Annotated in this window: 124 protein-coding genes, 1 tRNA gene and 2 pseudogenes (1 of these 127 only partly in view); 73 read left to right on the top strand and 54 right to left on the bottom strand. The window is 51.1% G+C overall.

The genetic code is table 11. From position 1 onward, the window contains the following. Positions 1-9: 9 nt before the first annotated feature. A complete protein-coding gene (locus EVJ34_RS00915; protein ID WP_236634510.1) occupies positions 10-1,983 on the top strand; it encodes a methyl-accepting chemotaxis protein in 1,974 nt (657 codons plus the stop codon). A 43-nt stretch (positions 1,984-2,026) separates the two neighbouring features. Here the strand turns inward: EVJ34_RS00915 and EVJ34_RS00910 are convergent, their stop codons facing one another. The 3 genes from EVJ34_RS00910 to cls (EVJ34_RS00900) form a co-directional block, all read right to left on the bottom strand. Further along, positions 2,027-2,932 (bottom strand): sensor domain-containing diguanylate cyclase, encoded by a 906-nt coding sequence (locus EVJ34_RS00910; protein WP_131484478.1) that lies wholly within the window; start codon positions 2,930-2,932, stop codon positions 2,027-2,029. Positions 2,933-3,067: 135 nt separating this feature from the next. Next, positions 3,068-4,060 carry a hypothetical protein gene (locus tag EVJ34_RS00905; protein ID WP_131484477.1) on the bottom strand — a complete coding sequence of 331 codons (993 nt, stop codon included), beginning with the start codon at positions 4,058-4,060 and terminating at the stop codon, positions 3,068-3,070. Positions 4,061-4,134: 74 nt separating this feature from the next. Beyond that, positions 4,135-5,592, bottom strand: a complete 1,458-nt coding sequence (gene cls, locus EVJ34_RS00900) for a cardiolipin synthase (protein ID WP_131484476.1) — start codon at positions 5,590-5,592, stop codon at positions 4,135-4,137. Positions 5,593-5,686: 94 nt separating this feature from the next. On the opposite strand from cls (EVJ34_RS00900), the gene EVJ34_RS00895 reads away from it, so the two are divergent. From EVJ34_RS00895 to EVJ34_RS00880, 4 genes are all read left to right on the top strand, one after another. Further along, positions 5,687-6,112, top strand: coding sequence for an OsmC family protein (locus EVJ34_RS00895; protein ID WP_131434860.1), 426 nt, complete (start codon positions 5,687-5,689; stop codon positions 6,110-6,112). Positions 6,113-6,191: 79 nt separating this feature from the next. After that, complete coding sequence (locus tag EVJ34_RS00890; RefSeq protein ID WP_131434862.1) at positions 6,192-6,680, top strand: GNAT family N-acetyltransferase; 489 nt, start codon at positions 6,192-6,194, stop codon at positions 6,678-6,680. Positions 6,681-6,739: 59 nt separating this feature from the next. Then, positions 6,740-7,738: a Gfo/Idh/MocA family oxidoreductase gene (locus EVJ34_RS00885; protein WP_131484475.1), complete on the top strand. Its 999-nt coding sequence runs from the start codon at positions 6,740-6,742 to the stop codon at positions 7,736-7,738. 231 nt (positions 7,739-7,969) lie between these two features. After that, positions 7,970-9,013: a lipid II:glycine glycyltransferase FemX gene (locus EVJ34_RS00880; RefSeq protein ID WP_161566894.1), complete on the top strand. Its 1,044-nt coding sequence runs from the start codon at positions 7,970-7,972 to the stop codon at positions 9,011-9,013. A 41-nt stretch (positions 9,014-9,054) separates the two neighbouring features. Here the strand turns inward: EVJ34_RS00880 and EVJ34_RS00875 are convergent, their stop codons facing one another. Beyond that, on the bottom strand, positions 9,055-10,089 hold the full coding sequence (locus EVJ34_RS00875) for a PTS sugar transporter subunit IIC (RefSeq protein WP_021067347.1): 1,035 nt from the start codon (positions 10,087-10,089) through the stop codon (positions 9,055-9,057). Between the two features lie 252 nt (positions 10,090-10,341). Here EVJ34_RS00875 and EVJ34_RS00870 point away from each other — a divergent pair, with 252 nt between their 5' ends. After that, positions 10,342-13,005 carry a cation-transporting P-type ATPase gene (locus tag EVJ34_RS00870; RefSeq protein WP_131434868.1) on the top strand — a complete coding sequence of 888 codons (2,664 nt, stop codon included), beginning with the start codon at positions 10,342-10,344 and terminating at the stop codon, positions 13,003-13,005. A 56-nt stretch (positions 13,006-13,061) separates the two neighbouring features. Beyond that, positions 13,062-13,196 carry a hypothetical protein gene (locus tag EVJ34_RS15945; RefSeq protein ID WP_255417483.1) on the top strand — a complete coding sequence of 45 codons (135 nt, stop codon included), beginning with the start codon at positions 13,062-13,064 and terminating at the stop codon, positions 13,194-13,196. Between the two features lie 70 nt (positions 13,197-13,266). Here the strand turns inward: EVJ34_RS15945 and EVJ34_RS00865 are convergent, their stop codons facing one another. The 3 genes from EVJ34_RS00865 to EVJ34_RS00855 form a co-directional block, all read right to left on the bottom strand. After that, complete coding sequence (locus tag EVJ34_RS00865; RefSeq protein WP_236636607.1) at positions 13,267-13,539, bottom strand: hypothetical protein; 273 nt, start codon at positions 13,537-13,539, stop codon at positions 13,267-13,269. 121 nt (positions 13,540-13,660) lie between these two features. Beyond that, positions 13,661-14,293: a hypothetical protein gene (locus EVJ34_RS00860; protein WP_131484474.1), complete on the bottom strand. Its 633-nt coding sequence runs from the start codon at positions 14,291-14,293 to the stop codon at positions 13,661-13,663. 87 nt (positions 14,294-14,380) lie between these two features. Further along, positions 14,381-14,737 carry a PilZ domain-containing protein gene (locus EVJ34_RS00855; RefSeq protein WP_131434872.1) on the bottom strand — a complete coding sequence of 119 codons (357 nt, stop codon included), beginning with the start codon at positions 14,735-14,737 and terminating at the stop codon, positions 14,381-14,383. Between the two features lie 146 nt (positions 14,738-14,883). Here EVJ34_RS00855 and EVJ34_RS00850 point away from each other — a divergent pair, with 146 nt between their 5' ends. Continuing rightward, positions 14,884-15,132: a hypothetical protein gene (locus EVJ34_RS00850; protein WP_131434874.1), complete on the top strand. Its 249-nt coding sequence runs from the start codon at positions 14,884-14,886 to the stop codon at positions 15,130-15,132. 33 nt (positions 15,133-15,165) lie between these two features. Here EVJ34_RS00850 and EVJ34_RS00845 read toward each other — a convergent pair whose 3' ends face one another. From EVJ34_RS00845 to EVJ34_RS00820, 6 genes are all read right to left on the bottom strand, one after another. Further along, on the bottom strand, positions 15,166-15,861 hold the full coding sequence (locus tag EVJ34_RS00845) for a queuosine precursor transporter (RefSeq protein ID WP_131484473.1): 696 nt from the start codon (positions 15,859-15,861) through the stop codon (positions 15,166-15,168). Positions 15,862-16,009: 148 nt separating this feature from the next. Beyond that, positions 16,010-16,570, bottom strand: a complete 561-nt coding sequence (locus EVJ34_RS00840) for a hypothetical protein (RefSeq protein ID WP_131484472.1) — start codon at positions 16,568-16,570, stop codon at positions 16,010-16,012. 138 nt (positions 16,571-16,708) lie between these two features. After that, positions 16,709-16,779, bottom strand: a tRNA-Thr gene (locus EVJ34_RS00835). 110 nt (positions 16,780-16,889) lie between these two features. Further along, complete coding sequence (locus EVJ34_RS00830; protein ID WP_131484471.1) at positions 16,890-19,262, bottom strand: immune inhibitor A domain-containing protein; 2,373 nt, start codon at positions 19,260-19,262, stop codon at positions 16,890-16,892. Between the two features lie 136 nt (positions 19,263-19,398). Further along, a complete protein-coding gene (locus EVJ34_RS00825) occupies positions 19,399-20,193 on the bottom strand; it encodes a class I SAM-dependent methyltransferase (RefSeq protein WP_131484470.1) in 795 nt (264 codons plus the stop codon). 38 nt (positions 20,194-20,231) lie between these two features. Next, positions 20,232-20,543, bottom strand: coding sequence for a hypothetical protein (locus tag EVJ34_RS00820; protein WP_021067357.1), 312 nt, complete (start codon positions 20,541-20,543; stop codon positions 20,232-20,234). A gap of 180 nt (positions 20,544-20,723) precedes the next feature. Between EVJ34_RS00820 and EVJ34_RS00815 the strand changes: the two genes are divergently transcribed. From EVJ34_RS00815 to EVJ34_RS00775, 9 genes are all read left to right on the top strand, one after another. Further along, positions 20,724-21,587 carry a cation diffusion facilitator family transporter gene (locus EVJ34_RS00815; protein ID WP_131484469.1) on the top strand — a complete coding sequence of 288 codons (864 nt, stop codon included), beginning with the start codon at positions 20,724-20,726 and terminating at the stop codon, positions 21,585-21,587. Between the two features lie 86 nt (positions 21,588-21,673). Next, positions 21,674-22,150 carry a GNAT family N-acetyltransferase gene (locus EVJ34_RS00810; protein WP_131484468.1) on the top strand — a complete coding sequence of 159 codons (477 nt, stop codon included), beginning with the start codon at positions 21,674-21,676 and terminating at the stop codon, positions 22,148-22,150. Positions 22,151-22,198: 48 nt separating this feature from the next. Next, complete coding sequence (locus tag EVJ34_RS00805; protein ID WP_131484467.1) at positions 22,199-23,185, top strand: LacI family DNA-binding transcriptional regulator; 987 nt, start codon at positions 22,199-22,201, stop codon at positions 23,183-23,185. Between the two features lie 110 nt (positions 23,186-23,295). Then, a complete protein-coding gene (locus EVJ34_RS00800; protein WP_131434888.1) occupies positions 23,296-24,240 on the top strand; it encodes a carbohydrate kinase family protein in 945 nt (314 codons plus the stop codon). Beyond that, positions 24,237-25,667 carry a sucrose-specific PTS transporter subunit IIBC gene (locus EVJ34_RS00795; RefSeq protein WP_131434890.1) on the top strand — a complete coding sequence of 477 codons (1,431 nt, stop codon included), beginning with the start codon at positions 24,237-24,239 and terminating at the stop codon, positions 25,665-25,667. Before EVJ34_RS00800 ends, EVJ34_RS00795 begins: the two co-directional genes overlap by 4 nt. Positions 25,668-25,689: 22 nt before the next feature. Next, positions 25,690-27,108: a sucrose-6-phosphate hydrolase gene (locus EVJ34_RS00790; RefSeq protein WP_131484466.1), complete on the top strand. Its 1,419-nt coding sequence runs from the start codon at positions 25,690-25,692 to the stop codon at positions 27,106-27,108. 120 nt (positions 27,109-27,228) lie between these two features. Further along, complete coding sequence (locus EVJ34_RS00785; protein WP_131434894.1) at positions 27,229-27,516, top strand: hypothetical protein; 288 nt, start codon at positions 27,229-27,231, stop codon at positions 27,514-27,516. A gap of 89 nt (positions 27,517-27,605) precedes the next feature. After that, on the top strand, positions 27,606-28,022 hold the full coding sequence (locus tag EVJ34_RS00780; RefSeq protein ID WP_131484465.1) for a YhfM domain-containing protein: 417 nt from the start codon (positions 27,606-27,608) through the stop codon (positions 28,020-28,022). Between the two features lie 77 nt (positions 28,023-28,099). Next, complete coding sequence (locus EVJ34_RS00775) at positions 28,100-28,519, top strand: YhfM domain-containing protein (RefSeq protein WP_131484464.1); 420 nt, start codon at positions 28,100-28,102, stop codon at positions 28,517-28,519. A 21-nt stretch (positions 28,520-28,540) separates the two neighbouring features. Here EVJ34_RS00775 and EVJ34_RS00770 read toward each other — a convergent pair whose 3' ends face one another. Then, positions 28,541-29,386, bottom strand: coding sequence for an alpha/beta fold hydrolase (locus EVJ34_RS00770; RefSeq protein WP_131484463.1), 846 nt, complete (start codon positions 29,384-29,386; stop codon positions 28,541-28,543). A 113-nt stretch (positions 29,387-29,499) separates the two neighbouring features. On the opposite strand from EVJ34_RS00770, the gene EVJ34_RS00765 reads away from it, so the two are divergent. The 3 genes from EVJ34_RS00765 (at position 29,500) to EVJ34_RS00755 (ending at position 32,342) form a co-directional block, all read left to right on the top strand. After that, positions 29,500-30,495: a helix-turn-helix transcriptional regulator gene (locus EVJ34_RS00765; RefSeq protein ID WP_131484462.1), complete on the top strand. Its 996-nt coding sequence runs from the start codon at positions 29,500-29,502 to the stop codon at positions 30,493-30,495. A gap of 219 nt (positions 30,496-30,714) precedes the next feature. Beyond that, positions 30,715-31,575: a metal-dependent hydrolase gene (locus EVJ34_RS00760; RefSeq protein WP_131484461.1), complete on the top strand. Its 861-nt coding sequence runs from the start codon at positions 30,715-30,717 to the stop codon at positions 31,573-31,575. Positions 31,576-31,583: 8 nt separating this feature from the next. Then, positions 31,584-32,342, top strand: coding sequence for a DUF817 domain-containing protein (locus EVJ34_RS00755; protein ID WP_131434906.1), 759 nt, complete (start codon positions 31,584-31,586; stop codon positions 32,340-32,342). Between the two features lie 42 nt (positions 32,343-32,384). Here the strand turns inward: EVJ34_RS00755 and EVJ34_RS00750 are convergent, their stop codons facing one another. Further along, positions 32,385-32,792, bottom strand: coding sequence for a hypothetical protein (locus EVJ34_RS00750; RefSeq protein WP_131434908.1), 408 nt, complete (start codon positions 32,790-32,792; stop codon positions 32,385-32,387). Between the two features lie 75 nt (positions 32,793-32,867). Here EVJ34_RS00750 and EVJ34_RS00745 point away from each other — a divergent pair, with 75 nt between their 5' ends. The 4 genes from EVJ34_RS00745 (at position 32,868) to EVJ34_RS00730 (ending at position 36,033) form a co-directional block, all read left to right on the top strand. After that, a complete protein-coding gene (locus EVJ34_RS00745; protein WP_131434910.1) occupies positions 32,868-33,281 on the top strand; it encodes a hypothetical protein in 414 nt (137 codons plus the stop codon). A gap of 309 nt (positions 33,282-33,590) precedes the next feature. After that, entirely contained in the window at positions 33,591-34,451 is an 861-nt protein-coding gene (locus tag EVJ34_RS00740) for an ABC transporter permease subunit (RefSeq protein ID WP_201739660.1), read from the top strand. Then, entirely contained in the window at positions 34,451-35,497 is a 1,047-nt protein-coding gene (locus EVJ34_RS00735) for an ABC transporter permease (protein WP_131484460.1), read from the top strand. Before EVJ34_RS00740 ends, EVJ34_RS00735 begins: the two co-directional genes overlap by 1 nt. Before the next feature lie 119 nt (positions 35,498-35,616). Further along, the gene (locus EVJ34_RS00730) at positions 35,617-36,033 is read left to right on the top strand and encodes an SRPBCC family protein (RefSeq protein ID WP_131484459.1); all 417 of its coding nucleotides are present in this window, start codon (positions 35,617-35,619) and stop codon (positions 36,031-36,033) included. A gap of 163 nt (positions 36,034-36,196) precedes the next feature. Here EVJ34_RS00730 and EVJ34_RS00725 read toward each other — a convergent pair whose 3' ends face one another. From EVJ34_RS00725 to EVJ34_RS00715, 3 genes are all read right to left on the bottom strand, one after another. Next, on the bottom strand, positions 36,197-36,616 hold the full coding sequence (locus EVJ34_RS00725) for a DUF7674 family protein (protein ID WP_131434920.1): 420 nt from the start codon (positions 36,614-36,616) through the stop codon (positions 36,197-36,199). Between the two features lie 59 nt (positions 36,617-36,675). Then, positions 36,676-37,092 (bottom strand): NAD(+)--rifampin ADP-ribosyltransferase, encoded by a 417-nt coding sequence (arr, locus tag EVJ34_RS00720; protein ID WP_131434922.1) that lies wholly within the window; start codon positions 37,090-37,092, stop codon positions 36,676-36,678. A 140-nt stretch (positions 37,093-37,232) separates the two neighbouring features. Then, the gene (locus EVJ34_RS00715) at positions 37,233-37,679 is read right to left on the bottom strand and encodes a GNAT family N-acetyltransferase (RefSeq protein ID WP_236636606.1); all 447 of its coding nucleotides are present in this window, start codon (positions 37,677-37,679) and stop codon (positions 37,233-37,235) included. A gap of 91 nt (positions 37,680-37,770) precedes the next feature. On the opposite strand from EVJ34_RS00715, the gene EVJ34_RS00710 reads away from it, so the two are divergent. After that, positions 37,771-38,289, top strand: a complete 519-nt coding sequence (locus EVJ34_RS00710) for a Rossmann-fold NAD(P)-binding domain-containing protein (RefSeq protein WP_131484458.1) — start codon at positions 37,771-37,773, stop codon at positions 38,287-38,289. A 48-nt stretch (positions 38,290-38,337) separates the two neighbouring features. After that, a complete protein-coding gene (locus EVJ34_RS00705; protein WP_131484457.1) occupies positions 38,338-38,997 on the top strand; it encodes a carbon-nitrogen hydrolase family protein in 660 nt (219 codons plus the stop codon). A 93-nt stretch (positions 38,998-39,090) separates the two neighbouring features. On the opposite strand, the gene EVJ34_RS00700 is transcribed toward EVJ34_RS00705, so the two are convergent. Then, the gene (locus EVJ34_RS00700) at positions 39,091-39,927 is read right to left on the bottom strand and encodes a GGDEF domain-containing protein (RefSeq protein WP_131484456.1); all 837 of its coding nucleotides are present in this window, start codon (positions 39,925-39,927) and stop codon (positions 39,091-39,093) included. A 215-nt stretch (positions 39,928-40,142) separates the two neighbouring features. Continuing rightward, positions 40,143-40,880 carry a UMP kinase gene (gene pyrH / locus EVJ34_RS00695; protein ID WP_131484455.1) on the bottom strand — a complete coding sequence of 246 codons (738 nt, stop codon included), beginning with the start codon at positions 40,878-40,880 and terminating at the stop codon, positions 40,143-40,145. Positions 40,881-41,014: 134 nt separating this feature from the next. Here pyrH and EVJ34_RS00690 point away from each other — a divergent pair, with 134 nt between their 5' ends. Next, a complete protein-coding gene (locus EVJ34_RS00690) occupies positions 41,015-41,926 on the top strand; it encodes an alpha/beta fold hydrolase (protein ID WP_131484454.1) in 912 nt (303 codons plus the stop codon). Positions 41,927-42,006: 80 nt separating this feature from the next. Here EVJ34_RS00690 and EVJ34_RS00685 read toward each other — a convergent pair whose 3' ends face one another. The 3 genes from EVJ34_RS00685 to EVJ34_RS00675 form a co-directional block, all read right to left on the bottom strand. Beyond that, positions 42,007-43,230: an MFS transporter gene (locus EVJ34_RS00685; RefSeq protein ID WP_131484453.1), complete on the bottom strand. Its 1,224-nt coding sequence runs from the start codon at positions 43,228-43,230 to the stop codon at positions 42,007-42,009. A gap of 201 nt (positions 43,231-43,431) precedes the next feature. Then, positions 43,432-43,833 (bottom strand): group-specific protein, encoded by a 402-nt coding sequence (locus tag EVJ34_RS00680; protein ID WP_131484452.1) that lies wholly within the window; start codon positions 43,831-43,833, stop codon positions 43,432-43,434. Positions 43,834-43,861: 28 nt separating this feature from the next. Beyond that, positions 43,862-44,308, bottom strand: coding sequence for a hypothetical protein (locus EVJ34_RS00675; protein ID WP_131484451.1), 447 nt, complete (start codon positions 44,306-44,308; stop codon positions 43,862-43,864). 125 nt (positions 44,309-44,433) lie between these two features. Between EVJ34_RS00675 and EVJ34_RS00670 the strand changes: the two genes are divergently transcribed. From EVJ34_RS00670 to EVJ34_RS00595, 15 genes and pseudogenes are all read left to right on the top strand, one after another. Continuing rightward, positions 44,434-44,757, top strand: a complete 324-nt coding sequence (locus EVJ34_RS00670; protein ID WP_131484450.1) for a hypothetical protein — start codon at positions 44,434-44,436, stop codon at positions 44,755-44,757. After that, positions 44,750-45,382, top strand: coding sequence for a hypothetical protein (locus EVJ34_RS00665; protein ID WP_131434943.1), 633 nt, complete (start codon positions 44,750-44,752; stop codon positions 45,380-45,382). The genes EVJ34_RS00670 and EVJ34_RS00665 overlap by 8 nt, the downstream gene beginning before the upstream one ends. After that, positions 45,372-46,091 carry a hypothetical protein gene (locus tag EVJ34_RS00660; protein ID WP_131484449.1) on the top strand — a complete coding sequence of 240 codons (720 nt, stop codon included), beginning with the start codon at positions 45,372-45,374 and terminating at the stop codon, positions 46,089-46,091. Before EVJ34_RS00665 ends, EVJ34_RS00660 begins: the two co-directional genes overlap by 11 nt. Positions 46,092-46,181: 90 nt before the next feature. After that, positions 46,182-46,604 carry a DUF5412 family protein gene (locus EVJ34_RS00655; protein ID WP_131434947.1) on the top strand — a complete coding sequence of 141 codons (423 nt, stop codon included), beginning with the start codon at positions 46,182-46,184 and terminating at the stop codon, positions 46,602-46,604. A gap of 162 nt (positions 46,605-46,766) precedes the next feature. Then, positions 46,767-47,327, top strand: a complete 561-nt coding sequence (locus EVJ34_RS00650; RefSeq protein ID WP_131484448.1) for a DUF4129 domain-containing protein — start codon at positions 46,767-46,769, stop codon at positions 47,325-47,327. A 53-nt stretch (positions 47,328-47,380) separates the two neighbouring features. After that, entirely contained in the window at positions 47,381-47,647 is a 267-nt protein-coding gene (locus EVJ34_RS00645; protein WP_131434951.1) for a hypothetical protein, read from the top strand. A gap of 30 nt (positions 47,648-47,677) precedes the next feature. Continuing rightward, complete coding sequence (locus EVJ34_RS00640; RefSeq protein WP_131484447.1) at positions 47,678-48,454, top strand: TetR family transcriptional regulator; 777 nt, start codon at positions 47,678-47,680, stop codon at positions 48,452-48,454. 57 nt (positions 48,455-48,511) lie between these two features. Continuing rightward, positions 48,512-48,760 carry a hypothetical protein gene (locus EVJ34_RS00635; RefSeq protein WP_131484446.1) on the top strand — a complete coding sequence of 83 codons (249 nt, stop codon included), beginning with the start codon at positions 48,512-48,514 and terminating at the stop codon, positions 48,758-48,760. A 162-nt stretch (positions 48,761-48,922) separates the two neighbouring features. Then, positions 48,923-49,633: a DUF2750 domain-containing protein gene (locus tag EVJ34_RS00630; RefSeq protein ID WP_131484445.1), complete on the top strand. Its 711-nt coding sequence runs from the start codon at positions 48,923-48,925 to the stop codon at positions 49,631-49,633. 132 nt (positions 49,634-49,765) lie between these two features. Beyond that, positions 49,766-49,939 (top strand): annotated as a pseudogene (locus tag EVJ34_RS00625) (DUF2199 domain-containing protein); the annotation flags it as partial. A gap of 14 nt (positions 49,940-49,953) precedes the next feature. Next, the gene (locus EVJ34_RS00620; RefSeq protein ID WP_131434957.1) at positions 49,954-50,334 is read left to right on the top strand and encodes a hypothetical protein; all 381 of its coding nucleotides are present in this window, start codon (positions 49,954-49,956) and stop codon (positions 50,332-50,334) included. Positions 50,335-50,596: 262 nt separating this feature from the next. Next, positions 50,597-50,962 (top strand): annotated as a pseudogene (locus EVJ34_RS00610) (RNA-guided endonuclease TnpB family protein); the annotation flags it as partial. A 132-nt stretch (positions 50,963-51,094) separates the two neighbouring features. Further along, on the top strand, positions 51,095-51,580 hold the full coding sequence (locus tag EVJ34_RS00605) for an SRPBCC family protein (protein ID WP_131484443.1): 486 nt from the start codon (positions 51,095-51,097) through the stop codon (positions 51,578-51,580). A 7-nt stretch (positions 51,581-51,587) separates the two neighbouring features. Continuing rightward, on the top strand, positions 51,588-52,064 hold the full coding sequence (locus EVJ34_RS00600) for a GNAT family N-acetyltransferase (protein ID WP_131434963.1): 477 nt from the start codon (positions 51,588-51,590) through the stop codon (positions 52,062-52,064). A gap of 19 nt (positions 52,065-52,083) precedes the next feature. Next, positions 52,084-53,064: a Gfo/Idh/MocA family protein gene (locus tag EVJ34_RS00595; RefSeq protein ID WP_131434965.1), complete on the top strand. Its 981-nt coding sequence runs from the start codon at positions 52,084-52,086 to the stop codon at positions 53,062-53,064. 31 nt (positions 53,065-53,095) lie between these two features. On the opposite strand, the gene EVJ34_RS00590 is transcribed toward EVJ34_RS00595, so the two are convergent. Then, the gene (locus EVJ34_RS00590; RefSeq protein ID WP_131434967.1) at positions 53,096-53,647 is read right to left on the bottom strand and encodes an ATP-binding protein; all 552 of its coding nucleotides are present in this window, start codon (positions 53,645-53,647) and stop codon (positions 53,096-53,098) included. Between the two features lie 215 nt (positions 53,648-53,862). Here EVJ34_RS00590 and EVJ34_RS00585 point away from each other — a divergent pair, with 215 nt between their 5' ends. Continuing rightward, complete coding sequence (locus tag EVJ34_RS00585) at positions 53,863-54,429, top strand: histidine phosphatase family protein (protein WP_131484442.1); 567 nt, start codon at positions 53,863-53,865, stop codon at positions 54,427-54,429. 159 nt (positions 54,430-54,588) lie between these two features. Here EVJ34_RS00585 and EVJ34_RS00580 read toward each other — a convergent pair whose 3' ends face one another. Together EVJ34_RS00580 and EVJ34_RS00575 are read right to left on the bottom strand one after the other, a co-directional pair. Then, the gene (locus tag EVJ34_RS00580) at positions 54,589-57,969 is read right to left on the bottom strand and encodes a dynamin family protein (protein WP_131484441.1); all 3,381 of its coding nucleotides are present in this window, start codon (positions 57,967-57,969) and stop codon (positions 54,589-54,591) included. Between the two features lie 17 nt (positions 57,970-57,986). After that, positions 57,987-58,607: an NAD(P)-dependent oxidoreductase gene (locus tag EVJ34_RS00575; RefSeq protein ID WP_131434973.1), complete on the bottom strand. Its 621-nt coding sequence runs from the start codon at positions 58,605-58,607 to the stop codon at positions 57,987-57,989. 187 nt (positions 58,608-58,794) lie between these two features. On the opposite strand from EVJ34_RS00575, the gene EVJ34_RS00570 reads away from it, so the two are divergent. From EVJ34_RS00570 to EVJ34_RS00545, 6 genes are all read left to right on the top strand, one after another. Beyond that, positions 58,795-59,886, top strand: coding sequence for an FUSC family protein (locus EVJ34_RS00570; RefSeq protein ID WP_131434975.1), 1,092 nt, complete (start codon positions 58,795-58,797; stop codon positions 59,884-59,886). Between the two features lie 94 nt (positions 59,887-59,980). Next, complete coding sequence (locus tag EVJ34_RS00565) at positions 59,981-60,883, top strand: hypothetical protein (protein WP_131484440.1); 903 nt, start codon at positions 59,981-59,983, stop codon at positions 60,881-60,883. 4 nt (positions 60,884-60,887) lie between these two features. Further along, the gene (locus EVJ34_RS00560; RefSeq protein WP_131484439.1) at positions 60,888-62,078 is read left to right on the top strand and encodes an SMI1/KNR4 family protein; all 1,191 of its coding nucleotides are present in this window, start codon (positions 60,888-60,890) and stop codon (positions 62,076-62,078) included. Between the two features lie 36 nt (positions 62,079-62,114). Then, positions 62,115-62,786, top strand: coding sequence for a WGR domain-containing protein (locus tag EVJ34_RS00555; protein ID WP_161568877.1), 672 nt, complete (start codon positions 62,115-62,117; stop codon positions 62,784-62,786). A 74-nt stretch (positions 62,787-62,860) separates the two neighbouring features. Continuing rightward, positions 62,861-63,370 carry a PH domain-containing protein gene (locus tag EVJ34_RS00550; RefSeq protein ID WP_131434983.1) on the top strand — a complete coding sequence of 170 codons (510 nt, stop codon included), beginning with the start codon at positions 62,861-62,863 and terminating at the stop codon, positions 63,368-63,370. Then, positions 63,367-64,869: a PH domain-containing protein gene (locus EVJ34_RS00545; protein ID WP_131434985.1), complete on the top strand. Its 1,503-nt coding sequence runs from the start codon at positions 63,367-63,369 to the stop codon at positions 64,867-64,869. The genes EVJ34_RS00550 and EVJ34_RS00545 overlap by 4 nt, the downstream gene beginning before the upstream one ends. Positions 64,870-65,078: 209 nt before the next feature. Here the strand turns inward: EVJ34_RS00545 and EVJ34_RS15940 are convergent, their stop codons facing one another. Further along, positions 65,079-65,201 carry a hypothetical protein gene (locus EVJ34_RS15940; RefSeq protein WP_255417482.1) on the bottom strand — a complete coding sequence of 41 codons (123 nt, stop codon included), beginning with the start codon at positions 65,199-65,201 and terminating at the stop codon, positions 65,079-65,081. Between the two features lie 285 nt (positions 65,202-65,486). Here EVJ34_RS15940 and EVJ34_RS00540 point away from each other — a divergent pair, with 285 nt between their 5' ends. The 12 genes from EVJ34_RS00540 to EVJ34_RS00485 all read left to right on the top strand — a co-directional run bounded on the left by EVJ34_RS00540 (position 65,487) and on the right by EVJ34_RS00485 (position 75,344). Continuing rightward, positions 65,487-66,749: an NCS2 family permease gene (locus EVJ34_RS00540; protein ID WP_131434987.1), complete on the top strand. Its 1,263-nt coding sequence runs from the start codon at positions 65,487-65,489 to the stop codon at positions 66,747-66,749. A gap of 63 nt (positions 66,750-66,812) precedes the next feature. Next, complete coding sequence (locus EVJ34_RS00535) at positions 66,813-67,418, top strand: Imm64 family immunity protein (protein WP_131434989.1); 606 nt, start codon at positions 66,813-66,815, stop codon at positions 67,416-67,418. Positions 67,419-67,446: 28 nt separating this feature from the next. Further along, the gene (locus tag EVJ34_RS00530; protein ID WP_131434991.1) at positions 67,447-67,935 is read left to right on the top strand and encodes a hypothetical protein; all 489 of its coding nucleotides are present in this window, start codon (positions 67,447-67,449) and stop codon (positions 67,933-67,935) included. 109 nt (positions 67,936-68,044) lie between these two features. Then, positions 68,045-68,503: a DUF3916 domain-containing protein gene (locus EVJ34_RS00525; RefSeq protein WP_161568876.1), complete on the top strand. Its 459-nt coding sequence runs from the start codon at positions 68,045-68,047 to the stop codon at positions 68,501-68,503. 142 nt (positions 68,504-68,645) lie between these two features. Next, a complete protein-coding gene (locus EVJ34_RS00520) occupies positions 68,646-69,419 on the top strand; it encodes a hypothetical protein (RefSeq protein WP_236634537.1) in 774 nt (257 codons plus the stop codon). After that, positions 69,416-70,339 (top strand): AAA family ATPase, encoded by a 924-nt coding sequence (locus EVJ34_RS00515; protein ID WP_131484437.1) that lies wholly within the window; start codon positions 69,416-69,418, stop codon positions 70,337-70,339. The genes EVJ34_RS00520 and EVJ34_RS00515 overlap by 4 nt, the downstream gene beginning before the upstream one ends. A 2-nt stretch (positions 70,340-70,341) precedes the next feature. Then, positions 70,342-71,412 carry a DUF58 domain-containing protein gene (locus EVJ34_RS00510; RefSeq protein ID WP_236636605.1) on the top strand — a complete coding sequence of 357 codons (1,071 nt, stop codon included), beginning with the start codon at positions 70,342-70,344 and terminating at the stop codon, positions 71,410-71,412. A 14-nt stretch (positions 71,413-71,426) separates the two neighbouring features. Beyond that, positions 71,427-72,131 (top strand): hypothetical protein, encoded by a 705-nt coding sequence (locus EVJ34_RS00505; protein ID WP_131484436.1) that lies wholly within the window; start codon positions 71,427-71,429, stop codon positions 72,129-72,131. Continuing rightward, complete coding sequence (locus EVJ34_RS00500) at positions 72,128-73,501, top strand: barstar family protein (RefSeq protein WP_201739907.1); 1,374 nt, start codon at positions 72,128-72,130, stop codon at positions 73,499-73,501. The genes EVJ34_RS00505 and EVJ34_RS00500 overlap by 4 nt, the downstream gene beginning before the upstream one ends. A gap of 241 nt (positions 73,502-73,742) precedes the next feature. Further along, positions 73,743-74,297: a hypothetical protein gene (locus tag EVJ34_RS00495; protein ID WP_131435003.1), complete on the top strand. Its 555-nt coding sequence runs from the start codon at positions 73,743-73,745 to the stop codon at positions 74,295-74,297. Positions 74,298-74,353: 56 nt separating this feature from the next. Next, positions 74,354-74,743 (top strand): hypothetical protein, encoded by a 390-nt coding sequence (locus EVJ34_RS00490; protein WP_131484435.1) that lies wholly within the window; start codon positions 74,354-74,356, stop codon positions 74,741-74,743. A gap of 46 nt (positions 74,744-74,789) precedes the next feature. Further along, a complete protein-coding gene (locus EVJ34_RS00485) occupies positions 74,790-75,344 on the top strand; it encodes a suppressor of fused domain protein (RefSeq protein WP_131484434.1) in 555 nt (184 codons plus the stop codon). Positions 75,345-75,398: 54 nt separating this feature from the next. Here the strand turns inward: EVJ34_RS00485 and EVJ34_RS00480 are convergent, their stop codons facing one another. Then, positions 75,399-76,109, bottom strand: a complete 711-nt coding sequence (locus EVJ34_RS00480; protein WP_131484433.1) for a GntR family transcriptional regulator — start codon at positions 76,107-76,109, stop codon at positions 75,399-75,401. A 153-nt stretch (positions 76,110-76,262) separates the two neighbouring features. Here EVJ34_RS00480 and bglA point away from each other — a divergent pair, with 153 nt between their 5' ends. Continuing rightward, positions 76,263-77,717: a 6-phospho-beta-glucosidase BglA gene (gene bglA, locus EVJ34_RS00475; protein ID WP_131484432.1), complete on the top strand. Its 1,455-nt coding sequence runs from the start codon at positions 76,263-76,265 to the stop codon at positions 77,715-77,717. 83 nt (positions 77,718-77,800) lie between these two features. Beyond that, positions 77,801-78,562: a hypothetical protein gene (locus EVJ34_RS00470; RefSeq protein WP_131484431.1), complete on the top strand. Its 762-nt coding sequence runs from the start codon at positions 77,801-77,803 to the stop codon at positions 78,560-78,562. A gap of 144 nt (positions 78,563-78,706) precedes the next feature. Here the strand turns inward: EVJ34_RS00470 and EVJ34_RS00465 are convergent, their stop codons facing one another. The 3 genes from EVJ34_RS00465 to EVJ34_RS00455 all read right to left on the bottom strand — a co-directional run bounded on the left by EVJ34_RS00465 (position 78,707) and on the right by EVJ34_RS00455 (position 80,271). Continuing rightward, positions 78,707-79,573 (bottom strand): AraC family transcriptional regulator, encoded by an 867-nt coding sequence (locus EVJ34_RS00465; protein WP_131484430.1) that lies wholly within the window; start codon positions 79,571-79,573, stop codon positions 78,707-78,709. A gap of 89 nt (positions 79,574-79,662) precedes the next feature. Next, positions 79,663-79,878 carry a hypothetical protein gene (locus EVJ34_RS00460; protein ID WP_114166181.1) on the bottom strand — a complete coding sequence of 72 codons (216 nt, stop codon included), beginning with the start codon at positions 79,876-79,878 and terminating at the stop codon, positions 79,663-79,665. 39 nt (positions 79,879-79,917) lie between these two features. Beyond that, complete coding sequence (locus tag EVJ34_RS00455) at positions 79,918-80,271, bottom strand: hypothetical protein (protein ID WP_131484429.1); 354 nt, start codon at positions 80,269-80,271, stop codon at positions 79,918-79,920. A 112-nt stretch (positions 80,272-80,383) separates the two neighbouring features. On the opposite strand from EVJ34_RS00455, the gene EVJ34_RS00450 reads away from it, so the two are divergent. After that, positions 80,384-80,647: an excalibur calcium-binding domain-containing protein gene (locus EVJ34_RS00450; RefSeq protein WP_131435021.1), complete on the top strand. Its 264-nt coding sequence runs from the start codon at positions 80,384-80,386 to the stop codon at positions 80,645-80,647. A gap of 33 nt (positions 80,648-80,680) precedes the next feature. Here the strand turns inward: EVJ34_RS00450 and EVJ34_RS00445 are convergent, their stop codons facing one another. Beyond that, positions 80,681-81,220 (bottom strand): hypothetical protein, encoded by a 540-nt coding sequence (locus tag EVJ34_RS00445; RefSeq protein ID WP_131484428.1) that lies wholly within the window; start codon positions 81,218-81,220, stop codon positions 80,681-80,683. Further along, positions 81,217-82,077, bottom strand: coding sequence for an alpha/beta fold hydrolase (locus tag EVJ34_RS00440; protein WP_161568875.1), 861 nt, complete (start codon positions 82,075-82,077; stop codon positions 81,217-81,219). The genes EVJ34_RS00445 and EVJ34_RS00440 overlap by 4 nt, the downstream gene beginning before the upstream one ends. A gap of 193 nt (positions 82,078-82,270) precedes the next feature. Between EVJ34_RS00440 and EVJ34_RS00435 the strand changes: the two genes are divergently transcribed. Next, positions 82,271-83,029, top strand: coding sequence for a glucose 1-dehydrogenase (locus EVJ34_RS00435; protein WP_131484426.1), 759 nt, complete (start codon positions 82,271-82,273; stop codon positions 83,027-83,029). 33 nt (positions 83,030-83,062) lie between these two features. Here EVJ34_RS00435 and EVJ34_RS00430 read toward each other — a convergent pair whose 3' ends face one another. Next, on the bottom strand, positions 83,063-83,860 hold the full coding sequence (locus tag EVJ34_RS00430; RefSeq protein WP_131484425.1) for an AraC family transcriptional regulator: 798 nt from the start codon (positions 83,858-83,860) through the stop codon (positions 83,063-83,065). Positions 83,861-84,000: 140 nt separating this feature from the next. Further along, entirely contained in the window at positions 84,001-84,261 is a 261-nt protein-coding gene (locus EVJ34_RS00425; protein WP_236634539.1) for a DUF1294 domain-containing protein, read from the bottom strand. 208 nt (positions 84,262-84,469) lie between these two features. Here EVJ34_RS00425 and EVJ34_RS00420 point away from each other — a divergent pair, with 208 nt between their 5' ends. Then, positions 84,470-85,258 (top strand): LysM peptidoglycan-binding and 3D domain-containing protein, encoded by a 789-nt coding sequence (locus EVJ34_RS00420; RefSeq protein ID WP_131435031.1) that lies wholly within the window; start codon positions 84,470-84,472, stop codon positions 85,256-85,258. 46 nt (positions 85,259-85,304) lie between these two features. On the opposite strand, the gene EVJ34_RS00415 is transcribed toward EVJ34_RS00420, so the two are convergent. Further along, on the bottom strand, positions 85,305-86,519 hold the full coding sequence (locus tag EVJ34_RS00415; RefSeq protein ID WP_131484424.1) for a cation:proton antiporter: 1,215 nt from the start codon (positions 86,517-86,519) through the stop codon (positions 85,305-85,307). A gap of 147 nt (positions 86,520-86,666) precedes the next feature. Here EVJ34_RS00415 and cls (EVJ34_RS00410) point away from each other — a divergent pair, with 147 nt between their 5' ends. After that, entirely contained in the window at positions 86,667-88,133 is a 1,467-nt protein-coding gene (cls, locus tag EVJ34_RS00410) for a cardiolipin synthase (protein WP_131484423.1), read from the top strand. A gap of 44 nt (positions 88,134-88,177) precedes the next feature. On the opposite strand, the gene EVJ34_RS00405 is transcribed toward cls (EVJ34_RS00410), so the two are convergent. The 5 genes from EVJ34_RS00405 to EVJ34_RS00385 form a co-directional block, all read right to left on the bottom strand. Beyond that, positions 88,178-89,155: a hypothetical protein gene (locus tag EVJ34_RS00405; protein WP_131484422.1), complete on the bottom strand. Its 978-nt coding sequence runs from the start codon at positions 89,153-89,155 to the stop codon at positions 88,178-88,180. Then, the gene (locus tag EVJ34_RS00400) at positions 89,152-90,180 is read right to left on the bottom strand and encodes a DUF58 domain-containing protein (protein ID WP_131484421.1); all 1,029 of its coding nucleotides are present in this window, start codon (positions 90,178-90,180) and stop codon (positions 89,152-89,154) included. The genes EVJ34_RS00405 and EVJ34_RS00400 overlap by 4 nt, the downstream gene beginning before the upstream one ends. A gap of 1 nt (position 90,181) precedes the next feature. Further along, a complete protein-coding gene (locus tag EVJ34_RS00395) occupies positions 90,182-91,090 on the bottom strand; it encodes an AAA family ATPase (protein ID WP_131484420.1) in 909 nt (302 codons plus the stop codon). Between the two features lie 393 nt (positions 91,091-91,483). Further along, on the bottom strand, positions 91,484-92,179 hold the full coding sequence (locus EVJ34_RS00390) for an amino acid ABC transporter permease (RefSeq protein WP_131435043.1): 696 nt from the start codon (positions 92,177-92,179) through the stop codon (positions 91,484-91,486). Between the two features lie 6 nt (positions 92,180-92,185). After that, a complete protein-coding gene (locus EVJ34_RS00385) occupies positions 92,186-93,034 on the bottom strand; it encodes a transporter substrate-binding domain-containing protein (protein WP_131435045.1) in 849 nt (282 codons plus the stop codon). Positions 93,035-93,366: 332 nt separating this feature from the next. Between EVJ34_RS00385 and EVJ34_RS00380 the strand changes: the two genes are divergently transcribed. Together EVJ34_RS00380 and EVJ34_RS00375 are read left to right on the top strand one after the other, a co-directional pair. Then, positions 93,367-93,762 (top strand): hypothetical protein, encoded by a 396-nt coding sequence (locus EVJ34_RS00380; RefSeq protein ID WP_131484419.1) that lies wholly within the window; start codon positions 93,367-93,369, stop codon positions 93,760-93,762. Between the two features lie 80 nt (positions 93,763-93,842). Beyond that, a complete protein-coding gene (locus tag EVJ34_RS00375; protein ID WP_131484418.1) occupies positions 93,843-94,385 on the top strand; it encodes a GNAT family N-acetyltransferase in 543 nt (180 codons plus the stop codon). 156 nt (positions 94,386-94,541) lie between these two features. Here EVJ34_RS00375 and EVJ34_RS00370 read toward each other — a convergent pair whose 3' ends face one another. The 3 genes from EVJ34_RS00370 to EVJ34_RS00360 are packed head-to-tail and all read right to left on the bottom strand — an operon-like array spanning position 94,542 to position 96,351. Next, complete coding sequence (locus tag EVJ34_RS00370; RefSeq protein WP_131484417.1) at positions 94,542-94,991, bottom strand: GNAT family N-acetyltransferase; 450 nt, start codon at positions 94,989-94,991, stop codon at positions 94,542-94,544. Positions 94,992-95,008: 17 nt separating this feature from the next. Continuing rightward, positions 95,009-95,725, bottom strand: coding sequence for an MBL fold metallo-hydrolase (locus EVJ34_RS00365; protein ID WP_131435053.1), 717 nt, complete (start codon positions 95,723-95,725; stop codon positions 95,009-95,011). A gap of 14 nt (positions 95,726-95,739) precedes the next feature. Next, positions 95,740-96,351, bottom strand: coding sequence for an NUDIX hydrolase (locus EVJ34_RS00360; RefSeq protein WP_131435055.1), 612 nt, complete (start codon positions 96,349-96,351; stop codon positions 95,740-95,742). A 166-nt stretch (positions 96,352-96,517) separates the two neighbouring features. On the opposite strand from EVJ34_RS00360, the gene EVJ34_RS00355 reads away from it, so the two are divergent. Further along, positions 96,518-97,024 carry a DinB family protein gene (locus tag EVJ34_RS00355; protein WP_131484416.1) on the top strand — a complete coding sequence of 169 codons (507 nt, stop codon included), beginning with the start codon at positions 96,518-96,520 and terminating at the stop codon, positions 97,022-97,024. Positions 97,025-97,061: 37 nt separating this feature from the next. On the opposite strand, the gene EVJ34_RS00350 is transcribed toward EVJ34_RS00355, so the two are convergent. From EVJ34_RS00350 to EVJ34_RS00335, 4 genes are all read right to left on the bottom strand, one after another. Beyond that, on the bottom strand, positions 97,062-97,730 hold the full coding sequence (locus tag EVJ34_RS00350; protein WP_131484415.1) for a hypothetical protein: 669 nt from the start codon (positions 97,728-97,730) through the stop codon (positions 97,062-97,064). Positions 97,731-97,830: 100 nt separating this feature from the next. Continuing rightward, entirely contained in the window at positions 97,831-100,236 is a 2,406-nt protein-coding gene (gene parC / locus EVJ34_RS00345; RefSeq protein WP_131484414.1) for a DNA topoisomerase IV subunit A, read from the bottom strand. 2 nt (positions 100,237-100,238) lie between these two features. Continuing rightward, complete coding sequence (parE, locus tag EVJ34_RS00340; RefSeq protein ID WP_031200243.1) at positions 100,239-102,206, bottom strand: DNA topoisomerase IV subunit B; 1,968 nt, start codon at positions 102,204-102,206, stop codon at positions 100,239-100,241. Between the two features lie 129 nt (positions 102,207-102,335). After that, complete coding sequence (locus EVJ34_RS00335; RefSeq protein WP_131484413.1) at positions 102,336-102,740, bottom strand: CoA-binding protein; 405 nt, start codon at positions 102,738-102,740, stop codon at positions 102,336-102,338. Positions 102,741-103,093: 353 nt separating this feature from the next. On the opposite strand from EVJ34_RS00335, the gene EVJ34_RS00330 reads away from it, so the two are divergent. Both EVJ34_RS00330 and EVJ34_RS00325 read left to right on the top strand, forming a co-directional pair. Further along, the gene (locus tag EVJ34_RS00330; RefSeq protein ID WP_131484412.1) at positions 103,094-104,149 is read left to right on the top strand and encodes a GGDEF domain-containing protein; all 1,056 of its coding nucleotides are present in this window, start codon (positions 103,094-103,096) and stop codon (positions 104,147-104,149) included. Between the two features lie 15 nt (positions 104,150-104,164). Further along, on the top strand, positions 104,165-105,175 hold the full coding sequence (locus tag EVJ34_RS00325; protein ID WP_131484411.1) for a tyrosine-type recombinase/integrase: 1,011 nt from the start codon (positions 104,165-104,167) through the stop codon (positions 105,173-105,175). A 65-nt stretch (positions 105,176-105,240) separates the two neighbouring features. Here the strand turns inward: EVJ34_RS00325 and EVJ34_RS00320 are convergent, their stop codons facing one another. The 3 genes from EVJ34_RS00320 to EVJ34_RS00310 form a co-directional block, all read right to left on the bottom strand. Continuing rightward, positions 105,241-106,377 (bottom strand): hypothetical protein, encoded by a 1,137-nt coding sequence (locus EVJ34_RS00320; RefSeq protein WP_131484410.1) that lies wholly within the window; start codon positions 106,375-106,377, stop codon positions 105,241-105,243. Beyond that, positions 106,374-107,585, bottom strand: a complete 1,212-nt coding sequence (locus EVJ34_RS00315) for a hypothetical protein (protein ID WP_131435067.1) — start codon at positions 107,583-107,585, stop codon at positions 106,374-106,376. The genes EVJ34_RS00320 and EVJ34_RS00315 overlap by 4 nt, the downstream gene beginning before the upstream one ends. Positions 107,586-107,655: 70 nt before the next feature. Then, positions 107,656-108,828 (bottom strand): MalY/PatB family protein, encoded by a 1,173-nt coding sequence (locus EVJ34_RS00310; RefSeq protein WP_131484409.1) that lies wholly within the window; start codon positions 108,826-108,828, stop codon positions 107,656-107,658. A gap of 116 nt (positions 108,829-108,944) precedes the next feature. Here EVJ34_RS00310 and EVJ34_RS00305 point away from each other — a divergent pair, with 116 nt between their 5' ends. Next, positions 108,945-109,601, top strand: a complete 657-nt coding sequence (locus EVJ34_RS00305) for a M48 family metallopeptidase (protein ID WP_131484408.1) — start codon at positions 108,945-108,947, stop codon at positions 109,599-109,601. Between the two features lie 37 nt (positions 109,602-109,638). Here EVJ34_RS00305 and EVJ34_RS00300 read toward each other — a convergent pair whose 3' ends face one another. The 3 genes from EVJ34_RS00300 to EVJ34_RS00290 all read right to left on the bottom strand — a co-directional run. Continuing rightward, complete coding sequence (locus EVJ34_RS00300) at positions 109,639-110,544, bottom strand: methyl-accepting chemotaxis protein (protein ID WP_131435072.1); 906 nt, start codon at positions 110,542-110,544, stop codon at positions 109,639-109,641. A gap of 204 nt (positions 110,545-110,748) precedes the next feature. After that, positions 110,749-111,153: a hypothetical protein gene (locus EVJ34_RS00295; protein WP_131484407.1), complete on the bottom strand. Its 405-nt coding sequence runs from the start codon at positions 111,151-111,153 to the stop codon at positions 110,749-110,751. A gap of 34 nt (positions 111,154-111,187) precedes the next feature. Continuing rightward, positions 111,188-112,160, bottom strand: the 3' portion of a protein-coding gene (locus EVJ34_RS00290) for a hypothetical protein (protein ID WP_131484406.1). 284 nt of this gene lie beyond the right edge of the window; only the last 973 of its 1,257 coding nucleotides appear in the window; its start codon lies off the right edge, out of view; the stop codon is at positions 111,188-111,190.

The raw sequence follows: 112,160 nt of genomic DNA, 5'->3' as shown, positions 1-112,160 counted from the left end.
AGATGTTTTATGAAACGGAATCGCACGATTACCATTAAACAAAAATTGATTACCATGTCTTTAGTGTTATTATTGATTCCTTCTTTATTGATTGGATTCGTCGCTTACAGTCAAGCGAAGCAAAAAATTAGTGATCAAATCATGCAGTCGGCCCACGCGGGAGTGGAGCGGATGAACGATGAAATTACGAACTTGATTGAGCCAATCCAGCGCGATGTCGCATTCTTTGCGGGGCGGATTGATTCGTCCCTCTATGAGGCGGGAGAAGAGAATTTAGAACTCGAAGAGAAGTTTCTCGAATATTTGGAGACGCATCCGAACGTGACGAACATTTATTATGCCTCGACCGGTGGAGAGATGACAATATATCCGGCGCAGGAGTTGCCGGATGATTACGATCCACGGACTCGTCCGTGGTATGAGGCCGCCGAAGCAGCTGGCGGAAACGTCGTCGTGACGGATCCATACGTCGATGCGTCCTCAAACAAGATGATGGTCACGCTGTCGCAGACAGGGTCAGACGGTCGCGGGGTCATCGCGGTCGATGTCGAAGTCGACGATATTGCGGCTGTCGCGGCGAACATCCAAATCGGGAAAGAGGGCTATGTGACAATCCTTGATGCGCAACAGCAGTTTGTCACCCATCCGACGATCGCAGTCGGGGAAAAAGGGGAAGGAAATTGGATTGAACCGCTCTATTCGGAAGAAGCGGGGCAATTTGCCTATGAATTTGAGAACAAAGGCAAACAGATGGATTTCATGACGAACGAGTTGACGCAATGGAAAATTGCCGGGACGCTTTATGATGAGGAAATCACGAATGAGACATCCGGAATCTTATGGACGACCGTTGGAGTGATCGGATTGATGCTCGTCTTGGCAGCCGGCCTATTATACGTCATCCTCCGCTCCATCATACGTCCGTTGAATCGTTTGACGGTCGGAGCTGAACGGATTCAAGCCGGTGATTTGACGGAAGACATCGTCGTCGAATCGAATGATGAAGTCGGTCGTGTCGCTGCGAGTTTCAACGAGATGACACGTTCGCTTCGTACCATCATTCAAAGTCTAGACCAATCAATCGGGCAAGTTGCTGCTTCATCACAGGAGCTGATGGCTAACTCGGCGCAGAACACGGCCGCCTCAGAACAAATCGCCGGAGCCGTCCAACAGATGGCCGCCGGTGCGGATGACTCGAAACGTCAACTCGATGATAACGCCGTCTCGCTACAAGCCATCACGGGCGGCATTATGCGAATCGCTGAGAGCTCGACGGATGTCTCTGAATTGTCGCGCGAGACCGCACTCGAGGCCGAGGATGGGACGACTGCCGTCACGGAAAATGTGGCGCAGATGCAAGCAATCGACTCGTCGGTTGAGACGTTCGGGACAGTCATTCACTCACTTGCTGAGCGTTCGAACGAGATTGGGAATATCGTCGACGTCATTAACGGCATCGCGACCCAGACGAACTTACTCGCCTTGAACGCTGCGATTGAAGCAGCGCGGGCCGGCGAGAACGGGAAAGGCTTCGCCGTCGTCGCGAGCGAAGTCCGGAAGTTAGCCGAACAATCCCAGCAGTCGACGAAACAGATCTCCGAATTGATTGAGAACATCAAACAAGAGACGGAGCGTTCGGTCCAGTTGATGAAAGAAGTGTCAGCCCATACGAAAGCCGGGCTCGAGACGACGGAAAATACGGCCAAGCGTTTCCAAAAAATTATGACACAAACGCAGGCGATGACGCCACGTATCGAGGACGTGACGGCTACGGTCGAAGAGATTGCGGCGAACGTCGAGGAAGTATCAGCCGCGGCGACACAAATGGCGCATATCGCCGATGGGAACTCGATCGCCTCGAAGCAAGTAGCGGCGACGACCGAAGACCAACTCGGCTCGATGGAAGAGATTGCGCAATCTGCGAAGGCGCTTGCGGATATGGCGGAAGAGTTGCAAGAGATTGTCTCAAAATTTAATATATAAAAAGAGGATGCCTGTGCATCCTCTTTTTATATATACGATTCGATTAGCGCTTGCTCGACACTTGATTTCGGCCGCGATTCTTGGCGACATACAGTGCCTCATCCGCATCTTGTAGCGCCTGCTCGACCGTCTTTCCGCCCTCGAGCGAACTGACGCCGAACGAACAAGTGACACGGGGGACGGGACCGAATGGCTCGGCGTTAATCTTTTGCCGGAGCTTATCGGCTAGTTGGACGCCATCGATGAGCGTAGACTGGGGTGCGACGATTAAAAATTCCTCTCCTCCCCAACGACCAATCGAGTCCGATTTACGGATATTGCGTCTGAGCAATTGGGCGATCGAGCGCAAAACGAGGTCTCCAGTCGGATGACCAAACGTATCATTGACGAGTTTGAAATAATCGATATCCAGCATGATGACAGCAGCGGGTGCTCGCGATTCGACCGTCTCTTGAGCTGTCGTGGACAACACATCGCCAACTTTTTTCCGATTGTACAGCTCTGTCAAAGGGTCGAGCGACGACAAATGTTCCATCCGTTCTTCATAGCGCCGTTGTTCGGTCGCGTCCTCTAAGATGCCGACACCACCGTCAAGTTGTCCATCCGCTGAAAAACTTGGAGACATCGTCGTCCGGATGAAGCGGACCTGTTGATCTGGTGACTCATACCAGCCGGCCATCCGGACTGTCTCCCCGTTCAAAACGTTCCGGATGGCGCCTGACAAATTGAACGAGGAAGAGGTGCATCGCTCGAACGTTAAGTTCGCGGTCGGAATAACACCGAGCAAGTGGACAAATGATTCGTTGCAGCTGACGATATGACCATGTCGATCGAAGGCGAACAGGCCAATCGGGAGCTGGTCCCATGAGGAAGGATCGGGTTTCGTGGTGTGAGTGTCATGGTGAGTCCGTTCTTGATCAGCCATTGTATGACATATGCGTGAACGCATACTTCCTCCTCTCCTAACCGTAGCGGTAGTGTAGGACGTTCGTACTGATACTTTATACCCTAAATCGAGGTTTAATTAGCTGAAAAGGTAAAAAAATGTTTTGATTTCAGTCCGGCGTTGGAAATGTAGCATTGGTCACAAATAAAATAGATCGTTTCGGTTTTGTAAGATGATTGAAACGTTCGTTTGGACGCGAGGTACGGGATCATTTTGCTGATATTGAAGTAGTACGCTTTCTATTTCAGATGGGACGGGTTCGAGTATTCTAGGGGATGATTCGGCGACGTAAATTCCGCCGTACCCTTCCACGCAGTTGACCATCGTATCGAGCGCGACTAAACTGAGTGGGCGTCCAAGCTGAAGCCACGCCTTCATCCTCGACCATGTGGGTAAACTGACGGCAGCGAGGCTACCCCAATGGTCATCAAACTGTTCACAATGTGATTCTATCCAATCTAGCACGTCCGGAGAACGGAAGCGATATAAACAAAAGAAGGCGGCATTAGGGAGTTCGTTTCGACTGACCGTACTCAATTGATGATAGACAAGTGCCAACCCTTCATCAGGCGGTAAACTACTCGAGGTCGCGGCTGCGAGTGGATAGAGAAGGGGCTCGTCATATGTATACCACAAGGCACGGATCCAATCGGATGCTTCCGTCCCGATGACATCCGCAGCGATTTCCAACATCCGCGATTTCACCTCGACGTTGTTGGTCTCTTGAAATCTCATTTTAACGGCATGTAACGTTTCCAATGCATCATGCTGTTTGAACGCTTGAATGACTTCAGCTTCTAAATACCATCTGGTGACGGCGAAATTGAGCAACGGCGTGAGCTCGTGCTGAATATGTTTTAGTGTCGGGGCTAGTTCACATTCTGTCGCGACAAAATCGTCCTCCGGTTGACATGCCAGTCCGTCCTCGTCGTAGAAATCATCATGCAGTAGCGGCTTGGTCGGCGTGTGAATGCTCGCCAGGTTGTACCATTCAATGGGACGAAGGGCACGTGTATGTAATCTGTGATGACATATAGTACATAGACGATACGGTTGATTCGGGTCATCCATCGTTTCAACGACCTCAACCATACGATTTTGACATGCTTCACAAACTGGTGCCGTCAGCATATTGATCACTCCTAGTTGTAGGTTTATATGCATACTAATACGTCCGCTCCATAGCGAAGCGGACAATACTTTTGTTATAAGATCGGACTGAGCAGTCGTGACACGCCTTCGCGCATCCGAACAGTCCATTTCCGGGCTGCATAGTCATCGACCGTGTACTTGCGGCTGACGGCGACGTCTGACTCGAACAATGAAGCGAGTTCGAGCGCGACCCGCTCGTCATAGAGGACGGCGTTCACTTCAAAATTCAACCGGAAGCTGCGGGCATCCAAGTTCGTCGTCCCGACAGTTGAAATTTCATCGTCGACGACGAGCGTCTTGGCATGCAAGAAACCTTGCTCATACATATAAACGTTCGCCCCGTAGTCGAGCAGTTCACCAAGGAACGACAACGACGCCCACATGACAAACGGGTGGTCAGGCTTCCCGGGAATCATAATGTCCATCTTGACGCCGGACAGGAGCGCCATCTTACAGGCATCCATGAAGCTCGTGTCGGGGATGAAATAAGGCGTTTGAATGATGACGCGATGTTTCGCCGACATGATCATCTTGATCATCATGTTTTTCAAATGTTCCGTGTCCGAGTTCGGTCCGCTCGTCACGATTTGCATCGGCGACTTGTCCTTAATGTCATGGCGTGCGAAACAGAATGAGTTCTCCGGATCGTGATGTTTGCTGCCGGAATAGTTCCAATCGAGTATGAACCGGTGTTGCAAATGATAGACGACGTCCCCTTCGACACGAAGGTGTGTGTCACGCCAATAGCCGAACTTCTCAACGAGACCGAGATATTCGGTTCCGACATTGAATCCTCCGACATATCCAATCTTGCCGTCGATGATGACGACTTTTCGGTGGTTCCGGTTGTTCAACTTGAAATTGATCAACCCGAGCGTCGGTGGGAAGAAGACGCGGACCTCACCATCGTGTGCGATCAACTCTTTAAAGTCGGAGTCACGCAAGCTGCGTGAGCCGACCGCATCATATAGCAAGCGGACCTTGACGCCTGCCTTGGCACGCTCGATCAGCTCATGGATGAGCGCCTTGCCGAGGGCGTCCCGTTGGATGATGTAGTACTGGATGTTGATCTCGGTCTCGGCGCTCCGAATGTCGTCCATGAGCGCTTTGAACTTCTGCTCGCCATCGTGCATGATGGCGGATTTGTTATGGACGCTGATCAAGGATTTGGATGAGCGTAAGTTCATCTCAAGCAGTTGTTCATACTTTTCGAACACAGGTTGAGCCAAAGCGGTCTCTTTCCGGCGAATCTGTTCGATTTGATTGTCGACTTGAAGCGCGTGGAACGAGCGCTCTTCGACGCTCAAATTAAAGAAGTTGTCTTTCTTCAACTGCCGGCCGAGGAAGAGATAAATGATAAATCCGAGAATCGGCAAAAAGAACAAGACGAGGAGCCACGCCCACGTCGCTCCGACATCGCGTCGTTCCGCGAAGATGACGGCTAAAGCGAACAATACATTCAACCCGAGGACGATATACAGTCCCCAACTAATAATGACCGACCAATCCATTCGACCAACTCCTAAACAACGATTTCACTACATAGATTAATCATACCTCATTCTAGGGAATAGTAAGCTATCGAAACATAAGGAGGAGACAAAGATGCATTTACAAGTGAACTGGAAACAAGGGATGGCGTTTCAAACGACGACTCCATCTGGACATGACGTGACACTCGACGCCGGGGAAGATGTCGGTGGTCTCAATACGGGACCGCGTCCGACCGAGATGCTGTTGCAGGCAACAGCCGCCTGTACAGGGATCGATATCGTCTCGATTCTTCATAAGATGCGATTGCCGCTCGAACGGTTCGAGATGAAAGTCGATGGGATCCGAGCGACGGAACATCCGAAGAAGTTCACGGCCATCCATATTTTGTACGTTCTCGATGGGGAAATGCCAGAAGAGCGGGTCCGTCGTGCCATTGAATTGTCCGTCGATCGCTATTGTTCCGTGTCGCACAGTTTGAGTGCGACGATGACGTACAGCTATCAATTGAACGGGGGCGAAATCGTCCCGTTCACGTGACGTGAGCAGGATGGTTGAAAAGAGTCGAAACGGTCCGTTATATTTGTATTTCAAATACTGCAATACAAAGGAGGACGTTATGATTCGACTCGCGACGAAACGCGATGCTAACCACATTGCGGACCTAATCGAACAACGAGCCGTAGCGCTAAAACAACAAGGTAGCGACCAATGGGCGGAATATTTGGAGCAAGACCTCATAGACCGGGTGCAGACGGACATCACCTCAGGATTTGTGTACGTGTATGAGCAAGACGAATCGATATTGGCCTCGATCGCCTTACTTCCGGCCGATGACTGGGATCACAATTTATGGGAAGATGGCGAGCGCGGTCAATACATCCATCGAATCGTTGTCAGTGAACGGCTGAAAGGGCGAGGCGTCGGTCAACAACTGATGGAGCACGTCTTACGTGAAGCCGACACGCAGGAACCGGTCCGACTTGATTGTGTGGCCGATAATGATTTCTTGAACAGTTACTATCCACGGTTTGGCTTTGTCTTCGTGGACTCACGAGACGGGTACAATACGTTTGAATACAGCATGGATGAGAGTGTCAGTGCATAAGGGGTCGATTGACTCCTTTTTTGATATACTGATATGTGAATGGATAGGAGGAGAACAGTATGATTCAAACGATACTTGTCGGCTTCGGTTTTTCCGCGACGACATTTCATTTACCATTTTTACAGGAACTCGATGACTTCCACATCGCCGGTGTCGTCTCATCACGACCTAAAGACGTACAAGCCGTACTCGGCGACGTCACCGTCTACGCGACGATCGATGAGGCACTTGCAACTGACGCCTCGTTGTTCGTCATCACGACGCCGTCCCATTTACATAAAGACATGGTCGACCGTTGCCTGAAAGCAGGAAAAGACGTCCTCGTTGAGAAGCCGGCTTTCTTGACGACGGAGGAAGGGGAGGCGTTGATCACGCTTGAACAGGCGAGCAACGGGCTCGTCAACGTCTTTCATAATCGCCGGACGGACGGCGATTTCTTGACCGTCAAGCGATTGCTTGAGGAAAAACGACTAGGAGAGTGGAAAGTGCTCGAATCACGATTCGACCGATTCCGTCCGACTGTCCGTGACCGCTGGCGCGAGAATGCGGGACCTGGGGCCGGGATTCTCTTTGACCTCGGCAGCCATTTGATCGATCAAGCGCTCGACTTGTTCGGGGCGCCGGACAAAGTATCGGCCGATGTCATGATTCAACGTGACGGGGGCCAGTCCGATGATGGGTTCCATGTGACGTTGCATTATGGAGAGAAACGGGTCTATCTTCGCTCGAACCCGTTTATCGCCGTCGAGGCACCTCGGTTCGAAGTGCATGGGACGGAAGGTAGCTTCCTCAAATTCGGGCTCGATTCGCAGGAGGCGTCTCTCCGGAAGGGCGAAGTCAAATGCCCCGACCACGAGACGGGGACAGTCGTCACAGATGGTGAATCAGTGATTGACATCGAACCGGGCGGCTATTTGTCGTTTTATCAAGCGCTCGCGGATAGTTATGCGACGCGACGCCCACTTGTACCGCTTCGTGATGCGCTCTTGACGACGAGAGTGATTGAGACGGCTCGTGAAGCATCAAAGCTACAACGCATCGTCGATTTCAAATCATGACCATGACGGACGACCAGCCATCACAGGCGAGGTCGTCTTTTTTATAAATTAAAAGAAATCGCTATGATTTTATTGTGAATGAACATACTCGCTTCATGTTTGTTAACAACAAAAAGCTATCCCCATCTTTTAAATAGTCAGCTTTGAATGGGAACAGGACATAGGAAACAATTCGAGACTGTCCTGTCACACTTCAAACTATGACGATTTAGAGGAAGAGGGGAACGGATGATGTTCAATCAGATTGTGAAAAATCGATGGGAGTGGGAGAACTGGTTGCGGGAGGTCAGTTGTGATTCGTACGATCATTACGATTATGTATTGGCCAACTGTGAACCCGGCGAGCAGCCTGAGTTGTATATTGCGGCCAAAGAAGACGGTATCTTGCTGTATCCGTACATCCGTCGTCCAATTGCACATCGTCATGATGACCTCGTGACGGCGTATGGTTATGGCGGCCCGTTCCGTGAAGGCAACTTTTCGAACGAGGACGTCGCAGAGGCTAGACGTCTCTTTTTAAAACGTCCTGAGAATCAAGCCACGGTTACCGAGACGATTCGTTATCACCCATGTCGCGTCGACAAGGATTTGATGCGTGTCTTTGGCCACGCCGTCCCGATTCGTCAGACGGTGCACGTCCGACTCGATGAGTCGTTCGAACAGCTCGAGCAGCGTTTCAGCAAAATGACGAAGCGGAACGTAAAACGGGCCATCCGCGAACAGGTAAAAGTCGTGCGAGGACAGGCGGATCAATTATGTGAGTTCATCCGTCTCTACCGGATGACAATGGACCGTCGTGCCGCGAACGGCGTCTACTATTTCTCAGACCGCTATTTCGAGGACCTATGGAACAGCGAAACGTGTGAGACGGAGCTATTGTTTGCTGTCCATAAGGGCATCATCGTGGCAGGTGTCTTCATGTTGTACGGGGACGATGGGGCCCATTATCACCTTGGCGGTTCAGATGCGAACTATTTGGCGCTCCGACCGAACCACTTCTTGTTCCGCGAGATGATTCGTCGTGGGGGCGAGAAAGAGAAAGCATATGTGCATCTCGGTGGCGGAGCGACCGGAGAGGATGCGCTCTATGACTTCAAGCAGAGCTTCTCAGGGGACGAACCGCTTACGTATTACATCGGCCAAGCCGTGCTCAATGAGGCGATGTATCAGCGCTTGAATCAAGACCATTTGCTCCGCTACGGTCCGTCTGACTTTTTCCCGCTCTATCGGACACCGGGCGCAGAAACGGTCGCCAAGGTACAAGCAAAACGATAACAAAAAGGTTCCCACTCTATCAGAAGTGAGAACCTGTTGCATCAAGCGGCCTCTTCGTCAGAAGCGGCCATTTTTTCCGTTTGGCGCGTGATTGGGAAATTACTGAACAATTTACTGCCGACGAGTCCGGCGACAATCCCGACGCCGAACAAGATGAGTGCCGTCACGGTCACCGTTTGCCAGTCATTGAAGCCGTACATGACGAGCAATCCTGGGATTCCGGCAGCGGAACCTGGCGCGTCGTTCACCATGCCGGTCATCGCGACGATGAGCCCCGCGATGGCGCCACCGACGAAGTTGACACTATAGATCGGAATCGGGTTCGCCGAGATGAGGTCGGCTTGCGTGAGCGGCTCGATTGCGACCGATAGTTGATCTTTCTTCGTCCCGATGTTCAAGCGTTTAAAGAGTAAGAAGTTCATCGAGATAGATGCCGTCAATGCAAGTGCGGCAATCGCCATCGGGACACCTGTAAGTCCAAGCATCGCCGTCAGTGCCATCGAACTAAGCGGAGACGTCGACACGACCGTGACAATGCCACCGAGGACGAGTCCCATGACGACCGGGTTTTGCGTCGCTGCGAGCTCGATGACCGCCCCGATTTGTGTCAGCGTGTTCGTGACGAGCGGATCGACGCCTGTCGCCACAAGACGGGCGAGCGGAGCCATGATGATGACGTAGAAGATCATGTCGACACCGGCCGGCAAGTGCCGGTCCAATTTTCGACCTACGAGCGCGAGGATATAGCCGGCGAAAAAGCCAGGAAGAATTCCGAAGCCCGCGACCGATAGTCCGAGCATGAGTGCATAGACCGGGTTGATCCCGAGGGCGATCGAGACGAGCGCGGCTGCGGCCGGACCTGATAGTGAACCGGCTGCTTGTCCGACTTCTTCATATAAAGGAAGCGGAAGCAGACCGCCGATGGCATAGGCGTTGAACGCCTCGACTAGAAAACTGGCGATAGCGGCGCCGGCGAGGGCGCCCATCGCTTTCATTCCAAATGGGGCTTTGTAGCTGAATAACGTGAATAAGGCAAGAATCAATAATAAAAGTGCAATCCCTTGAATAATGACCATACGTTGTACCTCTTTCTCTCTATTTTATATTTCCTCTATATTTAACCATCTGAACGGTTCTGTAAAGCCATTTCATTCATCTGACACGACTTTTTTTAATGGTAGCGTTTCCACTTATCGTTTTGGAAAATTGTGAACGGAATGTTTGAAAAAAATCGTGAAAAACCGAGCTCATATGTGTCAGTGAGCCCAGGAGTGGGAAATAGGAAGAGGAAAGACTTTTCATATAGGAATGACCAAGGAGGAGTAGAGATGCAGATGGAGAACAAAAATTGGCACGCACTCGAACCGGATGCGGTAAGGAGTTCGCTTGAGACGGACACGGCTAGCGGTCTGTCGAAAGATGAAGTGTCAAGTCGGCAGGAACAGTACGGGAAAAACGTATTGCCCGAGAAAGAGAAGACACCTGAAATCATAAAATTTTTGCGTCAATTCAATGATATTCTTGTCTTCGTCTTACTTGGCGCCGCTGTCGTCACCGGCTTTTTAGGGGAGTACATCGATACGATCGTCATCGTGCTCGTCGTGACGATTATCGCGGTCGTCGGGTATCTACAGGAGAACAAGGCCGAACAAGCGTTAGAAGGCATCAAAAAGTTACTCGAGACGAAAGCGAGCGTCATTCGTGACGGCAAGCAAATTCAAGTCGACTCGAGCGACCTCGTCGTTGGGGACATTTTGGTCCTAGCCGCCGGTGACAAGGTTCCGGCTGACGCACGAGTCATTCAAGCCGAGAAGTTTAAAGTTGAGGAATCGGCTTTAACGGGTGAAGCGACAACAGTCGAGAAAAAGATTCAAGTCGTCCCAGAAGATGCCGTCCTCGGTGATCGCAAAAACATGATCTATTCCGGTACGAGCGTCGCGACAGGAAGTGCGAAAGCGATTGTCACATCGATCGGAGAAGGCACGGAGCTCGGTCAAATCAACGCTTCGATCGCTGAAGTCGAAACGGTCAAAACGCCGCTCATCCGCCAGACGACGAAGTTTGGTCAAACGGTATCCATCGCGATTCTCGTCATCTCAGTTGTTATTTATGCATTTGGTTACTTCGTCCGTGAATTTGATCCGATCGAGTTGATGCTGACGACGATCGGTCTCGCTGTCGCCGCCATCCCAGAAGGCTTGCCAGCCGTCATCTCGATCATCCTCGCACTCGGCGTTCGCAACATGGCTGAGAAAAAAGCCATCGTCCGCAGTTTGCCATCGGTCGAGACGCTCGGTGCCGTCTCTGTCATCTGTACGGATAAGACCGGGACATTGACAAAGAATGAAATGACCGTTAAACAAGTCGTCACTGCGAAACATGACATCGAGGTGTCGGGGAGTGGGTACGCCCCGGACGGCGATTTGGAGATCAATGGGCAGCCGTTCGATTTGGACGACGATGAGTCGATGATCGATCTTCTCACGGTCGGGAAAACGTGTAACGACGCCCAGCTGTATGAAGAGGGCGGAGAATGGGTCGTCAACGGTGACCCGACGGAAGCTTGTCTGCTCACGCTCGCTGAGAAAGCGGAGCGGCCGATCGAACGTTTGAACGTCATCTCGAAGATTCCATTCGATTCGGAGTACAAATACATGGCGACGCTTGTCGATTATAAAGGCGAGCGTATGATCTTTATTAAAGGAGCACCGGACCGCCTATTCGATATGGCGGAAGATACGGAGTTCGACCGCGCCTACTGGGATGAGAAACGAAAAGAGATTGCTGACCGCGGACAACGCGTGCTCGGGGGTGGCTTCAAGCGCGTCGACGCCTCGAAGGAGACGGTCGACCATGAAGACGTCGAGAACGGCATTACGTTCCTCGGCCTATATGGCATCGTCGACCCACCACGTCAAGAAGCGATCGAAGCGGTCGCCGCTTGCCGTGACGCTGGTATCCGCATCAAGATGATCACGGGTGACCATAAAGATACGGCGGTCGCCATCGCCCGAGAACTTGGTATGGAAGTGGAAGGCGCCCTTGAAGGGAAAGAATTGACGAACATGACTGACGAAGAAATCAAAGAGGCGTCGATTCATAATGACGTCTTCGCCCGGACGAGCCCGAACGATAAACTTCGTCTCGTCAAAGGGTTGCAACAGAACGGCTTAATCACGTCGATGACCGGAGACGGCGTCAATGACGCACCGGCCTTGAAACGGGCCGACATCGGTGTCGCGATGGGGATTAAAGGAACGGAAGTCGCGAAAGAGGCCTCGCAGATGGTACTCGTCGACGATAACTTCAAGACGATTTACAACGCCGTCCGTGAAGGACGCCGTGTCTACGATAACTTGAAGAAGACGATTTTGTTCTTGCTCCCGACAAACGGGGGGCAAGCGCTCCTCGTCGCGATGAGCATCTTGCTCGGCGCCGCGGCACCACTCAGCCCGGTTCAAATCCTCTGGGTCAACATGGTCGTCGCCATCACGCTCTCGCTCGCCATCGCGTTCGAGCCGCTTGAAGAAAGCACGATGAAACGGCCGCCGCGTCCAGCGAACGTCCCGCTCCTCAGTCGATATTACGTCTTCCGCATCACGTTCGTCTCGATTTTGATCGGGGGCGGAAGTTTGCTCATCAATTATATGCTCGGCGACTTTGATTATTCGACCGACAAGTTGCAGACCATCACGCTCAACACGATCGTCATGGCGCAACTATTCCACTTGTTCAACTGTCGGACCGAGCTCGCACCAGCGTTCAACCGTCACTTCTTTGACAACAAGATCGCCTTCGTCGTCTCGGCGCTATTGATCGGGTTGCAGCTGTTCATCACGTACGTCCCGTTCATGCATACGTTGTTCGGCACGGCAGCGCTTGAACTGCAAGACTGGATTTATCCGGTCGTATTCGGCCTCATCGTCTTCGTCATCGTTGAGATCGAGAAAGCGATTTCGCGACGTGTCATCGGCAACAAAGACATACACTGATGTTTTGACCAGTGCCTAATGTGGAATTAGTCCATTATGCAGAGGAGGTATGCTCAATGAAACGCGATGAATCACAACCAGGGGTTCACCCGGACCCAGTACCGGACGAAGAATCAAATCCGGCTACAAAACCGGCTCCGACACAACATCCGGACCCGGCACCTGAAGAAGACGACAAAGAATCAGAATAAGGAAACTTCCATGAAGGAAGATCCATAAAAAAAGACTTTCCGATTTTGTCGGAAAGTCTTTTTTATGACGTTATTTTTTTGGTGCCGGAGTCCGGAACTCATTCAATTTGTCGAACTCTTTCTCATTGAAGTATTCGACGATGACGAAATCGCCGACCGGGCATTCCCAACGGTCTTTTGCGACTTGACATTCTTTGAGCGTCACTTTCTGATCGTACATATCAAGTTCGAGCGTATCCTTCAAAAACTGATCCACTTGTTTATCGTTGATTTTGAAATATTCGCTCAAGATGATTTCTTCGGCTTTATCGTTCGTATGCGTCATTACTTTAAAAAATCTCATGTGTGTACCTTCTTTCGTCTATAGCTGAAGTCTCAGTATAAAGCAGCTGATTTGATTTGGGAACCATGATCCTGATTTCCATTGCAATGCCCCCTCGCGACGAAAGCGAAAGGGGCAGATGTCATTTTAATGTCTGTCGGTTTGGCGGTGCCTCATTGAACGGTTGTTTGTGGCGAATGATCAGCCAAAACAACAAGCCGAATAATGGAATGTAAGGCAACGGGGACAAACTCATTTTATAGCGTTTGGCATCCCGGTTCATCAATGTGATCTGGATGAAGGCGAGTAAGAAGAAGTCGACCGTCATTGTCCGGACAAATTGATTCTGTTCGACGTATGACCAATACTCGGCCACGTTTCCAGTCGTGGATGCGGCAATGAACAAGCCGATCGTGACGAGCAGGAGCAATACGCCAAGCAGACGAGTCGGGAGCGGTTTGATTGGCGTTGGATAAGGCGACTGTCGTGCAAACGCTAAATATGGGGCAATGATGAAACCTCCGACGACGAAACCAGTCGCTGCCGGTAAGAGCGGGTTCGGGCGCAACTGGTTCACCTCGGACCACAGAAGTGGTAACAAGGCGAGCGGATAGACGCCTAGGATGCTGAAGAGCGAGAGCGAATATCCTTCATAGGCATCCGTATTATACGTGAGAAAGTCGAGCAAAAACCGGCTCGAGAACGGTTCGTTCGGGCCAAGCAGCGCGATGGCAATCGCAGCGGCCCACGGAATGAGTAATAGCTTTCTAGTCATACCCTACACCTCGAGTCTGTCTCTGTTTCTTATAGTATACCCCGGAATCAAGCGAACAAAAAATGAGAAGTGTCAATCGACACGTTCTCATTGGTTTTCGCGCGCATACGCCTTGATCATCGTCACGAGTTGCTGGGTCTCGTCAGAGTTCGCGTCGAGTCGAATTCCGTAATCATACAGGCTCCCCATTTGTCCGCGATGACGGACGTGGCCGGTGAGATCGATTGGTTGAATCAACGGAACGAGATCGAGTTTGATTTGAACTTTTAATCCTTCAGAAAGCGGGAATAAGTAGTCGCACCGCATCTTCAGACCGTGGGCACTGATATTGAGCAGTTGTGCTTCCCCGTCATGGAGTTCTTTCTCTTCCCAGATGAGGCGATAAGGGATGAAGCGGGGGTTCGGTAAAATATAGCGAAATGTTTCTTGTCGTCGATAGCGCATCGGTTCACCTCATTTCTCTACCTAGATTATCGGCTATTTGAAGCAAATCGTGAAGTACGGAAAACACCGAAAGTTAGGAAGCTCGGTTTACAGAACTGCAAACGCTTTCTATAATGGAAAGACAGAGTGGATAGAGGAGGGGTCGCATGAACGTCAAGGATTTACTCCGACGCTATTCGATCGACGAACCAATCATCTACGCGAAAAATTTACACGGGCAGTGGGTTAAGCTCGAACAACTTCCGCCCTACACCATACTAGAGGTCGAGGCGACGGACGAGGCCATCGAGGTGCTCGCCATCGACGCGTACGTGGCGCTCACCGTTTGTCGGGAGAAATCGTCGCTTGAAGACGCACGTCCTTATGCGGTGCGGCTTCACATCACAGGAAAGTAAAAAAACCGCGAGCCCATCGGCTCGCGGTTTTGATTAAGCTACTTTTTCTGTCTTATCGTCCTGTGGAACAGTTCGTTTCGCATAATACATGAACGGAGTCGCCATCCAGGCGATGATGAACTTGGCGACATACGTCGTGATGAAGATGTTCCACCAGATATCCCATTCCATACCCCAAAAGGCAATCGTACAGAACGTGAGCGTGTCGATGAACTGAGAGACGACGGTCGAACCAGTCGTCCGAAGCCATAATTTTTTCTCGCCTGTCTTGGCACGAATCTTCGAATAGATGAAGACGTCGAACAGTTGCGAGACGAGGTACGCGGCGAGACTACCGAGCGTAATGAGCGGAAGCATCGAGAAGAGCGCCTCGAAACTCTCATGCATGAACAACGCCTCCTCAAACGGCTCATAGAGCAATGCGTACTGCATGAGCACGGTCGAGACGACCAAGATGAAGAAACCAAGCCAGACGCCTTTACGGGCGGTGTGACGACCATATTTTTCGTTCAAGATGTCAGTCGCTAAATAAAGGGAACCGTAGACGATATTCCCGAGAGTGAAGATGAAACCACCGATTACAATCTGCTGCGTCACTTGGATGTTGGCGACGACCGAGGCCATCGCGATCCAGGCGAACAGTCCGACGCGTCCGAACAGCTTGTAGCTGAGGACGAGCAGACCGAGCGTGAGCAAGGCAGAAGGAATCCATAACCATTCATTGAGCATGGGGATCGTACTCCTTCCAAATCATTCATTCTGTCAACTTTACAAGTTTATAGAGGAACGGAAACCGTGTCAAGACAGTTTCCATGACCGGACGGAAAAAGCTCTCATCCGGGGTTGGATGAGAGCGATATATCTAGTTGGTATGCTATCATGCACCACTTAGATTAATAGCGATGCCCTTCATAATCGATGATAGGTAATTCAATCGGCTACGGGCATCTTCCCAATAAGCCCAATCATCGGCCTCTAAAAACTGCGTCAACCCCTCACTGACGGTTGTGAGTTCATTCAATACGCTGGTCAGCCCTTCACGGTCGATGCCTGACGCGTCAGATGCGAGAAGGTGATCGAGCGCCGGGAGAATCTCATCAATGTCGGCACGGACAGATTCGAGCTCTTCCCGGTTACTGTCGATTTGCGTAGAGATTTCGTCGAGCGGACGGTCTTCACAAGACATCCCACAGGGGAAAATCGCCTGCTCTGATACACGCAACGCTCCGAGCGTATCACTGCTCAGAGACTCAAGATACCCTAAAAAGATTGTGACTTCTTCTTCGGTCGGGACGGGCTCGGAGAAAGGTTGCGTCTCGGATACATCGATTACGACATTTTTAGTTTTCGGGGGTGGGTCAGACGTAAAATCTGTCTTCTGTTCGGTACAAGCGGCCAATAAGGCGACGGCAGCAAGTAGAATGATGAAACGTTTCATATCGAGTCTCCTTTATATAAGTATTTATTTATCATACCATTTATTGGAATATAAGGATGGGCGATAGACAATAAAAAAGCACTTTCTCAAGAGTTTGAGAAAGTGCTTGTGTTGGTCCGTGTCACGGAATCCATTTGATGCCTCCGACGAGAATCGAACTCGTGCTGCAGCATTACCATTGCTGAGGTCTGCCACTAACCTACAGAGGCGGTTACATCTAGTATGTTACACAGTCTGTCATGAAATTTCAAGCTTTTTTAGAATAATAAGACCCCCGTCCTCCTCATAGAGAGAAGGGCGGGGGTGCGTTGAATTAAGCTTACTTCGTCCGGACCCAAACGGCTCCAGCCGAGTTGTCTTTCGCTTCGCCGACGACGTCGACGACGAGTCCGTATTGTGGAAGTTTACGGCCCGCATCTGGGATGAGCGAGTTGATGTACGTGTTGGCGTCGTTGAACTGTTTCACGCCTGGTTGAGCTTTGTAGTCATAAATGCCACGGCTCGGTGAATCGATGTACCAAGGGAGCGTCTTATCTAAGCTGAACGCCGCGTCTGCGATCTGGTAACGCGTGCTGCCTGTGACTGTCTCTTGACCGTTCAAGTTGCCGATAAGGGCCTCAGGGTGTGAATCGACGACACCGAGGAAACCTTCACCCGGGTGGATGCCGACCCAGTTGTCTGAGAACGAGTCATCCGCATACCAGACGACGAGACCTGTGTTGTACTTGACGCCACGGCCGTTCAAGAGACCTGTGTCTGCCCCTTCATGGTTGCGCCATTCGAGGTAGTAGTAGTGCGGTTTCGTGTCATAGCCGTCCGACTTGACGAAGCCGTCGAGCGTGACTTTCTCCGCGCCTTCCGCATCATCTGCGAGAAGCGATTGACCGCCTGACGTGATCGACAAGTTGTCGAGTGCGAATCCTTCAAGGGCAAGACCGCCGTCCGTCACGTATTCGAAGACGATTTGCACGTCTTGACTCGCGAACTGAGACAAGTCGTACGATTTGTTCACCCACGCGCCATTTGTCGATTCCGCACCGTTTCCGGTGTTGTCATCGCCGTAGACGTCAAGGACGACTTCTTTGCCGCCACTGAGTGCGTTCACGTACAAGTAATCGTAGTCATACTCGATATCGAAACGTGTGTCGAAAGCGAGCGTCCCGTCCGCGCCGAGTGTGACCGTCGGTGTCGCGAGTTCGGTATGCAAGTTATCGCCTTTCGTCGAGTAGTAGTAATACTCGCCGAATTCCGGTTCGATGCCTTTTACTTTCTTATCAGGAAGGTTCACTTTCAATAAGCCAGGGTTCGTCGATTTCGTCACCGATTGATCGAGTTTCGAGACGAAACCTTGTTTTGTGATGTCTTCAAGGTCAACTTCCGTGATGTTCGCCCAGTTGCCGCCCATCAATTTTTGGAAGTATTCCTTGTTTTGTGGCGAGAAGCTCGTCGGCTCCGTTCCTGCCACTTTACCAGCCCAGCTGCCGCCACTCATAATCGACCATGATTGGACCGGTTCGCCTTGACCTGTGTACTGTGTATCGTACTCATCTGGAAGACCGAGGTCGTGACCGTATTCGTGAGCGAAGACGCCGACTGCGCCGTCTTCTGGTTGGATCGTGTAATCGAATGCCGCCATTTGACCACCCCAGTACGGGACGTCTGCTGTCGTTCCAGCTACACGGTAAGGGCTGTTCCCGACGACCCAACGGTGTGACCAGACTGCATCGTCACCGAGGACACCGCCACCCGCTTCTTGGCCGGTACCGGCATGGATGATCATCAAGTGGTCGACCAAGCCGTCCGGCTCGTTGAAGTCGCCGTCACCGTCGAGGTCATATAAATCGTACTGATCGTATTCGGCGAGGTCCATGCCTGAGGCGACCGCCGCGTTCAACGTATCTTTGACGAGTTGACGCGGACCTGGTCCGATATTGTCATTCCCGCCAGCCGGATTATCACCACCGTAGTCTTTCGCCGTGCCCGGGACAGTCAACCAGTCAGAAACCGTGCCGTCGACCGTGTAGCTGCCGCCCGACTGCTCTTCATAATACTGTTTGAATGTTTGGACTTTTTCACCGTTGAACAGTTCGAACGACTCGTCGCCGAACATATACTGCTCGTAGTGCTCTTTGCTGAAGTTGTCGCTATAGAGATAACCTTCTTCTTGAACGACGTTGTTATGTTTGAAATCGCTATACTCGACAAGAAGGACGAGTACTTTGTCTTCACGGACAGCCCCGTTATAGCCCGCCTGTTTGGCCGGATCGACTTTCACTTGGCCGTTCGGCTTGCCTTTACGATAATTTGCTTGTCCTTTTTTCGCTTTGTCGAGGAGACGCTTCGATTCTTTCTCGAATTGGTTATGTATCTTCTCTTTTGCTTCAGCGGCTTTATCGTTCAAGCCATGTTTATGGACATCTTTCGCATTGCCTTGTTTCTTCTCGATGTATGCATCGACGGCTTTGTGACGCTCGGAGGCCGAGAGTCCCTTTTTGATGACGCCTCGTTTCTCGAGCGCTTTGGCGAGTCGATCCTCATCGATGATGTTGTGATCGAATGGGGCGGTATTGCTCGGGGTTGGTAACGGTGAAGCGGCGAGTGGGGCGGCACCGACGGCCGGGATCGCACTGACGCTCATGACCGATGTCAGCGCGACGGCGAGCGTCGTGCGGCGGATGGAACGTTTTTTCATTTGTACTAACCTCCTGTGAAAATAATGGGAAATTGTGTGAGCTTGAATCCAACGTTAAACTTGTGTCAGATTAATGTCAATATTCAGAAAATAGGAATCGAAAAAAGAGACTTTCGTCCCTATGGGTCCTTAAGACCTAAGGGAGTCGAGTCTCCACGTCGATAATTCCGTAATGAAATTTGGACGTTTTGCGAACAATCCTTGTAAATCCAAACGTTTCAAATGCCTCACTCTCGAAATGGGCTTTTAGGACAATTCGTCTTGCTGCGACGCGACGGGCTTCTGTCATGAGTTCAAGCGACAGTGGATTCGTGTTGGCTAGGGATCGTAATGGGTTCAAGTGAACTGATTCTGAAATCGTCTTTTCGAACATTGGATCGAAGTAGACGACGTCGAACGAATCATTCGGGCATGTCTTCAAATAGGTGAGGGCATCCGTCCAGACGACCTCGAGTCGACGCATCGCCTCATTGACCGCGGGCTCTTTCTCTTCCCAGACGGTCAACCCTTCCTTGACGAGCATCGCGGTGACGAACTCACTCTCGAGACCGACGGCGCGACCGGTCGGACCGACGGCGTGACTGAGGACGATGCTGTCCGAGCCGAGCCCGAGCGTACAGTCGAGGACGCGGTCACCTGGTTTGATTGCGGCAGCATCGACGAGCGGGTCGTTCCCGCCACGCGCGAGCTGCTTCACCCGGAACACTGAGCTCGAAGGGTGGAAGAAGAACGGTTCATCGCCGTCGAGCGGTGTATATTCGACGCGACGTTTATCAAATACTAGCACACCGGCATGATAGCGAGCTTTCAACGTCTCAATGGAAAGTTTACGTCGGGGGATGAAACGAACGTCATACGTCGCCGCATGAGACTCGGCCTGTTTAATGGTTACTTCGGTCGGGCGTAAACAAGTCGTAACGATATAAGTCATATGATCTCCTTACCGAAAAAATGAGACGCGAAGGCGTCTCATTTTTTCTTGCTGAGTAAATCCGACAATTCGTCGATGAGCGCCTTATGAGAGGCGAGCTCTTTCTTTTTCTCGTCGTTCGGGTTGATCGGACGTTTCGAGCGGCTTTGGAGCGCCTCGAGCGTCTCGTCGATTGACGATTTGAGCGTGTCACGATCTTCTGGCTTGAGCGTGACCTCGTGCGGGTTTTCACCACTGGCGTCAAGTTCGCGTAGACGCGCCATCAATTGTTTTGCTTCCCGGTTCAAATCAGCGAGCAATCTGTCAATTTGTTCCAAACGAAGCTTGATTCCATCACGTTCTGTAAACATTCGTTTCACCTCTTTTGTTGGGTAACCGTTAGGTATCTTCTTATTTACTTTACCATAATTTTTGAAAGACGAAACTACCGGGAATATATTCCATTTTATTTGAGTGAGGGAAACACTGTTTCTCTATGCCCACACGACATTCGACTGGTATACTGACTTAGCTAATAAGGAGGTGGTCGGATGCAGTCGACAACTCATCCACCAAAAGCGCTCAAAGGCGCCATTTTATCCATCACGACGTATTTGGTCTTATCTGTCCTAAAAGTCGTATTCGGTTATCTGTATAATTCGGAAGCCGTCCTCGCCGACGGTTTCAACAATACGACCGATATCATCGCATCCATCGCCGTCTATATCGGCATTCGCATCGCCGCGCTGCCTCGGGACGCAGAACATAAATACGGGCATGCTAAGATGGAAACGCTCGCCGCACTCGTCGCCTCGCTCATCATGGTCGCCGTCGGGGTGTTCGTTCTATTGAACAGCATCGCTAACTTGGTCGGTGGTGAATACGTCGAACCGAACCCGCTCGCGGCCGTCGTCGCGTTCGTGAGTGCGCTCGTCATGTTCGGCGTATACGCGTATAACTCGAGATTGGCCAAGCAGACTCGGTCCCTTGCCTTAAAGGCGGCGGCGAAAGACAATCTCGCTGATGCCATGATTTCAATCGGGGCGACGCTCGGTGTCCTGTTCGCTTACTTTAAGTTGCCGTGGATGGATACGGTGCTCGCCGTCCTCATTGCCGGGATGATTATCCGGACGGCGATTCAAATCTTTCTCGACGCGACCCATCAGCTCTCGGACGGGTTCCCGCCGGACCTCGTCGATTCCTATGAAGAGACGATCCAACATTTCGATGCTGTCAAGGAAGTCCGTGAAATCAAAGGACGTCACCTCGGCAACCACGTCATGCTCGACGTGACGATTGCCGTCGAGGGAAGCCTCACCGTCGAGGAGGCGCACGATTTATGTGATGATATCGAGCGTGAACTTGACGAGCATCATGCCGTCGATTCGGTTCACATTCACATCGAACCGGTCTGATTTCGGTTATCTTTTGCGCTTCACGGCGCCGTTCGTATATAATGAGTGTGGAAAGACTAAGAGATAACTGTTAAGGAGGGCACGGGATGGAAATCGTGCGTCAACCTATTCGTCAGATTGATGAGATCGAATATGAGCATTTTAAAAAATACGGTCAAAATTCTTACGGCATGTCAGCCGAAGAACTAAAAGGCATCTTTGTCGAGATGGGGGAAGAGCAGGTGTACTCAGCCGACGCCCATAGCTATGGGGAGGACTTCTATTACGACCTCCGCGTCGATGGTCAAACTGTCGGGAAAGTGTTGCTCTTGAAACTCGCTCGCGTCTATCAGCTCGATTTGATGGTGTTTGACCCGTTCAAAGACAAAGGTTATGCAACAGAGGGGCTTCGCCTCGCACTCGAGCAATCCGACTTGAAGGAAGGGCATACCGTCCGCGCCGGAATCCCGCCGACGAGCCCGCATCAAGAAGCGGTACGTAGTGTTCTTGAGAAGAACGGGTTTGAGAAACGGAACGGTCTTTACTATTTAAACTTTAAAAAACGATACGTAATCAACCATTGAACTGACGGCGTCTGACGCGTCAGTTTTTTCGTATGGAGGTTTTTACCGATGAAACAAGTGACAATCAACGACATCGCCAAACTGGCCGGGGTCGCCAAAAGTACCGTCTCCCGTTACTTGAACGGGGGCTCGGTCGGGCAGTCGACGCGCGACAAGATTGAGCGGGTCATTCAGGAGACGAATTATGAACCGAACCAGTTCGCGCAAAGCTTGAAGTCGAAACAGACGAAAATGATCGGCGTCATCGTCCCACGTCTCGACTCGTATGCCGCTTCACGCACGATGATGGGCATCGACGAACGATTGACCGAACGCGGCTATCAAATGCTCGTCGTCAACACGGCTCAACAGACCGAACGTGAGATCGAGCAGCTGTATAACTTGGCGAAACAAAAAGTAGCCGGCATCATCTGGCTCGGGACGACTGTGACGGAACGGCACTTGCAGGCGATCAAAGACATCCAAATTCCGGTCCTATTGATCGGTCAGGAGCATGAACAAGTCCATAGTCTCGTTTATCCCGATTTTGATGCGGCGTACGCCCTCGGAAAGCAGTTTATGGGCTGGGGGCATCGCGACATCATTTATGTGGGTGTCGAGGAGTACGATATCGCCGTCGGCCAAACGAGACGTGACGGTTTCTTGCGCGCCTTCAACGAGGCGGGTGCGGATGTGAAGACATACACGACGTCATTTAAAATCGATGATGCGATTCCGATTGGGATGCAGATTGGACATGAGCTGTCGGCGTCACTCGTCGTCTGTGCGACCGACAACATCGCCCTCGGCGTATTGAAGGGGCTTGCTAACGCCGGTAAAACGGTGCCGGGCGACATCTCGGTGAGTGGATTCGGCGGCTATGATTTCACCGAAGTGCTCCATCCGTCGATTACGACCGTACACCTTCCATACCGACGGACCGGGTCCCGTGCGGCTGACATGATTGTCCAATTGTTAACAGGTGAAACCATCCCGATGAAAACGTTCACAACTTTTGAATTAAAACTGCGAGAAAGCGTTGACATTTTAAATTAAATCGATTACATTTGTGTTGCGGAACCGGTTCCGCAACATTTTTTTATTCGATTTTGGAACCGGTTCGATAAGTGGTACGAAGCACGAAATTTAGACACGGAGGTGGACGGATGAACACCGTACATTGCATTGGTGAACTATTGATTGATTGGGTTTGCGAGGATGCGTCGAGCGACCTCGTCAACGGGACGACATTCGTGAAGAAGGCAGGGGGCGCACCGGCGAACGTCGCCGCGGTCGTCAGTAAACACGGTGGAAGCTCGAGTTTTCTCGGTCAAGTCGGGGCTGACCCGTTCGGCCGGTTTTTGAAACAGACGCTCGTCGACAACGGAGTCGGTGTCGAGAATCTGGTGGAGGAAGGTGACACGACGTTCGCGTTCGTGTCGATCCAAGAAGATGGGGAACGAGACTTTACGTTCCGCCGCGGCAGCGACGGGGATTACGCGTTCGAGTCGATCGACTTGTCGGCATTTAAACCAGGTGACATTGTCCACTTCGGCTCTGCGACGGCGCTCCTCGAAGGCGAGTTAAAGAATGCCTATTTTAAACTGCTTCAGTTCGCCAAACGGGACGGCCTGTTCGTCTCATTCGATCCGAACTATCGGGACGCGCTCGTGACAGATCTTGAAGCGTTCAAACAAGACTCACTTCACTTTATCGCCGAAGCGGATTTCGTGAAGTTGAGTGAAGAGGAAGCACATTTGTTGACGGGACTTGACGATTTAGACCAGGCGGTCGCGTCACTCCTTGAAACGGGTGCGAAACGAATCGCCATCACGCTTGGCTCACGCGGAACGCTCATTGCGACGAAAGACGTCAAAGACGTGATTTCATCGGTGAAAATCGATAGTGTCGATTCGACGGGAGCGGGCGATGCCTTCGTCGGAGCCTATTTATACCGATTGTCGACGCTCGGGCTAGATGACGATCGCTTACTAAAGGACATCGAATATGCGAACGTGACCGGAGCGCTAACGTGCACCGCTTACGGCGCGATTCCTGCCATACCATCACAACAACGCGTGTTTGAAACGCTAGGAGGGAAACCAGCATGAACTACAGACAAGAAGCAGAAGCGATTTTAGAGGCAATCGGCGGAAAAGACAATGTCGCCGCCGCGGCCCACTGTGCGACCCGGCTCCGTCTCGTCTTGAACGATGAATCGAAAGTTGACGAGAAGAAACTTGACGCACTCGATGTTGTCAAAGGAACGTTCTCGACAGGTGGTCAGTATCAAATCATCATCGGTGCAGGTACGGTCAACAAAGTATACGCCGAGTTCGCGGAATTGACAGGTCTCGGTGATATGTCGACAAGTGACGTCAAGTCGGCCGGCGCGAAAAAAGGCAACCCGCTCCAACAGTTCGTGAAGATGCTATCTGATATTTTCGTACCAATCATCCCGGCCATCGTCGCCGGCGGTCTCTTGATGGGGATCAACAACTTGCTCACAGCACCTGATTTGTTCTTCGACGGCAGCTCATTGATCGACCAGTACCCTGGCATCGCCGACCTCGCCGCAATGATCAACACGTTCGCCAACGCCGCTTTCGTCTTTCTACCCGTCCTGATTGGGTTCTCCGCCGCCAAGCGGTTTGGGGGTAATCCATACCTTGGCGCCGCGCTCGGGATGATCATGGTTCACCCGGATCTCGTCAATGCTTACGCGCAAGCAACGGTCGGCGATATTCCGGTTTGGAACATTCTCGGCTTTGAGATTGAGAAGCTCGGTTACCAAGGACAAGTGTTACCAGTACTCGTATCCGCTTATATTTTATCGAAAATTGAAATCAATATCCGTAAATTTATGCCAGCATCACTTGATATCTTACTCACCCCATTGCTCTCTCTCCTCATCACGGCGTTCGTCACGTTCGCATTCGTCGGACCGATTACGCGTGAAGCAGGTAACTTGATCATCGATGGTCTCGTTTGGACATACGACTCGCTCGGCTTCTTCGGTGGTCTCGTCATGGGTCTCTTGTACGCACCAATCGTCATCACAGGAATGCACCACAGCTTCATCGCGATCGAGACACAGCTTCTTGCTGATATCGCACGCACAGGTGGATCATTCATTTTCCCAATCGCAGCGATGTCGAACGTCGCGCAAGGTGCTGCCACACTCGCTGTCTTCTTCTTGACACGTGATAAGAAGATGAAAGGTGTCGCTTCGGCATCTGGTATCTCGGCACTCCTCGGAATCACGGAGCCGGCCATGTTCGGTGTCAACTTGAAACTACGCTATCCGTTCATCGCGGCTATCATCGGTTCAGGGATCGCCTCGGCGTTCATCGTCGGACGTGAAGTCCTCGCAGTAGCGCTCGGTGCGGCAGGTCTTCCGGGAATCATCTCGATCGCACCGGCATCGATTGTCTCGTATATCATCGGTATGGTCATTTCATTCGCCGTCGCTTTCGGATTGACGTTCGTGCTTGCGAAACGCCAAGCGAAAAAAGAAGCAGTGAAACAAGCAGCATAAGAAAGAAAAAGGAAGTGATGTTATGAGTTGGACGAAGGCAGAGCGTTACCGCTCGTTACGTGACGTGAGTGCCCTCGAGATGGAGACGCTCCGCACAAAGACGGCGGCTTCCCCGTGGCGGTTCGGATACCACATCCAACCGCCGACGGGCCTCCTGAACGACCCGAACGGATTCACGTATTATAACGGGGAATATCACATGTTCTATCAGTGGTTCCCACTCGGACCGGTACACGGTCTCAAACATTGGTACCATGTCACATCACCCGACCTCGTCACGTGGACCGACCGCGGGGTGGCGTTAGTCCCGGAGACGACCGAAGACTCGCACGGTGCCTATTCAGGTAGCGGGTTTGTGAAGGACGGGGAGCTCCACGTCATGTACACCGGCAACCACCGGACGGATGACTGGACGCGTCACGCCTCGCAAGTCATCGGCGTGTTGCGGGATGGAAAGATCGAACGTCGTAACGTCGCAATCCCGGACGTGCCGGCCGGGTACACGGAACACTTCCGTGACCCGAAAGTGTGGCTCGAGGATGGCGTCTATTACGCCATCGTCGGGGCCCAACGTAAGAACGAAACAGGTTGTGTCGTCTTATATCGTTCGACTGACTTGGACGACTGGACGTTCCTCGGTGAGATTGAGACAGGACTCGACCCGTTCGGTTACATGTGGGAATGTCCTGACGTGTTCGAACTGAACGGACAACACGTCCTCGTCTTCTCGCCGCAAGGTATCGAGCCTGAAGGCCACCGTTATCACAACGTCTACCAGTCTGGCTTCTTGATCGGCAAGCTCGACGTCGAGACGTTGACGTTCACGCATGACGCGTTCGAAGAACTCGATTTCGGTTTTGATTTCTACGCCCCACAGACGACAGAACAAGACGGACGTCGCGTGCTCGTCGGTTGGATGGGACTCCCGGAAATCGACTATCCGACGGACCGGTTCGGCTGGGCACACGCCTTGACGTTACCGCGTGTGCTCACAATCGAGGACGGATCGCTCAAGCAGCGTCCAGTTGCGGAGATGACAACACTTCGCCAAGACACATTCCTCGATGCGTCCGGCACGTCAGTCAGCGTTGCGACACCGGACCGGTATGAGCTTGAGGTGAAAACGGATGGGTCGGACTTTAGCCTCGAATTGTTGCAAGTTGAAGATGAGTCACTCGTCATTCGTTACGATGCAACGGCAGGCGAGTTGACGATCGATCGGACGAATGCTGGAGAGCCGTTCGCGACCGAGTATGGCACGACACGGACGAAAACGATTGCTGTCGAATCACTTCACGTCTTCGTCGACTCGTCGAGTGTCGAATGTTTCGTCAATGACGGCGAAGCGGTCGCTACGCTCCGTGTGTTCCCAAGCGAGCTCGAGAAACAGTTGCGCTATGAAGGGGCGACGGCGAGCCTGATCGGTTGGACGTATCAATAAGGAAAAGCTGAGCTTCGGCTCGGCTTTTTTTGTTGTTCCAAAATGTAACGATTTCAAGTTTTGCTTATGATACTGTGAAAATAGGTAATTGATTACATAAAAATGGAGGTTGAATCGCTAGTGTGGATCATATTTGGAGTACTGACGGTCGCTGCGACATTGTTCAACTTGTATACGTTCATGGTCGGAAAAGATTTCAAGCTGCCGATGGCGATTGCGTTGTCGCTGACGGCGCTCACCGTGTGCGCGGACTACAGCTATTTATCAGTTTGGGTCGAAGCGGAGGATTGGGGTGCGTTAGCGGATGTCATACCAGGTATGGGACGGGCGTGGTGGGTCTTGACGAGCATCTCGATTCTATTGAACCTATTGCCGATATTTTTAGAGCGCAGCAGAAAGCGTGTGTGACGAGTTTCTTGATAGTATGTAAAAATTTGCGAAACCTTTCGTCCGGATTTTCGTAAAAGATAACGATCAACATGAATGGGGTGAAGCGCATGAAACTAGATCGGGCAATCTTCACAGGGGCTTCGGCGATGTTCAAAGCATTTATGAACTCAGAGGAGAATGAGTTGAACAGAGAAGAGATGATTCAAGCGAGAGTTGCTGAGTCGTCAGGCATTGGTTCGTTCAATGAGACAGATTTCATCATGTTCAATGGAATCGAAAAAGTGAGTCCGTTCGCGGACATGCTGCGTAATGCAGATGATGCGTTCGAAGATTCCATTCACGGGGAACCGGACTTTGACTTGGAGCTTCATTGGAAGGGCGGGATGATGGCACAGTATCATCTTTGGCTCGGACAGAAACATCAACCGAGCTTTTTGATGGATGTGACGCATCCGCATCTCATCTATCGCGTGTCGAGAGATATGACGAATCAGTTGATTCAAGTGCTCGGGGTGGATGAGTGAACGAGTGCCGTGGAATGTGAAACTTTACTTGCTTGAATCGCGTATATCATCCATATACAGACAGAGGGAGTCTATTTATGAAACATCGACATACACCAGTCTTTGCTCTCGTCACGTTATCACTTACCTTGACCGGTTGTGCCTCGAACGATTTCCGGACGGATGGGATTGAAGAAGTCCGCGTCTCGGAATCGGACGGATTCAGCAGTTTTCAAGAGCGCGATCTCGTCACGTTCGACGAACCGGAAGCGATTCAAGTATTCGAAGACATGCTGCGTGAGGCAGACGAACTTCCAGGTGTCGCCAATGTGGTTGGGCCGGAATACGATATCGAAATCCGCTTCGAGGACGGGGAGACGGACCGCTATTACCTTTGGCTGAACGATGATGCGAAGTTCGCAAGCAGTCTTTACGACGCGGACGACACAAATATCGGCTACCACCTTCCGGCTGACGTGACGGACGAATTGATCAATCTGCTCGAGTCAGGCGACTAAAAAGACGCCTAAATGGGCGTCTTACGAGTTGAAGCGGATAAAGCGTTCAATCTGTTGCTCGCTCTTTCGCGCTTGACGGCCGATCCAAATCAGATGGCCGGGGCTGTTCAAGATGGTGAGCTGGGCGTGCGGGATGAGCCGTTTCGCATGATGCGCGTGACGGACCGGCACGGCCTTGTCATTTTTAGAGTGGACGATATACGTCGGGCACGTCACCCCGAGCAAAGCTTCATCGGTCACTTGTTGACGAAGGTCGAACTGGGCACCCAGACCGAACGCCATTTGACTCGCGACTCGCTTCAACAAGAAGATATCGTACGGGGTCACTTCGTCTCGAATCACGTCTAATGCGAGCAGGCTCGTCGATTGAATCATGCGGGCCGTCGCTTCGAACGGTTGTTTTTGAATCGCCCGGAAGACGAATTGTTTCATCGCGAACTGAAGCGCAATGAAAGCCGGTTGGGCGACGTTTCGGCTGATGTAGCGCCGATACGGGAAGTCGACGACACTCGTCACCGCGGCCGCAAGCGTCAAGCTGAGCGCGTGGTCGTTCTGCGATGCGAGCTCGATGGCTGTCGGTCCCCCGGCCGAGATGCCGTACACGTGATATTGTTCGATTGCCATGACTTCCATCAGACGACGTAAGTTGGCGGCGAACGCTTGCGGCGAGGCTGAAAATGAGTACGGAGTCTCACCGTAACCGGGACGAGATGGGACAATGACCCGAAAACCGGACACGACGAGCCGGTCCACATGGTACGGTTCGAGGCTGGATGATTGGGTCCCATGAATCAGAACGATGACCGGACCGTGACCACGGTCCATATATTCGATTTTCGTGCCGTTGACGTGCGCGTAATGTTTCACTGCGGAAGGGCCTCCTTAAACGATTTGTAATGGAAAATACCTTTATTTCATGGAAATAACATGCTACTGTCTGTTTATACATATTTTACAAAGAGAAGTGAGGGGATTAAACCGTGAACAACCGAGAACGGTTACTCGAGGTGAGACGGTTTTTCGAACGCCATACAGATGATAACCATCCGAAGACGTTAGAAGACTTGCTCGAATATTTATCTACTATCGGAGATACTTCTAAGTTAGCAAAAAAATCAGTGAAAGACGACATCCAAGCATTGACCGATTCGGGGTTCGAGGTGCAGGATGAGCTCGAGAAAAACGGCCTCGCCAAAAAATATTGGCATTCGGCCCGTCTGTTTGAAATTCATGAGCTCCGGATGATGGTCGATGCCATCGTTGCGGCGAAGTTCATCTCAGAGGACGTGACGGAACGCATCGTCGAGAAGCTTCAAAAACTGACGAGCATCCCGGAAGCGGAGACGCTCCAATCGATTATTAAGACACCGAAAAAGAAACATGGACAAATCCCGTACCATATCGACCGCATCCAGCGGGCGATTCAAGAACAAAAGGCGATCTCGTTCCAATACACGGACGTCGTCGGCTTTGACGCCACGAAGCGGACGTTCCCACTTCGCCGTGACGGCGAACGTTACGTCGTCAATCCGATCGACCTGCACTGGAACCATGAGCAGTACTATTTGATTGGTATCGATGAATCAATCGGGGAAATCCGAAACTATCGTGTCGACCGCATCGTCAATTCGGAAATTGTCGAGGACGATACGCCGCGCATGAAACAGCATTTGCCGGACGACTATTTCCAAAAGTCGTTCAATATGTATAACGGACTCGACGAGGAGATTGTCCTTGCCGTTGACGAGCGGGTCCTCCCGGTCATTTTCGACAAACTCGGCGAAGACGTCTCGATCACGCAAGACGGAGACCGCTTCCTCATCCGCTTCGATGCGGCCGTATCTGATGGTTTCGTCTATTGGCTCTTGTCACTCGGCACGCAAGTCGAAGTGCTCGAACCGGTCACACTCCGCGATCATATGCGCGAGACGATCGAGACGATGGCCGGTCGATACGCAAAGGCGAGCATTCACTGAAACGATTGAAATGTAGATATGATATACTGCTTGCGACACTTGTAGAAGGGGGACAGGCGGATGTTAGATTGGATGCCATTAATCATTCCGATTGTCGCTGTCATTTTTGTCGCCGTCGTCGCAAGACGCGCCATGAAAATGGACCAAGAGAAATAAGCTAGGACGGACATCCTTCTCGTCATGAGGAGGATGTCTTTTCCGTCCAAAAGGAGGAGACCGATGGATACCATCACACATACGCTGTTCGGTCTGACGCTCTACGGGGCGGCCGACAAGCGAGAGCTTCAGAAAAACGAAAAACGTGCTTTGTTCGTCACGACGCTCGTCGGGAGCCAAATCCCAGATAGTGACGTCATCTCGCGATTATGGGATACGGAAGGGATGTACCAGATGTGGCACCGCGGCATCACCCATTCGATTTTCCTCGTCCCGTTATTCGCGCTACTCATCTACATACTCGTGCGCGTTTTGTTCAAGGTGACCGATATCCGTTACTTTTGGTGGGCGCTCTTATCCGTGTTCATCCATAACACGGCGGACTTGTTCAACGCCTGGGGGACCGGCTACTTCGAGCCATTATCTGATGTCCGAGTCACGTTCGGTGTCATCCCGATCGTCGATTTCGTCTATTGGGGTATCTTCCTCGTCGCCTGGCTGATTGCACGGCGAACGGACGTCCGCCATACGGTGTATCGCTACGCCTGGGCCGCCATCGTCGTGCACGTCTTGATTCAAAGCGCGCAAGGGGCGTACTTGTATCAGTCGTATGCCGCCGATCACGATGAAGTGGCGCTGTCGGCCTCGTTCATCCCGACCCAGTTCACGGTCGTCACAAAGACAGATGAGTCGGTGTCGATTTACAGTGACTCGGTCTATCAAGAACCTGGAGTCCTTTACGAGTTGACGAGTGCAGACGATGCTGATTTGACCCCGCTCTTCGTCGAGAATAAAGAAGCGATCACGCTCAAACAGTGGTCCCCATTCGTTGTCGTCGTCAAGGATGATGAGCGTCTTGGGCTTTACGATCCACGTTTCTTTGACGGTGAGTCGTCATTCCTTTACGAATACATCGAATTGTAGGTGATTCTATGCGTCGCATCCGTTATTTGTTCATCTTCGGTTACGAACAGGCACTCAGTTGTATCTTCCCGGTCGCCATCTTCGGGGCGCTCGCGTTGACAAAATGGTTCGACTTTCCGATTCCGCGCTATGACGTGCTACTCATTTGGTGCCTATTCGTCCAAGTCGTGCTCGTCAAAACCGGTCTCGAGACGATGGAAGAAGTGAAGGTCATCAGTTGGTTCCACGTCATCGGGCTCGGCCTCGAGCTGTTCAAAGTGCAGATGGGGTCATGGAGCTATCCCGACGAGGCGTTGACGAAAGTGTTCGGTGTCCCGCTCTATGCGGGGTTCATGTATGCGAGTGTCGGCAGCTACGTCGTCCAATCGTGGCGCCGCCTTGATTTGGAGTTTCTCAAGATGCCGCCACCGCTCATCGCGTTCGGTCTGGGAATCGCCATCTATTTCAACTTCTTTTGGCACCACATTTGGCTCGATTTGCGCTGGGTGCTGATTGGTCTCGTCTTTCTCGTCTTCGGTCGGGCCATCGTCACGTACCGGCTCGACGATCGCCGTTTCACGATGCCAGTCGTCGTCGCTTTCTTTTTGATCGCCTGCTTCATCTGGTTCGCGGAAAATATCGTCACGTTCTATAACGGTTGGGCCTATCCGAATCAGTTGAGCGGCTGGGCACTCGTCGACCTTGGCAAGCTGTCGTCGTGGTTCCTGCTCGTCATTATCAGTATCTTGCTTGTGGCGTGGCAGAAGCGAAGGCAGGAAATCCTATGAAAAAAACGTGTGCAGCCACATCGGGTCGCACACGTTTTTTGGTTACGTCGTTGGTTGTTTGGAGCGGGCAATCATATGGACGATGAACACATACAGGGGAAATGTGAACGTGAGCGCGATGATCAGCAGCCCGACGGCCGGACTTGGCCATGCCGCTTCATTCGGAGCGGGGACGATCCGTGTCCAGACATAGGTGAACAGCGCTAAATAGGGGAGCCATAGCACGTACAGGGATAGGTTCCATGGTGAAGGAGCCAGTCGCCTGATTTGTTTGACGATGAGCCGCGCGAACAACCAGAGTGAAGCAAGAGCGATAGAGACGATGACGAGCATATAAATATTGCCTATGATCAAATAGAGCCGTCCGCTGTTGGCAAGCAGTTGAATGTTTACGAACAGGGTGAGCGCGAGCTGGATGGAGAGGGTTTGTATGTTGAGAAAGTGTGTCATAGAGATCTCCTCGAAAATGAAATGGTGATGAAACTTTGTCTGTTAGTAACCGTAAAAAGAGGTGAGGTGATAAGTTTGATTGATTTAATCGGGTTTTGGTGTATCGCGCTCGCGCTTGTTGGCGCGACAGTCATGTATTTCGTCCAATGGTGGAAAGACCGAAAGTTAGGAAAGTTGTTTGCGTCCATTGGATCGCTCATGTTAGTCATGCTAGTGTTGCTCGTAACGGTTCCAGATACATATGACCGGATGTATAGTCGCTACATGACAGAGACGGGAATGTGTTATGTAATCGATAACGGTGCGAAAGCCCGTGACATCGATGTATATCTGAATGGCGTGCCGTACGAAACGCGCGATCGTCCCGATATTCCGTTCGGTCCTGGCGTTGAATATGAATGTACGATCACGTTCACGCAGGAGTTGAAGACGCTCGTCAATTATGAGTTACGATCTGAGGATGGTGATGTACTATTTTCGACATACTAAGGTGTTCCTTTCATGAAGGAATACTTTTTTGTTTATCTCTTGATTGGGATGTTCGATGTAGCTGGAACACTTAAAAATTGTGCCTGAGTATATGAGCAATTTAATAGTAGCATAATTTATCTCTTTATTTTTTGAATATTGTTATTATTTACAATATTTCTGTGATAGAATCAAAAAAACACATATGGCTTTTTTTTACTTTTAAATTGAGGAAATGTTTTATTTTGGAGAGCCTTCTTTTTTGTTTGTGGTATTAGGCGATCAAATTTAAAAGGAAAGAATCTCATGGCTCAAAAGGGAGAGAAACAGATGAACTGGATTGCTCAAAAATCGGCTCAGTTTTTTATCACCATATTTGTATTGATTGCGATCAGTGCCTTGCCTTCACTCGTCGTGCAACTCGAGTTCGTCCCATCGAACTACTGGCACGGGATTCAACAACAATTCAGTCAGTTGGCGAAACTCGATGAGATTACATATTTCAACGTCACCGCGCAACGCGAGTTACCGTTATTGCCAGATCTTGCCCCGCTCATGAAAGAGACAGTCATCATCTTTGTGACGTCACTCATCGTCTCGGTCGGGTTTGCCCTTTTGTACGCCTATTTCTTTTATCGGAGCGGGAAGCGCGTGCGCACGGTGCTTCAGCAAACGAGCCAAACGCTAGAGATGATTCCAGATTTGTTTTGGCTCATCTTTTCGCAATTCCTCGCCATCACGATTTACAAGAAGACGGGATTTGATCGGATTGAAGTCGCAGGCGGGTTTGCCGAATACATACGTTTTTTGCCGATCGTGACGTTGACGCTCACGATTCTGTTCTTCTTCCTTAAATGGTTGACGAAACATATCCTCGAGGAAGAAGTGTCGTTGTTTCTCGAATTGGCGCGGGCGAAAGGCGTCCGACCGGCCGCCTTGTTCTGGAGACACTTGCTCCCGAATTTGGTGTATCGCTTCTACCTCTTTTTCCGCTCGAACTTGATTACGGTGCTATCGAGTCTACTCATCATCGAATATTTATTTAACGTGCAAGGGATTTTCCGGTTCGCCGTTTATAATCCGGTCATGCCGATTCTGCTCGTCATCTTGTTGGTCGTCTATATCCCGATCTTCATATTGGATTTACTGGCGGAGTGGATCATCCCGAACGCCTGGAAAGGAGGGATTTGATGCGACGGACGCTACTGCGTGACCCGATTTTCATCATCGGGTTCGTGATTTTTGCCAGCTTACTGTTACTCAGTATCGGGAATACCGTATTCCGCGATGGCCAAGTCGATCAATTTTTGAACCGTTACTCCGACGAAGGTCGGTTGATTGGCATTCCACCGCTCGAACCGTCCAAAGATCAGTGGCTCGGTACCGACCGGGCCGGGAACGACTTGTTCCAGATGATGATTGAAGGCTTTAAATGGACGGTCGGTATTTGTGCGACCGTGGCGCTCGGACGGATGGCGATCGGCCTATTAATCGGGATTCCACTCGCGTTTCGCGGGGCGCGCGTGAACCGATTGTTCAAAATGGTGTTAGATGGTTTTTTGATTCTGCCTATCTCGTTATTGGCCATGATGATGCTGTTCCCGTCCTTTTTCTTTGCAGACTCGACTGTGGTGCCACCACTTCTGGACCGCGTGACGCTACAGTTGACGGTCTTCGTGGCGCTCGGGTTGCCTGCCGTCACGCTCTATCTCATTACAGAAGTCCGACAATTGCTCAAGCAAGAGTTTATGATTGTCGCCGAGACGTTAGGCGGCAGTGTGTGGCATCGGACAAGACGACACCTGTGGCCGCACCTCGTGCCAACGCTGGTCATCGTCTTCATGCAGCAATTCGTACAAACGTTGATGTTACTCATCCATCTATCTTTGTTCGGCGTCTTTTTCGGAGGAACCGTCTTCTTGTTTGAAGGGGTCAGACCGACGCTGTTTGAATGGTCGTCGATGTTCGGTTTTTATTTCACGCAGTTCACGGCGACGACGTGGATGACGAACCATATGTTCTTCGTTCCGGCTCTCGGACTGTCCATGCTCGTCTTCATCAGCAATTTGTTGACGAGTCGGCTTGAGCGAGCGTTCCGGTTACGACGCCAAGAGGCGGTCGTCACGGAAGAGACGATGTCTCAAGTCGAGGCGGCGGCTGCGTCACTCGCGGATCCATTCACACTCGTTCATACGAATCATTCAACTCAACTAAAAAAACCGCCTCCTTCTATTTAGATTGACCAAGGGTTTCCTCGAACGTATATCGAATGAAGTGATGTAAATGGTATATGCATGTCATTCAGTGTCGACGACTTAGCGTTTTAGAACGGTTCATTAAAAAAGGGGATCATGAGATGGAATCTAATACAGTGACAGTGTCATCGATTATTGAAGCACCTATCGACAAAGTATGGCGACTTTGGACAGAACCTGACCATATTAAGCAGTGGAATCATGCATCAGAAGATTGGCACACGACGGAAGCAGAAAATGACTTGAGAGCCAGAGGAAAGTTTCGAAGTCGGATGGAGGCAAAAGACAAGAGTATGGCCTTCGATTTTGAAGGTGTATATGATGAAGTATTAGTCAATCAACTCATTCAATATCACTTTGAAGATGAACGCAGAGTACACATTTCATTTGTTTCAGAAGGTGAGCAAACAAAAATTGTTGAAACGTTTGACGCGGAATCGATGAATCCGCTTGAGTTACAGCGTCAAGGTTGGCAAGCAATCCTTGAGCATTTTAAAAAGTACGTTGAAGAAAACTAACGTATGCATAAAAAAGTTTGAGAGGAGACACTCTGTACACTTTTCGATGTCGAAATGTAAACAGAGTGTCCATTCTTTATTTTTTCAGAGGTGAGGATATTATTGTATGAATTCAATGAAGTAGAGCTCAACCCATTAAAAATGGTTTTTCCTAGAAGTAGGATTATCTCTCAGGACCACCAACGTATTTCGTTTTTCCATCCCAAAAATCATTAAGATGATTCCACCATTCAAGTGATTCTTGATGCAAATATTCATGAAATACACTCGTCTCTCTTCCGCTGTATAATAATTTGTTTTGCATATCTTCCAATAATCCGATTGTCACAGCTTCTTTAACGTAAGGATCACCAGTTGTGTGAAATAATTCAATGACATGAAACACCGCCGGAAACTCTTTCAACTTGTTTTGTCTATACAAGTCAACGATGTGCGCAGCAAGATCAGCAAAATCGATATACAGTAACTGCTCATCTCCAGTCTCGTAATTGTCTTCAACATATGCATTCCATCGATTTCTATAGGAAGGACACGCTTGTAAAAATAGTTCCATCACTTCGCATTTAGAGATTTCTTTTTTCATAGTTTTCCCTCGCTGATAGTATTGTGTAAAGGAATGATTCAAGGTGCCTCGCCTTCGTATCAGTCGTCAATCACATCTTCTCCTGATTGCCGCAGGTTCTCAAGCGATTCAAGCATATGCGTGATCACATCATCCGGATGGCGTTCCCACGTCCCGAGCTCGGCCACGACTTTGAGCGGGGCGTTCGACCGGTACGACCGGGTCGGATTGCCAGGGAAGCGCTTGTCCGTCAAGTTCGGGTCATTCTCGAAGTCACCCGTCGGTTCGACGAGATAGATGCGTTCACGAGCCTCACCGCTCGCCAGTTCGGCACCCCATTTGGCGGCGTCGAGGGTGGCCGTGAAATAGATGTAATTCGACTGCTTATCTTGATAGTTTGAGCGTCGCTTCGGTTCTAGCAAGTCACCTAGCTTCAGTTCGGCTTTCGTGCCGTGAAAAAACGGGCCTGGATCGAGCGGTCTCATGTCATCAGTCATGCTTCATCTCTCCTTCAGTCAGGTTGTCTTCACAGTATAGTGGATGAATTTAGGAGAACACAGTCTGTTTTTGGTTCGAGAATCACGATATAATAGAGACGGGAAGAGCGACAGGCTCTTCCTTTTTCGTTACAACGAATTCAAAGCTGTTTACGAAACGAATAGCTCGTGATGGCATAGTCCATTTTGTCTTTATAAAAGCGGTGCGCCTCGGTCCGGGCAAGTCCTGACTCAAGGGCGACGTATTTGGCACTATGGTCGCGGGCGTATTCGTGGACGAAGTGAAGCAGCATCTCACCATATCCGTTCGAGCGATGGTTCGCGCACGTCACAAGGTCGTAAATGAAGACGTGTTTCTCGAGATATAGATTGACGCGGAGCTCAATACCCGCAAGCGATACAATCGCATCGTCGGCGTATAACGCATACAGTTCATAGCCTTGCGGTCGCATGGCGGCTACGATTTCACGATACGTGTCGAGCGTCAGGTCGGTACGCAGTTGGTTCATGACTGGGAACGATTCATCGAGTTCGTGTGGCGACTGGATTGGTTTGATGAAATAGATGGTCGATGGAATGGGAATCATGCCTCCTTGAGGGGATGTTATATGTGGATTTCGCTCTCGTAAGACAGGATTCCTTCCATACTTATAAACGGACAGAAGGGACAGATATATCGTGAAACATGCGCTAGTGATCGGCGGCAGCGGGATGCTGGCGGGGATGGTCCTTTGGTTGGCAGAGGGTGGGTATCACGTGTCCATCATCGGACGAGATGCCGAGAAAATGAAACGATTGACCGAGCAATCGCCAGATCGGCTGTCTGCCATATTGGTCGACTATCGGGACGACTTGCGTCTCAAGGAAGCACTGCGACGTTCGATTGCGATTCACGGAGACTTCGACTTGGTCGTTGCCTGGATTCATTCGGACGCAGCTAACGCCTTGCCGTGTGTGTTGTCAGCACTGCGCGGTGGCACGGACGTGTTCCATGTCCTCGGGAGCCGCGCCAATCCGAGCGGTGTGAGGAACGGGCTGAGAATCCCTGAAGACGTCCGTTATCACCAAGTGCAACTCGGCTATCAGGTCGTGAAAGGTCAGCGCCGCTGGTTGACGCATGAAGAGATTGCCGGAGGCGTGGTCGAGGCGATTCATGAGAAGAAACCTCTTTGTTTAGTCGGCTTTGCAACGAAGTGAGAATATTGATTTTAAAAAATGTAAATTTGAGAAAGGTGTGCCGTACATATGAAGATTCTGATTGGCCAACCCAAAATGGAAAAACACCTAGAGCAATTCAGTCAAGACATCAAAGCGAACCCCGATGTGGACTTGATCTTGTACCCGGAAGGCTATTGTCAGGTTACCCATCTTCCCGAGGTCAAGAAACTCGCGAAGCGATTCCAGACAGCGGTCGTGATGGGCTATCGGAACGAGCAGAACGTGGACCGAGCGCTCATCATCGATAAGCGTGGGGAGACACTGTTGGACCGTGCCAAGACACCGGAAACGATGCCGCTCTTCATGCCGTCAACTGTCGAGGACGATGGTCACCGCTACGGATATGTGCTCTGTCGAGAAATCTTCATGGGGCTGGAAGGACTTAAATCGGAAGAGGACATTCAACTTATCTTCAATCCGATTGGCGTCGGCATGTTCAGCGAAGAACAATATGCGGATTGGTCCGGTGTGGCGAAGCAAATCGCGATGCAACAACGTTCAATGATTCTCGGGACGAGCCATGCCGATGGGTCGTATCGAAACTGTGGCCATTCGATTCCGATCGCATATTGCTTCGATGAGACGGGCGAGGCGGTATTGCTGTCGAAAAACGATACGCGTACGCGGATTGTCGATACGGTTTTAAAGACGATCGAAGTCTTAGATTCGCCTGTCGGAACGGTTTGATGAGGATGACGAGTTGATTTGAGTACACAAAAAAACTTGAATGCACACTTCTATCAAGTGTTGGTCATTCAAGTTTTTTTCATCGGATGTATCTTAACTGGTGAACGAAATTTTCGCATTGATTTCATCAACGGCTGCGTTGCAATTTTCTAGATTCACGTCATAAAACGTATGCTCATGCGTCAACGACACGTGTTCACCGCTTTGAAGCTCGTACTGTTCGAGTAACGGGCGAATCCGATCATGGACGACGCGGGCGGCCTCAGGGGACGTGTGCGGATAGATGATGGCGAACGTGTCTAAGGCCACGCGGTACTTATGGTCCGTTCGTCTCGTGGCCAGATGGAGCTCGTCACTGAAATAATTCAAGAACCATTCATACTCGGTCCGTCCAAACCGTTCCTCGAATTCTCTCAGCTCATGGATTTGAATGAACGAGACCGTGAAGGCGTCACCGTGGCGAATCAGGCGATCGCGTTCGGCATTCAAGTCCATCCGAAACCGTTCGGCGTTATCGAGCCACGTCTCAGGGTCAACGGCCACGAGCTGTCGGGTACGCTCCTCTAACTCGAGACGTGACAGTTGTACGTTCTTTACGAGTTGATGAACGAGACCGGACAAAATGGACATGACGAGCAGCAATATCGTAAAACTGATCCCTCTGCTGTTGAAAAACTGAACGTTTCCTGCTTCATAGATGGATGCGAACCATCGGAAATAGATGAATAAAAAGAGAAGGAGTGAGACAGACAGGGTCAGCCCGGCCCGCATTCCGAAGATAAGGGAAGATAGAACGACGGCCGGTAAAATCAAGTAGCCGAGAAGACCGGTGTTACTATCGGACAAAAGAACGGTGAATGCCATCGAGCCGACAATCATACAGGCGATGAGCCCGAACAAATAAGTCGATTCATTGGTCCATTGCTTCATGTTTAACCCTCCATCTGTTTTAAATCGGCTCGCGATGAGCCACCATCTCAATTACCCGCTATGTGTGGGAAATAACCAATCAAAGATGTCCGTCACCTTCATTATAGAGCATCAGATTGGGACGATGAGCTCGTTTTTCGAATCGGAGCAAGTGCGTTTCTTCGAGCGGATGAAGTAAACGACACCACCGGCACAGATGTCGGTGGTGTCGTCAGTTATGTGGCAAAGTTAGTCCGGCCATCGTGAATCAACGTGCCGATCGACTCGCCCGAACAGATTCGTTTCATCGCGCCCGTCTCTTCAAAGTCGAACACATGTACCGGAAGATGATTGTCTCGCGCGAGGAGCAGCGCCGACTGATCCATTACCTTCAAGTCATGGCGCAACACATCGTTATAGTGGAGCGACGTATATTGTCTCGCCGCGCTCGAACGATTCGGGTCTTCCGTATAGACACCGGAAATCCCGTTTTTGGCGACGAACAGGGCGTCACAGTGCATCTCGACCGCGCGTTGAACCGCCGGATAGTCTGTCGAGACGAACGGCTGACCGTTACCACCTGCGAAGATGAGGACGTACCCTTTGTTCAGATGGGTGAGTGCCTTCAGTCGAATGTACGGCTCAGCCATACTCGGAATCGGCATGGCCGTCATGACCCGAACTTCGCGGTCGGTCTTGCTTTTCAGCACACCCCGCAGCATCAAGCTGTTGATGACGGTGCCGAGCGTGCCGATGTTGTCAGCCTCGACGCGGTCGATGCCCCATGCGTCGGCCATGTTGCCTCGGAAGATGTTCCCTCCGCCGATCATTAGGGAAACGTTGATGCCCATGTCAATCAACGATAAAATCTCAGTCGCAATTTGATCGAGTTTGTGTGGATCAAAATTCGAGTTGTCCTCGCCGGCGATGGCGGCCCCGCTCAACTTGATGAGCACGTTTTGATAGTTGTTCAACGAAACACTCCCTTTCTGATTGCAAATCTCCAAAATTATATAGGTTCTTCAATTATTTAGCAATGATTATAACGGGTCAGCTATAATGAAAAGTGAGATTGTTGGAAACGGGAGACGATTAGGGGGCGATATCCATGAACCATTTTGTGAAAGTGTTTGAGACAGAACTTGAAGTGAAGCGTAAAGGAGAGCATGGTATACCAATCGTCATCATGACTGGAATGGGTTGTTCGTTCGAAGAGTGGCATGAGGTGACAGAGAAGCTAAGTGTAACAAATCAGGTCATCCTGTATCACCGGCCGGGGATTGGCAGAAGTGAACAGAGTCAACGTGAACGCAACACAGAAGCGACTGTAAGCGAATTAAAGGAACTGTTACACGTTCTGCGTATTGACAGTCCTATCATCTTACTCGGACATTCCTATGGAGGGCTTTGCGCCCAGCATTTCGCGAAGCGTTATTTGTCTGATGTGGCTGCACTCGTGCTCATCGACTCCACATCGCACGACTTGGAAAGACTCGATACGCTAGACTTGCCAATCATGAATGAGGGAGCGTCAGATGAGGATTGGCTGAAACAATGTGAGGCCTATGCAGAACAAACCGAATCAGCGTTAACACGACGTATCCAAACCGTATTGACACCCAATCAGCGCAAGCTTCCGAGTGATGTTCAAGCAGAGTTGATCCAATTTTTCCAAAGGCCAAATCTGTATAAAACGATGATTGAGGAAGTCAGGAACTGGCATGCGGATTCTCGGTTCATTAAACAGTTAGGAAGTCTCGGTTCGATGCCAGTGTATGTGATTGGACGCGACGCCGACCATGAAGTCGAACAAGGCCTGTTAAACGGTTTGCCTGAATCTGAGTTAAAGTTATTAGAAGCAACGTGGCATCAACTCATTCGTGAACAAACGATGCTCTCGACAACTAGCAAGCTGGTGATTGCGGAACGGTCATCGCATGCTGTTCATTTAGATCGTCCGGATGTCATTGTTGCTGTGGTAGAGGAACACGTGTATCAGATGACTCAAGCGTTAAAATAAGCCATTGTTGTCGCGACAGCTTAAAGAGAGCCGATTGAGAGGATGGTCTCAATCGGCTTTTCTATAGTTTCAATAAAAGATTAAGATGCTTCCTCCTCATATAGAACCGCCTCATACAGTGCTCGTTTTGAACGCTCTAACACAACACGAACCGTGACCAAGCCGACGAGTAAGAAAGCGAGCGAAAAGGCAACGTACGTCGAACGAATCCCGACGTATTCAGCGAGGAGGCCGATGCCAAACGTCAACCCGATGATGAGGATGGACTCGACTACATTGATCACTCCCGAGAAGCGGCCCATCAGTTCGGTCGGCACGTTGTTCTGATAAAAGGACAAGAAGCCGGTGTTCGCGAACGATAGGGCGAACGTGAGCAGGAAGAACCCGGCGGATGCGAGCACGAACGATTCCGAGAAGGCGAAAACGAGATAGCCGACAGGTGTTAGGATGGCGCCGAAACTGATTAAGAACGGTAACGTCATCCGAGCGCTGAACGTCGCATTGATGATGGAGCCGGCGATAATCCCGGCTCCGGCGACACTGACAAGAAAGCCGTATCGACTCTCAGAGAAACCGAGCACTTGCGTCGCGAACGACGCCTCGAGTGAGTCGAGCCCCGACATGAAAATCGTCATGACGCAGAATAGACCATAGACGAGCGTCACGTAACGCATGGTCGACGCGAACCGGACGACCGTCTTCCAGTCCTCGATAATCATGCGCAGGCTGAATACCTCGACCTCCTCGCTGGCCGTGAACAGCCTCGGTAAGCATGCGAGAATCCCGACGGACACGAGCAACGCCAGCGCGTTCAACTGGATGGCGAACGTCGGGCTGCCGATCATGAACAACAATCCCGCGATAGCTGGGCCTAAAATGAACCCGGCCGATTGGACGAAGTTCTTGAGCGCGTTGAACCGTTGCCGGTCAGCGCTTGGGACGAGTTTCGTCATATAGACGAGGGAGGCCGATTCGAAGACGGAGCTCGCGATATTCAATCCAAACACGAGCACATAGATGAGCGCGAGTGAGTCGGTGAAAGCGAGACTGAAGACGACGACGGCACGGAGCGCATCGAGCCACATCATCAAGCGGCGCGTGTCGGTGCGGTCGATGACCGAGCCTGACCAAAAGTTCGCGCATAGGGCCGCGAGCGGGACGAGGATGTAGAGGACCGACACGGCGAACGGCGATTGCGTCATCTCGAGGACGATCAAGTTGAGGGCGATGAAGTACACCCAGGCCCCAAGGTTCGAGATGCCGACGCCAGCAAGTAAAAGTAAAGGTTGTTTCCAAGTACGCATATCCATCGTCCCCGTTCAAAAGTAGATTTTGAACAGTATGTCACAAAAATGATTGATGTACCAGATAAATCCAATCGATTTCAAAATTTTATATAATTGATTATCCGGCTCGCTTCCTTTCCATAGATTGGGCAAAGAGGATGAGATATACTTTTTGTTAGAGCCAGATAGCTGTCGAATGTGTAGAAACGAATAATTAGCTTAACGCGTTTTACCGGCAAAGTGGGCGGTGATGTTCCGAGGCACGTCCTCGAGCGATCCGGTCAATTGGATGACGTGGGGTAGATGATAGAACGTGCTCGTCGTCTCAAAATCGTCGAAGCGATTTTTGGCATCATGTATGAACACCGTCACACCTGCACCGAGGGCGATCCCGAGCTCGACATGGCTGCTGTTGCCGGCCGGCAGTAAGATGACGACGAAGTCTGACGCCGTGATGGCCTCCAACTCGCTCGTGCCGATGGCTCGCAAGTCCTCAAGTGACGTGGCGCGATCGTTCGTCGTCCAGTCGTATGTATGGGTGTGGCCGTCGTTGATTAGGTGATTGTGTAGGGCTCTGACCTGTTCGATGTTCGAGAAGCGGTAGCCGATATAGAAGTGCATATAAGTCCTCCTCATAAAGTTTAAAAGCTTAGTCGACGTTACTGAATCGTGTCACCGCGACCTCATGGATGACGAGCAACAAAATCGCGATGAAAAAGACGAGCAAGGAGACGTATTCCGGATTTACGTTTAGAAAGAAGTTCAGCCCGAACAGCGGTGTCACGAACAGGATATAGAGCGGATATTGAATCGAAAATAAGGCATCTAATAATACGATGTCATACATGTATGTCTCGAAGCTGATGAGTGAAAAAACGGTCACACTTGCGAACAGAATAGCCATAATTAATAGTTTGGCGACACGATTCCGTAATAAACACGTCCCGAACATGCAAGCGAGCAGTAAGCCGGAGGCGACCGCATGAATTGGTTGAATCGTCGCATCGGGAAACATGATAGATGGAATCAGGTTCACGATGAACGCGAGTATATAGACCGATGACAAGACGATGAGGCATTTCTTTGGATTGCCCATCAGGACACCCCTTTCTTAATGAGGGTTATATTTACATTTACTTACAAGTGTAATTTTACACCAAGGTCATAATATGTCAAGATGAATGGGTGAAGTCAGCCTAAAAATAGGAAGGTGGGACAACAATGACAAAAGAGGATTTGAAAGCACTATTGCCGGCGGACGAGGTCGAAATCAAACTCGAGGATGTGGAAGGATTGCCTCGAAACGCATTCATCAACGAGCGCGAGCGTTTCGAGGAAGTACAGGAGGAGTTTGAAGACGACGAAGAGCCATGGCCGGACGGGATATATGTCATCGGGTATGAAGATTTTTTAGGCGACCCGGTCTGCGTGGATATCAAGACGAATCACGTCGTCATCGTCAGCCATGAGACGTTTGAAGTGGAAGAGACGTTGTCGATTTCCTTCGAGGGTTGGTTACGATCAGGTGGGCGGGCCATTGATTGAGCAGGAAGTCATCTTCTCGTCTCTGGGTGACGAGGAAGTGGAACGTCAGCTGTTCACGACAGACGGTGCTTCAAAACAAGCAATGTTGTTGGCGAGGGCCGACGCTACACAACTTCGTACGTTACAAGACATTGACGTACGTTACATTCGCATTGGTTACGACAACGAAGGGAGTTGGCTAGCTATTGACTTGGGCAATGGGGAAGTCTTTTCGTGTGACGACGAATATAACCTGGTTGACGTGATTCGCACACCGCTCGAAACGATTTTGAACTGGCCCCCGACGGCAGAGCGACTTTTGCTTTTGACGCAACGTTTGAATCATAGGGAGCTGTCTAAGGAAGAGCTTCCTAGAAAGCGTAATGTTCCTAAGTCAGAAGAGATGATCGAATGGATGTTGTATGTGAAGGCGGGTGTGGTCACTCGAGAAAACGTCTCCGATTGGGCTGGACATGTGCTCAATCAATCGGAGGACGAGATGATTGAACGAACGGCGCTAGATGGACTGATCTTGTTGAGTGGAATCGATCTTCTAGACAACGAAGGGCACTATTTACATAGGGAACAAGACTTAGATGATTGGATCGAGCAATTGCGGAAAAGGATGCGTCAACATGAGGATTGAGGTTCAGCGAGTGGTTGAAGAAGATGATGCGTGGCAGATTTATGATGTGGGCGGCGTTGATTCGCTGCTTTGGCTGTACCATCAGAAGATGCATCAATTGAAGCTAAAGCTCCCTAAAGCGTCGAACATCACCATCCTATGTTGTGATGTAGCACAACGTGAACAGGTTGAGGAGATTAGACACTCGTTCGGCGCATATCCAGTCTACATCACAACGTTGAACGACAACCTGTCACTCTTGCCGGCTGTATTGACTGAGATAGAATGGGCCCTTCAGTCTTATGATGTTATGGTTTTTACCGATGACATCATCCGGACGCTACGTGATCACGTCGAAGCGCATGAATATGTGTTCACTTCTCAGCTGATGTCAGAAGTGAATAAACCCAGATCGGTTCGGGCGACACTGAAGGTGCAAATTCACTCGGGTGATGCAGAACTGATTTTGGAGTTGTTTGATGTACGCGAGAAACGCAAGTTCATTCAGCGTGAGCCGGTCATTCGTCTCGACCCATATGAATTTGTCACCTCGTTCCCCACATCTTATCGCTTGTCTCGTCAGTTGTACCGGCTTCACTGGGAGACGATGTATACAGTGGATATCATCGGATGGTTCGGTGATCGTTTTCGGTACCGCATCTATCCAACACATGATGGTCGTTGGGTTGTCCACGCTGATCAGCTTGAGCAAAGACGATCAGAGCGCTAACATCATCTCATTGGTGTCTTCCCACTCGTTTGGGATAACACAACACACATCAATGCTATATATGATACGAGAGTGGAAGGACGGATTGATATGAAAAGGTATCAAATAAGCCATAAACTGATTCTGATGGTGGCCACTGTAGGGATTATTCTTCTGTTGATTGGATGTACCTACGCCATCTATGATTTCTTAACTGCGGCTGATACGATTGACGGCGTCCCTGTCGGAGACCTCGTCTATGAAGAAGTCTCTCCAGACGGCGCTCTCACAGTCGAATTTTATCGAACGAGCGGAGGCGCGACGACTGGATTTGCCATGCTCGGGGTGATGGAGGAGAAAGAAACAGGAGAACGGGCTCGAATCTTTTGGGAGTATCCGTGCGAGACGGTTAAGGTCGATTGGGACGACGCACACATTTATATAAATGACATCAAACTAAAGAAGATGACGGAAGTATATGATTTTCGATATGGCATCGAGAATCGGGAGGTCGATTCATCCGTTTCAAATTGATGACTGATGAAACGATTTTAGAATCGAGGAGGCGATGAGATGCGTTGTATGATTCGGTTTGGATGGACGGCTATGCTGACGGTGTGAGCAGTCTTCGTCGGACTTCGGCTCATCAGCTTCTTGATCGAATGGTGGTATCGACCTCCGACGTCGGGCTTGAAATTGAGACCGACACCCGAAGCGGCTGAGTATTCGAACGAAATGTTCGAAGGTGAGATGAGGAATCCGAAAGAAGATGAACAGTCTCATCTGAAATTGGACGATTTGGATTATACGTTTGATTCGGTGACGACCATCATCGTACGAGGCGATGGCTTCTTCTATTGGTTGGTGTTATTAGCTTTTATATTGCTTGGCGGACTGGTATTTGCCGCTACCAGTCGTTTTCAGCACCGCAAACGAGCTGACGAATCATCTTCGCTCAAGCCACGTACGTTCTCCCGTCACTCAGTCCCGCATTCGATGTCGAGTATCGAAGAGCCGGCTTGGACCGGTGTGGTGATTCGAGACACCCTGATCGCCTTCCATCAGACGTTGCCGCCGACGAAGAAATGGGTTCCGTCGGAGACGTTATCGGAATGGGCGCGCCGTATCGGATTGGCAGACACCGATTTCAAGCCATATTTGGACGAGCGCTATGGGATGACGGATCCGGTGACGCCTGAGCAGGTTGCCCGTTTCCGTAAGACGCTCGAGCAGTATGAGAACCGCTTTCAGCACTGAACGGATACAGTAGAATCTGGCTAAATATACGAAACACGACAGGGGATATGGCGATGGCTCGAATCAAATCATTTACGTTTTGGCTCACATGTGTTGCGATGCTGATTTGTCTCTATAACTGGAGCGGCGCAGACGACAAATCGCTCCTCTTCTTTCTAACAAGTCCACCGTTTTGGATCATGGAGACGAATTGGTTCGTCGAGATGTTCACGCATCCCTCGAATATCCCGATGTGGGTCAAATATGGGGTGACCATCCTATTTTGGGCGGTGATCGGTACAGGGCTCGACCGCTTACTGCTAAAACGAAAAACGCGATAAATCGACTCGAACGAGGAGAGGTGAATCCAGATGGAACTACGTGTTGAGACGTTATATGAAACGAAAAATTTGCGAATCATTGATGCTGATGTTTTAGGTGATGACCGAATTGTTATTTTGGATGAGAATTGTCCCATCGTCCATTGGAACGAGCGGAAACTAAGACTGCAGCTTCATTTGAGTTCGCCATTCATTCGCCTCCTTGATTCAAAAACGTTTCTCGTCGTCGATGTGACGATGGAAGGGACTGCCATCAACGCTTGGGTCATCGATGAGCGAGGGTCGATCCTTCATTCGTTCCATGCGGGCAACGCCATCGGAGCGGTCGCCGTCAACGACACGGGGATTTGGATTGGCTATGCCGATGAAGGGGTGTTCGGGGAAGGGATATCCAGCGAGGCACTCGTCTGTTTCTCGAGGACAGGTGAAGTGTTACAACGCTATCAGTCCGATGTTGTGCGTCCGCCGACCATTGTCGACTGCGAATTGTTGCAAGCGGATCGAACCGGGGTCTGGCTCTGTCCGTCGATTTGGTATGACTTGATTCAAATCGATCTGAACGGTCGACTCAACACGTATAAGACGCCGAAGCTTCTTCACGACAGCTCGGCACTGACGATTCAAGGACAGGTCGGCTATTTTGTGAAAAATGGATGGTTGTACAAGTGGCCGTTCGGTGCGCGTAAGCGCCCTGACGTTGTAACTGAGTTTTTGGGAACTGCTAGAGGATTAGGGGAGGGCGAACCGTTCCACTTCATTCAAATCGGTGATTATGAAGTGAGCGGCGTTCAGATTGTCGACAGGTGATGAACATTTTACAGTCAACCATGTCATGGTGCTGATTGATGTAAGGGGGCGTTGCAAATGGAGTTCCATTTGCCAAAGCAGATTAAGACGTTTTATTGGCGAGTTTTTCCGATACCGTTTCTACTAATTACCTATTATCAAATCGTTCATGATTGGCAATTGGAGAAGTTCGGTTTTGACGAGTTTGAAGATATCGGGACATTGCTGTTTATCCTTGGCGTAAGCGCATGTGAAGCTGCGTTAGTCACGCTATTCCTTTGGTGCGTCGTCGTATCGTTGAAGAAGCTACTGCGCACAACCGGATAATTTCTCGTGATAAAGGACCTGTTGAATAGGTCCTTTTTTACGTCCTCAACCGTTTGATCGATAGAATTGTGCTAATCACGGCATCAACTTGTCGGAATCAATTCCCTCTTTTTTGTAAATTCAGTATACTCATGTTATTGATGTTAGAAAGAGGGCGATGAGATGATACTGGAGACGAACCTTCCAGGGTTCACGATTGAAGCGATTGAACAGGTGGAGCAACAAGTGGGGGCACGCTTCCCGGACGGCTTGCGTGACGCATGGGGTCATGGGAACAAGTTCGAACTTGGAGATTGGTTCTTTTATCCGATCAAGGACGAGCGGTTTTTCAATAAGACGTGGGATGATGTCATTCGAGCCAACGAATTGAAGCAAGAGAATTTGCCGCAAGGGTTCGTGACGCTTGCGACGAATGGATCTGGTGATGAGCTCGGTTTTCTAAAAGACGACCGGGAGACGATTTACGTCTGGTGGCACGAGATGGATGAACTCGAGGTGGCGGCGCATTCGTTTGAGGCGTTCGTCGAAGTGACGCAGGCGGAAAGCGACGTGCTCGAGACGTTTTGCGAACGAGTCGAGGCAAGCGGTGTCGTCTTTGGTTTATCAGCGGAACAAGACGAGGGGTGGGCGTACGCACCATCGCACGTGGAAGAGACAGACGTCTTGTTGTTCTTTTCGACCCAAGAGCTTGCGCTCGCTTGCCGGGCTGACGAATGGGGCAACTATCATGTGATTGAGTTGCCTTTTGACTTGTTCCTCGAACGCTGGTTGCCGAACATGTCGGATGATGAGCTGTTGTGTGGCCTCGATTGGTCGAGCGAACTGGTTGGATTGGAATATGACTCAGAAACCATTCTAGAGTATTTTGAATAATTTTATTTCACTTACCGTATGTATATGTTGTAATCGAGAAAGAGAGCAACAAATATGATGAATCCCTTTTCCAAAAAAACGCGATCATCTCGACAATTGTTCATGTTCGGTCTGCCACTATGAACTCGGGACCCCATTAGTCCAGACACGCTCAACTTGAAGACGAACGGTCATATCCGAGAAGTGGGGATGCAATCGTTCATCGAATTGGAGCCAACCGATCATCCGCTTGCCGTTGAGCAGCGAGACGGGATCACCCACGGACGGACTGAAGAACTGGCACGCATCATGGAAAGCGACGCATGAGAGGAGAGCACAACTTGCTAGAATTCGTCCGGCATTCGCAAGCCGTCGTTTACTTATTTTATCCCGCATCGAAACGTCTCGTGATACATCGTCAGTTGAGTCAGTGTCTAGATGGTTCAATCGAATCGTTCGATGTCATGTACAAGACACATGGTTCAGGTGCCTCTCAGATTCAAACGCGTCTGACGGTACAACGTGGTGACCTATCTTCGCTTCAGGTTGAGAAAACGATGATCACACTGACATTACCCGAAGCATCGATTCAAATGTGGATGAACGGACTTGCAACCGAGTCCAATATGTATCGTGACTCTGAAGTTCCGGCCGTATTTATAGGAACGTCAAGCCTTGCTCGAGTCGAGTGGGTGATGTTGAGCAGACGTTCTTCAATCTAGACGTTTTTTAACTGAATTAGGCGAAAATTCTCCCACCTCTAAGCGTCTCAGGGCACGGCACAGCGTAGGTGGGAGATGAACCGCCTGCTTGCGAACCTTTTGAATGTCCCTGTGAAAAATATAACGAACAAAAGTTCGCAATCCCGTCAGATTTCCTCGCCTCCTCCTCGGGTATCGGAATGGGACGAGAATCATCCTGACACCGGGCAAAGGAGGGACGGACATGCTGAAGGGCTACCAATACCGGCTCCACAAGCTGTAGCGACACATCGTCGACGAGAACCAAGTCGTCGTGGTCGAGACGCTGAAACCGAGGGAGATGATGCGGGACCGCCGCCTGGCGAAATCGATCGGGGACGCCGGATGGGGCGAGTTCGTCCGCCAACTGGAATATAAGGCGAGCTTCTATGAGCGGACGCTCATCAAGGCCGACCCGTGGTTCGCCTCGACCCAAGTCTGTTCGGCCTGCGGCGAGAACGGCGGTAAGAAGAGCCTGAACGTCCGCGAGTGGACGTGTGCCGCGTGCGGTGCGCACCACGACCGAGACGTCAACGCGAGCCTCAACCTGTTGCGCCTCGCCGATCGAAACACCCGAGAGCAGGGACTGCCCGAAGAGCTTGGCCCATAACCGTGGATGGTCAAAGCACGGTCTTCCCAAGAAGCTCCCACTTCAGGTTGCGAAGGAAATAAGTGGTGAGTAGTTCACGAAAAAGATGACAAATGAAATAGAAATCATTTCATCACAATTAAAGGAGGACCTATGAAACAACCAATTGAAGTAGCTACATATACGATGGCAATCAACGCACCGATTGACCACGTCTTCGGTTGTCTCGCAGAAGACGAACATATCGTCAAATGGAACGACCATTTGATTGAGAACATTTATGAGGATGGTAACGCCTCACTCGTGACGGGAAAACGGTTCATCTCGGTCCAACAGTTCGAGAAGAAAGAAATTCGGGTCGAGTCTGAGTTGACCTATGTCAATCGTCCTCACACATGCGAGGTACAGGCGGTGACGAATCAAGGGGTATCGATTGCGACATATACGTTGAGCGAGACAGCAGACGGGACGGACGTGACGATTCGTATCTCGCTCGTCCCGTCCTCATGGCTCTATGCCCTTTACGTGAAGGCGTTCCGTTGGGCGATTCGGCTGATATACGATGAACAGTTCAAACAGTTCCGGATTTATGCTGAGGCGAGTAAACCAAAACCGTCACCTGTCCGAGAGGCGGAGTGATACGGCGATGATTGAACCGATTACTTCTTCGACGCGTGACGCGGTCCGTTCGTTCTTCATTGACGCCTGGGGCTCACCCGAGATGGTCATCTCGACCGGGACGTATGATTGCGCCACGCTTGACGGGTTCGTCTGGTCGGAAGGGAACGTCATTATCGGCCTCACCACGTATGTCACTCGGGAAGACGAGATTGAAATCATCTCGCTCGACAGCCTGCAGGAGAAGCGTGGCATCGGCTCGGCGCTCCTCGATGCAGTGGAGCGAGTGGCCAAGCAGCATCAGCTCGAACGGCTGTCGCTCATCACGACAAATGACAACTTACGAGCGATTGCTTTCTATCAAAAGCGGGGCTGGCGTCTCGCACGCATCATCCCGGACGCAGTCGATGCGGCCCGGATTCAGAAACCGTCGATCCCCGTCATCGGGGAGCACGGTATCCCGCTCCATGACGAAATCATGCTTAGCAAAGCCATCACAACCTAAAGAAAAGAGGGATTAACCTATGATTCGATTCGGTATCATCGGCACAAACTTTATCACCCGTTCTTTTATTGAAGCGACTCATGAAGTCGAAGGCGCATCCGTGTCCGCCGTCTATTCTCGTACGGACGAGCGCGCGAAAACGTTCGCTGAAGAATTTGATATTCCAAACACGTTTACCTCGCTTGAGCAGATGGCGTCCAGTGAGTTGATTGATGCGGTCTATATCGCGAGTCCGAACTCGCTCCACGCCGAGCAGAGTCTGCTCTTTATGCGTCACGGCAAGCACGTCCTCTGTGAGAAACCGTTCGCCTCGAACGTTGAGGAAGTCAGACAGATGCTTGAGACGGCGCATGAACATGACGTCGTCTTGCTCGAAGCGCTCCGCAACCTATTCATGCCGAACTTCGATGTGTTGCGTCAAGAACTCCATCGCGTCGGACCGGTCCGGCGTGTCATCTTGAACAAGTCACAATACTCGTCCCGCTACGACTTGTATAAACGCGGGGACAACCCGAACACGTTCAATCCCACCTTCTCGAACGGTTCACTGATGGATCTCGGTGTTTATTGCCTCGGTCCGGCCTTGAAGCTGTTCGGCCGACCGAAAGGCTTACATGCCAACGCCGTCAAGCTCGAGTCAGGCGTCGACGGAAGTGGTTCGGCCATCTTGTCGTATGACGGCATGGACATCATCGTGCTCCACTCGAAGATTCACGGTACGGATTCCCCGTCCGAGATCATCGGGGAAGCGGGGCGCATCGTGATTGACGATATCGGTTCGCTTGACCGCTTGACGTTCGTTGGCCGCGACGGGACGACCGTCGAACTCGGCTCAAAACAGGCGAGCCATATGACGTATGAGATTCAGACGTTCGTGAACATGATTGAGGCAGGGGAGCGGGAGACCGAGGTTCATTCGTTTGCCAACATGCTCACACTCGCGGACGTCATGACCGATATTCGGCAGCGTATCGACGTGCGGTACCCGGCTGACGTATAACAAAGAGCCTCGAGCATTTTGTGCTCGGGGCTCATTTATCATGACTGAAATCTTCTTTTAGAAAATTCGTAACTATTGCGATCCGTTCCTCGGTCGAGTAGTCACCTTCGATTCTTAGGATGGGACAAGACAGTTCAGCCAGCCATTGTTCATGCAACGTCTTGCTTCTGACTTCCGTCCCGGCATGGTCGTAGAGAGCAGCCCAATTTAGAAAGGCTTGTGATTGCTCGTACAGGCTGCCACCGACGAGTGACTCTGCTCCATAGCGCTCGCGTTCCCGTTGTTGTAATCTGGCCAATCGAACGTCGGGCGGAATCCATAAAAAGATAACCAAATCAAAATAGGGCATGAAGCAGTCGCCCCAACCGACAAGCGACCCTGACAGAATCCACTGTTCAGATTGGAGCAACTCTTCTTTGAGCATCTCGCGTCGTTCAGGGACGGGTCTCGGTTCGGTGAACTTGGTGGTCCAAAAATACTCATCCGTATCGAGATATGTATGCGGCAACACGTTCGCCAACGCGTCGCCAAGTGTTGACGTGCCGGAGCCCGAAGCGCCGAGTATGTGAATTCTGCTTCTCATGTTTGCCTCTCCCATCAACCTATATTTTTTGTGGCTAACATCATGAACTCCTAAGATATATGTTCATCGTTCGAATCTCGATGTTCGTCTTCATCGAGAAAACGTGTAAGCGAAATCCTCTTTTTGAGGATTATCATGAAGGCATGCTGGATAATTTTACAATAAGTTTCAGTAGAATGATAGTTGATGACATACCTAGAACGGGAGACGATGACATGACGACCTTGTATTTCGTAAGACATGCACACTCTACATATACAGCCGATGAGTGGACGAGACCTTTATCTGAAAAGGGAGAGGGAGACGTCCGTAACATCACAAACACCTTGAGTGAAGAAAAGATTGATCTCGTCGTTTCGAGTCCATATAGACGAGCGATTCAAACCGTCCAAGGGATTGCTGACCAGATTGGGACAGAAGTTCTGCTCATCGATGACTTGAGAGAGCGGACATTGACGACAGAGCCGGCCGAGAATTTTACCCTGGCGATGACGAGAGTGTGGGAAGATCCTACTTTTGCATGGGAAGGGGGCGAATCGAACGTGGTTTCTCGACAGCGCGGAGTCCGTGCGATCCTGTCACTGCTCGACCAATACGAAGGAAAGCGAATCACAATCGGTACGCATGGGAATATCATGGTGCTGATCCTCAATTATTTTGATGAACAGTATGGCTATGCGTTCTGGAAAGAACTCGATATGCCGGACGTTTATAAAGTGACGTTTAACAAACATGAACTAGTGAGCGTTGAAAAGCTATGGGACCGTCCAGAAATGGTTTGAAAGCCGTTTATGCCGTCATAAAAAAAGGATGGGCCGGTCTCGGTCCCATCCTTCAAAGTCTACTCTCTATTCAGATACAGGTGGCGGATAAACAGGCCGAGTGCGACCGTCATGATGACGGCCGGAATCAATCCGACGAGCAACAAGGAACCCATGCGTTCAGTCCTTTCTGAGCGCATCGAGGCGCTGTGTCATGTCTTGGAACGATTGACCGTCCGAGAGCACGCTCAATTCACCGGCGACGAGATCGTTCACTTCACGGTCCCAGTCCTGGCTGAGCGTCGTCTCGAGTGCGAGGAGATGCATCGCTGTCCGCTCGACTTGATGTGTTCCGACGCGCGCCAGCTGTTCACGCACCGCCGTCTTCAACAGGGCGCTCAAGTCATCGCGCAACTTCGTCCGGCCGTCGCCTTCGAAGAACTGGTTCGCGTTCTTATAGTGCTTCAAGACGGGACGGAACGGGGCCGCCTCGAACGTGACCGGATCGACGGCGTCGCGGAGCCAATCGATGTCGATGTCTTCCTCGTATGATAACGTCGGCAAGAGCGGGCGCAGTTTGAGCGTCTCGCGCTCGATCAAGCGTTCCGTCTCCCGTTTCAAGAAGCGCTCGAGCCGATATTGGAACACTTGCAGCTCCTGATGGATGTCATACGCATACTTGTCGAGCGTGCGGGTGAGGGCGCGCTCCAGGCTCGCTTTCGACCCATCCACTTCGACCGGATGGAACGTCTCCTTGACGAAGTCCGACAGCCGGAGGAGCGAGCGGGTCTCGAGGTGGGCAAGCAACTCGTCCGTCTCGCGCTGGAACGGGTCTTCGAGCGTCGTGACGTTGAGACGATTGTCAGACGTGCGCAACTGTTCGAGCTTGTCACGACGGGCCGCCTTGACGCTCGCATCCGCTTCGGCCTCGCGGACGACGTCCTCGAACGCGGCGACGAGGGCTTCTGCCTCATCTTTGATGCGGACCGCGTTCGCCTGACGCAAATCGTGGTCGACGAATTGCTCGAGCTTGGCCGAGAATCGATCGAACCCGGCGTCCGTTCCCTGGATGGCGTTTCGGCTCGAGATCGGCAGCACCGTCGGATGACGGACGCCGAGCTTCGTCAATTGGTTTGATACATAATTGGTGACGGCGAGCCGTTCCGCTTCATCCGCCGCCAAGTCAGCCGCGTTGACGAGAAAGAACATGTGATGGTCACCTGTCCCTTGTACGCGTCCGAGCTGGATGACGAGTTCACGGTCGGCCTCGGTGAAGGCGTGATTGTAATACGTCACGAACAGGACGGCATCGGCGTCACGCATATAGCCGAACTGCACCTCGCTATGACGGTTGAACTGCGAGTCGGCACCCGGCGTGTCGACGAAGATGATGCCACGGTCGGCCCAAGGGGAGTCGATGGCGAGCTCGATTTCTTTGACGATACAGCTCTTCTCTTCTTCTGTGACGAACGAGCAGAACGTGTCATAGTCGACCATCTCCTGGCTACCGAGATAGGACAGGGGAGCGTTCTTGACGGCGTTGACGAACGGGTGATCGAGATGGAGTGCGTCGAGTGACGCCCCGTAACCGTTCAGCTCCGCCTCGAGCTCAGCACGTGTCTTGAACGTGATCAACGCGCTCTTGTTGGCGCGGCCGTTCGGCGGCACGATTTTCGTGATCGACGCCGTCAGTGGGTTCGGTGACGTCGGGAGCACCGTCTCACCGAGCAACGCGTTCAATGTCGACGACTTGCCGGACGAGAACGCCCCAAAGATGGCGAGCGTATACGTCTCGGATTCGGCCCGGGCCAATTTATGACGGAGCGACTTGACGCGTGACTTGAATAACGGATGCTTATCTAATATTTCACATACCGTATATTCATATGAAAAATCAAAAGATAAAGCAGTAATATCATCCACCAAAAGCGAGGTTGAAGCAACTTCTTGTTGCTGATGTTCGACTTGTTTCTGCGGCAATTGGTCGGCCGTGACGTAGTGACGGGTCTCAAGGTCCGTCAAACGCGAAGCAGAGAGGTCACGTGTCGTGTAATTGGTGAGTTCGTCTCGTTGTTCGCCCAGCTGACGTTGTAGCGCCAACGTGTCGAGCATGTCATACAACTCATCTTGCTCAGTCTCGATGGCATGGATTCGGTTTTTGCCTTCGGCTTCGAGATACGCCTCGACCGACGTGACCCACGGTTCGGACACTTTCGTCACCCAAGAGGCGAGAGCCGACTCGATGTCGCGGCTGAATTGAAGCACCGTGTCACCGCTGAGCGATGCGCCGGACTTCACTTGGTCACTGATGAGCGTGCTCGGTGCAGTCGGTAACGTATCCGGACGGGACAAAATCGCCTCGGGCAGTTTCAAATCGCGGATGATGTCTTCGGCGTACTTGATCAAATGGGGGCGAAGGTTCGTATCGATCAATCGGTTGAACTCCTTGACGGCAATGTCTTCACGACGCAGGCGTTCCTGGCGCGTCTTCTCTTTTGAGAAGAACAGGCCGACTTTGAACTCCGGCGCACAACTCTCGAGATAGTTCCGCAACAGTTCACGGAACTCGTAGTTCATGATCGGCGCGCTCGCGACGATCGGCGTTTGGTGTTTGAAGAACTCGCGGCGGAATGATGTGAGCCATATCGCTTTTTTGTCGAGGCGTTGCAGGCGGGCTTGAATCTCCGTCGGCTGCTTCTCGACGACCGGCAATTCGTTCAGGAGCGCATCGTTCGCACGAGTGGACCGGGCGAGCAACGTGTCGACGAGCAAGTCGGCGCGCGCTTCTGCGTGTTCCCGTGCGCCGTCGATGACGGTTTGGACATACGTCCGGAGTCGTTCGGCCTCGTTCTCAGGGTGATCGAGCTCACGGAGCGAGATATAGAATATATCGTCCGGATTAATGGCATGACGGGTGAAGGCGGTCTCGAGCGAGCGTTTAAACGTGCTGAATGGAAGCTCTCCTTCATCGTGCTTATCGATTTGGTTGATGATAATCGAGTAGGGACGTCCTTCAGCGCTGAACTGTTTCATCAGTTTGATGTTCTGTTCGGACTGGACGTGATTGTAATCCATCATGAAGAACAGATGGTCGGCGAGGAAGAGCGAGCGTTCCGTCGCTTGACGGTGTCGCTCATCGGTCGAGTCAATCCCGGGTGTGTCCATGAGGACGACGTCGCTTCCGAACGGGAAGCGGGGCAGGGCGTATTCGACTTCTTTAATTTCTTCAATCTTACAGTAGTCTCCTAAACGGTCTAGTTCATCCGTCTCAAGTCGAATCCAATCGGTGTCGTTAATGGCGACGGATGCCCCGACATCCCCCTGTCGAAGCGTCACGATATTCGCACTCGTCGGAATCGGGCTCGTCGGTAACACACCGTCCCCGAGCCAATTGTTGAGCAGCGTCGACTTCCCGGCCGAAAAATGACCACAGACTGCGATCCAAATCTCGTCCCGCGTCACTTTCCGGAGCGCGGTCTTGGCAAGACGGGCCGACTCTGTCTCAGCTTGCGTGTCAAATACGTCGGTCAATTGCGCGAGGCGCATGCGTTGTTCGTTCATAAATCCCCATCCCCTACTTATGATTCCGTCGTGATGCCGACGCGGTGTCTACGATATGAGTTGTTTTCCCAGGCTTGAATGACGAGCTCCGCCACATCGTCACGCGAGATTGGTCCCGAGTTCTGCGTCCCGAGCACGTCAGCTGTGATGACGATCTTCCCGACGGACGCGTCTTCAATCAATTGGGTCGGGCAGACGATTGTATAGTCGAGCGTCGATGCGTCGAGCAGTTCATACGCCCGCGCGTGGTCTTCGGCCGCGGTCGTCATCGAACGTTTCGACTCGCGGGTTTCAAAACGATAGTGATCAGAATCATGTGCCTGCAAAATTCCGGCCGTCCCGACCGTCAAGATGCGCGTGATCCCAGCTGTTTGCATCGCCGAGATGACGAGCGGGGTAAAGCGGGACAAGACGTTCTGCTTATCCGTACCGAGCGCCGACATGACGACGTCGGCTGATTTCAATGTTTCCGCGATAGCCTCTCCATCAGTCGCGTCTCCGATGATGACCGTGAGTCGTTCACTCGGTTCGACCTCTCGACGTGACAAGAGTCGGACGTCGTGTCCGTCTTCTAATAAACGTTCGAGCAACCGCATCCCCGTGCGGCCGCTCCCTCCAAATAAAGCAATGGTTGACAAGTAAACCCCTCCCCATCAAGATTAAAGAAAATATCCAACGCCATCATACCACGGAAGCGCTCTCGAATCGGGCAAAATGTCCTGACTTCGACCGGTTCGAAGGCCAAATGTTTCACACACGCCGAAGACGGCTAAAAAAATTGCATGAAGTGTACAAAGGGGGAAGACACTCTGGTGTCGAGAACGCATGAGATTTGGAGCTAGAACGATCAAAACCGGGATTTCTGTCGCCCTGGTGTTACTTATTGCCGAAGCATTTCAATTTGAACAAATCGTCGTCCCGGCACTCGCGGCCTCGCTCGCCTTACTGCCTTCAGTGTATCAGACCGGTGTCCGACTTTTAGAAGAGTTGAAAGGGAACTTGATTGGGGCTTTGCTCGCTGTCTTCTCATTGATGTTGACGCCGAACCCGACGCCGATCGCCATTGGGGTCGTCATCATCATCGCCATCTCAATCCTTCTCTTCTTGAACCTCGAGTCGACGACCCGAACCGTCATCTTGACGACAATCCTGATCATGGAAGGGGCGAGTCAGTCGGACATGCCCGTCTGGATGTTCGCCGGCGAACGTTATTTGCTCATCATGATGGGGATCACCGTCGCGCTGCTCGTCAACGCGCTCTTGTTCCCGCCACGCTATGAACGGAAGCTCGAAGAAGACATCACGACCGTCTTCCAGATGGCCGTCCGCATCGCCCGCCTATTTTCGGAAACAGAAGGCGGCCGTTCATCGTTCGAATCGCTCGATGAGACGAAGAAGAAACATCGCGCCTCAAAGACCACGTATGATTATTTCGAAGAAGAGATCAAAGCCAACCGCTGGCTCGAAAAGAAGACACCCATCTACCGTCGGGCCGTCTTGAAGTCGAAGATGATCGACACGAACAGTGCCGCTATCCACGTGCTCGACAAGTTGCATGACGATTATTTGACGGTCGAACATCTGCCGCCGCAACTTGAAGAAGAGTTGTTGCGTCATATGCGGCATTTGTTACGCCGGCATGAGCGCCTCTTTTCGGCTTACGAATTAGAGAACGAGCATATCATCGACCGTGAAGAGGATCTGATCCACGAGAACTTCGATTTCGCAAAATTGATGATTGAGAAAATGCGCGATGAAGAAGAAGACCTCATCTTGACTGTCGTCCCGCTCGTCGCGGCAATGACGAACTGGGTCAAGGCGATGAATGAACTCGAACGCTACCTCATCACCGAGATGAAGAAGCACGGGGACAACTTGAAAGTGGAACCACGCAAGAAATGGTTCTTTGAAGATTAACCGCCGACTGGCGGTTTTTTTGTTGCATCAATACATGCGCTCCTTCGTTGTTTCATTCATAATAAAATCAAGAGAATAAGAGAGGATGTAACGAATGAGCTATCTAGAAGAAATGAGGCATTTAAAAGACTTAGGGACTATGACATTTGATGGGGATTACCTGCTTATGGTTGATGAACAAAGTTCTCTCAATCGAATTTCATTACCAATCGAACGGGGAGGCGAATGGCGCGTACATATCGGATACGCTACCGGTCAAGAAGGGGTGATGGCTTATTGCGAAGATGTAGATTGGGCAGAACTTGAGCATGTCGGAGATTTGGAATGTGAGTCAGTAGTAAATTTGATTGCTGTCGAAGATCCTTCAACACGAGTTCTAAAATCGGACAAAGCATTTGCACTTGAGCTGGATTCTTTTCATCGACCACTTAGTGTATATGTGATCAAACGCCAACAAACAATTGTAGCTTTTTATATCGAAACAGTTGATGAAGGATTGACAGAACTTCCAATCGGTGAATTTTCAACTGATTCATCGAATCTCTGTTTCACTGATCCCGCGAACACTGATGAATCGTTAATCGTTCCAGTCACACCAAATCTGACATGGACTGTAACCGGTTTTCTAGATGAGACAGAGACTCTTGTTCGCGTTGAAGGAAGAGCGCAGACTGATTCTTTATCCGATGTGACTGACTATCAAGAGCTTGGAACTTTTTTAGTTCTCTCAGCATTCATTTGTGTCCTTGATGAACAACAGCTCAACATGACACCCCATCCGATCACTGTAGATTATCCTGGGTCCCCATTTTATCTTTCCTTGATGAGTCTGATGGGGGAAAACCAGGAAGCGGCATGGAATCAAGGAGTCATCTTTTTAACAGAGGGTGGAAATAAGGAATATTCAGTCCGCGGTAGCTTTCAGGAAAATCGATTAGTCACTTTCTCAATCGACTTGTTTGAAGATGATTCTATAGACTTGGGCATCAAGGAGTAAATCGATGAGACACATAAAACTTACATTTTACTTTCAACATGATGTAACATCGATTGATTACGCTCGACGGCTTCTTGAATTGTTGAAGCGACACCGTGTGACCATCGAGTCGATTGGTTATGATTTAAAATCGATTTCGCGATACGATGGGAGGCGATTCGAACGGAGTTGGACAGACGGAATCGAAGGGAAGCATTCTTTCTTCGCAAAGCTTGAAAGTCAACCGAGTTACGTGACTGCCTTTAATTTAACCGGACTAGAAACAGGTGACATCGGTTTTGGGTTGGTGTTATCGAAGTCCTATTTCGATAAACATAAAACCGATTGGGAAAAGCTGTTTCATGCAGTATGTGAGACGTTAAGACCAACTTACGCGACAATCGGTAAAGACGTTGTGGAACGATCCGTCTATGCGTATACACCAAATCGTTCAACAATCCATGAAATTGAATGGCTCAACTACTGCAGCGACGACTTCTTAAAGGAAGTGGAACGTTCTCGATTAGATTCTTATTCGTGGCATGCCGTATTTCCGTCTGCATATGGCACGTTTTATCAATTGACCGAAAGGCTTCATGATCGACAACTATTCGATGAATCCGAGACAGCACGTTCTCATATCGGGACGCGACTGATGAGGCAAAGAAAGGAAGCACAAGGTCCGTTTACGTTGATTGCGCACTTACATGCCAACTTTAAGACCGATTACAAGATACTCAACAATGGAGCACACGTATTTGGGTACTTAGGGGAAACAGACACATGGCGTATATCGATTGCACCGCCTCGTGATGAACGTGTGCTTCGTCTCTGGGAGAGTCATCATCGAGATCTCCCTAAAACCTACAAACGATTGTTGAGACAGTTTGATGGGGTTAGCCTCTATTGTCAACTCAACCTATACGGCGTATCAGACATCGAATATAAAGGTATATCGATTGAAGAACAAGTGAATACACCGCTCGATTTATCCTCACATTACGATACGTTACGAGCAGACTATTTCGTTATCGGACAATCCCTCATGGAAGGAGAACTATATGCCATGACATATGACGGGGACGAGACCGTCTATGTATTTGATGGGGAGACGTATATCGAAAAATCGCAAATCGCAAATATCGAGGTGCTCATCAAACAAGCGCTAGCCGTCGTGGAAGCAGAGCATCGCCATGGAACCCTACACTTCACTTGAGCCGACGGACTATATTTAGACATAAGGGGAAATCGTGTGAATACATCACTGCAACACACCACAAAATTTTGGAACATCCGTGTTGGCACAGACGAGTTCGTCGTCCAGTACGGAAAGCTCGGTACGGTCGGTAAAGTCCAACTAAAGTCTTTTAATACGGCCGAAGAGTGTAAGAAAGAAGCCGACAAACTCGTCCGTCAAAAACTGAAGAAAGGGTACGTGGAGGTCGATTACGACTGGGACAACCATCTTTATTTCGACGACCCGGAAATCGGTCCCGACCAACTCACCGCACACCCACGGTTCAATGCTCATTTTCAGGAGGACTTCTACTTGGATTGCACGGATGAGTTCAGTCCGTTCGGCAGTGATGAAGGCGCCGACGTGCTCGTGATGTTCGAGGACGCAATCCGAAAAGAACGGGACATCGATTTCCTCGTCGGTGCGTACGACATCGTTTCGGGCTGGATGGAGCGGGATGTATCGAGCTCTGACGACTGGGCGACATATGAATACGGATTCGACTGTGACGTCGTCGTCATGTCGAGTGCGTTCGCATCGATTAAACTGACCGGTCATCTAGACGCTGCGCTACAGGAGGAAGGAGTTGCCGCACTCGACCGACTTATCCAGCAAGTCGAACCAGAAGACAGACCGCGGTTTAAATTGATGAGCGTGCAGTTGAACAGTTTCCCGACCTCAATTTGAAACTTTTTTAGGGAGTGCGCCGTATACTAGAGGTAGAACGGACATATGCTCCGAATCGTTAGGGGGAAACACCAATGTCAGACATAGAAACAACACCGACATCATTCAGCGGCACATTGCCAATCGAGGCCCGTACCGTCTTCCGACTGTCGAGCGCCATCTTTTATCTGATCGGGCTCGTCATCACAGGGGGCCTCGTCGCTGCCTCGCTTTATTTTGACTGGCCGACGTGGCTGCAATATACGATGTACGCCTTACTCGCTATCGACCTCATCTATAGTGTGATCGATATCGTCGTCTTCCAAAAGTGGAAGCAAGAGCGGTTCACGTATGACGTGAAACCACTTGAGATTCGCCTGCATCACGGCATCATCACGACGCACGACGTCTTGATCCCAATGACAAAAGTACAATACGTCCACGCCCAGCAAGGCCCGTTGCTACGGAAATACGGCTTGCAGACGATCACGATCGGGACGGCCGCAGGCTCACATGATATCTATGCGATCGAGGAATCGTTCGCGAAGACGCTTCGGGAACAGATTGCCGTCTATGCCCGCATCGAAGAGGAGGATGTCGTATGACAGAAGCCGCTCTCACGTGGCATCGACTGCCGAGTCGCGTCTTGCTGTTGCGTGTCTTAGAGGTCATCAAGTCGTTTATCATCCCACTCGTACTGCTGTTTGTGATCAATAACGACTGGAGCTCAACATTCGGCATCATCTTACGGGTCGGGATTTTGTTGTTCCTCTTGCTCGATATCCTGCAGAAGTTCTTCGGTTGGCTCAACTTCCGGTATGCGCTTGACGAGAAGACGGTATATGTCATCGACGGCAACTGGATCAAGAAAGAGAAGTCGTTGCCGCTGTATAAGATTCAGAGCGTCCACTCGAACAGCCCGTTTTTGTACCGGCTGCTCGGGGTCGTTGAATTGACGTTCGATACGAACGCGAACAGCGACGACGCCTCGTTCAAATTAGCCGGTGTCTTCCCGAATGAGGCGAAGCGGCTCGAGGACATCCTTGACCAGGTCCGTCATCGGAAGGCCGAGACCGATGTACCGGTAGAAGGGGAGACGGACGCGACCGAAACACCGGTGGCGATTGCAAAGCCAGCGAGCCGTTTGTTGTACGCCCTCTCGACCCGCGAAATCATCATCGCCTCGTTGACGTCACTGTCGGTGTTCGCCATCTTCCCGGTCGCCTCAACGATCGTCTCGTCCATCGATGATTTCATCAATCTCGACGGGACGTTCGATACAATCGGGGATTGGGTGATTCACGCGTCCATCATCGCAATCGGCCTGCTCGTCTTGTCGGTCCTAATATTGTCGGTCGTCATCGGCATGGTCATCAACTTCTTGAAGTACGGGAACTTCCGGCTCGAACGACGAGGTGACCGCATCCGGGTCGAGAAAGGACTACTCAACCGTTCCGCCAAAGAGATTCCGTACGAGAAGATTCAAGCGATCCGAATCAAGGAGACGTTCATCCGGCGTTGGTTCAACATCGTCGGCGTCGAACTCGTCGCGGCTGGAACGATGGATGAGCTGAAAGATGAATCGTCGACGATTCTCCCATTCGTGAAACGGGAGCGGGCGATGAACGTGTTGAACGAACACTTCGATCAGTTCGTCTGGTCTGATACGCTGCATCGTTTGCCGAAACGTTCCCTCTGGGTCAAACTGTTGCGCATCAGCTGGTTCGGACTCATCGTCTCGGGTGTCGTGCTGTATTTCTTCCGCGATTACGCCTGGTGGCTCGTCCTGTTGTGGGCCATCATCGTCGGCGGCCGCCTGTTGAGCTATATGACGACACGCTACGCCCGGAACGGTCACTTCGTCGAGTTACGGACCGGCGCCTTCAACGTCCACTCATTTTTGACGGATAAGCCCCGGATCGAACAAATCCAAGTGACACAGACGCCGCTTCAACGCCGTTTCAATGTATGTAACGTTCTGTTCTCGACGCGTGGTGTCTTATCGAATGAAATGATCGAGGACATCCCAAAACAAGAGGCGGACGCCATGCTGAACTGGTTCTCCCGCTATACAGTAGAGGAAGATATGAAAACACCGGGCTAAAATCGCCCGGTGTTTGTTCGTCACGTCAACTTCATCGTTTTCGTGTTTCTGTTACTGAAAAATGGGAACAAGTATGGTATGATGCAAGTAGAAAGAGACCGGTGCTGGACACACCGGCCTCTGGCGTACAGGTTACCACTTTAAGAGTGGCCCAGCCGCCACAATGGTTAGTGAATCAGAAAGTGACCCATCTCATTGCGCCGAGGGGGTCATTTTTTTGTGCGTTCAGACGTTGCACGATCGGATGTTTGGTGTAACACCAAGTGAACGATAATCGGAGCGAGGATCGGGACGATGACATAATCGCCGACCCAGGTCCATAGTTGTTCCATCCGCACCACCGCCTTCCTCCATTGTGGACTTGGCGGCTGACCCCACTATTGCTGCGTTAACCTGCCTCTTCATTATAGCAGATTCCCTTCAAAAAAGATGCTAAAAACAGGAACGTTTGTTCTTATTTTATAAAATGAACCTTTAGATGGAGTCGTCTTGGCAGTAGGTCTAAAGATGGAATTGAACGACAATAATGTTGCATGTCAGAAGTCAGACAGGATATAATCAATCTCGTGTGTATAACCACATGGGTGGGTGAGGGTGCCAATAAAGGATTGATTCCTATGGCAAAACAAACAGAATGGAAAACAGAAACATACGGGGGCGTGCTGAACTTTCTGGCGACAGCATACATCCCGGCCGTTCACGCGGCAATCTTGACACAAGCCGGACTCCCGTTCGAGGGAGCGCTCGTCGGAGCGATTTTGACAAGCATCATCGGAACGTTCATCGCAGGGCTGTTCAACTTGCCGCTGCTCCTATTACCAGGGATGGGCATCAACGCGCTCTTTACGTACACGCTCGTCCTGCAGATGGGGCTGAGCTGGCAAGGCGCGCTCGCCGTCTCGTTCGTCTCGGGGGCGCTCGTCGTCCTGTTGACGGTGACGAAAGTGGCGAGGAAACTCGCGAACGCGTTCCCGCCGATTATTCATGACGGTTTGACGGTCGGACTCGGCCTATTCCTCATCTTGATCGGACTCGAGGCGGCGGGGATCGTCTCGGGCGGTGGTGGGGCGTTGCTTCATATCGGAGATCTCGGGGAGCGGCCGGTACAGGTCGCGTTCCTGACGCTATTCGTCGCCATCCTTCTCTTTTTGAAGATGGGACCGAGCAGTTTTCTATGGACGATCGCGTTCGGGGTCGGCTTGAGCGCCGTCATGGGCACGCTCGACTGGACCGGTGAGTTCGCGCTTATGCCGTTCTTTGAGTCGTTCGGTACGGTATTCGGCAACGTCTCGTTCGCCGAGTCGGCGTCACCGATCTTCCTTGTCGCTGTCGGCGTATTGACGCTCGTCTTGCTGATCGAGAACATCAGCCTGATTCAGAATCAGACGCGTGCCATCGGCAAGGATGCGGATGCTCCGAAAGGGCTCGTCGCCCAAGGGTTATCGACGATGGCCGGTGCCATGTTCGGTTCGAGCCCGACCGTCTCGACGGTCGAGGTCGCGGCCGGCATCTCGGTCGGCGCTCGGGGCGGCATCGCCTCGTTCGTGACGTCAGGGCTGTACGTCGTCTCGCTCTTGTTGTTGCCGCTGTTCGCGATCATTCCGGTGACGGCGATTGCGCCGGTGTTGATCATCATCGGCATGATGATGTTCCAGAACGTGAAGCATCTCCCGCTCGACAATTGGGAGCATGCCTTCCCGGCGATTCTCGTCATCATCATGATTCCGTTCACGTATTCCATCGTCGATGGCATCGGGCTCGGCTTCATCGCCTACACGATGATCGTCTTGTTCAAGAAGGGCTATCGGTCGCTCAGTCCGGTCGTCGGTGTCTTGACCGTATTGTTCTTGGTTTTCTTCTCTTTACCAGTCTGGTTGTAAGATAGGGCGGTACCGTGTAAACGGTGCCGCTTTTTTGTATGATGAAACAAAGGGGGAGGTTCTATGGGGAAATCAGGAGGATTCGTTTCAATCGGAATCGCGTTCACAACAGGGAGTGGCCTGCTTCGCAACCTTCAAGTCGTTTGTGAAGCGTTAATGCGAGATGGTGGGAAGATAGATCGCATCACCTATAGCAAAGACGAAGATGGAACGGAGTGGGTGACGATTGAACCGAAGGGATCAGACCTCGACTTGTCTCAAATTCAGTATTACGGTTCCATTACCCTATCGACTGCCCGTTTCGGTCGACGTGACCAAATTGTGACCGTTTCATTGAAAACTGAAGTCGATTTTGAAGGGCTTCTCATTGATTTGGACTGGGAGGACTTGTTCGTGGACACGAATGAGACGGAATCGATTGTCAGAGCCACAGACAGTGTGGAACGACTGCTTATAGACGTATACCGTAGCACATCCTTCGCCTATGCGGTGGCGGGCCACGAGATTGAGCTGGACTGGGCACCTGAGACGCTTCTTCAAGACCGTAAAGTCATCGAAAGTCTTTCCCTCTCTGTCATACCCGTTAAGGACGGTCTCAAAGTGGTTCACGGGTCAATCGCACTTGATGGGATGACGCCACAAGATGATAAAAGCTCAAACCGGCGTTAGCTGAATGGTTGTTAGAAAGGGGCATGTTATGAATACAATCATCGATCGATTTACTTCAATTCAACAGGTCATTGATTCTCTCGGCACACAGGTGACCAAGTACAATTGGATGCTGACAGACGTGGACGGAAATATACCAGATCGCCATCTGCATTATTTTGATGATGTACGCGAGTTTGAAGAGGGATGGGTTTACTGGATTAAAGGAGAGCAACTGATTCAATTCGTTCACATGCCTGATGTCTATTTCATCTGGGGCGTATTTTCAGGATTTGACTCTAAGCAGTACATAACTTTTGAACAATTGGACGTCTACCCGTTCGCAGATGGAAATGCAGAACTGTGGATTGAATCACCACACATCCAACACCGAGCTGCGGTTTGTGAATTAATCTTGTGGGATTCCAGTCATGTCTTATTGTTAAGCAAAAATAGTGAATTAACTGAGCAGTTTCGTAAGGCTCATCCTGACTGGAGAAGTTTAGAAGAATATAACCGAACGAATGAACTATATTAATCTATAAAGCATTGCATCGGCATGGTATAATTTCCTTAATTTAGGAATGAAAAATTAAATTTACAGTTAATGAGGATGAACCATGAATCGAGAGAGGAAAATACGCGGCATGCGTCGGAAATTAAGAAAAATGGTCGAGCACGTCGAGGAAACGACGTCCACGTTTCCGACAACGTTCATCAATGGGTACTGGAACAGCAAAATCCCGATTGGGCAGCCCATCCTGTTCTCCAAACGGTTCAAGATGCGTGGAAAACGTCTTGTTGTAGACACATTGCTAGATGGAGCAATCCGTTTAAAACGTCTTCGACCTAACGAGGTTTATCGAATCGTCGTATTATTGGACGTCCCTTCACTCTGGGCGTCTGAGATCATCGTTTTCGAGACGGACGAAGCTTATCGAGATTTTCTCCTGAATCCGAATTGGACCCTTGGATCGATGGAGTTCAAGGAACACGAAATCTTATTGCGACAATTACCCGATGACATGGAACTGAAGAAGTACATGTCTTCGATGTGTGACGAGGATGGTCAGTTTGAAAGTGAGATTTGGCTTCTATATGTCTAGTGGTCATTTCACAACTAAAGAATACTGAAGATTGCGACATCTTTCTTTTGAAAGCACAATCGAATTTGTCATTCACTTTAATTCGAAAGGAGCCGTTGGAAGGTATGAAATCCAATCTACATATATCTGTACGGATCATTACATGAAAAAGGCCAAAGCTATTTTTCTATCCGTCTCCTTGCTTTCCTTACTGGTTGTCGCACTCATTTCATTCTCAGGTCAACTCGCTTATACCTACTTCAAAGAGTTGGACATCTCAGGGAGCCCCATCACGAGTTGGGTCACGGACTGTCATGACAAGCGAAAGTTGTTTGGGATCATTGAGGTCGTCGATACGGATTTTTGGTGTGGAGATGGTAGTGACGTAGATTCCGGGCCCGGTATTTCTGAAGCAGGGGCGATTGTTGGACCTTCAGATGATGAAGGCGGCACACCAAGGGAAGATGAGAATGACTCGTCTCCGTCATACGGCAAACCATCTACAAGTGAATCTGATCGCCTTTCCCTATTACCTTACATCTTCAGCGCAATCCTTCTCTTGATTGGCTTATGGATGTGGCATAGACGCCGCTTTAACAAGAAAGTGAGGGAATCCATTTCGACAGACGAGAGGGTTGATGCAACGAAAGAGACAGACGAAATGTCCGAAGAGGTAAAACGCCCCGTCCATCCGCTGCCGGATTCCCCGTTACGGCAACATTTGATTCAATTCGAACAAGCATTGCCGCCACAAAAGCGTCGGCGGACGTTCGAGACGTTATCCGCCTGGGCGAGCCGCATTCAACTCGATGCCTCGCTTCGGAGCTATTTAGAGACCCGTTATGACAAAGTCGAGATCACGCCACAACGTGAAGAAGCGTTCAAACAACAGCTCGACGCCTACTTACTTCGCCTAGAAAAGGAGCCACTCTCATGACCATCAAACGCGTATTGGAACAACTGGACCAGATCTATCTCGGAAAGCCTGAAATCACGCGCCTCTGCTGTACGGCACTCCTCGCCAATGGTCACATCTTATTAGAGGACGTTCCTGGGACCGGAAAGACGCTTCTTGCGAAAAGTATCGCCAAAAGTTTCGAGGCCGACTTCACACGAATTCAGTTCACGGCCGACCTTCTGCCGACCGACATCATCGGTACAGACTTCTTCAACGTGCAGACCCAGACGTTCGAGAACAAGACCGGACCGATCTTCACGAATATCTTGCTGATTGATGAGGTCAACCGGGCCGTCCCCCGGACGCAATCCGCTTTGCTCGAGGCGATGGAGGAGCGGCAAGTCTCAATCGGCGGTGTCACATATAAATTGCCTGAACCTTTCTTTGTCATCGCGACACAAAACCCAATCGAGTCAGCAGGAACGTTCGCGTTACCAGACGCGCAGCTCGATCGCTTCTTGATGGCGCTCCAAGTCGGCTATCCAGAGGCTTCAGAAGAGCGGAATTTGATTCTCCAAACGATTTCCAAGACACGACATGCCGTGCACGCTCTCATGTCGAACGAGTCGTTCTCAGCGGCCCAAGCAGAAGTCGAGGATGTCCGAGTCCATGAAGATGTCGTCACGTATCTGCTTGCACTCGTTCAAGAGACGAGGAACCATCCGCTCGTCGAGGTCGGGGCGAGTCCACGGGCGACGCTCGCGCTTGTCAAAGCATCTCAAGCGTACGCCTATATCCAGGAACGACAATTCGTGACCCCGGAAGATGTTCAGGCCGTCGCGCCGCAAGTATTGTCACATCGATTGACGTTGACGCTCGAAGGGGACGTGAAGTCGACGAAACGGAATGTGCTAGAAGATATACTTGAACGAGTCGACGTGCCTGTCGAGAAGGTATGACCATGAACCGCTGCGAACTGAGCACGCCAACGTGGTTGGAAGAAAAGCTATGGCCTGCGTACACCGGTCTGATGATCTTCACGATATGGTTCCCATATATCTGGCCAGTTGCCTACGTCTGCGGAATCATCCTCGGGCTGATGCTGGCTCGGAAATGGTTGACGAATACAATTTCTACTTCCATAGGTGTGTCGTTCCATCAAAAAGAACAATTGCTGTTCATCGATGATGCCGCCACGTTACGAATGACTGTCCACGACTTAAATCAAATGACAACGCTCGGAATCCCACTTTCTGTCCGAGTTACGCTCGGACGAGGCATCACCTTTGAAAATGGCTCGAGTACGACGACACTCGACATCGAGCCAGACGAAGCGGATGTTCCGTTGACGATTCAGGCTGAGAAACGAGGACCGGTCAAAATGAACGAATGCATCGTCAGCGCGAGACTGCCATTCTTTCTTGGTACGGTACTGCTCGTCGACGCGGTCGAGTCACTTCCCGAGTGGACGGTACTCCCGTCGATCAAGAAGATGAACGTGTCCGACTCGAAGCATTATCGCGTGGGAGATCGGCTCGTCAAACATTCCCCACTCAAAGACCAGTTGATGATTCTGAGCTCGAAATCGTATGAAGCCGAACCGGCGAAACAAATTGATTGGTATGCGTCGGCCAAGACAGGACGTTTACAAGCGAAAGTATTTCAACGACAAAACTTGGATACGTTCACGTTAATGCTCGACTTGAGTGGTCCGCTCGGAAACGGCCTCCACGCTCGTTACGAAGAGTTGATTCAACAGGCAGCTTATCTGGTATCCTATTTGGTGAAGGAAGATTGTAAAGTCGAGCTGTTCATCAATCGGCTCGATGCTGATAATCATATCGACCACCTGCGAATGAGTGACGGTCGCAAGCAATTGCGCCTCGCCCTCGTATGTCTGGCGGGCGTCCATGAATCCGATCGATTCGTCGCTTCGAAACGGTTCAATCAGATCATCGAGCGACAGAAGCATCCTCATGCGGAAGTGATTCGGATTGATACGTCACTGCTCAAGCAGATGTTTATCAGTTGAAAGGAGGCAACATGTTGCGCCACCTCACAACATTCGCCTTAGCCGGGTCCTTCACACTCGTTGCTACGTCTGCAATTGCCGCGCCGACAGAACGGTCCGCTGAACGTTTCGCTAAAACCCATTTTGAGTCAATCGTCCTTGATTATATTGAAGGGGGAGACGACCCGAGCGGCTATCACTTGACGGAAAGTCACTCCATCTCGTTCGGTTCGCTTCATAAAGTGATGATGGCCGCACAATCCTGTTACTCGTCAGATGAGCTATGTACGTTCGTCCCGAGCGATGAGCACGTGTCGGCCGTCTTACAGGACGGAGAACCAAGAAACGTCATCGGCACGTATGAGCAGGAACCGGGTGTCTTCGCCTTCTCAACGCTCGGGTACGGCCAGGAGTTGTCAACTGCTCTAGGCGACGTATCCGGCTCACTCGTCCATTCGGCGCCAGAGAATGCCTGGTTTGACTATGAAGAGAAGACGTTGACCGCCTTGACGACCGATGCAAAACGCTTCATCGGCGGAGATACGATCACGCTCGTATCCTATCAGGCACTCTTAGTCGAGACACATGCAAATATCGAAGGTTCGTTGGAAGATGGCCTCACTGGTAGTTCAGGTAATGTTCAGACGACAGAGCCGAAATCATATCGGATGCTTGGCCTAGCGTTGCTGACAGGCCTTCCGCTCGGTTATTTCTTTTATCGGAGGCGATGGAAAAGATGAATTTGAAACGTCCGTGGTTACGTGAAGTTGACGCGACCACGGCTTTATTTGTGCGTCAACACGCAGTGCATTCGGATCAATTTGAACAAAAGACGGACAGCTTACCCTATTCTAGCGAGCGGACGTTATGGCAAGTGGACCGTAATGAATTCGACCGTGTCTATGATCAAGAGCTTGATGACGTCTATCGCTCGATCCGTCGACAAGCTGCTGACATCTTCTCGTTTCATCCGGATGATGTGCAGATTGGTGAGGGTTTTACGGATGTAGTGGTATTGCGTTACCTCGCCATGCATCCGTTCACGCGAGACGTCTATATAGATGTCTCGCCATATGAAGTTGTCGAGACGGTGTATGTCTGGATGCATCCGATTGAGGTGTGTAAACAGAGAGACCAAACCACTCGTGTGACGCTAGACGTCTCCAACATCGCGACGGAAACCGAGTTACATGAACTGTTAAAAGAACAGTTACAATTTCCTTCGCACTATGGCATGAACTGGGACGCGTTTTGGGATGTCATCACCGATGAGAACGGATTGCCGGACATCGTGGAGCTATACGGTTGGACGGAGTTTGAGCAGCGATTGCCTGAAACGGCAAACATGCTCGCGACCTATTTTAAGGATTACGACAACGAGCCGGACTTGAAACCGTGTCGAATCATCTATCATGGAACAGAGATCATTATTTTACCGCAGTATGCGCTGAAGGAAGGGGAGGAAAATCGTCTGATCTATCGACATTTGGCCAGCGCGAAGTTCCCGTTACGCGTGGAACGGAAGACTTCGGTACGGCTACCGAAACGACATCGTTTCTCGTTTGAACGCTTAGAAGAGGAGTCTGTCACATTCGGCATCGTTCGCAAACTTGAGGAGATCGCCCCATGGCTGACGCTTTCCCGTGACAAAGAGCGCCAAGACGTCGTCACGTTCTCAAATGAAACGGATTGGCTCGTGAGTTCTTACCGTGAGGGACTGACACTCCAAGGGATGACAATTGAATCTGTTGAGTCGATTAGCACAGCGGATTACGAGACGTTCTTTCACCACGTGATACGAGGATCGTTTCCAATTGAATTGACGTTTTGTCTCGGAGGAACGTTTGGTCCAAGAGAGAAGGTCTATCGATTGACGCTATATGACGCAGCATGGGAAAAGTTAATTGAAGACAAACTTCTGCCTCAACTAAAGATTCCAAGAGCAAAAGGGTTGTGGCAGCCTTTCTCTTCACCCACGTCTGTACAAACACTTGAGACGTTCCTAGGAGAATTTCATCCTCACATCTTCGGAAACTTCGTACTAGCGCATGATACACGCGACGTATATCACTTTTTCGATCATGTAAACGGTTCAATCAAGCGGTTTTAACTTCGTGAGTGGAGCTTGTGCATAGCGCGTCACAAATTATTTTGACGAATTGGAGCTGTAAAAAAGAATAAGCCTATTGATATCAATCGGTTCAATGAGCAATTTGAAAAAATGTTGCAACAAAATGGATGGACGTTTGGCGGAGATTTTATTCAATCTGAAGAATAGGAGACTCTTTTGAAGACTACACAACGCATCATGTCATAAGATTATCCTTGCATGGTATTTAGAGCAAAATCACATGCAGAAATCAGGTGGAGCGATGTATCGATATAGATTAAGCAAATACAATCCAGAATACAGAGATGAGTTCGGTGGCTACGAAAATAACGAGTGGACATCAATATCCGATGTTGGAAAGTCGTTTGATGGCGTTATACTTAATTTCGAGGAATACATGAGAAGTGAAGATGCATATGTGAAGTCGGTGAACATAATTATGGATTATTGCAAGGTGACCGCCCTCAAGGTTACATATATTGAGAAGAGAGGAGCTCTCTCAGCTCACGAATATCATCTACCTACTTTTCCAAAGAACCTATATGATTTAAAAACGACAGCTTTGTACAAAGGTGTGAAAAAAGGAACGGTTTTGACGGGGTGGAGAGTCGATCGTGTGATTCGGTTATTGTTGAGAGAAGAGCTTTATTTACACTTAGAATCGTATCCACCAAACAAGAAAGAACAATCGCTCAAAGTTTTTGTTGGGTTTGATTATCTGATGGGGATTCATACAAATATAAATCTCAGACATTTAGAAGAGAAGCTTTTAGACATTGGCATGTATCTAGAATAAAACAAAAGTCGTTATTGTTAATTCTCTCAAAAACAATCCATACAAGGGGGTGAACCTTGAATACATTTAGAGAATTCAAATCGCTCGATAGTGAGGTTTGGCGAATACGACTTGACGAGAGTGACGCATTCCTCATGATTAAAAATGAGAAAAGACGAAGCGAGCTCACCGACTATCCATGGTTTTCTGAACATGAAGCTTCTCTTTTTGAGTCGAAAGAAAACGTGATTCAGGTCAGTTACCTTGTCACCCCGGACGTTCGATTGAGTCCAGAGCACTTGGCAGAGGTGTTTGAAGTCGTCGAACAGCTACTGCATCACGTCGCCCAGGCCTCGTGTGACATCATACTCACGCCTCACACTTTTCCTAGCGAATCTGATCGTTTAGACTATATTCGGAAAATGTGCGCGGGCGATGCTGATGCGTATAACGATTTGACTCAATAAAGTCGCATGCGCATCACTACCATTTAAAAGAAAGTAGGAGTAACCATTGGATTATTTAGAGCATCTAGAAGCCCATTGCGGGGAATTTGTCGGTGGATACGATTTTCCCGATTTACTGGAGGAACATGTCCAAATACTCAAATTGGAGGAGCCAAAACCTTCTGGGATCGTGAGCATTGGAACACTAGGATTACATCTACACTCGTTTCAATTCGAGGATGGCTCCGATGCCCATCAAGAGGTGCTGTTTCGCTTCAAACAAAAGCGCGCTGAGCAAGACATCGTCCAGTTAGTGTGGCACTTAGCTACCCATGCGCTTGAGACACATCAAGCGTTTGATTTAGGTGAATATTTCAGCTTGCCGAAAGGTGTGCTCAAACGTAGTAAATTCTCATCCATTTATGTGACCGCACCATTCTATTCGGATGAATCGTTCTTGGTGTATGAAGGCGATACGCAGAACGTGCTCGTCGTCTGGTTCGTTCCGATTTTCCCTTCAGAAGAACATTTTATCGAGGAGCACGGTGCCGAAGCATTCGATGAGTTGCTTTTTGAAACAGATGATGAGCTACTCGATTTGAAGCGCAAGCCACTCGTTTAAGTTCGATACGTGTTAGCCGACACCCCCCCCACGCACACGCATGGGGGTTTGTTTTTACATATACGGTCCGTTCGCCTGAACGACGAACTGTGAGTACTCGTAATGATAGGTGATGCGTGAGTAGTCAAACGGTTTCCCGTTCGAAAGATGGAAGATCGTCTCGATGCGGAGCGTCGGGTCATCCTGTTGTAACCCCAGATAACCTGCTTCCGACGCACTTAATCGTCCGACCTGCATGTACATGTCCGAAAAGCCGATGGTGACGCCGAGTGCGCCTTGGACGTAATCGAAGATCGAGTCAGCCACGATCTCTCGGTTCAAATACGGGACAATCGCCTTCACAAAATACGACTCCTCATGACAGAACACCTCGCCGTCGACGAAGCGGACCCGTTCGACGCGATAGACATCGTCCGTCACGTCAATACCAAGGTTCTGTGCGACCGTCGCATCCGGTTTCGTGACCGAGACATCGAGCACATCCGACGTCAACATCCGGTCACCGAGATTGCTCTTGAACCCTTGCGTCGAGAACAGGCTCATGTAGCCCGGGCGGTTGTGACGCCGGACGAAGATGCCGCTCCCACGCAGTTGAAAGATGATGCCCTTGCGCTCTAACAATTCGAGCGCCTTCGTGACGGTGCTCTTACTGACGCCGTATTGGCTCATCAATTGCTCGAGGACGGGCAGTTTATCTCCTTGCTTCAAATCGTGTTGATTGATGTACTGCTCAATTTCGGCTGCAATCTGTTGATATTTTAGCATGTGGCATCCTCACCTCGTATGATCTGCTTCGATTGTACCACGTCACCATTTCGTCGAGAATAAAAAATGTATCGCACTTGTTTAATTGTACCGGTACAATTATAATTGACGTGTATGATTCATTATTGGTATCTCGAAGAAGGAGGAACACATATGAAAACATTACCAAAAGATTTTCTATGGGGCGGCGCTCTCGCCGCCCACCAATTTGAAGGCGGCTGGGACGCCGACGGTAAAGGACCGAGCGTCGTCGACGTGTTGACGGCCGGCGCTCACGGCGTCGCGCGTCGGATCACGGACAAGGTCGAGCCGGACGAGTTTTATCCGAACCATGAAGCCATCGACTTCTATCACCGCTATAAAGAGGACGTCGCGCTCTTCGCCGAGATGGGCTTGAAATGTCTCCGCACGTCAATCGGCTGGAGCCGAATTTTCCCGAACGGGGACGATGCAGAGCCGAACGAGGCCGGACTCCAATTTTATGACGACTTGTTCGACGAGTTGTTGAAGCACGGCATCGAACCGATCATCACATTGTCCCACTTCGAGATGCCGCTCCACCTCGCACGTGAGTACGGCGGGTTCCGCAACCGTGCCGTCGTCGACCATTTCGTCCGTTTCGCCGAGGTGTGTTTCGACCGCTACAAAGACAAGGTCAAATATTGGATGACGTTCAACGAGATCAACAACAAAATGGACGTCAACAACCCGCTCTTCTTATGGACGAACTCTGGCGTCATCGTCGAAGATGGGGAGAACGCCCGTGAAGTGATGTATCAGACGGGGCACCATGAGTTGATTGCGAGCGCCCTCGCCGTCGCGAAAGGGAAAGCCATCAACCCGGACTTCGAGATCGGGGCGATGGTATCACACGTGCCGATCTATCCGTTCTCGTCGAACCCGGACGACGTCATGCTCGCCGAAGAGATGATGCGCCAACGTTACTTCTTCCCGGACGTGCAAGTGCGCGGGTTCTATCCGAACTACGCCTTGAACGAGTTCGAGCGTGAAGGCTATTCAATCCCGTTCCTCGAGGGGGACAAAGAAATTTTGGAAAATGGGACCGTCGATTACCTCGGTTTCAGCTACTATATGTCGACGACCGTGAAGAGTGACGTCGTCGCCGACAACAGCGGTGATATCGTCAACGGTGGTCTGCCGAACGGTGTCGAGAACCCGTACATCAAGTCGAGTGACTGGGGCTGGTCGATTGACCCGGTCGGTCTCCGTTATGTGCTCAACCGGTTGTATGACCGCTATCAAATCCCACTCTTCATCGTCGAGAACGGATTTGGTGCTGTCGATGAAATCGTCGACGGGAAAATCCATGACGCGGCCCGCATCGACTACTTGAAAGCGCATATCGAGCAGCTGAAACAAGCGGTCGTCTATGACGGCGTCGACTTGATCGGCTACACGCCGTGGGGCATCATCGACATCGTCTCGTTCACGACGGGCGAGATGAAGAAGCGGTACGGTATGATTTACGTCGACCGTGACAATGAAGGGAACGGCTCGATGGAGCGGATGAAGAAAGATTCGTTCGAATGGTACAAACACGTCATCGAGACGAATGGGGAAGCGTTGGAGTACAACGTAACCAAATAAAAATGACTCCCTTTGGCTATCTTGATGATGGTTAAAGGGATTTTTTCTGTATGATACTATTAGAAGAATATGGATGTGTATAGATGAGCAGTTTCTCAATCCGTTTAGGTACAACTCGCAATCAGCAGCGTGATCGGGACTGGAATAAAAAACACATCACTGAGATCCACTCGTCATTTGTCTTTGAGGAATTGCTCTCGAGTCATGTATCGAGACAGATCGAACGTGGGGCACTCCAATTCAATTCCCATGCCGTTGTTGGAATCGAGCTTTTAGAGGCTAGTGAGACAAAGACATACACGCAGCACACGTTTGACGATACTCATCACCAAGTGTTGATTCATGAGTTCATGAGTGAGACGTTCGACTATGATTCGTACATGATGACTCTCGACGAGCAAGAGAAGTTTCGTCATTTCGCTACCGTCGTTCGCGACGTGCTCGTACCACTATTAGAAGTACATACGTTCAGTGAGAAAGAAGCGATTTCTGAGATCATCGAACAAGGTTTGAGGCAAATTGAAATGAATGACTACAAGTTGGTCATCTTGCTAAATAAAACTCCAAAATCAAATAAAAAGCGTAATCGGATAGCAGTTTTCAAATTGATTGTTTCTGTGACAGGTACCACGTTTTGGATAGAAGTTTATGAAAAGGGCATGAGATTATTCCAAGCGAAAGTAATTGAAGAAATCGCCAGCCCCTATGCGTTCTCATTATATTTCGGGACGATTCGTTGGGAGTCCGATGAAGTGTTCACGATCCATTCCAAAGTTCGAAATTGGAATGCAAGAGTCAATGTCCTGAATGGAACGATTGACGTCTATAAACAAATAAGGGACTGAAGAAAGGAAAGGGGTATGAAGAAAATTGAATCTAAGTTCAATAGAAATTAACGATTAGGTTTAAAAACGGGAATTTAAAATTAACGAAACCCCTTATTATAGAGTATGTTCTCTATTAAGGGATTTTCAGTATAGCAATCAAATTTATGACGTTCTTTCTTTCACCGCCACCCACACTTCGCTATAGACGTTGTCCGATGAGCCATCATGCTTCGTGAACGAGATGCTCGGTAAGTCGGCCAGTTCGTAGCCCGACGTCGGCAACCATTCGGCATAGGTCTTCGCCATCGTCTCCTGCAGCGTCTCCGGGAACGGACCGGTGTTCGGGAAGACGGCCCACAGGTTCGACTCGATTGTAATCTGTTCAAGATCCTCGTACGGATTATCTTGCGTCGTCGCGAAGCCGATCATGTGCGTGAGTGAACCCGTTTCGTCCAAATAGCCTTCATCGAAGTCGTACGACACGTTGAGCACTTGGTGCGGATAGAGGTCCGCCAATTGATGCATCTCGCTTCGCTGTTGCTCCGTGATTGACTGTGCCAACTCGACGATTGCATGGTTCACCCCTTCAAACTGAATCGGGACGCGTTTGGACACGCCGACGACGTTGAATGAAGGTTTGTGTTCTAATTTGAATTCCATTGAAATTCCTCCTTTGATGTCGATGAAGAAAGTGAATTTCGGGAATGACTTTTGAATCTTGTTCTTGATCACTTCAGACGGTAAAAAGCCACACCAGTCTCGAAACGCTCGCGAGAACCCATCGACGGATTGATAGCCATACGTATACGCCACGTCCGTGACTGATTTCCCATGAATCAAGTCCTTGTTCGCTTCTGACAGCCTACGATTTCGAATGTATTCATTGAGCGTCATCCCGGCCATGTAAGAAAACATGCGTCGAAAATGATAGTCGGAGACCCCGACGATGCGTGTGATATCCTCACTCGTGATGTCTTCTGTTAGATGTTGATCGATGTGGTCCATCAATCGGTTCAGTGATTCAAGCATCAGCATTCCCTCCTTTCTGCATTCATCATACTTCGAACATCGTAGGGGCACTCGATGATTTCGATACGGATATCATCGGATAGAAGACGTCACTGGTTGTAGCCGATGAACATCGTGAACATGATGAGGATGACCGATGATGTCATAAGTAAGAACGTAAGCGAGCTCGCGAACACGAGAAATCCTTTGGAGAAGTGACGTCGTCGCTTCCAAATCCCGATGACGAACACCACGTTCAGAATGAGAAATAATGCGAGCAGCAGTAACGGGAGGGCCCGGTCCTGCATCAATATAAGTAAGTCCATGAAAGATTACCTTCCTTTGCTGGTTTGTTAACGACTAAATCAGTGATGCTCGGTGAAGACAAGGTACCAACAATCATGTCCTTCCCAGACGCGTGTCGTCCAACAATATCCGTTCGGAAAATCGTCAAGTGAGAAAGCGACCTCAAACGTGAGATGATGTTTGAATGTCTTCTCCCACATTGTCTGTAGTTGGTCGAGTGGCTGTTCTTCTAATTGGATTCGTCGCGAAGAATGGTGTCGCGTGATCAAACACTTGATGGCCTCAGGACCAAACAACATCCGTTCGATGAACTCCAGATTATGCGGTTCGGGCATCTCGTGTACGGATACGAGTAAATTTCCTTGATAGAGCTGTTCATCAGTATTGTCGATATAAAAAGGTGATGAGGTCAATGTGCTCGTCCTTCCATTTGAAGATTTTATAAACTAGGTTAGTTATCCTAATCTCTCCTATAATAGATGAGAATGGTAACGCATATCGCTTGTGACTAAGGAGGAAACAACTATGAAGAAGCTACTTCGTGCGACCATCGCCGGCATCGCGTTGTTCACGCTCAGCGTCGCGCCGTCAGAAACCGTGGACGCCGCACCGAAAAAATTCAAAAACTGTACCGAGCTAAATAAGACGTACAAGGGCGGTGTCGCCAAAACGAAGACGACGAAAAACAAAGGCGGGAAGACGAAGTACAAGCCTTACGCCAACAGTTCGCTTTACAAAGCGAATGAATCAAAAGACCGTGATAAGGACGGCATCGCCTGTGAACGCTAAGAGATGAGAGGACAGCCGTCCTCCGTCTCTTTTTTAGTTGTTGAAGCGGTAGGATACTTCCCCTTCAGAATCGTAGCCAGTGATGGACTCAATCGACTCGATTTGGTCGACGAGGACAAACCAGACGTCATTCCCGGCCTTTGTCTTCAACAGTTCCGGTTCGAACCGCTCCCCGTTCAACTCGACAACGACTAGGGTCGTCATACCGTGGTTCATCCCGTAAAGGATGTCGTATGGGGAACATTCTGACCGATCCCCGCACGTGCGGCTATCGATTGACCACGTGAGCTCTTCTTCTGACAGCGAACGCGATGTAATCGACTCGACGCGATCGTCAATGGTAATTTCAAGGCCCATACCTTGCATAGATATGTCTTCGCTCCATTCGTCGACAGCAAAACTGTTCATGAAAAAGCGAAGACTCATGTCACGGTCATCGAGAGTGTAAGTGAGAATTGGATCCGCTCCCTCGGGCAACTGTGGCTGCTTCGTCGACTCGACTCCCCAGGCAACTCCGGCTGATAACAACAATAAGCACACAAGAATGAGGACAATCTTTTGCTGATGGTTCATGACAGACCGCTCGCTTTCTCAGGTTGTAAAAACTGTCGCACTTGTTCAATCGGAAACGCTGGGTTCCAATGGACGAAATGGCCGCCTGTCATTTGTATGTAGGTGATTGGCAACTCATGCCGTTGCAGATTCGATATGGCTGCCCCCGTCAATCGGGCTTCTTTGTCGTCCAGTCCGACGAAATCACCGTAAAAAAGTAACGTCGGGACTTGGAGTGTCCGCATGAGCTGTGGCACGTCAAGATGGTAGAAGCCGAACAACAGATTCAATCCACCTCGTCCTAGCTTAGCCGGGGCGTCCAGTACACGTCGAATCTCATCTCGTTCCGAAAGACCAGTCTTCGCACAGAAAGTTTGGAACCGTTCGTCTGAGATAGACTGGGTCGGCTCGTCTGAAACAATCTTTCTTTCCATCCGCTCTATAATCCGTGGTCCCATCAAACGATAAAGTCCGCTCAGGAGCGGGACGGTAAGGCCGAACACCCCATACTCTTTTAACGGAACGCGCGGGAACGCCTTATGTCCTTGGTCGAGCAAGACGAGCCGCTCCACTTGCTCGGGATAATGGGTGGCGAAAGCGAGACCGACCGCACCACCGAGCGAATGTGCGATTACGTGAACAGGTCCGAGTCGATGTGTGACGACGTAGCCGTAGATCCAATCCGCCAATTGTTCGGACGACACAATCTGCTCGATTCCTTCACTTCGCCCGAACCCTGGCAAATCTAACAAATGAACTTCGAAGTCGTTGCGCAACGACTCGGCGAGCGAACGGCCTTCTTCTCCGGTGAATCCTCCAGCCGGTAAAAATAGAACGGGTGACCCGCTCCCGATCACTTCTGCATAATACCTACCCAATCGAATCCCACCTTCCAACTCCCAATATCTGTATCTTTCATTGTACGTGACCATTGACGTGAACAAAAGCAGATTCTTCCAAACAAAGATACGTTTTTCTCCAAATCCGGGTATAGACTAATGACACGTGAGCAGGTGGCACATGTCGTTTTCTCTGTCGCTCTTGAGTTTTCTCAACAAGGAGGAATGCGGTGTGAAATTATCGGGTAAAACGGCGCTCGTCACCGGGGCCGGGTCAGGGATGGGGCGGGCCATCGCAAAACTATTTGCCGAAGAAGGGGCACGCGTTGTTGCTGTCGACATGAACGGGGACTCGGTCGAGGCGGTCGCCTCAGACATTAAAGCGAGCGGCGGGGAAGCCATCGGCGTCGCCGGGAACGTGACGAAACAAGAAGACATCGACAACATGGTCGAGACGGCAACGAACACGTTCGGTTCGCTCGACATCTTGGTCAACAATGCGGGCATCATGGACAACTTTTTGACCGTCGGTGAAGTAACCGACGAGGTGTGGGACCGGGTCATCGCCGTCAACTTGACCGGACCGATGAAACTGGCACGGGCCGCGATCAACGTCATGGACAAGCAAGAAACGGGCGGTGTCATCATCAATAACGCCTCGGTCGGTGGTCTGTTCGGGACACGGGGCGGTGCCTCATACGTCGCCTCGAAGCACGCACTCATCGGCCTGACGAAAAACATCGCTGCCACGTACGGCACGTTCAACAAGATTCGGGCCAACGCCATCGCGCCGGGCGGGGTCAATACGAATATTGGCGCCACCATCACCGCGCCGAGCGAGCTCGGGATGCGTGCCATCCAAGGGGCAGGGGAGGCCCCGATCGGTGAACCGGAGCAGATCGCCAAGGTCGCGTTGTTCCTCGCCTCCGATGATTCGAGTTTCGTCAATGGCGACGTATTGAAAGCGGACGGCGGGTGGACCGCCCGTTGACGAAAAAAGCCGACACACGCATGTCGGCTTTTGTTATGTCTTCTGCTTGCGAAACGCGAGCGGTGTTTGATGATGCACTTTCTTAAACGTCTGGACGAAATGGCTCACGCTCGTAAAGCCAAACCGGTTTGCCACTTCAGCGACCGGACTGTCCGTCTCACACAACAGACGGGCGGCCCGTTGCATCCGGACGTCTTGGACATAGGCGAGCGGCGATGTGTCTCCCCATTTTGAAAAGTAACGGCAACATTCCGCCCGGCTCAGTCCACCGGCAGCGGCGATGTCTTCAAGCGACAGTTTCATCGTGTCGTGGTCGTGTATGTAAGTGATCATGCGTTGCATGCGTTCCTGCCCATGTCGTCTCGTCACGGGTTGCCGTTGAATCCAATAGCGCCAGACGACGGCAAGCTGCAAGGTCGCATCGAACAATGCGAAAACGGAGTCTTTCTTTAAACTTCTGATTACTTTATGAAGCGTCTCGAGGATGGCCTTGTCACCCGGTTCAGCCGGATGCAGCACGTGATGGCCAATCGTCTCGATGAACGGAGTGACATAGCGCTCCGTGAGCGGCGGTGCCACCAAGTCGAACGGGTCGACATGAAGCATCGTCATTTGAAACGCGTCATCGTTCCGCTCGACTTTTGTGATTTGTCCGCGGTCGAGTAAAAGTGCCATCCCGGTACGAAGCCTTGAACGGGTACCGTTAATTCGAACCTCGACTTCTCCTTGCGTCACCAGCCAAATTTGAAACTGTACAGTCATCGCGAACCCGATCTCCATCGTTCGTCCGGTCCACGACTGGACATCAATCACATTTTCTTCGACATTCATCCAAACACCTCAACAATCGAACATTTATTTCGGTTTTGCACCGGCTGAAGACTTTATTTTCTCGCCATCAAGCGTCAATCCAGACATTTTGAATTCATCTCCGCTGGACGGTCTGAACGAGTTTCTTCTATATAATGGCGTCAGAAAATGAACCAGCCCGTGATCCCGGCATGCACCAAGATGGCAATCGGGACCCCGATTCGAAACATCGGCTTCAATGTCTTATGACGGAAGAGGCGCATCGCAACATAGGCGCCGAATGCTCCACCGATCCAGACGAGAATGAGGAGCGTTCGTTCTGAAATACGCCATTCCCCTGATTTGGCACGACGTTTATCGAGGAAAAATGACATAAACGCTAGTAAATTAGTCACAATGTAATATAGCAGTAATAGTTCCAAAGACTAAAACCTCCTTTCTCTTCTCTTTAGTATAGTCGAAAACGGCTCAACAAAGCCATTTGTATCTAGATTGTAAAAATTCAGATTCCTCTCATCTCCTTGAAAGCTTCTGTAACTGAACTGATATGACTCTCATATCCTCCTGTAACGGCAGTGAAATATACAGGTGTTACAGTAAGGGAGCGTTAGAAAAGGGAGGAATATTCTTATGAAAAAACCACTATTGACACTAACGGCACTCGCTGGCCTTAGTTTAGGAGTCGCTGCTCCAGCTTCGGCAGCATCAACACACACAGTTCAGTCTGGAGATACACTTTACCGTATCGCCGTGAACAACGGTGTATCAGTTAATGACATTAAACAAGCGAACGGCTTAAATTCTAATATGATTTACCCGAATCAAGTATTGAAGCTCGCAAAGTCTGAAGCAAAAGCAAGCTCTTCTTCTTCAGCAAGCACGTATACAGTTAAAGCAGGCGACACGTTGTATCGCATCGCGACAAACAACGGCGTATCTGTCAACCAATTGATGACATGGAACGGTCTTAAATCAGATCTCATTTTCCCTGGTCAACAATTCTCTGTAAAAGGTGCCAAAGCAGCATCGGTTGCGAACAGCGCACCAGCCGCTAAACCAAAAGCATCAACATCTGCACCAGTGACGAAACAGTCTACGTCGACAACGCAAACCCAAGCTCCGGCTTCAGGTAAGACGATGACTGTGGAAGCAACGGCTTACACGCCATATTGTGCAGGATGCTCAGGAATCACGGCAACAGGAATCGACGTCCGCTCGAACCCGAACCAAAAAGTCATCGCGGTTGACCCTTCAGTCATCCCACTCGGCTCTAAAGTATGGGTTGAAGGGTACGGCGAAGCAATCGCTGGAGACACTGGTGGCGCCATCAAAGGGAACAAAATTGACCTCTTGATGCCGACACAAGAGCAAGCGCTCAACTTCGGTCGTAAATCAATCACAATCAAAGTCTTAAACTAATCGATTTACCCCAAAAACACCGCAGGCGCGGTGTTTTTTTGTGTATTCAGCTCCAAGGATTCTTGACTTTGTTCAGTCCGAGACGTTTTGCGAACGGTTTGATGGTCAACCCATGGATTGTCACGGATAAAAAAACGAGACCGAGTGTCATCGGCAACATTTTCTCAGCATCTGTCACACCGAGCTCTGTGATTTCAGCCGCAAAGAAGCCGGTCACCGTCATCGCCACGATACCGCGAGGAGCGATCCAACCGATGAACAATCGCTCGTTCCTCACTAATGGCGTCCCAATCGTCGCCGAAAGAATCGAGAGTGGCCGGACGAGGAACAAGATGCCGGCAATCGAGAGCAAAATCGGGACGTGCAAGACAGCAAGTAAATCGGTCCGGCTCAAACTGGCCGTTAAAATGATAAATACCGACGAAATCAAAAGGATGGACACGTTCTCTTTGAATTCACGGAGATGTGTGAGAATCTCTGGACGTGCGAATTTCGAATTTGCCATCGTCAGCCCCATTGCCGTCACGGCGAGCAGACCGACCTCATGCATGACCCATTCGCTCATCGAGAAGACGAGCAACACGCCACTCAATGTCAGTGTCGTTTGCAAATACTCAGGGACTCTTCCTTTCGCGAAAGAACGCATCAAGACAACGCCGAACACAATCCCCAATAAAATCCCGACCAAGCATGAGCCGAGAAAAGGAAGATGGGTCGTCAAGCTGTCATTTTGATAGAACGCGAACCCGAATTGGACGACGAACAGGCCAAGGAGCGCCCCGATCGGATCGACAATGATGCCTTCCCATTTCAATACGTTCGCCACATGCGGCACCAAATTGGCTTGTCGCAAGAGTGGGATGACGACCGTCGGCCCAGTCACGACGAATAAAGCGCCAAGTGTCATGGCCGGGAGCCAATGGATGTCCCCGACGGTGATCAGCAAAACCGAGGTGGCGATAAACGAGAGCAGGACACCGACCGTCACGAGCCGGGCAATCACTTTTCGATATTCGCGAATTTCACGGAATTCCAGACCGAGACTTCCTTCAAACAAAATAAGGGCGACAGCAAATGAAATCAACGGACTATACAAGTCACCAAGCATCGTCACCGGGTCAATCCATCCGAAGATTGGTCCGACGAGCACTCCGGCCACGGTCATGATAATGATAGCGGGCAGGTCGAACCGCCAAGCGAATAGTTGCGCCAAGGCACCGATTGCTACAATCAAGCTAAAGCCGATCATCATCGTCTCCATCGTCTTGTCCTCATTTCTGATTGTGATTTAACGACATGTCTGTTGTTTTTTACCCGGAAACGGAAATATTTAAAATTTGACACATATCTCACCATTACTATTCTGACGAGAACGGGTATGTAAGGGAGTAAAAGGGAGGGAAATGTGATGATCCCGACAGAAATCATTTTAAGCGTTCTTGGCATTGTATTGATTATCCTGAATGTCACGTTCGCCGTCACCATCATCTTCTTCGAGCGGCGTGATATCGGTTCGACGTGGGCCTGGTTGCTTGTCCTGTTCTTCATCCCACTGCTCGGTTTCTTCATCTATATCTTCTTCGGACGGTTAATCAAATCGAATAATTTCTACCAAATCGATGAAGAGCAGCGGCATGAATACGCGGAACATGTGCAAAATCAGCTGACCGAGCTCGATGCGCATGAAGGTTTGTTCGCCCGTGACCCGCTCTTATCCAAATATCGTCGACTCGCTCGTTTGAATTTGTCATCCACGAACGCGCTCATGACGTACCAAAACGCGATTCACGTCATCCATGACGGAGAGCAAAAGTTCGAGGCGCTGTTCCACGATATTGATACAGCGACACGTGAAATCAATATCCAGTACTATATCATTCAAAATGACTCGCTCGGACAAGCGCTCATCGAGGCGCTCACGCGACGGGCCAAAGATGGTGTCAAAGTACGTCTGCTCTATGATGCGGTAGGATCACGAGGATTGCGGCGTTCCCATTTCAAACAGCTTCTCGCGCACGGCGGCGAGGTGAAGTCGTTTTTCCCGTCACGCCTCGGCATCAACTTCCGCGTCAACAACCGCAATCACCGCAAGTTATGTATCATCGACGGAGACATCGGCTATATCGGTGGCTTCAACGTCGGGAATGAATACCTCGGGACGAATCGACAGTTCGGCTATTGGCGCGACGTGCACTTACGGATAAGGGGGGAGGCGGTCCGAGAACTGCTTGAACGTTTCCTCCTCGATTGGAACCGTGCCGTACCGACGAAGCATCGGGCTGAGAAAGAGGAAATCATTTGGCCGTCCGTTCTCATTGAGACAGCCCAATCACCGGTGCAAATCGTCACCTCGGGCCCGAACTCATCGACCGAGCACTTGAAAAACATGCTCGTCAAGATGATCACCGAGGCGAAAGAGACGATTTACATCCAGACCCCTTATTTCATCCCTGACGCCAGCTTCCTCGACGCCTGCCGCAATGCGCTCATGTCCGGGACGAAGATTCGCCTGATGATTCCGAACAAGCCGGACCATATGTTTGTCTACTGGGCAACGTATACGAATGCGGCCGAGCTCGTCCGCTACGGGGCCGAGGTGTATACGTATGAAGGCGGGTTCTTGCACGCGAAGACGCTCGTCATCGATGGCGAAGTCGCCTCGATCGGCACGACGAACATCGACGCCCGGAGTTTTCGTCTCAATTTCGAGATCTCGGCACTCGTCTATGACGAGGTGGTGGCGCAGTCCGTCATCGATGCGTTCGAACGCGACATGGCTAGCGCCAATCGATTGACGATTGAGCGTTATGAGACACGAACGAAATGGATCCGCTTCAAAGAGAGCGTGTCCCGTCTGCTCAGCCCAATCCTCTAAAAAAACCAGCCAGACGCCGGGATAATCCTGGCGTCTGGCTGGTTTTATTGTTTGAGCGTCTGGGTGACCTGTCGCTCGAACGCCTCGACGATGGATACGGGGGCTTCTTTCTCTCCATATTCGGCCGCCTCGAGCCATGTGGCGAAGCGGCTCCCTTCGGTAAACCCAATGCGGTCGAACCATTCCAAGACGGTCTCCTCACGTTGGCGAGGATGAGCTTGTTCAAGCCGTCTCCCAGCATCGAGCAGCCGGACGTGGCGTGGGGCCCGTGTGAAGCGTCGAATGGCATCCGTCGCTTCGTATCGTGGTTTCGACACATTCACATCCTCATGAATCTCTTTTCGACGTTGCACATAGATGAACAAGGCGATCATTCCGACGAGCAAAGCGAGAAAAGCCAGAATCAAGAACAGTGACTGGTTCGTCGCCGATTCGAGTAACGTCTCGTTTGAAATCGTCTCGGCATCGATGTTCGGATTGTCCGGGACGAGAATCCGGTTGACACGATCGGTCGGATCTAGATCGACTCCGTCGAACCACCCGCCGATCCATATCAGGATGGGCTGGATCCAGGCGACGAGATTGCCGAACAGCAGCTCTTTGATGGTCCGGATGATCACAGCCAAGCCAAGACCGACAGCAAGGGCGACGACAAGCGTTGACAACATCCGTTTATAGTCACGGCGATAATACAGGCTCCGTTGCCAAAACAAGAACAAGAACGGGAAGACGATCATCGCGAGCGGCTGTGACGCCGGCGGGAACAACCAATCGACAATGAGGAAGAGCACACTGGCAATCGCGTAACGGTCCGTCCAGTCGAGCGTCCGGATAAAGGCATGGATATAGGTGAACAACAGTAGCGTGACACTCATCTCATAGGAGAACAAGAGCGCGGCGACGCTCAGTGCCGTCTGAACGACGAGTTGCCAGTTGCGCGGCAAGCGGAACGTCAACAGAAAGACGAGCGGAAACACGTGACCGACATAGAAAGCGGCGAATACCCACCAAAGCAGTCTCATCTGCCGTCACCTCCGAGCCGTAAAATCGATTGGCTGCCGCCGTATTTGGCGACCTTCCGTTCGAACAGCGACCGGGCGAGCGGGAAATCCCGCTCCGACAGGCAGGCGAGCGTCGTCATGACCTTGCGGAAATGCGTCTCACCGCTACCTGGGGCGAGGTCATAGGTAATGCCTTCCTTTGTCAGTGTCGGGACAATCAGCCCATAGCTGGCGTTCTCTTTCTCGAAATCGCGGCATAGCGCCGCGGCTTGAGAGATCAACCGTTCCATCTGATGAGTGAGGGCACGCCCGTCTTTCGTCAGCAAGTCGAGCACGACGACATATTCGTTCGCTTGAACGGGTTGCTCGGTGCGGGCGAGCAGTTCACCTGTCTTCGCGTAGGCCGACCAATACAGTTGCCGCATCGGCTGCCCGTGATACGGCGCCACCGACTGGAATGTCTCCGGGTCACGGTAGGCACTATGACGGACCATCTCCTCGCCCGGCAATGTCGGCGGACGCTTCGGAATCGGATAAGGCAAGAATTCAGGGAAGACATACCCGATGCGGTCGAGCGGGTCTTCCTTATAGAGCGAGAACATGCGGAGCGGGTCACGAATCTCCATCCCGATTGACTCCATCCTGATTGGGCCACGCTTGATCGCCTTGAGCGGCAATGTATAGGACACGGCGACCTCACGTCCTATATAGTTCTCTTGGCGCCAGAACGCGTGCGCCTCAGCTTCGACGGTCGGATGCAGATAGCCGGACAAGCGGACGACACCAAGGGGCACAGGTGCCGTCGAAATCAGTTTGAGCGTATACGTCTCTTCGTCGTTCGGGAACAGCTTCAGCTCGTCGGTCACTTCGACATGGACGTATTCAGCGAGCCGGAACAGTAGCTCCGGCATAATGAGCGCATACAGGCTGAAGCCGATAATCACACTCGCGAGGAAGACGTTCCCGTAGAGGGCGGTGAACACCCCGACGACGAATAAGAGCCACATATATCCGGACTCGAGGTAGCGAGGGCTGACGAGTTGCATGTCACACCTCTGACGGGACCGGGATGGTCTCCAAAACGGACTTAATCAATTTAGACGGCTTCGTCTTGAGCGACGCCTCGACCGTCAAGACGATTCGGTGCCCGAGAATCGGTAAGGCAAGCGCGCGGATGTCTTCCGGTGACACGTAATCCCGTCCGTCCATATAGGCATGCGCCCGAGCTGCCATCGTATAGGCGAGCGTCGCCCGCGGGCTCGGTCCGACCTCGATATCCCGGTGATGACGGAGCGCCTCGACGAAATCGAGAAGATAATCCTCCATCGCCTCGTGAAACAAGACGTCACGGACGGCTTGCTGCATCTCGGCAAGTTCGGTTTGTTGCAACGTAAAAGGGGCCGCACTCAAGTGTTCGTTTCGCAGCAACCGGCGTTCCGACTCTCGAGACAGCGGGGCGAGTGACAGTTTGAATAAGAAACGGTCGAGTTGCGCCTGCGGCAACGGGAACGTCCCTTGCCCGTCGAACGGGTTTTGCGTCGCGATGACGAAGAATGGGTCCGGTAGACGAAGCGACACCTCACCGAGCGTCACTTGGCGCTCCTGCATCGCCTCTAAAAGCGCCGACTGGGTCCGTGGCGTCGTCCGGTTGATCTCATCGACGAGTAAGATTGACGTGAAAATCGGACCGGTCCGTCGCTCGAACGCACCCGTCGTCGGATTGAACAGCTCCATCCCTAAAATATCACTCGGTAGCGTATCTGGCGTACATTGCACGCGCTGGAAAGCGGCTGATACAGAGGAGGCAAGACTCCTGGCGAGCGTGGTCTTCCCGGTTCCTGGCCGGTCCTCGAGCAAGACATGCCCCCCTGAAAGTAAGGCAATCGTCGACAGCTTGATCGCTTTTGACTGCCCAATCACTAAACTATTTAAATGTGTCGTCCATTGTTGCACCATAATGAAATTCCCCCGTCTATTTTCTGATAATTAAGAAAATCATAGCACACTCTCGGATTGAGATGGAACGCTAAAGAACGTCGCTTCAAATTATGTACGTCGCGTACGGTCAATCCGAAGAAGATGTTTTCGCCCTTTTCCGGCTTGGAAACTTAAAAACTAAGTAATAAAGGACAATCAGACTCGTGTATGGGTTTAAAGCACTGACCCAGGCCGGCCCATCGAACAAAATATACGTAAGTGTGATGAGGACGGATGATCCGAATAATAACTTTGAGAACATAGGCGATGTCTCTCCTTTGAATCGCAATATGGAATAGGTTGACTATATCATGTCACTTCCGCAATAACCGCCCGACAAAAAAACTGACCTGCCTGTATGAGGCAAGTCAGTCATCGTTTCGGTGTATCCAAATAGCGTTCAAAATGCCGCTCCAGCCAGTCCTGGAAGAACGACATGAATGTACAGATGCCCCAATAAATCAAGGCGACGACCAAGTAGACGGTCATATAATCGAATTCTCGGCCCCCGACGATTTTCGCTTTATTGAAAATTTCCGGAACGGTGATCATGGCGGCGAGCGAACTCGCTTTAATCAAATCGAGGAATACGTTCGAAAGCGGGGGGAGGGCGATCCGCGTCGCCTGTGGCAAGACGACCCCTTTAAGCGTCTGCCACTTCGTCATCCCGAGTGATCGGGCCGCCTCGACTTGTCCCGGGTCGACGGCACGGATCGCCGCTCGGACGATTTCCGCGATATAGGCAGCCGAGTTCAGACTGAACCCGATAATCGCCGCCGTCAGCGCCGCGAACTCGATACCGATGAACGGGAACCCTGAATATAAGATGAACAAGATGATCAGAATCGGCACACCCCGCATGAACGAGATATAAAACGTCGACGGAAACCGAAGCCACCGTGACGGTGACAGTTTACCGAGGGCGAGCACGAGACCGAGCAACAAGCCGAAGAACATGCTGACGAATGAGATCCAAAGCGTGTTCGGCAAGCCACCTAACAAATAAGGGAATGAACGCACAGCCAGGTCGACGTCAAAGATTGCTTCCCATTTCACACCTTCGAACATGATTGTTTAGTCCAATTCGACGATTGTCGCGTCGACGTCCGGTTCTACCGAGACATCGGCTCCGTTATAGAACGTTTCCGACAATTCTTTTACCGTACCGTCTTCAAGCATCTCGGCAAGGGCGCGGTCGATATTCTCTTGGAGCTCTGCATTCTCTTTATCCATCAAGAATGCGACTTCCTGTGGGTTATAGGCGATATCCGGGTGGATCGTGATATCGAACTCAGGGAAGAAGGCGAGGGCGAGGGTCTGAAGATAGTAGTCGTTCAAGATGACGTCGGTACGTCCTGTCGAGACGTCACGAAGATACTGGTCGTTCGTCGCGTTGTCATAGATGACTTCCTCGGCCTCGTATTGACGTGCCACGTCCATGAAGACGGTCGTCGCTTCCCCAGCGGCTTTCTTGCCTTTCAAGTCCTCAAGTGACTCGATCCCAGACAGGTCGCTCTTACGTACGATGGCCGTCCCGTACGTGTATTTGTATGGCGTCGAGAAAGCGAACTTCTCTTTCCGGTCCTCTGTGACCGAGATATCGTTCGCGGCGACGTCAACTTGTCCGTTTTGGACGCTCGTCAACATGTTGTCAAACGCCATCTCTTTGAATTGGACTTCAAGGTCGAGACGCTTCCCGATCTCTTTCATGAGCTCGACATCAAACCCAGTCAATGTATCGCTATCTTCTTCCCGGAACGAAGCGGGGTAGAGCGTCCCTGCCGTACCGACCGTGAGCGTACCTTCTTCTTTGATTTCGTCCCAGCGCGAAGTTTCGGCCTGATCGGTGCTAGCATCACCACACGCCGCGAGCGGGACAGCCAATAATAAAGATGCTGCCAAACCTTTTGTCATACGTTTCATTCAAGTTCCTCCTTAAGTTATCATCTGTCTAAAAATAGCATGCTCCCCGTTCTGTGGCAACTCCCAAACACTTTAAAACAGTTAGTTAGTTGTATTTGAAACATAAATACATAAAGCGCTATCACGGCATTGAATGAACGATTCAATCGAATGACACAGTTTATTAATTATGATGAAACAGATGAATCAATCTCGGATTCAACAACGCGGTTTAAGTTGGAATACCATCATGTTGGTTAAGCCATTTCCACGCGTGTAACAATATTCATTCATGTATGATAAATGGTAGCGGATGATTTGTAACAGATCAAAATGAGGGAAGGAGGGTGAAGATGGAAAAATGGGAAAGATGGACCGTCAATTCTGAGATACCGGATAAGCTGTATCTGCAGGCTTTAATTGATGATAAAGACGGATTAACACTCGTATTTACTGATGCGTATGAGAATACATATACATTCTTGTTTGACGGACTTGTGTTGTCGTATCGAAATACAGACGAAGGAACGCTTATTAGAACGCTAGAACATTTATACAAACATGATGACCCTGATTTTTTTGGCGACTGGACACTCTTTCAAGTGACCGATTCCAGCTATTTAAAATGGCTAGCTGAAGAATCAACAAACATTTACGAAACGGTTTATAATATTCAGCATTACGTGTTCCTGACATCACATGATGTCATCGAAGTGTTGTCGACCGAGCCACCGACTCTGATCTCATGACCGTCACTGTATGTCTAGTCTGGCGAGACTATGTAGTTCTGGGATGGAGCGGTCAGTACATATGAAGGGAGAAAGATGCAATGGAAGAAGCCAAAAACATCACGATCAAAGCGTTAGATGAGTATTCCATCAGTGTCGTGAATGAAGCGAACAATCCGTTGCCAGTCATCGGGAAAATCATTCCGAGCTTTTCTGACGCGGTTTGGACGTATGAGGAACAGTTATATGAGAAAGCACATGAGACGAGCTTTCCGGACGACTTGCTGGACTGGTCGGAATACATCAACAGTGAGGACAAACAAGTATTCTTGGCGTTCGACGAGACGTCATGTATCGGACAGATTCGTGTGGTGAAAGACTGGAACCGTTTTGCGTATATCGAGAACATCTCGGTCCGTAATAGCTATCGACACAGCGGGATTGGTCATTTGTTGATGGAAGTTGCAGAGACATGGGCAAACGGGCACTCGTTGCTTGGATTGTCGCTCGAAGCACAAAACGATAACGTGATCGCTTGTCGATTTTATGCGAAAGAAGGGTTCGCGCTCGGCGGTGTCGATACGCTCAAACAGATCGGCAATCCGAACATCGACATGACGTTGTATTGGTACAAGCTATTCTGATTTTTTCGAGAGGAGAGACGTCACATGTGACATCGATATTCTCTTGATTTTCTTTTAGTTAACATAACATATATTATCAGTAAAAATAAAACTCTGTCTCAATGCTTTAGTATACTTTAAGTAGTGAGACAGAATCTGAAATTTGAGAAAAGGGATTCAAGATCGCGTAAATCGAATCAATGTGACACCCGGTTCCGGTTCAAACTCAGCACTCGGTTCGAACCCAAGCTTCGTGTACAGCTTCTTGGCCGGCCCGTTATGTTTGCCGGTATGCACATAGACAAGCTTGTCCTCGTGCAGACTGAGCACGTGTTCGAGCAACGTCGTCGCAAGTCTCGCCCTGAAATATCTCGGATCGATACATAATTTCGTGACTTCGACCGTGTTCTCAGCCGCTTCAATCGTGATGAATCCAATCAACCGCCCGTCGTTATATAAGCCATAGCTCGTACCTGGCAGATTTTGAATCACCTCGACCGTCTCATAACGCGCCGGAATCTCATCGAAGCCAATCAGCTCGGCCTCGACCGCATAGGCGTTCCGTTGAATCTCGAGCATCTGCTCGGCCAGTTGATAATCTGTCGTCTGTATCTCGTGTAATTCCATCTGTCCGCACCCCCGGTTTATCCTAAAAATAGACGTGCTTGCTTGCGTTTGGCCCGTTTCAGCGCCAAATAGAGCCGGTGTGTCCCGACGACGGGCTGTCCGTGCCCGACGAACGTGTGGCGCGGTGCGAGGTCGATCAGCTTCTCCGCATGTTCGACCGCTGCCCGTTTATCCCATGTCGCGACTCCCGGGAGCGGGAACAATGGGCGGACGTCCCCTGCCACGGCGACTCCCCCACGTGTCTGAAACGCATCTCCGGCAAATAACATCCGCTCCTTCTCATCGAAATAGGCGACGGAGCCCGGCGTATGACCCGCTGCCGGATAGACGCGGAGGCCGAACAAGCGCTCACCCGGGTCGAGCAGTTTATCCGGCAAGGAGTGGATTTTCGGGAGGGATCCTTTCAGTTTGAGCGGCCGCTCATCCGGGTCGGTCGTTTTGTCCCCTTCGAGGAGACGGGCGTCTCGGCGCGAGACGTACAATTCGGCATGGGGATGAGCCTTCAAAATCGTATCAACACCGCCCACATGGTCGCCGTGCGCATGAGTCAGCAAAATGGCGAGCAGCGGACGTTCCTGCGCCTCGATATATGCCAAGATGGCTTCCGCATTACGCGCAAGACCGGTATCAATCAAAACAAGTCCGAGCTCTCGTTCAATCAACTGAACGTTAATCGGTAATACGGGCGCATAGAATGTCAGTTGATGGACGTGATCAATCCGTGTGACTTTCATAGAGTCCCCTCCCCTTAATCAAGTAACGTGATCCAATCCTCTTGCCACCTTGCCTCAAAACACATATAGAGCTGTTCCTGCGTGTTACGCGCGGTCGATAAAGGTGGTAAGTTGTCCCGCGTGAAGAACGCGACGTCGCTCGTCTCATGGCTCACCTGCGCCTCCCCACCAATCAGCTCGCATTCGATGAACAGCTTATAGTAATGCTGCGACAGTGGCGGATGGTCGTGATGATGCATGTCGAACAACGCGAGCAGCCGCACCGGTACGACATGAAACCCAGCCTCTTCCTCAATCTCCTTGATGATATTTTGTGCCGGGGACAGCCCGACCTCACAAAAACCACCTGGTAACGTCCAAAGCCCGTCCGACCGCTCCTTGACGAGCAAGAGCGCATCGTCCCGGAAAACGACACCGCGTACGTCGAGCTTCGGTGTCGGATAACCATCGACATGCGTCAGTTCGGTAATTTCATGCAACTCGAGATTAGATTGTTGTTCGAACATCTCGGTCGCGATGCGTTGGATTTCGACGTAACGCTCGCGATCGAACTCGTCTTTCGTAAACGTCAAGCCAGCCTGTGACAGCGCCTGTAGCCGCTTGGCCCAATCGAGCCACTGTGACATACGTATCCCCCCATATTTTGTCCTCCTGTCCCATTCGCCAAAAGGGATCGTTGTTCCTTTTAGAAATACCCGCTCCTAAGAGAAACTAATGTGGCGAGGCGTTGAAAAAATCAGCCAATGTTCCCATGGTATACTGGAAAGAGAATTAAATCGAAGGAGGTTGGATATGGCGATTTCGCTATTATCTCAGTTCAAACAAGATTTGGACGGCTATACCGAACGGCAGTTGCGCTATCAGGCAGCAATAGATGTCTGGTCAATCGGACAGATGTACGACCATATCATCGTGGTGGCTGAAGAATATGCAGACGAGATTGAACGTTGTCTCGCCTCACACGAAGAGCAACCGCTTGGGAAGACCGAGTTCGGTGAACGATTGTTTCAAGCCGGCGGGTTCCCTCCGATTAAAATCCGTTTACCTGATGAGATGAACCAACCTCCGAACAACACGGACAAGCGTGAGACGCTCGAGCGACGACTCGACGAGTTATCTGCGCGATTGATGCGCCTTGAACCGATCGCCCGCGCGGCAAACCCTGACGTCAAAGCCCAACATGGCGGTTTCGGTTGGCTGAACGCCCAGGAATGGTATGACCTCATCGAGATGCATAGCCGTCATCATTTGCGCCAACAGGCCGATTTGGAGCGCTATCTCATGGAGGCTGGAATCTGAATCGCGATTACAAAAAGACGCCTCGTGCGTCTTTTGTTCATCCCTCGTAATAATAGCTGCCGGTGAACGGATAATCCCGTTCGTTCCGCTCACACCAGTCGAGAAAACTCTCATCATCTGGACCGGACTGAGTGTACGACACCCAATCAGCCAGCAAGTCACTGTAGTGATCCAACTCCGCTTCATAATCCGCTCGTTTTTCCTCGCTCAATACGGATTGGTTCAGCTTCCTCGCTTCTAAGATGATCTCTCGATCCTCATCGACTTCGCTGAGATAGAGATCTTCGTTAATGTGATGAAACGCAAACCAAAGGGCAAATATTTTTTGATCCATGAGCGCTTCGACGGCAATCTGTTCGGCTAGCCCACCGAGTGCGAATGCCTGTTCATACTCCATCAGCCAGCGATAAGGACGAGGGTCATTCGGGAAACGTTGCTTCCACTCATGGAGAGTCGGTTGTAGTACATTCGTTACGAGCGAATATACGAACACATTATAGGAATCGGCTCGGTCGGACGATTCGTCATGCGTGTATAGCCAGGCAACGAATTCCTGTCGCTGATCAAAATCCCACGTCTCCACCGTCTTAAGAAACGGTGTCATAGAGGCAAGTGCCTGTTTTCGTAACCCTCGACTCTTCAATTCACAAAATGTGCGGAATTCCGGATAATTGTTCATGTTTGGGTCGTTCAGCAAATCGTGCATGGAATGTCTCCTCGTTAGTGGATTCGATTTCTTCTATTCCTTCTAGTATATCGAAACCAAGAAACCCCTGCACAACGTCTGTTGTACAGGGGTTCATACGTTAATCGAGATACACGTCCTCAATCTCACCGAACGTCTCTTCATCAAACACGAAAGAGCCGTTGGCGTAGCGGTCCAAGAGCGTCAATTGCTTCGTCTTGACCGTCTTCGCGTTCTCTTTCCCGATGATGTGGAGCGTCTCATCGTCATGGACCGGGAGCACACGACGAATCTGGTGCGGTTTCGACTTGACTTCGCGGATGAGCATCGTCCCGCGCAAGTTGCGGTTCGTGCAGTCGAACTGATCCTCGAGCTTCATCTTCTTGACCGCTCCACGTTGCGTCACGAGGACGAACAGTGGCGGTGTGAAGAAGGCGAAGGCATCGGCGACCACATCGCCATCTTTCAAGTTCATCGCTTTGACGCCGGCGGCACGTTGCCCGACGACCGGAACGTCATCTTCTTTGAACCAGAGGCCATAGCCGCGCTCCGAAACGAGGAACAATTGGCCTGGACCATCACTGATCCCGGCGAAGACGACCTCGTCGTCACCCTTCAACTTGAGCGCCATGAGCGCCTTCGACTTGCGTTGGGCGTCATAGTCACGGAGCGGCGTCCGTTTGACCATCCCTTCACGCGTCACGAACAGACAGTGCGCGTCGGTGTCGAACGTCGAGACGACGTCAGCCGAGACGACTTGTTCGCCTTCGATCGGCACGAGGTTGGCCACATGCTGTCCGGCGTCTTTCCATTTCGACTCTGGAATCTGATGGACCGGGATGAGCAAGTAGCTGCCCTTGTTCGTCCAGACGAGCAGATAATCCGTCGTCATCGCCTGGGTGACGAGGACAGGACGGTCTTTCGCCTTCATGTCCGGCATGTCTTCACTCGAGGCACCGTATGAGCGCATCGATGAGCGTTTGACGTAGCCGTCGCGGCTGACGAACACCATCGTCTCTTCGACGGCGATCATGACCTCTGTCTTCAGTTTCAACTCTTCGACTTCCGATTCGATGACCGAGCGCCGTGCGTCGCCGAACTCGTCACGGAGGGCGGTCAACTCTTTCGAGATGAGCTTCCGTTTCGTCGCGTCGACGTTCAAGATGTTGGCGAGGCGAGCAATCTCTTTTTGGAGCGCCTTCGCCTCTTTTTGGAGCTCGACGATATCCGTGTTCGTCAAACGATACAATTGGAGCATGACGACCGCTTCGGCTTGACGGTCCGAGAACGAGAACCGCTCCATAAGCTTCTGCTTCGCCTCGGACTTGTCTTTGGCCGAACGGATGAGTTCGAGCGTCTCGTCAAGGACCGAGATGGCCTGTTCGAGCGCGTCGACGATCTCGGCGCGTTTCTTCGCCTGATCGAGTTCGAACGTCGTGCGACGGGTGACGACTTCTTCAACGTGCTTCAAATACGCGTCGATGATCGACAAGAGACCCATCTGTTTCGGTGTCCGGTTGACGATGGCGACCATGTTGTAGTTATAGGCGAGCTGCAGGTCGGTATGCTTCAAGAAGAAGTGGAGCACACCTTCCGCATCGGCTTCCTTCTTCAACTCGATGACGACGCGGACGCCGGTCCGGTCGGTCTCGTCACGGACTTCGGCGACGCCTTCGACTTTGCGGTCGAGACGGAGCTCCTCCATCTTCTTGACGAGGTTCGCCTTGTTCACCTCATACGGGAGCTCGGTGATCGTAATCTGTTCACGGCCGCCTTTGAGCGGCTCGATGACCGATTTGGCACGGATGATGACCTTGCCTTTGCCGGTCTCGAACGCCTTCAAGATGCCGTCTTTGCCCATGACGATCCCGCCAGACGGGAAGTCAGGTCCTTGCATATAACGGAAAGCGTCATTCGTCGTCTCGATCTCACCTTTCAAGCGGGCGATGGCGAGGTTGAGCACCTCGGTCAAGTTGTGCGGCGGAATCTCGGTCGCGTAACCGGCAGAAATCCCTGTCGTCCCGTTCATGAGCAAGTTCGGGAGCAGTGACGGCAAGACGAGCGGCTCCTCGGTCGAATCGTCGAAGTTCGGCGTATAGTCGACCGTGTTCTTCGAGATCGACGTCAGCATGACACCGGCGATCTTCGACAGACGGGCCTCGGTATACCGCATCGCGGCAGCCGAGTCGCCGTCCATTGAGCCGTTGTTCCCATGCATATCGATGAGCGGGTAACGCAACTTCCAGTCCTGCGACAGGCGTACCATCGCCTCATAGACGGAACTGTCACCGTGCGGGTGATAGTTACCGATGACGTTACCGACCGTCTTGGCCGATTTGCGGTACGGTTTCTCGTTCGTGTTACCTTCATGGTGCATCGCATACAGGATGCGGCGCTGAACGGGTTTGAGCCCGTCGCGCGCGTCCGGGAGGGCCCGGTCCTGGATGATATATTTCGAGTAACGCCCGAAGCGGTCACCGACGACCTGTTCGAGCGACAAGTTTAAAATGTGTTGAATCGTCGACATCGTTACATCACTTCCTCAATCGCTTTAGTCACGTGTTCATTGGCGATGATCGAATCATCTTCCTGGAGGCCGAAGGCGACGTTCTCCTCGATCCACTCCCGTCGATGGGCGACATTGTCTCCCATGAGCACCGAGACACGCTTGTCGGCGACGGCAGCGTCGTCGACCGTGACGCGGATGAGCGTCCGTGTATCCGGGTTCATCGTCGTCTCCCATAGCTGGTCGGCGTTCATCTCACCGAGACCTTTATAGCGTTGGAGGATATAGCCCTTCTTATATACTTTGACAAGTTTCTCGAGCGCTTCTTCGTCCCAAGCATACTCGAACTGTTCCGACTTGCCTTTCCCTTTCGAAATCCGATAGAGCGGTGGCAAGGCGACGAACACTTTGCCAGCCTCGACGAGCGGGCGCATATAACGGAAGAAGAACGTCAACAGGAGCACTTGGATGTGGGCCCCGTCTGTATCGGCATCGGTCATGATGATGATTTTGTCGAAATTGCAGTCCTCGAGGTCGAAGTCGTGACCGACACCGGCCCCAATCGCGTGGATAATCGTATTGATCTCCTCATTCTTCATGATGTCCTGGAGTTTCGACTTCTCCGAGTTGATGACCTTCCCGCGCAGCGGCAGGATGGCCTGGAACGTCCGGTCGCGGCCCTGTTTGGCCGAACCGCCGGCCGAGTCACCCTCGACGAGGAACAGTTCGTTCTTGGCGGCGTTCTTCGACGTCGCCGGCGTCAGTTTCCCGTTCAAGATGCTCGAACGTTTCTTCTTCTTGCCGTTACGCGCCTCTTCCCGGGCTTTCCGGGCGGCTTCGCGGGCCTGGGCGGCGCGGATCGCCTTCTTGATGAGCATCGTCGCCATCTGCGGGTTCTCTTCGAGGAAGATCGTCAGTTGTTTGGCCATGACACCATCAGCACTCGTACGGGCCTCAGGTGAACCGAGTTTTGACTTCGTCTGCCCCTCGAACTGGAGGAACTCTTCCGGAATCCGTACCGAGACGATGAGCGTCAAGCCTTCGCGGACGTCACCGCCGTCAAGGTTCTTGTCTTTTTCTTTCAACAATCCGTTCTTCCGGGCGTACTCGTTCACGATGCGGGTCATCGCCGTCTTGGCGCCGACCTCGTGCGTGCCGCCGTCACGAGTCCGGACGTTGTTGACGAACGAAAGGACGTTCTCAGAATAGGCGTCCGTGAACTGGAAGGCGAGCTCGAGCTCGATGTCGTTCTCCGTCCCTTCGAAGTAGACGATCGGATGAAGCGTCGCCTTATCGTCGTTCAAATATTGGACGAACTCGGCAATCCCTTCCTCGTAATGGAACGTCTCTTCTTTATCCGAACGCTCGTCCGTCAACGTGATCGTCAATCCTTTTAACAGGAATGCCGATTCACGGAGCCGTTCAGCGAGCGTGTCGTAGTTATATGTCGTCGTCGAGAAAATCGAGGCGTCCGGTTTGAAGTAGACGCTCGTCCCCGTCTGGCGCGTCTTTCCGGTCTCGAGGAGCGTCGTCTGCGGGATCCCGCCGTCGGCAAACGTCTGCTCGAACACTTTGCCGTCGCGATAAATCGTGACGAGGACCTTGCTCGAGAGTGCGTTCACGACCGAGGCGCCGACCCCGTGGAGTCCACCTGACGTCTTGTAGCCGCCTTGGCCGAACTTACCGCCAGCGTGGAGCACCGTGAAGATGACCTCTGGCGTCGGTTTCCCGGAGGCGTGCATCCCCGTCGGCATTCCGCGCCCGTGGTCGCGCACCGTGATGGCATCATCTTTATGAATCGTCACGTCGATTTGGCCACCGAATCCGGCGAGCGCCTCATCGATCGCGTTATCGACGATCTCATAGACGAGATGGTGCAACCCGCGATGGTCGGTCGAACCGATATACATCCCCGGACGTTTCCGGACAGCAGTCAGTCCTTCGAGCACCTGGATGGCGTCTTCATTGTAATTAAATAAGTCTGTTGACATCTTCGTCACCTCAATTTCGAACACACGTTCGTTTTTCTATCCTATTGTATAGCTGTTTTTGGATTCTGGCAAGCCTCCCTCCACGAGCCGGGCTCGTGAAAAAAAGGAGACCTACCAAGGAGGTAGGTCTTAACCAAGAAGACGGGCGTGCTCGACGTAGATGCATCGATTTTCGATGTAGTCGAGTCCGGCATCGCGAGCGATCCGCTCGGCGTCCGGGCTGGTGAGCCCGAGCTGGTTGAAGACGAGGCCGACATCCTCATGTCGGACGGCATCTTCGGCCACGCCGGCCAAATACTCATTGCGTCGGAAGACGTCGACGATATCGACGCGTCCTGGGATGCTCTCGACCGTCGGATAGACTTTGCGTCCGTTCCACGTCTCGAGCGTCGGATTGACAGGGATGACCGTGTAACCTTGCAACAGCAGATACTCTGCGATTTGGTTCGCGGTCTTGTTCGGGTTCGCTGACACACCGACGACAGCAATTGTCTTCGCTTCGGTGAGCCATTGTTTCAAACGTTGATCGTCCATCCTAAAATCCCCCTTTTGTTTACGTTCTCAGTGTACCTTTACCTGAATCATCGTTTCAAGCTTTATTTTCTTTTATCATACAACTGTAACTCTTTCAAATTTTTAAAACAAATCAATTGGTTCACCATAACTAATTATGTAAACCGTGCTATGTGACGTTATTTTATCGACTTGCAGGTACACGTGTGTCTCGCGTGAAAATAACGATTCAGCAAACATTGCGTGAAATATCTATTTCACGCAATTATAGTGACGATTTAAAGGCGTTTTAAGAGATGGAATTGACCCGATTCTTGAACAGTCATGGGCAAAGGGACGACATTTCGGTATACTAAGATTTAGGAGGTGTTCGCGTGGGAACAGCCTATGAGGAACGTCGCGGCACGTTATATAATGACCGCATCACTTTCTATGGGAATTTGTTTGCTTGGCTCATCCATGTCTTATTCTTTTTCATGTTTTGGAGACTCGGGGTCACTGCGCTCGCATGGTCGAACGTGTTCAGTGTTCTCTATTACACATTGTCCTTTTATTTTGTACATAAACGATATTATCGGACGTTTTTCATCGGCCTATCCGTCGAGGTCGTCTTTAACGCCATCATCTCGACACTCGTCCTCGGTTGGGGAGCAAATGTCCATTATTTCATCATCATGGTCGCCTACGCCGTCTTCTTCATGCCGAATGTCAGTCAGTCCATCCGGGTCGCCTCGACGGTGCTCGCCATGACCATCTATGGTTTCCTATACGTGAACGTGACGACAGGGACACAACCGCTCACTCCATCGTTTGAGCAAGCACTCGGCCTGTTTTGCCTCTTATCGACAATCGCCTTGATCGCCGGTCTATCCTTTGTCTTCGAGGGGTCCGTCGTTGAGGTAACGTCCGAACTTGAACGGACGAATGAACGGCTGCATACACTCGCCTCACGGGACGGCCTGACCGGTTTGTATAACCGGACAACGGGTTACCGGTTGGTCGAAGACGAGATTCGCGAGGCCGTCATTAACGGACGACCATACGCCGTAGCCCTCGGGGACATCGATCATTTTAAGGTGTTCAACGAGCAACACGGGCACGATTGCGGCGATCTCGTGCTCAAACAAGTCGCCTCCGCACTCGTCCGAACCGATGGGATTGCCGTCCGATGGGGCGGCGAGGAGTTCCTTATTTTCTTGGCAAATCAGTCCCCCACAGAGGCTGCGGAGACGATTGACTGCTTGCGTCAACGTATCAAATCGCTCGAGACGATTTATGAAGGTCGGCGGCTCAGCGTCACGATGACGTTCGGGGTCACGACGCGCACCGGGTTCGAGGTCGTTGACACGCTCGTCAAAGAGGCAGATGACCGGCTCCGCGCTGGTAAACAAGCCGGCAAGGACCGAATCGTCACGTCAATCCATCAGTAAGCAAGGAGAGATCTTTTGAGTATATTCCGCCAGCTCGGCCAAACGCCGACCAAGGTCACAACAAAACGTTTCAACTTGAGCGGCTACGAGCGCATGCCGTTCTTTATCCAACGGTTCTTGAACCATCTGGCCGCCAAACACTATTCCGAACAGACCGCCCAGCGCTATCTCTACGACTTTTTAGACTTTTTCCGCTGGGTCGAAGCCGCAAGCGCATCCGAGGTCGACCCGTCATCGGTCGAGATCGACTCGTTCGTCGAGTTCGATCACGCGGGGGCCGAGGCGTATGCGATGTATCTCGCCCTCGAGCTCGATAACGCGCCGAGTGTCATCAATCGAAAATTATCGTCGATGCAATCGCTATTCAACCATTTGATTGAAACGGGCGTGACGGCCCATAATCCGTTCCAGACGGTCGAACGCCCGAAGCGCGCCAAACGTAACCCGGTCTATTTGACGGAACAGGAGTGGCTCGACTTCTCGACGCTCGTCCGCAGCAACGTCGGTATGTCCGACCGCGAGGCGAGTTGGTACGAGCGTAACCGGGACCGTGATTTCTTGATGATTCAACTGCTCGGACTGACCGGGATGCGCGTCTCAGAGCTTGTCGGTCTCGATTGGAGTGACATCGACCGTGAGGCTGGGACCATCCGCGTCATCGGGAAAGGAAATAAAGAGCGCATCATCCCAATCGCTTCCCCACTCGATCCGCTCCTCGACGCCTATCGACGTGACGGGTCAGGTCCGCTGTTCCACTCGGATCGAGGCAAGCGGATCTCGGTACGGACAGTGCAACATGCGTTGAAAGGTCACATCGACCGTCTGAAACCGTATTTGCCATTTTTGACGCACAAGCAGGTCACACCCCATAAATTGCGCCACACGTTCGCCTCTCGTCTTGCTATGAGCGGGGTCGATGTATTGACGATCCAACAATTGCTCGGACACGAGTCGGTAGCGACAACGCAAGTCTATGCCCATATCGGCGATGAAAAGAAAAAACAAGCGTTAATCGGTTTACGATAACTTATTATGTAAACCTATATAAAACACCCGAATCTATCACGTAGATAGGTCCGGGTGTTTTTTGGTCATAACTGCTTCGTCGACAGGATGACGATCGTCTCATCGAGTACCGTGTAATAGGCGTCTTCAAACGTTTGTCGCTCGTTCGTCTCAAGATTGAAGATGCTCACGCCACCCCCTCCTTCCGCCGATTCATGGATGAAATAAATCGAAGCGAGTACACGCTCGAACGGAGCCGTATCGAGGAAGCGAGCACCGTTCGTCGCGTCAATCAGTTCGGTGTGATCTTCTGATTCCTCAACCTTGATGAAAATCGTCGAGCTGACATCATCGTACGTGAAATCAATCGGTTCATAGGCCCCCCAGTCGATTACTGTCACCTCACGAAGCACGTCCGGTGCCGTCACCTCGTAAATCGTCTCTTCATTGGCGGCATCCACAAAAGCGGAGAACCGGAGCCGGTTGTCCCGCTCACCGAGGTATTGAACCGTGTCCCCTTCCCCATGAAGTCGAATCAAATCCTCGAACGGAATCTCACTATGCCTTTCTCGGACGGCCTCGACGGCATCATCGAGAGAACAGATGAGAATCGCCTCTGAGTGATCAATCGCATCGTCTGGAGAGACACGTCCTGCTTCAAGGGCCTCATAATAGGCGAACTCGTCCAAACGGGCGTTGCAGACGATATAAGGGACACCTTCTAAATCGCTCGTGAACAAGTACAACTCGCGGAACTTCCCGGCGTGCCCAACGAGCCGTTCGTCACGAATTCGCTCTTGGAATGCCGTCTCTGCATCATACAACCATGCCTCATCCGCATCCCCGAAGCTCGTCAAGAATAAGAAATAACGATCGGCTAGTACCCAATAGAGCGTACTATTTCCCCGCTTTTCAAAAGTTGCGAGCACCTCTTCTTCTCCGGAGCGATAGTCAAAGGCAATCAGCTCCGTTCGGATGACACCGGTCCGGTCCGGTGTCTCGTTCAAGAAATAGACGCGGCCACCACTGATAAACAGCTTCGAAATCCCGTAGTCTTCATAGACGCGACGACTGACCGGCGTGACGGTCCCGTTCGCTTCGTCATAACGGAAGATTGAGAAACTCGTCTCCCCAGACTTTTCCCGGTAATAGACAGATGTCTCGGTGACGGCAATCAAGTCTTCATGGCTAATCGACATGGCACGTGCATCAACGATTCTCATAGCGCACCTCTCTCATAAGAAGATTCGACCGGCTCGACGCTGACGATGCCAGGTGGTCGTTTTGGAAATGAAATCCGCAGATGGGCGAATTCGATGACAGACTGGCGAGGATCGGTCTTTTCGATCCAGCGAATTTTTTGTCGATTCGCCAAGGCATGACCAATCTTTTCTTCGATTTGGAACTCAGATATGCCGCGATAAGCGACTTTTTGGATATATGTTGCTTCATCGACCTCGAACTGTTGCCAAATCCCCATGACGAGTTGTCCAAGTGCCGACACCCGATGTTCCGGCAAACGAACCGCCCGTAGCGTCCGCTCGACTTCTTTCAAACATTCGAGTGGGTCGTCGGCCACTGCAAACAAGCGCTTTGCCGAGTTGTTCATGACCCGATAGCGTCGTTTCCCACTCTCAACGCGGAGTACTTGCGCATACGGCTCGACCGGTACACCGTGAAAGAATGTATCCGTCCCGCCCCAGGAAAACCCGAAGGCCGGATCGAACTTTTGAATTGTCTTCATGAAGGCGAGCATGAAATCCTCGACCTCACGCCGCTCGAGCCGCAACCATTCAGCAAGCGCGAGCGTGCCTCTGTCCTTCTGGATGCGGTGCACTGGGAAGAACAAGTCTCCCTCAGCCAGACGATGTGGTTTGAGCTCGGTCCCATCAGCACGATAGTCCGTCGCCGGACGTCCGCTTCGGCCCGAATAAATAATCCATTCGTCAGCCGTGCTCTCGAACGCATAGGCTTGGTGGGCCCATGGCGGTGTGGCGTATAGCGCCGGATATTCCTCATACGTCTCAAGGTGAAGGAACGAGCGGTCGTTCCAAAGATGGGCAAGCAGACGAACGATTTCCCCGGTCTCTGACTCTTTCGGCGCGATATAGTTTCCCGTGTTACCGATATACGTCAAGACATGGAAGTCGTAGGCGTGATATAGATGGCGGACGATGCGCTCAAACACGGCGGCGACCATCCGCTCGAACAGCGGATGATCCTCGTTACGGTCGACCGAAGTGGCATCGACCGTGCACATGAGCCATCCCATGCGCACGTATAGCCGAATTCGGAGCGGATACGAGATCAACGGGGACGAAGACGCTTGAATCTCCGTCAGTCCGAGGTTGGCCATATTCTCGACCTGTAACGTGAATCCGCTACGCCTCAGTTGTTCCTCCATCTTCTTTTTCCAATTGATCGTCTCCATTCACATTCACTCGCTTTCCGTGGCCATCGTTCTTGTGAGGCTCATTGTGAAATTTTTCCCGTTTCTCGATTCATACAAACGCCTTTCCGCCGACATGGTCGTTGAGACGTTTGAGCGCCTCATCAAGAATGACGCGGGACGTCCCGAAATTGAGCCGTTCGAACGCCTGTCCCGATTCGCCGAACGGGAGACCCGGTGACAAGAACAGTCGGACTTGATCGTGCAGCCATTTCTTCCGCGCCTCCGGTTCAAGACCTAGCCCCGTAAAATCAATCCACAGGAGATAACTCGCCTCAGGCTTGAACACTTTCAGTTGTGGTAACGCTTCACTGAACCGTTCGACGAGGTATGTCGCCTGTTCTTCGAGTTCTGCCGTCAATTGGTCGAGCCAACGCTCCGCACGTGGGTCCGTGTAGGCCGCAATAATGGCCGTATTCGCAAACGGCGTTGGCAATACATGGTGTTTATTTTGGACTTGGATAATCCGTTTTCGCATCGCATCGTCTGGACAGATGATGTACGACGCGAACAACCCGGCGATATTGAACGCCTTCGATGGTGCACTCACCGTGATGACGTCGTCATCGAGGCGATTGAGGGTGGTGTGTCGTTGTGACGGATAGGTCAAGTCGGCATGAATCTCATCCGAGACGAGAATGACATCATGGCGACGCGCCAGCTCGACGACTTGCTTCAGCTCGGCCTCAGTCCATACCCGGCCGACCGGGTTATGAGGTGAGCAGAGCAAGAACAGCCTCGCCTTACGCATCTTCGCCTCGAGCGCGTCGAAGTCCATCTCGTAGCGACCATTGACTTGACGGAGCGGGGCGTCGAGCAACTCACGTTTCAACCCGGTCACGAGTTCATGAAATGGCGGATAAACGGGCGACTGGATGACGACACCATCTCCTTCCACCGTCAATGCCTCGACGATATGTGTCAATCCCGGCACGACGCCGTTCGAGAACAGGACATGATTCGCTTCGACCTTGAGCCCGTGACGACGGTCATACCATGAGCTAACGGCTGCTTGCGCTTGTTTCGAGAACAACGTGTATCCGAACTCGCCTGTCGCGGCACGTGCCGTGAGCGCTTCCGAGATGGATGGCGCCGTGCGGATATCGATATCTGCGACCCAAAGCGGCAAAACGTCATCTTTTAAATGGAACCATCGGTCGAGTCCGTCCCATTTCACCGAGTCTGTTCCGGCCCGGTCAAGTGATTGATGTAAGATTGATTTCATGTTCATCCCTCCTACCCCTACTGTAACAAAAAACGAGTGGTCGAGTCCGCAAAACGATGGCGGATTCGAGGCACGTCGGCTATAATCGACCGAGATACTTCAAGGAGGTGAACCCGATGACCGTGATTGTCATCCGTCATAAACGCCGAAAACGGGCGGCCTTTTTCGTGACGCCGGAAGGAATCGAGCTACGGATTCCAGCGCGCCTCCCGAACCGGGTCGTCGAGACGATTTTATCTGAACACGCCGACTGGATTGCGGAACGCTTGGCGACACTGCCGAAACGCGTCGTCTTGCCCGAAGACAGGTTGAACCTACATGGGGAGACGTTCCCGCTCGTCAAAAGTGATACCGAGACAAGGTTCCGTTTCGACGGCCAAAACTTTCACTGTCCCGTTGTGTGGGACGAGTCATCGCTGCGGAAAGCGTATGAGGCTTGGCTCCGTGAGCAAGCCCTCGCCTTCGTCACGAAGCGGGAACCCTATTATGAACGTCAGCTCGGCGTGAAGGCGAACCGAATCCGTATCGGTCATCAAAAGACGCGCTGGGGGTCGTGCAGCTCGACCGGGACGATTTCGATCAACGTCCGGCTCATGCTCGCCCCGCCCGATGTCATGGATTATGTCATCGCCCATGAATGGTCCCACCTCGTCCATTTCGATCATTCAAAAGCGTTCTGGTCCACGCTCGCGTCGGTCTACCCGGACATCACAGGCGCGATGGGTTGGTTGAAGCAACATGGCCATACGTTACAAATCAAAAAAGCCAATTGAACGTGTCCTGATTTAACGGGCATGTCCAATTGGCTTTTTAGATGGCGGAAGTGAACCGCTCGGCCGTATCGTTCAGCGATTCCGCCGACTGTTCGATATGTTCAAACCGTTCGAGCGTCTGTTCCATAATACGCACGCTCTCTTGAATATCTGTACTAGAGCGAGAGACCCCGTCAACAATCGAGATGAGTTCTTTGTTCATCCCGTCCGTGTTCGATCGTACTTCGATGACGGCCCGTTCAACGAGACGCGATAAGTTACGGACCTCGGTCGCGACGACGTTGAAACCGAGACCGTGTTCACCTGCCCGCGCGGCCTCGATGGCGGCATTGAGCGACAACAGGTTCGTCTGAGCGGCGATTTCTTTGATCGTGCTGGCAATCTTCGTAATCTCGCCTGCCTGCTCTTGCAAGTTTGTGAGTGTATTCAAATTTTGATTTGAATCCGCATCAAGCCGTTCGATCGTCTGCTTCAATTGTTGACTCTCTTCCATCCCACGACGGGCCCGGTCATCGAGGTTTTCCGCCATGACCCGGAACGAGCGAGCGTATTCCTCGATCGTCTGTTGGCGACCGGTGATGTCCGAGGCGATTTTGACGACGCCGACGACCTCGTCCTCTTCATAGATTGGCATGTACGTCGCCTCGAGCCAGATTGATTCGCCCCGTGCGTCAACCCGTTCGATCTTGTCGGCTGAGCTGAAGCCGTCGAAAAGTTTGTTCCAAAACGCTTGATAGTCCGGGCTGCTGACGAAACTTGGTGTACAGAACAAGTGGTGATGCATGCCAATCATTTCGTCACGTTTATATTTCATCGCCTTGGCAAAGAGGTCGTTCACATCAACGACACGTCGCTGACGATCGAATCGAATCATTGCGACGTTCGCCTCGAGTGCACGCAGCACGTCAGGGGATGAGAGGCTAGCGCTTTTTGTTAGTTCCATTACGATTATTCCTACCTTCTTTTCTTGATTTCGGTTAGTACTCTATTCCTGAAATGTAGCGGGATTATAGTGTAACCTGTGCAAAAAGTCCTGAATAGCATCGATTTTTTAAAACGAGTCAATATCTTGAGTTTGAAGTGTTTTCCAGTTCTTTTCTCAGCTGGTGTCACTAGAAAAAGACCCGCGCTCTGCACGGGTCCATCATCATTCGTATTCATCAAATACTTCTTGGAACAGCGTGACTTGGTCGGACTTAAGTTCGCCCCGGCTGTCTCTTGGGTCGATGCCGCCCATCATCTGTTCTTCATACCAGATTCCGAAGTCGAGCGAACGCTCCGGCGCATCTTCCGGCGTGTACACGAATGTCACTTTCACATCCGGTTCCCGCTCGATTGGGACGGGCTGGTCTTCCCACTCGACTTCATCCGTCGTTCGGTCAAGCTGAGCAGACGTCTCAGCGTCGGTAATGATTCGTGTAGCCCCATAGTCGCCATCGACCTCTAACGTCTGATACAAAATGCGAGACGGATCCAAATTTTCTTCGCTACTGGCACAACCGCCAAGCAGAAATCCCATCCAGATGACACATCCTGCCAACATGCGTTTCAACAGCGCATCCCTCCCTGATTCACGTCCGATCTGTTCATTCGAACGCTTGCGGATACAATTCTTTAAACGTTTCTGACCCGGTACTCGACAGTTTGAACACTTCTCCGTTCTTCACGTCTTTTATGAAGATATCAACTTTTTTCGACCGTTGCTGGTAACTGACCTCGAACTGTTGCCCAAGATTCCCGTGCAATAGCGTCAAATACTTATAGTCTTCCGTTTCACCGCTCTTCGTCGTAGGGCGAGCGGTCTCGATGGCTTCGACCAATCGATCATACGCCTCCCCACTCACGCTGACGGCGTCCGGATAAGGGAGCGGGACTTCACGGTGGTACGGATACTTATGGAGATAAGCGATCGAGATCTTCTCTAACTCGGTAGAATCACTGAGCAACGGGATCGGTTTGAACCGCATCCACAATGTCTTCGTCACCATCTGTCCGTTCAATTCGACCGTAATATCGTAAAGCGGAATCTGTTTCGACGGTTCCATCGTTCCACCTTCGAATACCCGACGGAAGGTCAGACTGTCCGCCCCATTGAGTAGATCGGTATCTTGTAGAATGGATGAGGAGTAGCGAGCCCCGTCCCCGCCATAGGACATGAGCAGATGAGGCAGGTTCGTCTCCGTATCCCGCCCTAGTGCAATGAACACATCGAACGGTCTGAGGTTCGGCGAAAAGTCGAAGGATGGGCTAAAGAAGCCCCATTCTCCAATCCCAATCTCGACCGTACCGTTAAATCCGGGGGACATCCTCATGAGCGTGACCGGATACGGCTCGATGTCTTGTCCATTCTCGTAGAAGGCGTCCGGCTGATGTAGCGAGGCCCGCTCGTTCTCCGTCGCGACATGGACGGTCGGAAGGAACGAGACTTCAGTGCCAACTTCGTCTTTTAAGAAAGACGGCCGTGCCTCGAGCTCGACGGCTTGGTACCCTGGTATCCCATCCATCTGGTCTGATCGACAGAGCGCATAGACCGCATCCCCTTCGACATAGGTCACTTCG

Origin of the sequence: Exiguobacterium sp. SL-9, from assembly GCF_004336985.1 — a bacterium.
Taxonomy (GTDB): domain Bacteria; phylum Bacillota; class Bacilli; order Exiguobacteriales; family Exiguobacteriaceae; genus Exiguobacterium.
Note: the sequence above shows the minus strand (reverse complement) of the source record. Positions and strands in the feature narration are given on the sequence as shown.

What these genes read in the sequence shown, in the direction of transcription:
- EVJ34_RS00915 (WP_236634510.1), top strand. Translation starts at nt 10, where the DNA reads ATGAAACGGAATCGCACGATTACCATTAAACAAAAATTGATTACCATG.
- EVJ34_RS00910 (WP_131484478.1), bottom strand. Translation starts at nt 2,932, where the DNA reads ATGCGTTCACGCATATGTCATACAATGGCTGATCAAGAACGGACTCAC.
- EVJ34_RS00905 (WP_131484477.1), bottom strand. Translation starts at nt 4,060, where the DNA reads ATGCTGACGGCACCAGTTTGTGAAGCATGTCAAAATCGTATGGTTGAG.
- cls (WP_131484476.1), bottom strand. Translation starts at nt 5,592, where the DNA reads ATGGATTGGTCGGTCATTATTAGTTGGGGACTGTATATCGTCCTCGGG.
- EVJ34_RS00895 (WP_131434860.1), top strand. Translation starts at nt 5,687, where the DNA reads ATGCATTTACAAGTGAACTGGAAACAAGGGATGGCGTTTCAAACGACG.
- EVJ34_RS00890 (WP_131434862.1), top strand. Translation starts at nt 6,192, where the DNA reads ATGATTCGACTCGCGACGAAACGCGATGCTAACCACATTGCGGACCTA.
- EVJ34_RS00885 (WP_131484475.1), top strand. Translation starts at nt 6,740, where the DNA reads ATGATTCAAACGATACTTGTCGGCTTCGGTTTTTCCGCGACGACATTT.
- EVJ34_RS00880 (WP_161566894.1), top strand. Translation starts at nt 7,970, where the DNA reads ATGTTCAATCAGATTGTGAAAAATCGATGGGAGTGGGAGAACTGGTTG.
- EVJ34_RS00875 (WP_021067347.1), bottom strand. Translation starts at nt 10,089, where the DNA reads ATGGTCATTATTCAAGGGATTGCACTTTTATTATTGATTCTTGCCTTA.
- EVJ34_RS00870 (WP_131434868.1), top strand. Translation starts at nt 10,342, where the DNA reads ATGCAGATGGAGAACAAAAATTGGCACGCACTCGAACCGGATGCGGTA.
- EVJ34_RS15945 (WP_255417483.1), top strand. Translation starts at nt 13,062, where the DNA reads ATGAAACGCGATGAATCACAACCAGGGGTTCACCCGGACCCAGTACCG.
- EVJ34_RS00865 (WP_236636607.1), bottom strand. Translation starts at nt 13,539, where the DNA reads ATGAGATTTTTTAAAGTAATGACGCATACGAACGATAAAGCCGAAGAA.
- EVJ34_RS00860 (WP_131484474.1), bottom strand. Translation starts at nt 14,293, where the DNA reads ATGACTAGAAAGCTATTACTCATTCCGTGGGCCGCTGCGATTGCCATC.
- EVJ34_RS00855 (WP_131434872.1), bottom strand. Translation starts at nt 14,737, where the DNA reads ATGCGCTATCGACGACAAGAAACATTTCGCTATATTTTACCGAACCCC.
- EVJ34_RS00850 (WP_131434874.1), top strand. Translation starts at nt 14,884, where the DNA reads ATGAACGTCAAGGATTTACTCCGACGCTATTCGATCGACGAACCAATC.
- EVJ34_RS00845 (WP_131484473.1), bottom strand. Translation starts at nt 15,861, where the DNA reads ATGCTCAATGAATGGTTATGGATTCCTTCTGCCTTGCTCACGCTCGGT.
- EVJ34_RS00840 (WP_131484472.1), bottom strand. Translation starts at nt 16,570, where the DNA reads ATGAAACGTTTCATCATTCTACTTGCTGCCGTCGCCTTATTGGCCGCT.
- EVJ34_RS00830 (WP_131484471.1), bottom strand. Translation starts at nt 19,262, where the DNA reads ATGAAAAAACGTTCCATCCGCCGCACGACGCTCGCCGTCGCGCTGACA.
- EVJ34_RS00825 (WP_131484470.1), bottom strand. Translation starts at nt 20,193, where the DNA reads ATGACTTATATCGTTACGACTTGTTTACGCCCGACCGAAGTAACCATT.
- EVJ34_RS00820 (WP_021067357.1), bottom strand. Translation starts at nt 20,543, where the DNA reads ATGTTTACAGAACGTGATGGAATCAAGCTTCGTTTGGAACAAATTGAC.
- EVJ34_RS00815 (WP_131484469.1), top strand. Translation starts at nt 20,724, where the DNA reads ATGCAGTCGACAACTCATCCACCAAAAGCGCTCAAAGGCGCCATTTTA.
- EVJ34_RS00810 (WP_131484468.1), top strand. Translation starts at nt 21,674, where the DNA reads ATGGAAATCGTGCGTCAACCTATTCGTCAGATTGATGAGATCGAATAT.
- EVJ34_RS00805 (WP_131484467.1), top strand. Translation starts at nt 22,199, where the DNA reads ATGAAACAAGTGACAATCAACGACATCGCCAAACTGGCCGGGGTCGCC.
- EVJ34_RS00800 (WP_131434888.1), top strand. Translation starts at nt 23,296, where the DNA reads ATGAACACCGTACATTGCATTGGTGAACTATTGATTGATTGGGTTTGC.
- EVJ34_RS00795 (WP_131434890.1), top strand. Translation starts at nt 24,237, where the DNA reads ATGAACTACAGACAAGAAGCAGAAGCGATTTTAGAGGCAATCGGCGGA.
- EVJ34_RS00790 (WP_131484466.1), top strand. Translation starts at nt 25,690, where the DNA reads ATGAGTTGGACGAAGGCAGAGCGTTACCGCTCGTTACGTGACGTGAGT.
- EVJ34_RS00780 (WP_131484465.1), top strand. Translation starts at nt 27,606, where the DNA reads ATGAAACTAGATCGGGCAATCTTCACAGGGGCTTCGGCGATGTTCAAA.
- EVJ34_RS00775 (WP_131484464.1), top strand. Translation starts at nt 28,100, where the DNA reads ATGAAACATCGACATACACCAGTCTTTGCTCTCGTCACGTTATCACTT.
- EVJ34_RS00760 (WP_131484461.1), top strand. Translation starts at nt 30,715, where the DNA reads ATGGATACCATCACACATACGCTGTTCGGTCTGACGCTCTACGGGGCG.
- EVJ34_RS00755 (WP_131434906.1), top strand. Translation starts at nt 31,584, where the DNA reads ATGCGTCGCATCCGTTATTTGTTCATCTTCGGTTACGAACAGGCACTC.
- EVJ34_RS00750 (WP_131434908.1), bottom strand. Translation starts at nt 32,792, where the DNA reads ATGACACACTTTCTCAACATACAAACCCTCTCCATCCAGCTCGCGCTC.
- EVJ34_RS00740 (WP_201739660.1), top strand. Translation starts at nt 33,591, where the DNA reads ATGAACTGGATTGCTCAAAAATCGGCTCAGTTTTTTATCACCATATTT.
- EVJ34_RS00735 (WP_131484460.1), top strand. Translation starts at nt 34,451, where the DNA reads ATGCGACGGACGCTACTGCGTGACCCGATTTTCATCATCGGGTTCGTG.
- EVJ34_RS00730 (WP_131484459.1), top strand. Translation starts at nt 35,617, where the DNA reads ATGGAATCTAATACAGTGACAGTGTCATCGATTATTGAAGCACCTATC.
- EVJ34_RS00725 (WP_131434920.1), bottom strand. Translation starts at nt 36,616, where the DNA reads ATGAAAAAAGAAATCTCTAAATGCGAAGTGATGGAACTATTTTTACAA.
- arr (WP_131434922.1), bottom strand. Translation starts at nt 37,092, where the DNA reads ATGACTGATGACATGAGACCGCTCGATCCAGGCCCGTTTTTTCACGGC.
- EVJ34_RS00715 (WP_236636606.1), bottom strand. Translation starts at nt 37,679, where the DNA reads ATGATTCCCATTCCATCGACCATCTATTTCATCAAACCAATCCAGTCG.
- EVJ34_RS00705 (WP_131484457.1), top strand. Translation starts at nt 38,338, where the DNA reads ATGAAGATTCTGATTGGCCAACCCAAAATGGAAAAACACCTAGAGCAA.
- EVJ34_RS00700 (WP_131484456.1), bottom strand. Translation starts at nt 39,927, where the DNA reads ATGAAGCAATGGACCAATGAATCGACTTATTTGTTCGGGCTCATCGCC.
- EVJ34_RS00690 (WP_131484454.1), top strand. Translation starts at nt 41,015, where the DNA reads ATGAACCATTTTGTGAAAGTGTTTGAGACAGAACTTGAAGTGAAGCGT.
- EVJ34_RS00685 (WP_131484453.1), bottom strand. Translation starts at nt 43,230, where the DNA reads ATGCGTACTTGGAAACAACCTTTACTTTTACTTGCTGGCGTCGGCATC.
- EVJ34_RS00680 (WP_131484452.1), bottom strand. Translation starts at nt 43,833, where the DNA reads ATGCACTTCTATATCGGCTACCGCTTCTCGAACATCGAACAGGTCAGA.
- EVJ34_RS00675 (WP_131484451.1), bottom strand. Translation starts at nt 44,308, where the DNA reads ATGGGCAATCCAAAGAAATGCCTCATCGTCTTGTCATCGGTCTATATA.
- EVJ34_RS00670 (WP_131484450.1), top strand. Translation starts at nt 44,434, where the DNA reads ATGACAAAAGAGGATTTGAAAGCACTATTGCCGGCGGACGAGGTCGAA.
- EVJ34_RS00660 (WP_131484449.1), top strand. Translation starts at nt 45,372, where the DNA reads ATGAGGATTGAGGTTCAGCGAGTGGTTGAAGAAGATGATGCGTGGCAG.
- EVJ34_RS00655 (WP_131434947.1), top strand. Translation starts at nt 46,182, where the DNA reads ATGAAAAGGTATCAAATAAGCCATAAACTGATTCTGATGGTGGCCACT.
- EVJ34_RS00645 (WP_131434951.1), top strand. Translation starts at nt 47,381, where the DNA reads ATGGCTCGAATCAAATCATTTACGTTTTGGCTCACATGTGTTGCGATG.
- EVJ34_RS00640 (WP_131484447.1), top strand. Translation starts at nt 47,678, where the DNA reads ATGGAACTACGTGTTGAGACGTTATATGAAACGAAAAATTTGCGAATC.
- EVJ34_RS00635 (WP_131484446.1), top strand. Translation starts at nt 48,512, where the DNA reads ATGGAGTTCCATTTGCCAAAGCAGATTAAGACGTTTTATTGGCGAGTT.
- EVJ34_RS00630 (WP_131484445.1), top strand. Translation starts at nt 48,923, where the DNA reads ATGATACTGGAGACGAACCTTCCAGGGTTCACGATTGAAGCGATTGAA.
- EVJ34_RS00605 (WP_131484443.1), top strand. Translation starts at nt 51,095, where the DNA reads ATGAAACAACCAATTGAAGTAGCTACATATACGATGGCAATCAACGCA.
- EVJ34_RS00600 (WP_131434963.1), top strand. Translation starts at nt 51,588, where the DNA reads ATGATTGAACCGATTACTTCTTCGACGCGTGACGCGGTCCGTTCGTTC.
- EVJ34_RS00595 (WP_131434965.1), top strand. Translation starts at nt 52,084, where the DNA reads ATGATTCGATTCGGTATCATCGGCACAAACTTTATCACCCGTTCTTTT.
- EVJ34_RS00590 (WP_131434967.1), bottom strand. Translation starts at nt 53,647, where the DNA reads ATGAGAAGCAGAATTCACATACTCGGCGCTTCGGGCTCCGGCACGTCA.
- EVJ34_RS00585 (WP_131484442.1), top strand. Translation starts at nt 53,863, where the DNA reads ATGACGACCTTGTATTTCGTAAGACATGCACACTCTACATATACAGCC.
- EVJ34_RS00580 (WP_131484441.1), bottom strand. Translation starts at nt 57,969, where the DNA reads ATGAACGAACAACGCATGCGCCTCGCGCAATTGACCGACGTATTTGAC.
- EVJ34_RS00570 (WP_131434975.1), top strand. Translation starts at nt 58,795, where the DNA reads ATGAGATTTGGAGCTAGAACGATCAAAACCGGGATTTCTGTCGCCCTG.
- EVJ34_RS00565 (WP_131484440.1), top strand. Translation starts at nt 59,981, where the DNA reads ATGAGCTATCTAGAAGAAATGAGGCATTTAAAAGACTTAGGGACTATG.
- EVJ34_RS00560 (WP_131484439.1), top strand. Translation starts at nt 60,888, where the DNA reads ATGAGACACATAAAACTTACATTTTACTTTCAACATGATGTAACATCG.
- EVJ34_RS00550 (WP_131434983.1), top strand. Translation starts at nt 62,861, where the DNA reads ATGTCAGACATAGAAACAACACCGACATCATTCAGCGGCACATTGCCA.
- EVJ34_RS00545 (WP_131434985.1), top strand. Translation starts at nt 63,367, where the DNA reads ATGACAGAAGCCGCTCTCACGTGGCATCGACTGCCGAGTCGCGTCTTG.
- EVJ34_RS15940 (WP_255417482.1), bottom strand. Translation starts at nt 65,201, where the DNA reads ATGGAACAACTATGGACCTGGGTCGGCGATTATGTCATCGTCCCGATC.
- EVJ34_RS00540 (WP_131434987.1), top strand. Translation starts at nt 65,487, where the DNA reads ATGGCAAAACAAACAGAATGGAAAACAGAAACATACGGGGGCGTGCTG.
- EVJ34_RS00535 (WP_131434989.1), top strand. Translation starts at nt 66,813, where the DNA reads ATGGGGAAATCAGGAGGATTCGTTTCAATCGGAATCGCGTTCACAACA.
- EVJ34_RS00530 (WP_131434991.1), top strand. Translation starts at nt 67,447, where the DNA reads ATGAATACAATCATCGATCGATTTACTTCAATTCAACAGGTCATTGAT.
- EVJ34_RS00525 (WP_161568876.1), top strand. Translation starts at nt 68,045, where the DNA reads ATGCGTCGGAAATTAAGAAAAATGGTCGAGCACGTCGAGGAAACGACG.
- EVJ34_RS00520 (WP_236634537.1), top strand. Translation starts at nt 68,646, where the DNA reads ATGAAAAAGGCCAAAGCTATTTTTCTATCCGTCTCCTTGCTTTCCTTA.
- EVJ34_RS00515 (WP_131484437.1), top strand. Translation starts at nt 69,416, where the DNA reads ATGACCATCAAACGCGTATTGGAACAACTGGACCAGATCTATCTCGGA.
- EVJ34_RS00510 (WP_236636605.1), top strand. Translation starts at nt 70,342, where the DNA reads ATGAACCGCTGCGAACTGAGCACGCCAACGTGGTTGGAAGAAAAGCTA.
- EVJ34_RS00500 (WP_201739907.1), top strand. Translation starts at nt 72,128, where the DNA reads ATGAATTTGAAACGTCCGTGGTTACGTGAAGTTGACGCGACCACGGCT.
- EVJ34_RS00495 (WP_131435003.1), top strand. Translation starts at nt 73,743, where the DNA reads ATGCAGAAATCAGGTGGAGCGATGTATCGATATAGATTAAGCAAATAC.
- EVJ34_RS00480 (WP_131484433.1), bottom strand. Translation starts at nt 76,109, where the DNA reads ATGCTAAAATATCAACAGATTGCAGCCGAAATTGAGCAGTACATCAAT.
- bglA (WP_131484432.1), top strand. Translation starts at nt 76,263, where the DNA reads ATGAAAACATTACCAAAAGATTTTCTATGGGGCGGCGCTCTCGCCGCC.
- EVJ34_RS00470 (WP_131484431.1), top strand. Translation starts at nt 77,801, where the DNA reads ATGAGCAGTTTCTCAATCCGTTTAGGTACAACTCGCAATCAGCAGCGT.
- EVJ34_RS00465 (WP_131484430.1), bottom strand. Translation starts at nt 79,573, where the DNA reads ATGCTTGAATCACTGAACCGATTGATGGACCACATCGATCAACATCTA.
- EVJ34_RS00460 (WP_114166181.1), bottom strand. Translation starts at nt 79,878, where the DNA reads ATGGACTTACTTATATTGATGCAGGACCGGGCCCTCCCGTTACTGCTG.
- EVJ34_RS00450 (WP_131435021.1), top strand. Translation starts at nt 80,384, where the DNA reads ATGAAGAAGCTACTTCGTGCGACCATCGCCGGCATCGCGTTGTTCACG.
- EVJ34_RS00445 (WP_131484428.1), bottom strand. Translation starts at nt 81,220, where the DNA reads ATGAACCATCAGCAAAAGATTGTCCTCATTCTTGTGTGCTTATTGTTG.
- EVJ34_RS00430 (WP_131484425.1), bottom strand. Translation starts at nt 83,860, where the DNA reads ATGAATGTCGAAGAAAATGTGATTGATGTCCAGTCGTGGACCGGACGA.
- EVJ34_RS00420 (WP_131435031.1), top strand. Translation starts at nt 84,470, where the DNA reads ATGAAAAAACCACTATTGACACTAACGGCACTCGCTGGCCTTAGTTTA.
- EVJ34_RS00415 (WP_131484424.1), bottom strand. Translation starts at nt 86,519, where the DNA reads ATGGAGACGATGATGATCGGCTTTAGCTTGATTGTAGCAATCGGTGCC.
- cls (WP_131484423.1), top strand. Translation starts at nt 86,667, where the DNA reads ATGATCCCGACAGAAATCATTTTAAGCGTTCTTGGCATTGTATTGATT.
- EVJ34_RS00405 (WP_131484422.1), bottom strand. Translation starts at nt 89,155, where the DNA reads ATGAGACTGCTTTGGTGGGTATTCGCCGCTTTCTATGTCGGTCACGTG.
- EVJ34_RS00400 (WP_131484421.1), bottom strand. Translation starts at nt 90,180, where the DNA reads ATGCAACTCGTCAGCCCTCGCTACCTCGAGTCCGGATATATGTGGCTC.
- EVJ34_RS00395 (WP_131484420.1), bottom strand. Translation starts at nt 91,090, where the DNA reads ATGGTGCAACAATGGACGACACATTTAAATAGTTTAGTGATTGGGCAG.
- EVJ34_RS00390 (WP_131435043.1), bottom strand. Translation starts at nt 92,179, where the DNA reads ATGTTCGAAGGTGTGAAATGGGAAGCAATCTTTGACGTCGACCTGGCT.
- EVJ34_RS00385 (WP_131435045.1), bottom strand. Translation starts at nt 93,034, where the DNA reads ATGAAACGTATGACAAAAGGTTTGGCAGCATCTTTATTATTGGCTGTC.
- EVJ34_RS00380 (WP_131484419.1), top strand. Translation starts at nt 93,367, where the DNA reads ATGGAAAAATGGGAAAGATGGACCGTCAATTCTGAGATACCGGATAAG.
- EVJ34_RS00375 (WP_131484418.1), top strand. Translation starts at nt 93,843, where the DNA reads ATGGAAGAAGCCAAAAACATCACGATCAAAGCGTTAGATGAGTATTCC.
- EVJ34_RS00370 (WP_131484417.1), bottom strand. Translation starts at nt 94,991, where the DNA reads ATGGAATTACACGAGATACAGACGACAGATTATCAACTGGCCGAGCAG.
- EVJ34_RS00365 (WP_131435053.1), bottom strand. Translation starts at nt 95,725, where the DNA reads ATGAAAGTCACACGGATTGATCACGTCCATCAACTGACATTCTATGCG.
- EVJ34_RS00360 (WP_131435055.1), bottom strand. Translation starts at nt 96,351, where the DNA reads ATGTCACAGTGGCTCGATTGGGCCAAGCGGCTACAGGCGCTGTCACAG.
- EVJ34_RS00355 (WP_131484416.1), top strand. Translation starts at nt 96,518, where the DNA reads ATGGCGATTTCGCTATTATCTCAGTTCAAACAAGATTTGGACGGCTAT.
- EVJ34_RS00350 (WP_131484415.1), bottom strand. Translation starts at nt 97,730, where the DNA reads ATGCACGATTTGCTGAACGACCCAAACATGAACAATTATCCGGAATTC.
- parC (WP_131484414.1), bottom strand. Translation starts at nt 100,236, where the DNA reads ATGTCGACGATTCAACACATTTTAAACTTGTCGCTCGAACAGGTCGTC.
- parE (WP_031200243.1), bottom strand. Translation starts at nt 102,206, where the DNA reads ATGTCAACAGACTTATTTAATTACAATGAAGACGCCATCCAGGTGCTC.
- EVJ34_RS00335 (WP_131484413.1), bottom strand. Translation starts at nt 102,740, where the DNA reads ATGGACGATCAACGTTTGAAACAATGGCTCACCGAAGCGAAGACAATT.
- EVJ34_RS00320 (WP_131484410.1), bottom strand. Translation starts at nt 106,377, where the DNA reads ATGAGAATCGTTGATGCACGTGCCATGTCGATTAGCCATGAAGACTTG.
- EVJ34_RS00315 (WP_131435067.1), bottom strand. Translation starts at nt 107,585, where the DNA reads ATGGAGACGATCAATTGGAAAAAGAAGATGGAGGAACAACTGAGGCGT.
- EVJ34_RS00310 (WP_131484409.1), bottom strand. Translation starts at nt 108,828, where the DNA reads ATGAAATCAATCTTACATCAATCACTTGACCGGGCCGGAACAGACTCG.
- EVJ34_RS00305 (WP_131484408.1), top strand. Translation starts at nt 108,945, where the DNA reads ATGACCGTGATTGTCATCCGTCATAAACGCCGAAAACGGGCGGCCTTT.
- EVJ34_RS00300 (WP_131435072.1), bottom strand. Translation starts at nt 110,544, where the DNA reads ATGGAACTAACAAAAAGCGCTAGCCTCTCATCCCCTGACGTGCTGCGT.